Source organism: Novosphingobium sp. (assembly GCF_036803765.1).
Taxonomy (GTDB): Bacteria; Pseudomonadota; Alphaproteobacteria; order Sphingomonadales; family Sphingomonadaceae; genus Novosphingobium.
The window spans coordinates 57,672-172,373 of record NZ_DAIRTS010000004.1 but is presented as its reverse complement, the minus strand read 5'-3'; the positions used below and the strand labels follow the sequence as shown (position 1 = coordinate 172,373).

Annotated in this window: 97 protein-coding genes and 1 tRNA gene (2 of these 98 running past the window's edge); 52 read left to right on the top strand and 46 right to left on the bottom strand. The window is 66.8% G+C overall.

The window, feature by feature from the left end; all coding sequences use genetic code 11:
• From V7Q48_RS04160 to V7Q48_RS04125, 8 genes are all read right to left on the bottom strand, one after another.
• On the bottom strand, positions 1-2,110 hold the 5' portion of the coding sequence (locus V7Q48_RS04160) for an AAA family ATPase (RefSeq protein WP_333836454.1). 317 nt of this gene lie to the left of the window's left edge; only the first 2,110 of its 2,427 coding nucleotides appear in the window; its start codon is at positions 2,108-2,110; its stop codon lies beyond the left edge, outside the window.
• On the bottom strand, positions 2,107-2,739 hold the full coding sequence (locus V7Q48_RS04155; RefSeq protein ID WP_333836453.1) for a hypothetical protein: 633 nt from the start codon (positions 2,737-2,739) through the stop codon (positions 2,107-2,109). The genes V7Q48_RS04160 and V7Q48_RS04155 overlap by 4 nt, the downstream gene beginning before the upstream one ends.
• Positions 2,736-4,493 (bottom strand): SIR2 family protein, encoded by a 1,758-nt coding sequence (locus V7Q48_RS04150; RefSeq protein ID WP_333836451.1) that lies wholly within the window; start codon positions 4,491-4,493, stop codon positions 2,736-2,738. The genes V7Q48_RS04155 and V7Q48_RS04150 overlap by 4 nt, the downstream gene beginning before the upstream one ends.
• Positions 4,494-4,813: 320 nt before the next feature.
• The gene (locus tag V7Q48_RS04145; protein ID WP_333836450.1) at positions 4,814-5,320 is read right to left on the bottom strand and encodes a Mov34/MPN/PAD-1 family protein; all 507 of its coding nucleotides are present in this window, start codon (positions 5,318-5,320) and stop codon (positions 4,814-4,816) included.
• Positions 5,301-7,088: a ThiF family adenylyltransferase gene (locus tag V7Q48_RS04140; protein WP_333836449.1), complete on the bottom strand. Its 1,788-nt coding sequence runs from the start codon at positions 7,086-7,088 to the stop codon at positions 5,301-5,303. Before V7Q48_RS04140 ends, V7Q48_RS04145 begins: the two co-directional genes overlap by 20 nt.
• Before the next feature lie 3 nt (positions 7,089-7,091).
• On the bottom strand, positions 7,092-8,228 hold the full coding sequence (locus V7Q48_RS04135; RefSeq protein ID WP_333836447.1) for an SMODS domain-containing nucleotidyltransferase: 1,137 nt from the start codon (positions 8,226-8,228) through the stop codon (positions 7,092-7,094).
• A gap of 8 nt (positions 8,229-8,236) precedes the next feature.
• On the bottom strand, positions 8,237-9,742 hold the full coding sequence (locus V7Q48_RS04130) for an SAVED domain-containing protein (protein ID WP_333836446.1): 1,506 nt from the start codon (positions 9,740-9,742) through the stop codon (positions 8,237-8,239).
• A gap of 1,054 nt (positions 9,743-10,796) precedes the next feature.
• Positions 10,797-11,708, bottom strand: coding sequence for a LysR family transcriptional regulator (locus tag V7Q48_RS04125; protein WP_333836445.1), 912 nt, complete (start codon positions 11,706-11,708; stop codon positions 10,797-10,799).
• Between the two features lie 140 nt (positions 11,709-11,848).
• On the opposite strand from V7Q48_RS04125, the gene V7Q48_RS04120 reads away from it, so the two are divergent.
• Together V7Q48_RS04120 and bla are read left to right on the top strand one after the other, a co-directional pair.
• Positions 11,849-12,844, top strand: coding sequence for an alpha/beta hydrolase (locus V7Q48_RS04120; RefSeq protein ID WP_333836444.1), 996 nt, complete (start codon positions 11,849-11,851; stop codon positions 12,842-12,844).
• A 111-nt stretch (positions 12,845-12,955) separates the two neighbouring features.
• Complete coding sequence (gene bla, locus V7Q48_RS04115) at positions 12,956-13,783, top strand: class A beta-lactamase (protein WP_333836443.1); 828 nt, start codon at positions 12,956-12,958, stop codon at positions 13,781-13,783.
• Positions 13,784-13,867: 84 nt separating this feature from the next.
• On the opposite strand, the gene V7Q48_RS04110 is transcribed toward bla, so the two are convergent.
• Entirely contained in the window at positions 13,868-14,077 is a 210-nt protein-coding gene (locus V7Q48_RS04110) for a helix-turn-helix transcriptional regulator (RefSeq protein ID WP_333836441.1), read from the bottom strand.
• 577 nt (positions 14,078-14,654) lie between these two features.
• Here V7Q48_RS04110 and V7Q48_RS04105 point away from each other — a divergent pair.
• The 4 genes from V7Q48_RS04105 to V7Q48_RS04090 are packed head-to-tail and all read left to right on the top strand — an operon-like array spanning position 14,655 to position 17,332.
• Entirely contained in the window at positions 14,655-15,551 is an 897-nt protein-coding gene (locus V7Q48_RS04105) for an ArdC family protein (protein ID WP_333836439.1), read from the top strand.
• A complete protein-coding gene (locus V7Q48_RS04100) occupies positions 15,548-15,823 on the top strand; it encodes a sigma factor-like helix-turn-helix DNA-binding protein (protein WP_333836438.1) in 276 nt (91 codons plus the stop codon). The genes V7Q48_RS04105 and V7Q48_RS04100 overlap by 4 nt, the downstream gene beginning before the upstream one ends.
• A gap of 60 nt (positions 15,824-15,883) precedes the next feature.
• Positions 15,884-16,813 carry a nucleotidyltransferase and HEPN domain-containing protein gene (locus V7Q48_RS04095; protein ID WP_333836436.1) on the top strand — a complete coding sequence of 310 codons (930 nt, stop codon included), beginning with the start codon at positions 15,884-15,886 and terminating at the stop codon, positions 16,811-16,813.
• A 60-nt stretch (positions 16,814-16,873) separates the two neighbouring features.
• Entirely contained in the window at positions 16,874-17,332 is a 459-nt protein-coding gene (locus tag V7Q48_RS04090) for a hypothetical protein (protein ID WP_333836434.1), read from the top strand.
• A 415-nt stretch (positions 17,333-17,747) separates the two neighbouring features.
• Here V7Q48_RS04090 and V7Q48_RS04085 read toward each other — a convergent pair whose 3' ends face one another.
• The 3 genes from V7Q48_RS04085 to V7Q48_RS04075 all read right to left on the bottom strand — a co-directional run bounded on the left by V7Q48_RS04085 (position 17,748) and on the right by V7Q48_RS04075 (position 18,556).
• Positions 17,748-17,915, bottom strand: coding sequence for a hypothetical protein (locus tag V7Q48_RS04085; RefSeq protein WP_333836432.1), 168 nt, complete (start codon positions 17,913-17,915; stop codon positions 17,748-17,750).
• 76 nt (positions 17,916-17,991) lie between these two features.
• A complete protein-coding gene (locus tag V7Q48_RS04080) occupies positions 17,992-18,207 on the bottom strand; it encodes a conjugal transfer protein TraD (protein ID WP_333836431.1) in 216 nt (71 codons plus the stop codon).
• 16 nt (positions 18,208-18,223) lie between these two features.
• The gene (locus tag V7Q48_RS04075; protein WP_333836430.1) at positions 18,224-18,556 is read right to left on the bottom strand and encodes a conjugal transfer protein TraD; all 333 of its coding nucleotides are present in this window, start codon (positions 18,554-18,556) and stop codon (positions 18,224-18,226) included.
• A gap of 182 nt (positions 18,557-18,738) precedes the next feature.
• Here V7Q48_RS04075 and traA point away from each other — a divergent pair, with 182 nt between their 5' ends.
• From traA to V7Q48_RS04025, 10 genes are all read left to right on the top strand, one after another.
• Positions 18,739-21,708: a Ti-type conjugative transfer relaxase TraA gene (gene traA, locus V7Q48_RS04070; RefSeq protein ID WP_333836429.1), complete on the top strand. Its 2,970-nt coding sequence runs from the start codon at positions 18,739-18,741 to the stop codon at positions 21,706-21,708.
• A complete protein-coding gene (locus V7Q48_RS04065; RefSeq protein WP_333836428.1) occupies positions 21,705-22,421 on the top strand; it encodes a DUF6118 family protein in 717 nt (238 codons plus the stop codon). Before traA ends, V7Q48_RS04065 begins: the two co-directional genes overlap by 4 nt.
• Before the next feature lie 130 nt (positions 22,422-22,551).
• The gene (locus tag V7Q48_RS04060) at positions 22,552-24,126 is read left to right on the top strand and encodes a class I SAM-dependent DNA methyltransferase (RefSeq protein WP_333836426.1); all 1,575 of its coding nucleotides are present in this window, start codon (positions 22,552-22,554) and stop codon (positions 24,124-24,126) included.
• Positions 24,116-24,547, top strand: a complete 432-nt coding sequence (locus V7Q48_RS04055; RefSeq protein ID WP_333836425.1) for a nucleotidyltransferase substrate binding protein — start codon at positions 24,116-24,118, stop codon at positions 24,545-24,547. The genes V7Q48_RS04060 and V7Q48_RS04055 overlap by 11 nt, the downstream gene beginning before the upstream one ends.
• Positions 24,534-24,863, top strand: coding sequence for a nucleotidyltransferase domain-containing protein (locus V7Q48_RS04050; RefSeq protein ID WP_333836424.1), 330 nt, complete (start codon positions 24,534-24,536; stop codon positions 24,861-24,863). Before V7Q48_RS04055 ends, V7Q48_RS04050 begins: the two co-directional genes overlap by 14 nt.
• Before the next feature lie 14 nt (positions 24,864-24,877).
• Positions 24,878-26,140, top strand: coding sequence for a restriction endonuclease subunit S (locus V7Q48_RS04045; protein ID WP_333836423.1), 1,263 nt, complete (start codon positions 24,878-24,880; stop codon positions 26,138-26,140).
• A complete protein-coding gene (locus V7Q48_RS04040; protein WP_333836422.1) occupies positions 26,137-26,874 on the top strand; it encodes an abortive infection family protein in 738 nt (245 codons plus the stop codon). Before V7Q48_RS04045 ends, V7Q48_RS04040 begins: the two co-directional genes overlap by 4 nt.
• Entirely contained in the window at positions 26,871-28,712 is a 1,842-nt protein-coding gene (locus V7Q48_RS04035; protein WP_333836421.1) for a DUF262 domain-containing protein, read from the top strand. Before V7Q48_RS04040 ends, V7Q48_RS04035 begins: the two co-directional genes overlap by 4 nt.
• Positions 28,713-28,729: 17 nt before the next feature.
• The gene (locus tag V7Q48_RS04030) at positions 28,730-31,891 is read left to right on the top strand and encodes a type I restriction endonuclease subunit R (protein WP_333836420.1); all 3,162 of its coding nucleotides are present in this window, start codon (positions 28,730-28,732) and stop codon (positions 31,889-31,891) included.
• A gap of 459 nt (positions 31,892-32,350) precedes the next feature.
• Complete coding sequence (locus V7Q48_RS04025) at positions 32,351-33,586, top strand: DUF2252 family protein (protein ID WP_333836419.1); 1,236 nt, start codon at positions 32,351-32,353, stop codon at positions 33,584-33,586.
• A 37-nt stretch (positions 33,587-33,623) separates the two neighbouring features.
• Here V7Q48_RS04025 and V7Q48_RS04020 read toward each other — a convergent pair whose 3' ends face one another.
• Positions 33,624-34,724 (bottom strand): YeiH family protein, encoded by a 1,101-nt coding sequence (locus V7Q48_RS04020; protein ID WP_333836418.1) that lies wholly within the window; start codon positions 34,722-34,724, stop codon positions 33,624-33,626.
• Between the two features lie 176 nt (positions 34,725-34,900).
• Here V7Q48_RS04020 and V7Q48_RS04015 point away from each other — a divergent pair, with 176 nt between their 5' ends.
• Positions 34,901-36,130 carry an MFS transporter gene (locus V7Q48_RS04015; RefSeq protein ID WP_333836416.1) on the top strand — a complete coding sequence of 410 codons (1,230 nt, stop codon included), beginning with the start codon at positions 34,901-34,903 and terminating at the stop codon, positions 36,128-36,130.
• 350 nt (positions 36,131-36,480) lie between these two features.
• On the opposite strand, the gene V7Q48_RS04010 is transcribed toward V7Q48_RS04015, so the two are convergent.
• Positions 36,481-38,877 carry a TonB-dependent receptor gene (locus V7Q48_RS04010; protein ID WP_333836415.1) on the bottom strand — a complete coding sequence of 799 codons (2,397 nt, stop codon included), beginning with the start codon at positions 38,875-38,877 and terminating at the stop codon, positions 36,481-36,483.
• 218 nt (positions 38,878-39,095) lie between these two features.
• On the opposite strand from V7Q48_RS04010, the gene V7Q48_RS04005 reads away from it, so the two are divergent.
• From V7Q48_RS04005 to V7Q48_RS03980, 6 genes are all read left to right on the top strand, one after another.
• Entirely contained in the window at positions 39,096-41,099 is a 2,004-nt protein-coding gene (locus V7Q48_RS04005; RefSeq protein WP_333836414.1) for an alpha-glucosidase, read from the top strand.
• A complete protein-coding gene (locus V7Q48_RS04000) occupies positions 41,096-42,109 on the top strand; it encodes a LacI family DNA-binding transcriptional regulator (RefSeq protein ID WP_333836413.1) in 1,014 nt (337 codons plus the stop codon). The genes V7Q48_RS04005 and V7Q48_RS04000 overlap by 4 nt, the downstream gene beginning before the upstream one ends.
• Complete coding sequence (locus V7Q48_RS03995) at positions 42,106-43,014, top strand: aldo/keto reductase (RefSeq protein ID WP_333836412.1); 909 nt, start codon at positions 42,106-42,108, stop codon at positions 43,012-43,014. Before V7Q48_RS04000 ends, V7Q48_RS03995 begins: the two co-directional genes overlap by 4 nt.
• Positions 43,011-44,111, top strand: coding sequence for an LLM class flavin-dependent oxidoreductase (locus V7Q48_RS03990; protein ID WP_333836411.1), 1,101 nt, complete (start codon positions 43,011-43,013; stop codon positions 44,109-44,111). The genes V7Q48_RS03995 and V7Q48_RS03990 overlap by 4 nt, the downstream gene beginning before the upstream one ends.
• A gap of 95 nt (positions 44,112-44,206) precedes the next feature.
• Positions 44,207-45,463: a molybdopterin-dependent oxidoreductase gene (locus V7Q48_RS03985; protein ID WP_333836410.1), complete on the top strand. Its 1,257-nt coding sequence runs from the start codon at positions 44,207-44,209 to the stop codon at positions 45,461-45,463.
• Positions 45,460-45,819, top strand: a complete 360-nt coding sequence (locus V7Q48_RS03980) for a cytochrome c (RefSeq protein ID WP_333836409.1) — start codon at positions 45,460-45,462, stop codon at positions 45,817-45,819. Before V7Q48_RS03985 ends, V7Q48_RS03980 begins: the two co-directional genes overlap by 4 nt.
• A 15-nt stretch (positions 45,820-45,834) precedes the next feature.
• On the opposite strand, the gene V7Q48_RS03975 is transcribed toward V7Q48_RS03980, so the two are convergent.
• Complete coding sequence (locus V7Q48_RS03975) at positions 45,835-46,752, bottom strand: YihY/virulence factor BrkB family protein (RefSeq protein WP_333836408.1); 918 nt, start codon at positions 46,750-46,752, stop codon at positions 45,835-45,837.
• A 79-nt stretch (positions 46,753-46,831) separates the two neighbouring features.
• Here V7Q48_RS03975 and V7Q48_RS03970 point away from each other — a divergent pair, with 79 nt between their 5' ends.
• Positions 46,832-48,109, top strand: coding sequence for a sensor histidine kinase (locus V7Q48_RS03970; protein WP_333836407.1), 1,278 nt, complete (start codon positions 46,832-46,834; stop codon positions 48,107-48,109).
• 8 nt (positions 48,110-48,117) lie between these two features.
• Positions 48,118-48,558: a DUF1810 domain-containing protein gene (locus V7Q48_RS03965; protein ID WP_333836406.1), complete on the top strand. Its 441-nt coding sequence runs from the start codon at positions 48,118-48,120 to the stop codon at positions 48,556-48,558.
• 149 nt (positions 48,559-48,707) lie between these two features.
• On the opposite strand, the gene V7Q48_RS03960 is transcribed toward V7Q48_RS03965, so the two are convergent.
• The gene (locus V7Q48_RS03960; RefSeq protein WP_333836405.1) at positions 48,708-49,604 is read right to left on the bottom strand and encodes a LysR family transcriptional regulator; all 897 of its coding nucleotides are present in this window, start codon (positions 49,602-49,604) and stop codon (positions 48,708-48,710) included.
• Positions 49,605-49,793: 189 nt separating this feature from the next.
• Here V7Q48_RS03960 and V7Q48_RS03955 point away from each other — a divergent pair, with 189 nt between their 5' ends.
• Genes V7Q48_RS03955 through V7Q48_RS03945 form a run of 3 tightly spaced genes read left to right on the top strand, consistent with a single transcriptional unit; the run spans position 49,794 to position 55,510 of the window.
• Positions 49,794-52,994, top strand: a complete 3,201-nt coding sequence (locus tag V7Q48_RS03955; protein ID WP_333836404.1) for an efflux RND transporter permease subunit — start codon at positions 49,794-49,796, stop codon at positions 52,992-52,994.
• A complete protein-coding gene (locus V7Q48_RS03950; protein ID WP_333836402.1) occupies positions 52,987-54,129 on the top strand; it encodes an efflux RND transporter periplasmic adaptor subunit in 1,143 nt (380 codons plus the stop codon). The genes V7Q48_RS03955 and V7Q48_RS03950 overlap by 8 nt, the downstream gene beginning before the upstream one ends.
• A complete protein-coding gene (locus V7Q48_RS03945) occupies positions 54,116-55,510 on the top strand; it encodes an efflux transporter outer membrane subunit (RefSeq protein ID WP_333836401.1) in 1,395 nt (464 codons plus the stop codon). The genes V7Q48_RS03950 and V7Q48_RS03945 overlap by 14 nt, the downstream gene beginning before the upstream one ends.
• A gap of 61 nt (positions 55,511-55,571) precedes the next feature.
• Here V7Q48_RS03945 and V7Q48_RS03940 read toward each other — a convergent pair whose 3' ends face one another.
• Together V7Q48_RS03940 and V7Q48_RS03935 are read right to left on the bottom strand one after the other, a co-directional pair.
• The gene (locus tag V7Q48_RS03940; RefSeq protein ID WP_333836399.1) at positions 55,572-56,342 is read right to left on the bottom strand and encodes an enoyl-CoA hydratase/isomerase family protein; all 771 of its coding nucleotides are present in this window, start codon (positions 56,340-56,342) and stop codon (positions 55,572-55,574) included.
• Positions 56,343-56,439: 97 nt separating this feature from the next.
• Positions 56,440-57,336 carry a LysR family transcriptional regulator gene (locus V7Q48_RS03935; protein ID WP_333836398.1) on the bottom strand — a complete coding sequence of 299 codons (897 nt, stop codon included), beginning with the start codon at positions 57,334-57,336 and terminating at the stop codon, positions 56,440-56,442.
• Between the two features lie 176 nt (positions 57,337-57,512).
• Here V7Q48_RS03935 and V7Q48_RS03930 point away from each other — a divergent pair, with 176 nt between their 5' ends.
• From V7Q48_RS03930 to V7Q48_RS03915, 4 genes are all read left to right on the top strand, one after another.
• A complete protein-coding gene (locus tag V7Q48_RS03930) occupies positions 57,513-58,148 on the top strand; it encodes a glutathione S-transferase family protein (protein WP_333836397.1) in 636 nt (211 codons plus the stop codon).
• A gap of 103 nt (positions 58,149-58,251) precedes the next feature.
• On the top strand, positions 58,252-58,926 hold the full coding sequence (locus V7Q48_RS03925; RefSeq protein ID WP_333836396.1) for a peroxiredoxin-like family protein: 675 nt from the start codon (positions 58,252-58,254) through the stop codon (positions 58,924-58,926).
• An 87-nt stretch (positions 58,927-59,013) separates the two neighbouring features.
• Positions 59,014-59,730, top strand: a complete 717-nt coding sequence (locus V7Q48_RS03920; protein WP_333836395.1) for an SDR family oxidoreductase — start codon at positions 59,014-59,016, stop codon at positions 59,728-59,730.
• A 27-nt stretch (positions 59,731-59,757) separates the two neighbouring features.
• A complete protein-coding gene (locus V7Q48_RS03915; protein ID WP_333836394.1) occupies positions 59,758-60,444 on the top strand; it encodes an SDR family NAD(P)-dependent oxidoreductase in 687 nt (228 codons plus the stop codon).
• A 27-nt stretch (positions 60,445-60,471) separates the two neighbouring features.
• On the opposite strand, the gene V7Q48_RS03910 is transcribed toward V7Q48_RS03915, so the two are convergent.
• From V7Q48_RS03910 to aguB, 3 genes are all read right to left on the bottom strand, one after another.
• Positions 60,472-60,547, bottom strand: a tRNA-Lys gene (locus V7Q48_RS03910).
• A 34-nt stretch (positions 60,548-60,581) separates the two neighbouring features.
• Complete coding sequence (gene folK, locus V7Q48_RS03905) at positions 60,582-61,097, bottom strand: 2-amino-4-hydroxy-6-hydroxymethyldihydropteridine diphosphokinase (protein WP_333836393.1); 516 nt, start codon at positions 61,095-61,097, stop codon at positions 60,582-60,584.
• A 50-nt stretch (positions 61,098-61,147) separates the two neighbouring features.
• A complete protein-coding gene (aguB, locus tag V7Q48_RS03900) occupies positions 61,148-62,002 on the bottom strand; it encodes an N-carbamoylputrescine amidase (RefSeq protein WP_333836392.1) in 855 nt (284 codons plus the stop codon).
• Between the two features lie 109 nt (positions 62,003-62,111).
• On the opposite strand from aguB, the gene msrA reads away from it, so the two are divergent.
• Entirely contained in the window at positions 62,112-62,639 is a 528-nt protein-coding gene (gene msrA, locus V7Q48_RS03895; protein WP_333836391.1) for a peptide-methionine (S)-S-oxide reductase MsrA, read from the top strand.
• Positions 62,640-62,746: 107 nt separating this feature from the next.
• Here msrA and V7Q48_RS03890 read toward each other — a convergent pair whose 3' ends face one another.
• The 4 genes from V7Q48_RS03890 to V7Q48_RS03875 form a co-directional block, all read right to left on the bottom strand.
• Positions 62,747-63,646, bottom strand: a complete 900-nt coding sequence (locus tag V7Q48_RS03890) for a LysR family transcriptional regulator (protein WP_333836514.1) — start codon at positions 63,644-63,646, stop codon at positions 62,747-62,749.
• 146 nt (positions 63,647-63,792) lie between these two features.
• Complete coding sequence (locus V7Q48_RS03885; RefSeq protein ID WP_333836390.1) at positions 63,793-65,109, bottom strand: spinster family MFS transporter; 1,317 nt, start codon at positions 65,107-65,109, stop codon at positions 63,793-63,795.
• A 41-nt stretch (positions 65,110-65,150) separates the two neighbouring features.
• On the bottom strand, positions 65,151-67,226 hold the full coding sequence (locus V7Q48_RS03880; protein ID WP_333836389.1) for a tetratricopeptide repeat-containing sulfotransferase family protein: 2,076 nt from the start codon (positions 67,224-67,226) through the stop codon (positions 65,151-65,153).
• 130 nt (positions 67,227-67,356) lie between these two features.
• Positions 67,357-70,140: a TonB-dependent receptor gene (locus V7Q48_RS03875; RefSeq protein ID WP_333836388.1), complete on the bottom strand. Its 2,784-nt coding sequence runs from the start codon at positions 70,138-70,140 to the stop codon at positions 67,357-67,359.
• Between the two features lie 655 nt (positions 70,141-70,795).
• On the opposite strand from V7Q48_RS03875, the gene V7Q48_RS03870 reads away from it, so the two are divergent.
• From V7Q48_RS03870 to V7Q48_RS03835, 8 genes are read left to right on the top strand one after another with little or no spacing between them, the layout of a single operon-like run.
• Positions 70,796-72,067 (top strand): aromatic ring-hydroxylating oxygenase subunit alpha, encoded by a 1,272-nt coding sequence (locus V7Q48_RS03870; protein WP_333836386.1) that lies wholly within the window; start codon positions 70,796-70,798, stop codon positions 72,065-72,067.
• Positions 72,064-73,320: a cystathionine gamma-synthase family protein gene (locus V7Q48_RS03865; protein ID WP_333836385.1), complete on the top strand. Its 1,257-nt coding sequence runs from the start codon at positions 72,064-72,066 to the stop codon at positions 73,318-73,320. The genes V7Q48_RS03870 and V7Q48_RS03865 overlap by 4 nt, the downstream gene beginning before the upstream one ends.
• 3 nt (positions 73,321-73,323) lie before the next feature.
• The gene (locus V7Q48_RS03860; RefSeq protein ID WP_333836384.1) at positions 73,324-74,757 is read left to right on the top strand and encodes an FAD/NAD(P)-dependent oxidoreductase; all 1,434 of its coding nucleotides are present in this window, start codon (positions 73,324-73,326) and stop codon (positions 74,755-74,757) included.
• Positions 74,754-75,890, top strand: a complete 1,137-nt coding sequence (locus V7Q48_RS03855) for an NAD(P)/FAD-dependent oxidoreductase (protein ID WP_333836383.1) — start codon at positions 74,754-74,756, stop codon at positions 75,888-75,890. Before V7Q48_RS03860 ends, V7Q48_RS03855 begins: the two co-directional genes overlap by 4 nt.
• 33 nt (positions 75,891-75,923) lie before the next feature.
• Complete coding sequence (locus V7Q48_RS03850) at positions 75,924-77,180, top strand: sarcosine oxidase subunit beta family protein (RefSeq protein WP_333836382.1); 1,257 nt, start codon at positions 75,924-75,926, stop codon at positions 77,178-77,180.
• Between the two features lie 14 nt (positions 77,181-77,194).
• A complete protein-coding gene (locus V7Q48_RS03845; RefSeq protein WP_333836381.1) occupies positions 77,195-77,458 on the top strand; it encodes a sarcosine oxidase subunit delta in 264 nt (87 codons plus the stop codon).
• Positions 77,455-80,229, top strand: a complete 2,775-nt coding sequence (locus V7Q48_RS03840; RefSeq protein WP_333836379.1) for a 2Fe-2S iron-sulfur cluster-binding protein — start codon at positions 77,455-77,457, stop codon at positions 80,227-80,229. The genes V7Q48_RS03845 and V7Q48_RS03840 overlap by 4 nt, the downstream gene beginning before the upstream one ends.
• Positions 80,222-80,701 (top strand): sarcosine oxidase gamma subunit, encoded by a 480-nt coding sequence (locus tag V7Q48_RS03835; RefSeq protein ID WP_333836377.1) that lies wholly within the window; start codon positions 80,222-80,224, stop codon positions 80,699-80,701. The genes V7Q48_RS03840 and V7Q48_RS03835 overlap by 8 nt, the downstream gene beginning before the upstream one ends.
• 132 nt (positions 80,702-80,833) lie before the next feature.
• On the opposite strand, the gene V7Q48_RS03830 is transcribed toward V7Q48_RS03835, so the two are convergent.
• Together V7Q48_RS03830 and clpB are read right to left on the bottom strand one after the other, a co-directional pair.
• Complete coding sequence (locus V7Q48_RS03830; RefSeq protein WP_333836513.1) at positions 80,834-82,489, bottom strand: ATP-binding protein; 1,656 nt, start codon at positions 82,487-82,489, stop codon at positions 80,834-80,836.
• A gap of 269 nt (positions 82,490-82,758) precedes the next feature.
• Positions 82,759-85,338 carry an ATP-dependent chaperone ClpB gene (gene clpB / locus V7Q48_RS03825; protein WP_333836376.1) on the bottom strand — a complete coding sequence of 860 codons (2,580 nt, stop codon included), beginning with the start codon at positions 85,336-85,338 and terminating at the stop codon, positions 82,759-82,761.
• Positions 85,339-85,695: 357 nt separating this feature from the next.
• Here clpB and V7Q48_RS03820 point away from each other — a divergent pair, with 357 nt between their 5' ends.
• Both V7Q48_RS03820 and V7Q48_RS03815 read left to right on the top strand, forming a co-directional pair.
• Positions 85,696-88,599: a M16 family metallopeptidase gene (locus V7Q48_RS03820; RefSeq protein WP_442947087.1), complete on the top strand. Its 2,904-nt coding sequence runs from the start codon at positions 85,696-85,698 to the stop codon at positions 88,597-88,599.
• Positions 88,600-88,807: 208 nt separating this feature from the next.
• Positions 88,808-89,365, top strand: coding sequence for a hypothetical protein (locus V7Q48_RS03815; protein ID WP_333836372.1), 558 nt, complete (start codon positions 88,808-88,810; stop codon positions 89,363-89,365).
• Between the two features lie 111 nt (positions 89,366-89,476).
• Here the strand turns inward: V7Q48_RS03815 and V7Q48_RS03810 are convergent, their stop codons facing one another.
• The 9 genes from V7Q48_RS03810 to rpsU form a co-directional block, all read right to left on the bottom strand.
• The gene (locus tag V7Q48_RS03810; RefSeq protein WP_333836371.1) at positions 89,477-90,289 is read right to left on the bottom strand and encodes a hypothetical protein; all 813 of its coding nucleotides are present in this window, start codon (positions 90,287-90,289) and stop codon (positions 89,477-89,479) included.
• Positions 90,289-90,759: a hypothetical protein gene (locus tag V7Q48_RS03805; protein ID WP_333836370.1), complete on the bottom strand. Its 471-nt coding sequence runs from the start codon at positions 90,757-90,759 to the stop codon at positions 90,289-90,291. Before V7Q48_RS03805 ends, V7Q48_RS03810 begins: the two co-directional genes overlap by 1 nt.
• Positions 90,760-90,770: 11 nt before the next feature.
• Positions 90,771-92,222 carry a hypothetical protein gene (locus tag V7Q48_RS03800; protein WP_333836369.1) on the bottom strand — a complete coding sequence of 484 codons (1,452 nt, stop codon included), beginning with the start codon at positions 92,220-92,222 and terminating at the stop codon, positions 90,771-90,773.
• Positions 92,223-92,276: 54 nt separating this feature from the next.
• Positions 92,277-92,912 carry a penicillin-binding protein activator LpoB gene (locus V7Q48_RS03795; RefSeq protein ID WP_333836368.1) on the bottom strand — a complete coding sequence of 212 codons (636 nt, stop codon included), beginning with the start codon at positions 92,910-92,912 and terminating at the stop codon, positions 92,277-92,279.
• 257 nt (positions 92,913-93,169) lie between these two features.
• Positions 93,170-94,666 (bottom strand): Asp-tRNA(Asn)/Glu-tRNA(Gln) amidotransferase subunit GatB, encoded by a 1,497-nt coding sequence (gatB, locus tag V7Q48_RS03790; protein ID WP_333836367.1) that lies wholly within the window; start codon positions 94,664-94,666, stop codon positions 93,170-93,172.
• Position 94,667: 1 nt separating this feature from the next.
• Entirely contained in the window at positions 94,668-96,152 is a 1,485-nt protein-coding gene (gatA, locus tag V7Q48_RS03785; protein ID WP_333836366.1) for an Asp-tRNA(Asn)/Glu-tRNA(Gln) amidotransferase subunit GatA, read from the bottom strand.
• A gap of 217 nt (positions 96,153-96,369) precedes the next feature.
• The gene (gene gatC, locus V7Q48_RS03780; protein ID WP_333836364.1) at positions 96,370-96,672 is read right to left on the bottom strand and encodes an Asp-tRNA(Asn)/Glu-tRNA(Gln) amidotransferase subunit GatC; all 303 of its coding nucleotides are present in this window, start codon (positions 96,670-96,672) and stop codon (positions 96,370-96,372) included.
• Between the two features lie 116 nt (positions 96,673-96,788).
• Positions 96,789-97,391, bottom strand: coding sequence for an FKBP-type peptidyl-prolyl cis-trans isomerase (locus tag V7Q48_RS03775; RefSeq protein WP_333836363.1), 603 nt, complete (start codon positions 97,389-97,391; stop codon positions 96,789-96,791).
• 220 nt (positions 97,392-97,611) lie between these two features.
• Positions 97,612-97,818 (bottom strand): 30S ribosomal protein S21, encoded by a 207-nt coding sequence (rpsU, locus tag V7Q48_RS03770; protein WP_011446475.1) that lies wholly within the window; start codon positions 97,816-97,818, stop codon positions 97,612-97,614.
• 187 nt (positions 97,819-98,005) lie between these two features.
• Between rpsU and V7Q48_RS03765 the strand changes: the two genes are divergently transcribed.
• The 7 genes from V7Q48_RS03765 to V7Q48_RS03735 all read left to right on the top strand — a co-directional run bounded on the left by V7Q48_RS03765 (position 98,006) and on the right by V7Q48_RS03735 (position 104,601).
• The gene (locus tag V7Q48_RS03765; protein WP_333836361.1) at positions 98,006-99,328 is read left to right on the top strand and encodes an RluA family pseudouridine synthase; all 1,323 of its coding nucleotides are present in this window, start codon (positions 98,006-98,008) and stop codon (positions 99,326-99,328) included.
• On the top strand, positions 99,325-99,987 hold the full coding sequence (locus V7Q48_RS03760; RefSeq protein WP_333836360.1) for an HAD-IA family hydrolase: 663 nt from the start codon (positions 99,325-99,327) through the stop codon (positions 99,985-99,987). The genes V7Q48_RS03765 and V7Q48_RS03760 overlap by 4 nt, the downstream gene beginning before the upstream one ends.
• A gap of 3 nt (positions 99,988-99,990) precedes the next feature.
• Positions 99,991-100,209: a hypothetical protein gene (locus tag V7Q48_RS03755; RefSeq protein ID WP_333836358.1), complete on the top strand. Its 219-nt coding sequence runs from the start codon at positions 99,991-99,993 to the stop codon at positions 100,207-100,209.
• On the top strand, positions 100,206-100,895 hold the full coding sequence (locus V7Q48_RS03750) for an ATP12 family chaperone protein (RefSeq protein ID WP_333836357.1): 690 nt from the start codon (positions 100,206-100,208) through the stop codon (positions 100,893-100,895). Before V7Q48_RS03755 ends, V7Q48_RS03750 begins: the two co-directional genes overlap by 4 nt.
• A gap of 434 nt (positions 100,896-101,329) precedes the next feature.
• A complete protein-coding gene (gene def / locus V7Q48_RS03745) occupies positions 101,330-101,896 on the top strand; it encodes a peptide deformylase (protein ID WP_333836356.1) in 567 nt (188 codons plus the stop codon).
• 303 nt (positions 101,897-102,199) lie between these two features.
• The gene (gene rmuC / locus V7Q48_RS03740) at positions 102,200-103,750 is read left to right on the top strand and encodes a DNA recombination protein RmuC (RefSeq protein WP_442947086.1); all 1,551 of its coding nucleotides are present in this window, start codon (positions 102,200-102,202) and stop codon (positions 103,748-103,750) included.
• The gene (locus tag V7Q48_RS03735) at positions 103,747-104,601 is read left to right on the top strand and encodes a nuclear transport factor 2 family protein (RefSeq protein WP_333836352.1); all 855 of its coding nucleotides are present in this window, start codon (positions 103,747-103,749) and stop codon (positions 104,599-104,601) included. Before rmuC ends, V7Q48_RS03735 begins: the two co-directional genes overlap by 4 nt.
• Before the next feature lie 45 nt (positions 104,602-104,646).
• Here V7Q48_RS03735 and V7Q48_RS03730 read toward each other — a convergent pair whose 3' ends face one another.
• From V7Q48_RS03730 to rplU, 3 genes are all read right to left on the bottom strand, one after another.
• Complete coding sequence (locus V7Q48_RS03730; RefSeq protein ID WP_333836351.1) at positions 104,647-105,231, bottom strand: GNAT family N-acetyltransferase; 585 nt, start codon at positions 105,229-105,231, stop codon at positions 104,647-104,649.
• Between the two features lie 274 nt (positions 105,232-105,505).
• Positions 105,506-105,775, bottom strand: coding sequence for a 50S ribosomal protein L27 (gene rpmA / locus V7Q48_RS03725; RefSeq protein ID WP_333836350.1), 270 nt, complete (start codon positions 105,773-105,775; stop codon positions 105,506-105,508).
• A gap of 23 nt (positions 105,776-105,798) precedes the next feature.
• Positions 105,799-106,095 carry a 50S ribosomal protein L21 gene (gene rplU / locus V7Q48_RS03720; RefSeq protein ID WP_333836348.1) on the bottom strand — a complete coding sequence of 99 codons (297 nt, stop codon included), beginning with the start codon at positions 106,093-106,095 and terminating at the stop codon, positions 105,799-105,801.
• A gap of 238 nt (positions 106,096-106,333) precedes the next feature.
• On the opposite strand from rplU, the gene V7Q48_RS03715 reads away from it, so the two are divergent.
• Positions 106,334-106,876: a hypothetical protein gene (locus tag V7Q48_RS03715; protein WP_333836346.1), complete on the top strand. Its 543-nt coding sequence runs from the start codon at positions 106,334-106,336 to the stop codon at positions 106,874-106,876.
• A gap of 110 nt (positions 106,877-106,986) precedes the next feature.
• On the opposite strand, the gene V7Q48_RS03710 is transcribed toward V7Q48_RS03715, so the two are convergent.
• From V7Q48_RS03710 to der, 7 genes are all read right to left on the bottom strand, one after another.
• Positions 106,987-108,525, bottom strand: a complete 1,539-nt coding sequence (locus V7Q48_RS03710; protein WP_333836345.1) for a SulP family inorganic anion transporter — start codon at positions 108,523-108,525, stop codon at positions 106,987-106,989.
• Positions 108,522-109,217, bottom strand: a complete 696-nt coding sequence (locus V7Q48_RS03705) for a carbonic anhydrase (protein WP_333836344.1) — start codon at positions 109,215-109,217, stop codon at positions 108,522-108,524. The genes V7Q48_RS03710 and V7Q48_RS03705 overlap by 4 nt, the downstream gene beginning before the upstream one ends.
• Before the next feature lie 104 nt (positions 109,218-109,321).
• The gene (locus V7Q48_RS03700; RefSeq protein ID WP_333836343.1) at positions 109,322-110,680 is read right to left on the bottom strand and encodes an ATP-binding protein; all 1,359 of its coding nucleotides are present in this window, start codon (positions 110,678-110,680) and stop codon (positions 109,322-109,324) included.
• 32 nt (positions 110,681-110,712) lie between these two features.
• The gene (locus V7Q48_RS03695) at positions 110,713-111,450 is read right to left on the bottom strand and encodes a response regulator transcription factor (RefSeq protein ID WP_333836512.1); all 738 of its coding nucleotides are present in this window, start codon (positions 111,448-111,450) and stop codon (positions 110,713-110,715) included.
• 53 nt (positions 111,451-111,503) lie between these two features.
• Positions 111,504-111,809: a hypothetical protein gene (locus tag V7Q48_RS03690; RefSeq protein WP_333836341.1), complete on the bottom strand. Its 306-nt coding sequence runs from the start codon at positions 111,807-111,809 to the stop codon at positions 111,504-111,506.
• A gap of 201 nt (positions 111,810-112,010) precedes the next feature.
• On the bottom strand, positions 112,011-112,436 hold the full coding sequence (locus tag V7Q48_RS03685; protein WP_333836340.1) for a DUF983 domain-containing protein: 426 nt from the start codon (positions 112,434-112,436) through the stop codon (positions 112,011-112,013).
• Positions 112,433-113,809, bottom strand: a complete 1,377-nt coding sequence (gene der, locus V7Q48_RS03680) for a ribosome biogenesis GTPase Der (RefSeq protein WP_333836339.1) — start codon at positions 113,807-113,809, stop codon at positions 112,433-112,435. The genes V7Q48_RS03685 and der overlap by 4 nt, the downstream gene beginning before the upstream one ends.
• A 114-nt stretch (positions 113,810-113,923) precedes the next feature.
• On the opposite strand from der, the gene V7Q48_RS03675 reads away from it, so the two are divergent.
• Positions 113,924-114,702 carry the 5' portion of a CHAP domain-containing protein gene (locus tag V7Q48_RS03675; RefSeq protein WP_442947085.1) on the top strand. 184 nt of this gene lie beyond the right edge of the window, so the window shows 779 of its 963 coding nt (coding positions 1-779); its start codon is at positions 113,924-113,926; its stop codon lies off the right edge, out of view.

The window sequence follows — 114,702 nt, the reverse complement described above, 5'->3', positions numbered from 1 at the left end:
ACAGTGTCAACGCAGCGGTGTTGAGATTGCCTGAGCTGAGCATCGCACCCGGCGTCCCGCCCGCACTGCCACCGTCACGATGCTCGGTGATCAGCTTCGGCTGCAGCTTCTGGGTCGATGCGTCCGGGATTCGAAATGCCGGGACGAAGGGCTCGCCAGGCGCCAACCGCACGAACAGGTCCCGCCAGACGTGGTTGAGACGGTCATTGAACTCCCGCCGGATGATCGCCGATCGAACCGTGTCGACGGCACCGCGTATCGCATTGCCCTGGTCACGCAGCTTCTGCGCACGCTCCAACGCTTCCTCCGCCCGCTGGAAGGACGCAAAATCTTCCGTGATCCGGTCGTCGCTGACCTTGCGGCGCGCGGCTGCGGACCTGATGCTCGCAATATGGTCGCCGCCCCGGCGCCGTAGCGAGAGCCGGTTCTCCAGCACCGTTGACTGTGCCGAGAGCAGCGCCTCCAGTCGGGCCATCCCCGCCGAGAAGGTTTCGCCCTCTGCGAGCCCCTCGGCGCCGATTGAGCGCGCGAAGTCGCTGAGAGTCTCTCGTGCCGCCGAGAGCGCAACGTTGCGCGACTGTGCGGTGCTTACTAAACGTCGTGCCGCAACGTCAGCCGCCCTTAGCCGGCCACCGTCGCGGAAAACCTCGCCGAGGCCGTCGACCTCGCTGATGAGCGCCCCGAGAAGCGCGACCCTGCGGTCGAGCGCAGCAAGTGCCTCCGCATCTGGCTTACGTGCCGCGATGGCTTCGATCTCGCGATCCAGTCGCTCGATGGTGACCTGCACCTCGCCCCGCGTCCGGCCGAGCACAAGCAATCGCTCAGCCGACGCGGACAGTGTCCGAACCTTGTGGTGGACGTGCTCGCTTAGCGGCACCTTGCCGACTTCGCTGAAATCGCGATCGCAGACCGGGCAGGTCTCGTCCGTGATAAAAGACGTGAGCTCGGCGAGCACCGAACCCAGGCTTCCCGCCGTGCTCGAGAGACGCCCGACCTCTTGGTCGATCGTATCGCGCTGGCGTTGCGCAACGTCCCGCTCGCTCTGCGCCGCGACCTCGCGCTCGAAGTCGGTCCGGGCCTGATCCGCGCGATCCGACGCTTGCTTATGTTCGGTGCGAAGACGCGCTAACGCTGCATCGAGAAGCTGCTCCGGGTCGCTCGGCAGCGATACGTCAACAAGCAGCGCCTCGACACGGGCACGTATGTCGCTGGCCTTCCCTCCATGCTCGGCCTCCCAGCGCGCATACGCCTCGCTTGCCTCGTTGGCTGCGGCGTTCTCGCCGCTCCCATAGTTGGTGCTGCCGGCCGCGCTGATCTCGCGCTGGATAGCACCCAGCCGGCGCTGCTGATCCGTGAGGGTGTCGAAGCTCTTGGTATCGGAATCGTCGTTGAGCGCCGCCCCGACCGCGTCCAACGTTTCCTCGGAGACCTCGATTGTCAGCCCGAGTTCGGTGCACAGCGTGCGAAGCTCATTCAAGGCGGTGGCAATCTGCTGAACAACGCCATTGCGGGCCGTGCGCTGATCCGAGAGCAGCCGGTCGAGGCGAGACTTTTCATTCTCGGCCGCCAGCCATCCATCGACCGTCTTGCGGACGTTTCGGACATCGGCGAGCGGCTTGAGCCCAGCCTCGAGTGCGTCGAGGCGATCGAGTCCGAGGAGCTTGCCTACGAATTGCGAAAGCGGGGAACTCGCTTCGCTTCCGGCATCCTGATAGATCTGCAGGAGCTGACCGAGCAGCGATTGCGGCAAGAAGGAGCGCTCCCGGAAAAACTTCGCCTGCTCCGCGTCGAGCGCCGCGACGGAGTTCGCGCCAGCGTCGGTCAGGAGCGATTCGTAGTCGCGCTCTGTCGCGCCAAGCGCCGTCCGCAGCAGCACATTGCCCTCGACCGATGAGCGGTGCAGCAATTGCCGCGCATAGCCCTGATCGGCGCGTTCGAGAGACTGGACACGGCCGGTAAGCGCGAGCTCGATCGATGAGAGCAGGCTCGTCTTTCCAGCGCCATTCTCGCCGTGGACGAGCACCACCTTGGCGTCGAGCGGCGCGTGGATGTGACCACGAATGCTGCGGAAGTTTGTGACGTCCAGGCTCTTGAGCAGGATATCGTTCATGGCTGGGTCTCGCCTGTATCTTGCTGCAGCGTTCGCATGATGACGGACGCCACCGCATCGGTCACCGCCTGCTCGCCGTCGCTCGAGGCCCACATCGCGGCCTCCAGAAGCTCCTTGTTCGTGCCGGCAGGCAGCGCCTTTATGAGCTGCGCCATCGCCGGACCGGCCCCGTCGGTTGTCTCGCCTGCTGCGGCGGGCAAGGTGAGCGGGAGAAGCACTCGGATTCGGTCGTCGAGCTGCAATACAGCACTTGCGTCGGCCGGCATTCCCTGATCGTCGAGCGGGACGCCCTCGACCTGCAGCACTCGGCATGTCTCCGATAGCGCTTCGATACCCTCGGCAAGAGCGGCGCCTGCAAGGATAACGGTCACGACGAACCGCGACGCCGTGACGTCGAGCGCGCGGCTCAGCGCCTCGACCCGTTGCCGGACACGAACGCCATCACGGTCGCCAAAGTCTCCCGTCGTGGTATCGACCAAGAGGATCAGATCCAGCGCACGCCCCTCGATGCCGCGCATTGCACCGGTGAACGCAAATTCGACGCCTGCCACCCTGAACGGCGTAGACAGATCGACATACCGGGCCTTGCGAAGCCGTGCCTGAATGGCCTGAACCAGCGGCGCGCTCACAGCATCATCTCGGCGACGAACTCGCGCTGGAGGGTGACGGCGTCGCCGCAGCGATCAAGCAGCGCGCCCAAGCTTACATGGGTTTCGCCGACATGGCCGGTTCGCCCCGGAGCAGCGCGAACGCGGCGGGCGCTGCTCGCGCTCCCGGCGAGCTGCTGCCAGACATCGTCGGCATGAACTATGATGGCATTGTCATTCGCGAATGCACCGCGGCTCTTGAGTGAGATCGCCTCGCTCGCGGACTTCACAAGGAACAGCGGCCGATCGACCCCATCCGAACGCGCGGCGCGCGCGGTCATTGCCCCGGCCTCGAGTTCAGCCGATACCGGCGCGCGCAGCTCCCAAAGACCCTCTGCCCGGCCACCCTGCAGCAGGCCGAGCGCCAGCCCGAGCCGCCCGAGGCCCATGCCGATCGCGTTCTGATCGGCGGCCATGAGATTAGGGGTCGAAGCGCAAAGCGCTTCGTAGGCGTCGGCGTTCGCCGGCAGAGCGCCGGTCCGGAACATCGCCAGCAAGCGCGACCAGATAGCGATCGCCGTGTTCACGAAAGGAGTCCGATTACGGCCGCCTGGTGGTGGAACCGCCAGATCCGCGATGTCGTCTCTGAGCTCGTCTAGCAAGGGATTGAGCGCGGCGGCGATGGCACCCTTGCCCAACGGGGCAAGGGTAAGATCGACCAGATGAGCGAGCTTATCGGTCAGGAGTTTAAGAACCAGTGCGATCAGGACCTTCTCCCCCCAAGCTCGAAGCAGTGTGGCATCATGCATCGCGGCGGGATTATGGTTATAAGCAGCCCCGTAGGACAGCCTAAGAACGTCGCGCTGTCCCGGGCGAATGCTATCCTCGCAGAAGATGTGCGCTGGCGCCGCCGGTGCGCTAGGCCACGGCCATGCGTGTATGGCCTCAGCGCGCGAGAATATCGTCTGCAAGTTGTTGTCTTGGATCGAGAGGCCCAGCACCATCGTTTTGTGCGAGGTCGCTAGTCCCACCACCGCTTGGCACATTGCGGCAAAATCGTTGGACTGGGGCCACCCCATGATCTGGGTGTAGCTGCCTGTCAGGAACCGCCGGAACACGGCAGGCTCCCGTGTCGCGTGGACGATGCATCCATGAAATTTTAGCAGCCTTGCACGGCCAGCGGGGCCTCTTAGCTGGTTCGGATCCACGACGACCTGCAAAATACCGGGGACGCCGCCGGTCAGACGCTCGACGGCGGCCTCAATGAAGCCGTCCCAGTTCGCCGAGGCGATCGCCTCGACCGCACCTTCGAGGATGAGGATGGCGATGCACAGATGCTCGGCCGCAGGCGGCGCTGGATTGGCGAACGCTTCTCGAACGTCGATCGCGTCCCACAAGATGAAATCCGGCGGCATACCCGCGATCGGAATATCGAGCACACGAGAGTATTGGTTCCAGAGCCCCTCGATGATGGTATCATGCTCCGGCCACGCCGACAGGGGCTGGTCAATCTGGGCCAGAACGGTCGCGGGATCGATATTGACCAATCCCAAGGCCTCTTCGAACGCCGGCATATAGACGGCAGTAGTCAAGGGATTTGCGGCACGCTCCCGCAGATAGTCGAAGGCCTTCTCGATGAGATTTCCGAGGCTGGGCGCTTGGTGCGAAATGCCAGACCCGACCCACAAGGCGAACTCCCCATTCTCGACCGCCTCCGCGACAGTCGCGAACTCGGCTTCGAACTTTGCAAGCACCTCGCGCACGGTAATTAGGTTGGCAGTCGGTACCAGCGCCACGCGGTTCCACTCCCCCGAATGTGTTGCCTTTCACTACAGCATTATTGTCCTTCGACACGTTGTCCAGCACGAGATTGAAACTCGCCAAAGTGGACCGAAACAACGCTTGGGGCGAGGTATTGCTGAGGCCACCGAAAACTCGCAAATTCGTCGATTGCTTGCTACCAGCTCAAGTGGCCGACTGCGCCGAGGGGGGTGAGGGCGCCATGAGCTTTCGCCGATGGCAGCTCGTGCAGCGCGACCATCAGGGCGCACCTATCGTCCTGTTCGAAAAGACCGAATGGCATCGTCGTGCGCGTGACCGGCTTAGGCACCCACGTTCACCCGAGTGTGCGGCCGCGCAGGTCGATTTTGTGACCGTGCCTGAAAAGCGTCGCTGATATCGCCCAGCTTTTCGGGGGATAGCCGCCTATTATGACGAGTATAGGCGATGGGCATTGGTAGACGCCATCGCGGGCGATCTTCTGCATCGCGCGGACGTCGGAGCCGCTGGGGGTGGGCGTGCCACCGGGATGGAAGTGCCATTCGCCGAGATAGTGCTGTCCGTTCCTCCAGCGCTCGGCCAGCAGCGCGACCAGCCCGTCGTTAGACCTCTGAAACCAGTACCAGCCTGATCGGGATCCCCTCGGCTTTGGTGTCGCTTCGATGACGTCGGCGCTCCAGCCTTCCGGGGCATAACGGCCCACGAGGATGCCACCGGTCTCCCTGCGACCCGACTTGGCCGCCGCGTCGATCATGGCGGAGATGGTGTTCGAGGATAGCCAGATCGATGCATTGGACCCGCCGGCCTCGCTGAATTCCATCGGATCAGGCGTCTTGTCGCTCAACGCTGCCATCCTCCCGCTGTCTGTAGAGCGCCGCGGTCTTCCCCGGGTTGAGGATGGCGCTACGCACGAACTTCGAACCGATCGCGCCCCATAGGCTCACGTCATCGGCGGTTGCCGGAAAGACCGGATGCCAACAACCGATTCCCTCCATTTCCCCAAGCCGCTCGATTTCGGGTGGCGGCGACACTGCAGCGTAGCGCTCCATGGCGTCAATCGCAGGGAAGCCCGTCTCAGAAGCCGTGTATGCGAACAGGCCCTCGGCCTTCCAGGTCATCGCCATGCTGACGAATATGCGCTCGCTGTCCCAGGGAAAGGTCGCCATGTCTCGCAGCACCTCATCAGAGGCCGTGCAATCGACGACGACATCCCATTCCTTCATGCGCTCCACCTCGGCTGCCTTGGTGGACGGGAAGCTGAAGGGCATGGCCGAGACGTTCGCATCGGGAGCGGCGAGGTTCAGTCGCGCGGCGAGACGCTCCGCCTTGGGCCGACCGGCGTCGCTCATCGTGAGCAGATGGCGGCTGAGATTGCCAATGTGAACGGTGTCATGGTCGAGCAGGCCGATGCGCGTGATCCCCATCCGTAGGAGGTTCTCCGCCACCGCTGCGCCCAGGGTTCCGCAGCCCAGCACGAGAATGGACTTTCTGCGCACACCGTCCTCGGCCTCGCCTCGTTTTCGAAGCTGGTCGGGCGCCCAGTTCGCGGTGCGCTGCCATTCCAGCGATCGGTTCGAAGTCGCCATCTCCCGATCCCACGCCCGCCGCGCGTCTGGGGTTCCTGGATAGCCCCGACGTACGTCGTCACGCGTGCACAGCTGCAGATTCTTGACGGCTATCCAGTGGAAACGTTCGGGATCCGCCCCCAACTCGGCCTCCAGCGGGAAGCCGACGAGCAGCATCATCGGTGAGGCGCGTTCGCGGTGCCGCATGCGACGCAGGCGGGCTCCCGCATCCGCGAGGATGGCCGGCAGGTTGATGGCGACGCCGTCGCACAGGGCTGTGAGCTCGCCCCACGTCGCCGCAGCGCGCCAGGGCTCGAACACGGCTAGACCGGGCAGGATCAGCCAGACGGCGTCGATGTCCTTCTCTCGGACGGGGATCGCGGGGCTCCAGGGGATTCGCCTGATGCTGCGTCGCTGGGGGTCCATAAAGTCCGCGATGACGGCCGTTCCGCGCGCGCCAGGTATGTCGGCGATGGTGGCGAAGCCCCAATGCTTGTCCGGTTCCACCCACCAATTGAGGTCTTCGATCGTCTCGTGGAACCCGAGGACGCTTGCGGTGTCGACCTTCGGATACATCGGCAGTTCGAGCGGGTCGCCCTCGGCGATGAGCCGGTTCTCGGCGGCTGCGTCGATCCAATCCATGAGGCGTCCGATCCGCCACTCGAGCCGGGCTTGCAGATCGCTTGGTTCGCCGGTCCATCCTTCCCGCCTGAACACCGCGGCGGGGCGTTCGAGACAGGGCTTGCCGGTTCGCCATGGGCGACCCTCGGGCGGATCTCCGTTGAAGTTCTGATGTGGAAAGGTCGCCACGATGCCGCCGTCGGCGTCAGGGTAGACATCGAAGTCGCGATTCACGCGTGTACCGGTCGCGATGAGCCGCCAGCCGCTCCATTCCGGCATGTGCGCGGTGGCCGCGGCTGACAGACGGGCGCGGAAACGGAACGACCAGATGCCCTGGCCGTGGTCGATCCAGCCCTCGACGAGTTCGAAGCGGGGGTCCTCTGGCAGCGAACCGATGGCTGCCGCCAGATCTGCCGGGATCGACATCCTCTAGGCGAAGCGGTCCGACTGGCGTGGTGTAGCTGCCACCGCTGGCTTGGTAAAGCCGCGTTCGCGGTCGCCACCGCTTGGGCCGGGGAGCGGGAAGCAGGTGCCGAGCAGTTCCTGCCACAGCGCGCCGCTCGCATCCTTGTCCTCTTCGTCGAGAGCGCGGCGGGAGAGGTCGGCGGCCTTCTGCGCCTCTTTGTAGAAAGCGCTGAAGTCCGCCGCGTCAAGCCGCTTCAACACGTTGTGGCTCGGCACGCCATGGTCGGGAAGCTCTGGCACGATCCCGGCCGCGGCGTGGTAGCGGAACGTGTCGCGAATTCCTTCGAAAGCCTTCACGACGCCCTCGGCGACGCAGGTGATGTCGTCGGGCAGGACGTGTCCGATCATGTGCTCGAGCGGATAGCCCTTTGGATACTTCGGAAGTTCGTCGGCATGCTCGTGGCGCCACCATTTGATGGCGCGGACGATATTGACGAAGTGACCGTTGCACCGGCGGTTCTTGTCGGCGGCCCATTGGATCTGGGCGAGCGGGTGGGTCGGCCCCCAGTCGCGGATGGGCCGATCGGGCAGCATGAGCGGATCGCTCTTCCAACTGGTGCTCGTGTCCTCATTCAGCATGGCCTCCAGGCCGAACTGCCGCATCGGATCCCAGCTCTTGTTCACGACCCAGTCGCGCGCTTCTTCGATCGACTGGTCCGTCGTGACCGCCTCGCTGCGGTAGAGGGACTCGAGGGCCATCCGGGTTTCGGGCTTGACCGGCAGTGACGTCACGACGAGGTCAAGGTCGACGTACGACATTTCGATCCCGAACGACCGGTCCTGCTGCACCCACTTCCCGTGATAGTGGCGATCGAGGAACGGCTCGAACCGCTTCATGGCGGTCGCTGGCTCTTCCAGGTTGTGGTCGATGGTCGTGACGATCACGACATCCACGTCCGACCGCTTTCCGCCTGTCGGCCGCACTGCGGTCGATCGACGCACGCTTCCTTGAAGGAAGGAGTTGGTGATGATCGGCGACAGGTCTGGATCTGCCAGCAAGCGCTTGCGCAGGGTGTCCGACCCCCGCTTCCATTCCTCTTGATTCCGCTCGCTGGGGCGGATGTCGCGGAGGAAGGCGATGAATTGCGGACGAAGCTCCATGACGTTCCTTAGATCTCGAAGGTGGGGCGGTAGCTGCCGTCGACACGGCCGTTGAAGTCAAACTCGTAGGGTATGCAGCGCCCCATCGATTCCGCTTGCTGACCCAGCATGAACGAGAATGCGTTCGGGCCCGAGACAAACACGTGCACCGTACCGCCGGGCTTGCGGATGTTCGCGACCACGCGGGAGACGGCTGACGCGATCGCCGCGGCATGGGAGCCGCCGAGAACGGCGTTCTGTCCGTCGCCTTTGTCGGGCAGCACATGCAGGATCGTGCCGACCGCGGGCAGGGCTGATGCGACGTACTCGCGCACCTGTGCGATCGGGTCGCGGGCGAGGCCTATCGCGAGCGCGACGTCCTTTCCGTCACCCACGCGTTCGGAGTCGATCTTGGGTGGTGGCCCATCGACGCCATCTCGGGCATTCCAGACCTGGCCGGGATTGTTCTGCCCCTTCTGCACGATTTCGACATCCGCGCCGGTTTTGAAGCCGAGGGTCGCCCCGGCGAGGAACGCGACCGACGCGTGGGCGTCGAGGAAGAGGCGCATGTCCGCCCGCTCCGCGAGCATGCGACGCAGGAACTCGGTGATTGGCGCCCGCAACTCCATCCAGGTTCTGCCCTCACGCAAGTGACGGCCTTCGAAGCTGTCCGTCAGCGTGATCGTGCAGGCCGGCAGCGCCTCGAGCATGTCGCTCGGGGTGACGCCGGGTAGGAAGGTCCGGATCGCGACACCCCTGCGCGAGGCCGGGCGTGCGGGGAGGAACCACTTCTCGCTTCGGCACCATTCCTCAAAGCTGGCCCGGTCGAAGCGGTTGAGGTTCTTGATCTTCAGCTGTCTGGCGGCGTCATCGTAGAGGAAGGTGGTCGAGGTCTCCGCTCCGACCAGCCCGACGATGCGGAACTGCAGACTGACCCGCATCCGCAGGCTTTCCAGATCCTCGTGGTTCTCCTTGATGTGGAAGCCGGCGAGAACGTCGTAGAGTTGCTCGTCCGTTTCCAGCCCGAGGTGTTCTCGCCAGCATTCGCGGACTCTGCCCATCCGGCTGGCGGCCGTCCTCCCGACAGCGAGGTCTTGCAGGCGCAGCGAGCCGTCCTTGGGCGAGACGAGCTCCGACAGGAGATCGCCATCCTTTATCTTGTCTGTGGTGATCAGTGTGAAGGCGGCGCCTTCGGGTGCGCCGGCCTTGGCGTTGCGCAGCCGTTCGAGAATGGAGACCGACGTGGCGCCGATGAATGCGGGATCGATCAGATCCTCATAGCCGAAGCGTCCGCTACGGTCCGCGTGCCATTTGATCTGATGATAGTCGACGGTGACCCGCCCAGGTCCGGAGGCGCTCGGTCGACCAGGATCGTAGCGAACGACGACGTCGTCGAAGGCCTTTGGACCGTCGGCCTCGAAAGTGACCTCGACCACGTCGGGTCTTTCCGCATCCAATAGAGACGCCGCATGCACCCAGAAGAAGCGAGACTGATAGTTGTCGCCGTGCCAACGTGGCTCGACCGCGTTTGCCATTCAGGGTGCCCCCGTGACGATGATCCGGCATCCCCATGCCGACGCGACGGCATATGGTTACCGAAGCGCAACATTTGAAGGGGAGTCGTGTTCTTTTTTCGTTCGACGGCAGGTGTCGTCGCGAATTAGGTTCGCTGACGGCGGTTCCGAGATAATTGTCAGCGCGGCGCCGATACCGACCTGGCTGACCTATCTACACGATTAGGATGGCGGCGTTCATCGGCGTCGGCTGGCGCGACCGGTCGATCTACGATCACGTCGTCAGCGTGTCGCGTGCCCGTGATGATCCGGTTGCCGCCTTAGCACGAGGGCGGCAGCGCCGGTCGCGCATATGCCGCTGATCTGGTCGGCAGACGTGCGGGCTCGTGGCCGAAGTTCGTCGCCTTCAGAGGTGGCTTATCCGGCGGCAGCCCGCATCCGGGCCTCGGCTTCGGCTATGCCCGCGCGACAGCTCCCAATGGCGCTGAGGTTGCCGTCTCTTTCCGGATAGGCGAGCTGACTCTGAAGGTGGTTCATCTTGCTGCGCCAATAGCTGAAGTCTTTTGGTCGGTTCGGTGTAGCCATCGTGATCTCTACCACCGCAGGAGGGGGCGAGCGCTGCGCCGACATCCACTCCATCGCTGCGTGATGATCCGCCTGAGCGCGAGCTCTGGGGTCCCGCGCTCAGAGGAAGCGATCAATCGCCAGATTTGGAGTCGTCAGCGGTGACCTGAACGAAGGGCAGCTCACCGCGGTCCTCTGCCCAGAACCTGCCAGGGAGCAGGCGGCCCAACCTCTGTCGTTCTGCGGTGCGCGTGTGGCAGGCGTCGGATGTCGGCTTTTGGCGAGATCTGCCGTTCGACACGTCGCCGGGGAGCGGCAGAAATGTCCCAAAACTCCGCCTTGGCTTTTGAATGTAGAAGGGTGCGGCCTGAGCTATCTGTCGATGGTGAAGGCTAAAAGATTTTCGCGCAACCTATTGAATTTTTTCTATCTTGGTCGCAGCAGCGGTCGCGTGGCAGTTCAGCGCGCCACGTCTGATTGGGGCGGTGTGGAAGAAACCATCCTGCTTGATTTATCTTAATGGATCGCAATACTCGGCCATCTCCCCCACCAACCAATCGCGGAAGGATATCAACGCTGCTGTCGGTTCCCGACTACGTAATCGTGCGAGCCAGTAAGAGCCGGTCGAAACGGCCAGCGTAAACGGCTGGATTAGCCATCCACCCTGCAGTTCGGCCTCGAACATTTCCAGCGGTAGAATGGCGACGCCGAACCCACGCATCGCGGCCTGTGCCATGAGGGCCGACGAGTCGAACACCGGGCCTGACAAGCGCTGGTCAGACAGGCCTGCTGCGGCAAGCCAGGTTAGCCAGTCCTGACCGCGATAGGAGCGCAGGAGCGTCGTATCCTTAAGATCGGCCGGTGCTTGGAGATGCTCGGCGACTGCCGGCGAACAGAGCGGTGACAGGGACGCCTGCATCAGATGCGTCGCTTCGAGGCCCCGCCACGCACCGTCACCAAAGCAGATTGCGCAGTCGAGGCTTTCTCCTGCAACATCGACACGGTTGTTGTTGGTCAGCAGGCGCAAGTCGACAAATGGATGCAGTTGTCTGAAGCGCTCCATGCGTGGCAGCAGCCAGCCCAGCGCGAAGGTGCCGACGACACTGACGGTCAACACCTCCTGGCGCACCCCGCGATCGAAGCGATCGATCAACCCTGTCACTTGCTCGAAAGCCGCATTCAGCGTGGGGAAAAGCGCCAAACCCTCATCCGTGACGGCAAGCCCGCGCGACGTGCGGCGAAACAGCTTTGCGCCCAACCGGTCCTCCAAGGCCTTCACCTGATGGCTGACTGCACTTTGCGTCACGCCGAGCTCGTTGGCCGCGCTGGTGAACGACAAATGCCGCGCGGCGCTTTCGAACGCGCGCAGGCCGTTGAGGGACACCGGCCAGGCGCCGCCATGAGAAATTCTCTTGTCCGACACGATTTATGATCCTTTGCCAGTCAAGCATTCTGCCAATATCGTCTCCTTTATCGCGGACCGGCAGCGTTTCGTCATGAGATTTTATGCGCCGTGGCGCGTCTGCCTAGCCGCTGTCATTCAGGGTGTTGAGGGAGACGGGCATGAGCCGATTGAACATCGTACGGCTTTTGGCGTTGGCAGGTGCCGTCTGCATTTGCGCAAGTTCGGCTACCGCGCAGCAAGGCAAGCAGACTTCGCCCCCCGATGGCGCCATCGACAAGGTTGAAATCTGGCAGGCTCCGACAGGATCGCAGCAAATCAACATCTGGCCGGGCACCGTCCCTGACGGAACGTTCCGGCCCCAGCCCGCCGAAACCGTCAGGACGTACCACGACGCTGCGGCAACTGGTGGTAAGTCACAGGTCGTCATGAACATCGCGGTTCCGACGATGACCATCATCCCGCCCAAGGAGCCGAGGACGAAGACGGCGGTCATTGTCTTTCCGGGGGGCGGCTTCCAGGAAGTCTTCGTCGGTATGGAGGGCACGGAACTATGCGATTGGCTGACGGCCAAGGGCGTTACCTGCATCGTCTCCAAATACCGCGCGCCCGGTGGAAACGACTTCTACGATGCGGAGAAAGACCGCCAGATCACGCCGAAAATTCCCCGCGCCTTGCAGGACGCCCAGCGCACTATCCGCCTGGTGCGCTCAAAAGCCGCGGAACTGGGTCTCCATCCCCACCGCATCGGTGTGCTGGGCATGTCTGCGGGCGGCTATCTGGTCGCGCAAACCAGCAATATCCTTGCTCCGACCTACCGCCCGGTCGATGCCATCGACGGGATCAGCAGCCGACCGGACTTCGCTATCACGCTCTATCCAGGGCATATTTGCAGAGATCACGGAGCGTTTGATCCAAAGCTTCCCGTGTCCAAAGCCGCGCCCCCGCAATTCATCGTCCAGACCTGGGACGACGAGATCGATCCCGTCTGCAACAGCCTGATGTATGCGTCTGCACTCGACAAGGCCGGTGTCCCCGCCGAATTGCACCTGTTCGCGCGTGGGGGACATGCCTTTGCTCTCCGCCATCCGAATGACCCGGTCGGCAAGTGGCCGGAACTGGTCGAGCTGTGGCTCAGGCAAATCAATATGCTTTAGCTCCGGCTCTACGACCAGCGCCTACGCGGCACGGCGTTGGCACCCTGCCCGCCTCGTCATGGACAAAGGCTTTCGACCATGAACTTTACAAGACGATCCATAGCCTTGGGCATGCCGGCGCTGCTGTGCTGGCCCGCTCTCGCCCGGTGCGCCAGCGCCGATCCAATTGCCGAGTATGAACGCACGACCGGGGGGCGGATCGGTGTCCATGCCTTGAACGTCACGACCGGCCAGACACTTACATGGCGTGCGGACGAGCGCTTTATCATGTGCAGTTCCTACAAGGCGTCGCTTGCGGCGTTCGTGCTGGCTCGGGTCGACCGCGGCGAAGAGAAGTTGCACGCGCTCGTGCCCTATACGGCGAAGGATACGCTCGGGTTGTGGGGGCCCATCGCAAAGGAAAACCTCGCCAAGGGCGCGATGACAGTTGCGGCGATGTGCAAGGCCGCTGTGGAAATCAGTGATGGGGTGTGTGCCAACATGCTGATGGCGCGGTCAGGGGGCCCCGCTGCGCTGACCGCATTCCTGCGCTCCATTGGCGACACGACGACGCGGGTCGATCATTTCGAGCCAGCGCTCGACCGTGTGCCGTCAGGCGGGCCTGATGACTCGACAACGCCGGCGGCGATGGCCAGCACGCTCCAGAAGGTGGTATTGGGCGACGTGCTGTCTGCTCACTCGAAGGGGTTGCTCACGCGCTGGCTGATCGGCAACCAGACCACCCCCCGATTGCGCGGGGGCCTACCCCGGAACTGGCGGATCGGCAACAAGACCGGGCACAGTGGCCGGGATATGGCTGGCGACATTGCCGTCGCTTGGCCCCATCCTGAAATACCGATCGTCATCGCGGTCTATACCCGTGGAGGAAGACCCACCGAGGCGCAGTTCGACAAGGCCTTTGCCGGCATCGGCAGACTTGTTGCATCCACACTGGTCTGACATCGCGCGGCCACTCGGTGAGGCCGCGCTCGGGCAGAATACCTTCGCGTGTCTCGCTAGCGAAGTCTGCAACAGGGCGCGCTCCTATCGCGCTTCGTCGACCTCGTAGAACATCGGGTTGCGCATCCATTCCCGGATGGCGGATTCCCGCCAGCCGGTGCAGCGTGTGGCGATGCGCACCTGCTTGGGAAAAGTCCCCGCCTGGATCTTGCGGTAGAGGGTGGCGCGGGTCAGGCCGGTGCGATCGAGCACGGCATTGAGGCGCAGAATGCGATCCGGGGGCTGTTCGATCATGGCTTGGTCTTCCTGTGCTGTGGTTGGTTTTCTTGCTCCTTCGCTGTGAGATTTGCTGGCTTGCGGTCGGCGTCAAGAGTGCCGAAAACGGTGCCAAAGCACTGAATCTACGCCTGATTGCGCCAGAACCGCCGATTGTACTCGAGGGTGAGAAAAGAAATTTTGAGGCTCGTGCAGATTGTGTCTCAGGCCGTCTCGGCCTGACCGCGCTCTCCTTCCGCTGCGCTCCAGCCGAGCCGGCTGCGCCGTCTCGTCGGTAGGGCCGGTGCGATCGCTGACGCGGGGCCCGGCCCTGCTGGCCGGCCCTGTCGGTCCGCCTCTGGCTCCCCTCCGGTTGTCGCCGCGCTTTGGATGCGCGGCGGTGTTTGCCTCGGCTCCGAGGTGACGGGGGGCGTCACGGCCCTGTAGCCCCGCCGCGACGGGGTGCAACCCGGCCCGCTGCGCGGCTCCGGGTGCTCCACGCTGTTGCGCTCCTGGCGGATGCACCCCGCCGCCTGCTGCGGGGCTCTTGGTCCGCTCCTGCCGCCCCCCCGCCACCCCGGCGCCGGGCCATGGCGGTTTAAGGAGCTTGAAGACCATGAGCACCGTGAACACGAGCGAACGCCAGTCCCTCTATGTCGAGGTGACTTCCCGCATCATTGCCGAACTCGAAGCCGGGCGCCTGCCCTGGGTGCAGCCGTGGGACGCCAGCCGCTGCCCCTGCACGCTGCCGCACAATGCTGGTTCGGGTAGGACCTATTCGGGGATCAATGTTCTCATTCTCTGGACCTCGGCCATCGAGCAGGGCTTTTCCTCGCAGCGCTGGCTGACCTATCGCCAGGCCGAAGCGGCCGGGGGCCATATCCGGCGCGGCGAGAAGGGCACGGCGGTCTGCTATGCTGATCGCTTCACCCCGCGCGAGGAAGCGGCCAAGGCCAGGGACGAGGACCGCGAAGCGCGCACCGTGGCCTTTCTCAAGCGCTTTACCGTGTTCAATCTCGACCAGTGCGAGGACCTGCCCGAAGACATGATTGCCCCGGTGGTGCCGCTTGCGCCAGAACTGGCGATTGCCAGCGCCGATCGCGTGATCCAGAACAGCGGGGTGACCTTCCGCATCGGGGGCGGGGAAGCGTTCTATTCCCCTACCCATGACGTGGTGCAGGTGCCACCCCAGGCGGCCTTCCCCGAGCCGATCAACTGGTTCCGCACGGCTCTGCACGAGCTGGGGCACGCGACCGGCCACAAGTCCCGGCTGGACCGGGATCAGACCGGCAAGTTCGGGTCTGCGTCCTATGCGAAAGAGGAACTTGTTGCGGAAATGGCCAGTGCCTTTGCCTGTGCGGCGCTGGGCATTGTCCCGACCGTGCGGCATTCCGATTACATCGGGGCTTGGCTCGAAGTGCTGCGCGCCGACGAGAAGGCGATTTTCCGCGCCGCCAGTGCGGCGAGCAAGGCGGCCGATTTCCTGCTGGCCTGTGGGGAGGACCGGCCATGAGCGGGCCTCTCCCGCCCGAATGGGGAACGCCCGTCTTGCCGATCCTGTCGCCGCGCGCGTTCTGGCGGCGGGGGCAACGCGGCCTGCGCCGGATGACCAAGCGGCAGAGGGATATCTTCCGGGCCGTGCGCTTCGAGGGTGCCAGCTATGTCGAGCTGGCCCAGCGCCATGGCATCAGCGTCGAAGTTGTGCAGGCCGAGCTGGCCAAGGCCCTCTCCACGCTGACCCGTGCGGTCTATGGGCACTGGTGGCAGCGCTGGTGGCCGTGGTGAAAAATTCAGGCCGCCCGATGACTTGCCATCGGGCGGCCATCGCGACAGGGTAGCCATGTCATGCGCAGCGATCTCGACCATCTTCCCGCCAACAAGCAGCGCGAGCTGGAGCGCGTGGTGCAGATCGTCTTCGAGGAATTCGAGGACGCGCTGGCCCTGGCTTCGCACGAGTGGAAGAAGAAGGGCCGCATTCTCAAGGTCATTCTCTACGGCAGCTATGCGCGCGGCGGCTGGGTCGATGAACCGCATACCGCCAAGGGCTACCAGTCGGACTATGACCTCCTCATCATCGTCAACGACAAGCGCCTGACCGACCGGGTGAAGTACTGGGCCAAGGTCGATGACCGGCTGATGCGCGAGTATGGCATTGCCGGTACGATCAAGACCCCGGTCAATTTCATCGTTCACACCCTGCAGGAGGTGAACGATGGGCTGGCCCATGGGCGGTACTTCTTCATGGACGTGGCCCGCGATGGCATTGCGCTCTACCAGAGCGACGACACTGAATTGCATCAGCCCAAGCCCAAGACGCCGCATGCCGCGCTGGCCATGGCCAGGGAGTATTTTGAGGAGTGGTACGCAGCTGCGATGCGGCGTCATGACTTCGTAAAATTCGGACTGGAACGCGGGCATCTGAAAGAAACGGCGTTTGAGCTGCATCAGACGACCGAGAGCCTTTATCACTGCGTGCTGTTGGTCGTGACGTTCTACACCCCACACGTCCATAATCTGGCATTCCTGCGCACGCAGGCCGAACGGCTGGACGTCCGGCTGGTCCATGTCTGGCCCAGCGACAACCGCAAGCAGCGAGCCATGTTCGAGAAGCTGAAGGAAGCCTACGTCAAGGCGCGCTATTCCAAGCACTACCGGATCACCGAAGAAGAACTGGCCTGGCTGGGCGAGCAGGTCGAGGAACTCGGCCGCGTGGTTCACGCCATCTGTTCCGAGCGCATAGCCCAGCTGGAGGCGACGGCGCGGCAGGCGGGCTAGCGGCCGGGATTTGAAATCGGCGGTCTTGTTCCGGGCGCATTTAAACAAGCGGGGTGAACGATGGAGCAGGCCCTTGTCGCGTCACTCGAAGCGGTGGCGGAGGTCATGGAGAACGCCCAGGATCCCTGGTGGATTATCGCGAGTGCGGCGGTCGCGTTGCATGGCGCCGATCCCGGGCCTGTCGGGGACGTCGATGTCCTTCTCAGTCTTCGCGATGCACGGCGCATAATACCCACGTTGGGACTTGCCCCGCATCAGGGCTCTCATCATGCCGAATTCCGCTCGACCATTTTTGCAACGTGGCGCGAGCCGCCACTGCCGGTCGAATTTATGGCCGGCTTCCATCACTGCCAGGGTGGTCGCTGGCGCGCTATCGGTCCAGCAACGCGCCAGCGGATCGCGTTGGACAGCAAAACCTTGTTCGTTCCCGATCGCGTCGAGCTAGGGAGTATCTTGCAGTCGTTCGGCCGCCCCAAGGACCTCGCACGGGCAGCTCGTCTCGCTGCGCTTTCTGCGTGAGGCCTGCCGTACGCAGTTGCACCGGCAGTCACAAGACGTGTCGCGTAACCTGTGACTGCCGGTACAGCAAAAGCTATAGCAGATCGTGCGCGTCTGTGAATTGGTTTCCACCGAAATGGTGATACCGGGAAGAGATCGGCCGAGTTGTCTATGAGAGCAATCCGTTTACCGCCCGATCGAACGACGACGTCTCCATACGCCCGTCTTGTCTGTCGATTAGAATCGGTTCGGCGCTCCTTTATAAGCCAGCCAAAGGTTACGATACGAGGTGGTGATTTGAGCGGACGAGGTCGTGCCTGATGTCCGGCTGACATTCGGCAAGCCGTGCGGTCGTCAGCACTGCTATCTGCCGCCACCGTGTCGCTGCATTATAGGATGTGCCGACGCGCCGTGGCTACTTGCTTGGCGCTGCTATTCAGTCGGCCGCCGCCTGACTTTCTCCAATCGCATCTACCAACATCGCCACCAGCGCCTCTTCCGCACGCGCGCGAGCCGCTGGATCCTTGGCGGCCAGATCGTTGCGAAGCCACTGCGGTGCGCGTTCGATCACGCCGAGAATGCGGGTCTTGGTCTTGTCGTCCATTTTTCTCCCTATGGCGACGCGGCTGGCGCGGGGCAACTTGCTGGCGATGGATGGTTGAACGCGTGTTGCCGGTTGCTCAGTCTGTGTCGTGGGTATCGGCAAAAGCTCGCTTGCCGCGTCGTCGCCACAGCGCGAGTTGAATGCCGGTCTCGTCGACACGCAGTTTTGCCGACGCCTCGACTAGCAGCCCGAGGATCACGGCACGATCATCGTCGGTCAGTTCAACGAGGCCAGCCTTGGCGACAAGCCCGCCCAGTTCGATCAGTTGCCGTGTCCGCTCTTTCCGTTTCACCTGCCAGGCCCGCGTGTCATGGCGCGCCTGTTGCAGCGCCAGGCGATGACGGGCGCTCGTCGTGCGGCGCTGCTGGTTGCGCGTCGTCGCCAGTGCGTTGGGCAAATGCTGGTTCGGCCCGCTCGCCAGAAAAGAACGCAGCGCCGCGTTTGCGCCATGCCTCCCGTCGTTGCGGATCGGTGATGGCGGCGATCGACAGCAGCGCACCGGCCAGTTCCTCGATGGTGAGGTTGTCGGCGCCGGTCGCTTCGACCAGTTCGCCGAGCTGGCTCTGCTTGCGTGCCTTGAGTTGCCTGGCCTTGGCGGTGAGGGCCTTGAGGTCCTCGTCATAGTTGCGGGGCTTGCGCATGTCTGGTGTCCTGTGACGGCGATCTGTTGCGCCGTGAGGACTTCCAGTTATCGGCCTTGACGATCAATGCCAATTCCCTGAAACCTCATGGGATTTCGCCGTCCCGAGAATGATGAAATCTTTTGAGGGCGCGCTTATACGTCGTGCCGACGTGCGCTTTTAGGCGTATCTGGTGCGTCGCCATGGCGATCTATCACTTCTCGGCCAAAGTTGTTTCGCGCGGTGGCGGCTCGAGCGCCGTGGCTGCCGCTGCCTATCGCTCCGCCGCTCGGCTCTATGATGAGCGGCTCGATCGGCACCACGATTTCTCCAACAAGACCGGCGTCGTGCACAGCGAAGTCATGCTGCCCGACGGCGCGCCGGAAGAATGGCGCAATCGGGCGAAGCTGTGGAACGACGTCGAAGCGGTCGAAGTGCGCAAGGACGCGCAGCTGGCACGCGAGATCGAGTTCGCCATTCCCCGTGAGATGACCCAGGCCGATGGCATCCAGCTGGCGCGGGACTTTGTGCAGAAGGAGTTCGTCGATCGCGGCATGGTCGCCGATCTCAATGTGCACTGGGATGTCGGACCAGACGGCCTCGCCAAACCGCACGCCCATGTGATGTTGAGCATGCGCGAAGTTGGCGAGAACGGCTTCGGCCCCAAGGTGCGCGAGTGGAACAAGACCGAGCTCTTGACCCACTGGCGCGAAGCCTGGGCCGAGCACGTCAATGGCCGGCTGGCTCAGCTCGACATCGACGCGCGGATCGACCACCGGAGTCTCGAGGCCCAAGGCATCGATCTCGAGCCTCAGAACAAGATCGGACCGGCCGCCGCACGCATGGCACAGGAAGGCCTGGTACGTGAGCGGCTGGAAGAGCATTTTGCCATCGCCAGAAGCAATGGCGAAAAGATCCTCGAAAACCCCGGCATTGCGCTCGATGCCATCACCCATCAGCAGGCGACATTCACTTCGCGCGACCTTGCCACGTTCGTGCACCGCCACAGCGAGGGCAAGGACCAGTTCGACGCCGTGCTGGCGGCGGTGTGGAGTTCGCCCGATCTGGTGCGCTTGGGGCCAGATGGACGCGGCGAAGAGCGCTTCACTTCGCGCGCCATGCTCGAGACCGAACAGCGGCTCGAGGTGGCCACAGCGAGGCTCGACGCTGACCGCTATCATGGCGTGCCGGCGCGCCATCTGGCAGCCGCGCTGGACCGCGCTGAGGCGCGTGGCCTGGTGCTGTCGGTCGAGCAGCGCCATGCGCTCGCGCATGTCACCGGCGGTAGCGGTATTGCCAACGTGATCGGCTATGCCGGTTCCGGCAAGAGCGCGATGCTCGGTGTGGCCCGCGAAGCCTGGGAGAAAGCCGGCTACGAGGTGCGTGGCATTGCCCTCTCCGGTATTGCCGCCGAGAACCTGGAAAACGGTTCGGGCATTGCCTCGCGCACCATTGCCAGTCTCGAGCACCAGTGGGCGCAGGGACGCGAAATCCTGAGGCCCAACTCGATCCTGGTGATCGATGAAGCCGGGATGATTGGCACGCGCCAGATGGAACGCGTGATCAGCGAAGCGGAGAAGCAAGGCGCCAAGGTCGTGCTGGTCGGCGATCCGCAGCAGCTCCAGGCGATTGAATCCGGCGCGGCCTTCCGCAGCATGGCCGAGCGGCATGGCGCGGTCGAGATTACCGAAGTGCGCCGGCAGGCCGAGGAGTGGCAGCGCGATGCCACGCGGCAGCTCGCCACCGGCCGGACGGGCGAGGCCATCGAAGCCTATCACGCGGCCGGTCTGGTGGTCGAATCACGCACGCGCGAATCGGCGCGCGATGCCTTGATCGAGCGCTGGGATGCCGATCGGCAGGCCCATCCCGAGGCCAGCCGGCTTATACTCACCCATACCAATGCAGAATGCGATGAACTGAATGCGCAGGCCCGGGATCGCCTGCGCGATCATGGCACGCTCGGCGCCGATGTCGCGGTCGAGACCACCCGTGGCATGCGCTTGTTTGCCGAGCAGGACCGCATCATGTTCCTGCGCAACGAACGCGAACTGGGTGTGAAGAATGGCATGTTGGGCACCATCGAGCGGGTTGATCGCACCGGCATGGCGGTGCGGCTCGACGATGGCCGCGCCGTGGCGTTCGACCACAAGGACTATGCCGACCTCACCCATGGCTACGCCGCCACCGTACACAAGGCGCAAGGGGCCACGCTTGACCGGGTCCATGTTCTGGCCACGCCAGGGCTCGATCGCCATGGCGCTTATGTCGCGCTCTCGCGACATCGCGATCATGTCGAGTTGCATTACGCCAGGACTGACTTTGCCGACCGCGAGCGGCTGGCCGATCGGCTGTCGCGCGACCGGTCCAAGGACATGGCGCGCGATTACGCCGCTCAGGAACAGGAACGCAAAGCCGAGCCGGCCCTGCAACCACCAGCCAGCGCAGAACCCGAGCGCAAGCAGGGGCGCTTTGCCGGGCTGCGGCTCAGCGTGCCCAGCTTTGCCCGGCCGCCGGCCCAGGGCCAGCAGGCAGCCCACGAACACACCAAGCCGGCCTTGGCAGCAGCGCAGCACATTGATGCCAAGCCCAGCCTCGACCAGGCGGTCGAGCGCTATGCCCGCGCCACGGCGGAGATCGACCGCATGACCAGACAGCAGCTCCCCGCGCTCGAATACCAGAAGACGGCGCAGGCCCGCGCCGCCCAGGCGCTCGATGCGCTGCCCGGCGGCAGCGCTCGCGATCTCGACACCGTCTTCCAGCGCAATCCGAGCCTCATGGCTGAGGCCTCCGCCGGCCGCACCGGCAGTGCCGTTCGCGCCATGCAGCTTGAAGCCGAGATCCGCGCCAATCCCGAATTGCGCGCCGATCGCTTCGTCGAGTCCTGGCAGCAGCTTCAGGACCAGCGGGGCCGTCTCAACGGCAGCAGCAACCGCGAAGCGCGCCAGCAGGTGGAAGGCCAGATGCGCGCCATGGCCAAGGGCCTGGAGAAGGACCACGAACTGGGCAATGCCCTCAGCAAGCGGGGGAACCAGCTCATCGGCAAACAATGGTCGCGGGAATGGTCGCCGGGCGTCAGCGGCCATGACATCAGCGATGCCGCGAGGACCAGGTCGATCGCCCAGCAACTCACTCACTCGCTCGAGCGTGGGCGGGACCGGGGGATGGGGCTATGACCAACAATTCCGCCAACCGCGCAAACGCCCAGGCCGACCTCGACCGCCCCGAAGTGGCGTTCGAGGCGATGACCCACAAGCTTGCCGCCCTCGTTGCGGCTGTCGAGGGCTTTGCGGCCCGGCAGCAGGAACTGCACAGCCGCGATTACACACAGGACCTGGCCCGCATCCATGCCTGCCAGGACGACGCGGCAGCCGCGCTCGAGACGCTGGCCAGCAGTCCCGCGCTGCAGCTGACGCCCGAGGCCATTGCCGGCCAGATCTATCATGCCACGGCCAGGGCCAGTGAGGTTGAACGACAGCACTTCGGCGCTGCGCGGATCGATCTGGATCGCACCGTCCTCACGATCAACGACATCGTGCAATCCATCCTGAGGGGGCTTCAGCAACTACGCTGGCTGGGTGTCGCAGCGGCCATCGGAGTGATGGCGGGCTTCCTGCTGGGTTGGGCTGTTCCGGACGTCGTTGACCGGGCGGTGCCAGAAGGCTGGCACTGGCCGGAGGAGCGTGCTGCCAGCCTGCTCCAGCGTGATGGTTGGTCAGCTGGCGAGCGGATGCTGCAGGTGTCCGATCCGCAGCGGTGGAGCGCGTTGCGGGACGCTGCCAGCGTTTGGGCGAGCAACGCTAAGGCGCTGGAGGCCTGTCAGCAGCGTGCAGCGAAGGTCGGAAAGGGCGTGAGTTGCTCCATCTCGGTAAGCGATCCGCAAAGCTAGGCGCGCCTCTGGTTTCCCCACTGAATAATCACGCATGCCGGATTGCTCATTTGCACCTAAGGTTGGCATCGCACCGCTACGCTTGCTACTCGCGAGCAAGATTGACACCACCGCATTGAGCAAGGGGCACATGGCGAAAAAACTCGCAAAGACAACGAAAGGGCAAGCCAAGGGCGGCGACCTCGGTTTCGAGGCGGAGCTGTTCAAGGCGGCTGACAAGTTGCGCGGGACAATGGAGCCTTCCGACTACAAGCATGTTGTTCTTGGCCTGATCTTTCTCAAGCACATTTCGGATGGTTTTGAGGCCAAGCGCGCCCAGTTGCTTGAGGAATACCCCGAAGGCGTCGAGGATGAGGACGAATACCGCGCCGACAACGTCTTCTGGGTGCCCAAAGAGGCGCGCTGGTGGCATCTTCAGGCCAGCGCCAAGCAGCCCGGCATCGGCAAGATCATCGACGACGCCATGCTGGGGATCGAGAAGGTCAACCCAACGCTGAAAGGCGTTCTGCCCAAGGACTACGCCCGCCCCTCGCTCAACGCGATCATGCTGGGCGAGCTGATCGACCTTATCTCCGACATCGGGTTCAAGGAGGCCGATGGCCAAAGCCGCGATGTGCTGGGTCGGGTCTATGAATATTTCCTCGGCCAGTTTGCCGGATCGGAGGGCAAGCGCGGCGGCGAATTCTACACGCCCCGCTCGGTCGTGCGCACCATGGTCGAGATGCTCGAACCCTATCGCGGGCGCATTTATGACCCATGCTGCGGCTCGGGCGGCATGTTCGTCCAATCGGAAAAGTTCATCGAGAGCCACGGCGGCCGCATTGGTGACATTGCCGTCTATGGGCAGGAATCGAACCACACCACTTGGCGCCTGTGCATGATGAACCTGGCTGTGCGCGGCATCGATGCCGACATCAAGTGGAACAACGACGGCAGCTTCCACCGCGACGAACTGCCCGACCTACGCGCCGATTACGTGCTGGCCAACCCGCCGTTCAATATTTCGGACTGGGGCGGCGAACGGCTGCGCGAGGATGGCCGCTGGAAATTCGGCACGCCGCCTGCGGGCAATGCCAACTTCGCCTGGCTCCAGCATATCCTGCATCACCTCTCGCCCACCGGCACGGCAGGCGTGGTGCTGGCCAATGGCTCGATGTCGTCCACCCAGAATGGCGAGGGCGAGATCCGCCGCGCCATGGTCGACGGCAATGTTATCGACTGCATGATCGCCATGCCCGGCCAGTTGTTTTACTCAACCCAGATCCCCGTCTGCATCTGGTTTCTGGCCAAGGACAAATCCAACGGCGTTGGCCGCTATCAGAAGCTGCGCGACCGGCGCGGGCAAATCCTGTTCATCGATGCGCGCAAGCTGGGCCACATGGTCGATCGCACCCGCCGCGAATTGAGCGATGCGGACATCCAGCAGATCGCCGATACCTACCACGCATGGCGCTATGGAGACGGCTACGAAAACGTCCCCGGCTTTGCCTATTCCGCCACGACGGAAGAAATCGCCAGGCACGGCTATGTCCTCACCCCCGGCCGCTATGTCGGGGCAGAAGAGGTGGAGGAGGACGACACGCCTTTCCCCGAACGCTTTGCCGCACTGCAAACCACGCTGGAGGCGCAGTTCAAGGAAAGCGACCGACTGACCGCGCTGATCCGTGAAAAGCTGGCGCAAGTGGAGATGCCGCATGGCGCTTAATGTCGAACACCTGCTGCGCACCGCTGCCACGCTGGAACAGGCGCTCCATGCGCTGAACAAGCCGCTCGATCCGGAAAGCGTGGAATATGACCTGTACCGCAACGCCGCGATCAAGAGCTTCGAACTCTCGCTGGAAACAGCGGGCAAGCTGCTGCGCAAGGCATTGAAAGCCTATTCCGGCGATCCGCGCGGGGTGGATCGCTTGGTGTTCAACGATGTGTTGCGGCAGGCGGGCAAGCATGGCCTATTCGATCTGGCGGCGGTGGAGCGCTGGCTGGCCTATCGCGCCAACCGCAACAGCACTGCGCATGATTATGGCGCGCAATTTGCCAATGAAACGCTGACATTGCTGCCCGACTATCTGGCCGATGTGCGCAGCCTTGCGGTCGAATTGCAAAAGGTGTTCGATGCCGCAGGTTGATCTGGCGCGGCTCGATCTGCCGCCGCGCGTGCTGGCCTGTTTGCAGGATCTGCTCAAGGCGCATGTGCCCGATACCGAAGTCTGGGCCTATGGCAGCCGGGTAAGCGGCGGCGCGCATGAGGGCAGCGATCTGGACATCGTGCTGCGCCCATCTGCCCTTGACGAGCAGCCCGCAGGCTGGCTCGATCTGAAGGACGCCTTGCAGCAAAGCGCCATTCCCATCATCGTTGACACGCATCTGTGGCAGCACCTGCCCGCCAGCTTTCATGGCGAGATCGAGCAGGCTTATGTGCTCTTGCAGCGGGGGCGGGTGTGATGGCGTGGCCAACAATGACACTCGCGCAAGCCGGTGTCGCGCTGATCGATTGTGTGCACGCGACACCAGCGGCCATGACTGCTGGCCTGCCTTACATCGCTATTCCGCAGATGAAAGATGGTCGCCTCGACTTTGATGGAGCTCGCAAGATCTCGCGTGCAGACTTCATCGAGTGGACACGAAAGGCCCGCCCTCAACGGCATGATATCGTATTGTCGCGGCGTACCAATCCCGGCGTAATCGCACCAGTGCTGGACGATACAGAGTTCGCCTTGGGGCAAAATTTGGTTCTGCTTCGGGCCGATGGCCAAACGGTTGCACTGTCATTCCTGCGATGGCTTGCGTCCAGCCCCTATTGGTGGGACCAAATCGCCAAATTTAACAATGTGGGCGCAATTTTTGACAGCTTGCGCTGCGCCGATGTTCCGAATTTCGAGCTGCCGATCCCTCCGATCTCGGAGCAACTTCGGATCGCTGATTTGCTGGCGGCTCTCGATGACAAGATAGAGTTGAACCGGCGGATGAATGCGACGCTGGAGCGCCAAGCGCGCGCGCTGTTCCGCGACTGGTTCGTCGATTTCGGTCCCACTCGCGCAAAACAGACCGGCGCCCCCGCCTACCTCGTCCCCGACCTCTGGAACCTCTTCCCCGCCACCCTCGACCCCGAAGGCAAACCGGAGGGGTGGGAAGAGCGCCCGCTGGACACGATCGCGGAGTTCCTGAACGGCTTGGCATTGCAGAAATTTCCTGCCCAGCCGGGGATGCCGAGCCTGCCCGTGATTAAGATTGCGGAACTCCGATCTGGTATCACTGCCAATTCCAATCGCGCGTCTTTGGATGTGCCGCAAAAGTATGTGATCGAGGATGAGGATTTCCTGTTTTCTTGGTCGGGCAGCCTTCTGGCAAAGTTTTGGACCGAAGGGCGTGGTGCGCTCAATCAACATTTGTTCAAGGTCAGCTCAGCCGAATTTCCGGCTTGGTTCTTCAGCCAGTGGGTCTGGCACCATCTCGAAGAATTCCAGTCAATTGCAGCGTCAAAGGCAACGACGATGGGCCATATTCAAAGAGGCCACCTCAGCGCTGCAATGACCATGTGTCCACCTCCAGGCACGTTGGCGGCACTTGGTCAGGTGATGCAACCGCTCCAAGATCGCGTCCTCTCCAATCTGCTGGAATCCCGCACCCTCGCCCAAACCCGCGACCTGCTGCTGCCCAAGCTTATGTCTGGCGAAATTCGCGTGCGTGATGCTGAAGACGTTGCTGGCTTATCACGATGAGCGCAGACTGGTATGTGGGTATCCGCAGTTTCTGTGACTATTGGCGTCACGCACCCACCCTGCAGCAGACCTTCAAAGCGCTTGAAGACGAGTTTAACGCCGAGAATGACGCTTGCGTCGATGCGGCCAAGGCCATGGTTGAATGTGCCTGCCGCCTGTTGGTCGATGAACTTGATGACCCAATCGCTCCAGTAAAGCCGAAGGATGAAAACCCGGACTTCGGAAAATGGCTTGCTGCCGCCGTGCGCGTTTTGCACTTGGATCAGGTCCGTGATGAGGCCTTCAAGAAGCTGATTTCCCAGTATCACAAGCTGGGAACAACTCTTGGTGATCTGAGGAATAAGGCCGGAACGATGAGCCACGGTAAAGACGGATTCATCGCCAAGCTGAGTGCGCACCAGCGACGAGCAAGCGTATTGGCTGCTGATGCAATCATCTCGTTTCTACACGAGGCATACATCGAGCGGCAGCCTGAATTGATCCGAACCCGTGAGCCATACGAGCGTTTCACTGACGCGAACAAGCTGATCGACGACAATGTTGCCGTAGCGGCTGCGGAGTCAGAGTTCGACGCAGCAGTAGACATCAGCATCGTTTTACCAAATGATGATGCAATTAACCTGACGATCGAAGCATCTCGCTTACTATTTGAATTTGACCGAGAAGCCTATGTCGCTGCATTGCTGGCATGTAGGGAAGCAACAGCTGTGGGCGATCAGGGGGACGAGAGTTGACTGCCTTCAAGACCATTGATTCCGAAGATCTGAGCATCGCCAAGGTGTTTCAGTCCTTCTACAAGGTCCCCGATTACCAGCGCGAATACGTCTGGGGCGAGAAGGATGCCGAGGGCAAGCGCGGCGACGAGGTCGAGCAGTTCCTGCAGGATATTTTTGGCGAATTCGAGCAAGCGACCAAGGACGATGCGCCGGAATATTTCATCGGCACGATCGTGGTTTGCGCCGACAAGGACGGTGTGCTCGATCTGATCGATGGGCAGCAGCGCACTACCACTAGTTTCCTAACGCTGTGCGCATTGCGCGATGCTTTGGCCGCTCTTGGCGCTGAAACACCGGCCACGCTGTCAGATCAGATTTCGTCCAGCAGCACCGATTGGCAGGGAGATACGGTCAACCGGATGCGCCTCGATCTGCAATATGAGGACGCTCAGGGCGTGATGGCCGAATACGGCGAAGGCAAGGGCTATGACGCGCGTAAGGACGGCACGCGCTCGATCCGGAATCTGGCCAATGCCTATGCCGCCATTCGCGAGTTTCTGAAGGACAAGTTTGGCGATGATGCGCAAGCTGTTAGGCGCTTTCACGGCTATTTCACCAACAAGGTCAAGCTGATCCGCATTCAGACCCCGGATGTCAGCCGGGCGCTCAAGATTTTTGAGACCATCAATGATCGCGGCGTCGGTCTGGACGCGATGGACCTGCTGAAAAATCTGCTATTCATGAATGCCAAGGCGGACCAATTCCGCAAGCTGAAGGATGAGTGGAAGGCACTGACACAGACGCTCTATGGCGCGGCTGAAAAGCCGCTACGCTTCCTGCGCTATTACATCCTCGCCAATTTCAACGTGCGTGACGCCAAAATCCGCGAAGAGGAAATCTACAACTGGTTGGTCAAGACCAACGATCAGACCAACCATATCAGCGATCCGCTGGGCTTCGCTGTCCGGCTCAAGGAAGCGGCGCTGGACTATGCCAATTTCGCCACGCTCAAGAACCAGCAGGGCCATTTGGAAAACGGGCTGGCCAACACCAGGGCGCTGGGCGGCAGTGCCATCAAGCAACATCATATCCTGCTACTGGCTGGGCGGCATTTGACCGGTGAACGGTTCACGCGACTTTGCAACGCGATTGAAGAGGTGATGTGCGTCTGGCTGATTGCTGGCGTTTTGACCAAGGATTATGAACGCGCCATCGCCCAAGGCACAAAAGCCCTGCGCGAAGTGAAGACCGATGCCGATCTGGATGCCTTCATCACCAGCTTCGTCGATGGTCAGAAATCGCTTTATCATGAACGGTTTCGCCAAGCCGTGCTTACGCTGAAGAGCTGGAATGTTCGGCAGTTTCGCCTGAAATATCTCCTCGCGAAGTTTACCCAGTATTTCGACATTCAGGCATACGGGGCTGCCGGCAAAGACCAACTGGGGCCTTATCTCGTCTCGAAGGTCGAAGTAGAGCACATCCTCGCGCGGGGGGCGGATGAAGCCGCGCAGGCAGAATTTGGCGACGGCGCGAAGGATATCAATCTGATCGAGAGTCTCGGCAATTTTGTGCTGCTGGAGAAGGCTGTAAACATCGTGGCGAGTAACGCCGCTTATTCCGTGAAAGCCGCGCAATACCCGAATTCGCAGTTCCTCCTGACCCGGTGCCAAACCGAACTGATGCAGGTAGGCGTGAACGATCAGATCACGCGGGCCATGAAAAAGCTCGACCCAAGCCCAACATGGACAGCCGAGACCATCCGCAAGCGGCAAGAATGGTATGCTGATGCTGCCCTGGATGTGTGGGGCCTCAGGCATGTGGAGCCCCATGTGAATTACGACGATCTTATCGGCTGACGGGAAGAACACTGAATATGGCCAAGCTCACCGAATCCCATGTCGAGGAAGCCGCGCTCGAATGGCTGGGCGAGATGGGCTGGCAGGTGGCCTATGGCAATGATGTCTCGCCAGACAGCGCGCGGCCAGAGCGGGCTGCCTATGGCGATGTGCTGCTGCTGGGGCGGCTGCGGGAGGCGGTGGCGCGGCTCAATCCCGATGTGCCAGGAGACGCGCGCGAAGATGCCCTGCGTCAGGTGGTGGCCGCACAAACGCCATCGCTGGTCGAAGAAAACCGGCGTTTGCACCGCATGATGGTCGAAGGCGTGCCGGTGGAATATCACGCGGCGGATGGCGTGATCCGCGGCGATCGGGTGCGTTTGATCGATTTCGACGGGCTAGAAACGGGCAAAGACAGCAACGACTGGCTGGCCATCAACCAGTTCACCGTGATCGAGGCGGGGCATAATCGCCGTCCAGACATTGTGCTTTTCGTCAATGGCCTGCCGCTGGCCGTGGTGGAGCTGAAGAACCCCGGCGACGAAAACGCCACGATGGATGGCGCTTTCAACCAGTTGCAGACCTACAAGCAGCAGATCACCTCGCTGTTTCACACCAACGCGTTGTTGGTGATCTCTGATGGATTGGTGGCGCGGGCCGGTTCGCTGACGGCCGACGAAGAGCGTTTCATGCCGTGGCGGACGATGGACGGCGCGACCATCGCCGCCAAGGGGCTGCCCGAGCTTGAGGTCTTGCTAAAGGGCGTGTTTGATCGTGAGCGCCTGTTGGTCCTGATGCGCGATTTCATGGTGTTTGGCGATACGGGCAACGGCATCGCCAAGATTGTGGCGGGCTATCACCAGTATTTCGCCGCGCAAAATGCGATTGCGGCCACACTGCGCGCGCTGCCTTCCGCGCGGGGGACAGGCTCTGAGGGCGACCGGCGGATTGGCGTGATCTGGCACACGCAAGGCTCGGGCAAGAGCCTGCTGATGGCCTTTTACGCTGGGCTTCTGGTGCGCCATCCCGTGCTGGAAAATCCCACGGTGCTGGTCATCACCGACCGTAACGATCTGGATGATCAGCTGTTCGGCACGTTTTCGATGTGCAGTGACCTGATCCGGCAAAAACCGGTTCAGGCCGAAAGCCGCGATCATTTGCAGGCCTTGCTGGATCGGGCTTCGGGCGGGGTGATTTTCACCACGATCCAGAAGTTCGCGCCCGCCGATGGGGATGCCTACCCCGCGATCAGCGACCGGCAGAACATCATCGTTATGGCGGATGAAGCGCATCGGTCGCAATATGGCTTTCGCGCCCGGATTGATCCCAAGACCGGCAAGCGCGCCTATGGCCATGCCAAATATCTGCGTGACGCACTGCCCAATGCCTCGTTCATCGGCTTTACCGGAACGCCGATCGAAACCGATGATGTCAACACGCCCGCTGTGTTTGGCGAATATGTCGATATTTACGACATCTCCCGCGCGGTGGAGGACGGGGCCACGGTTCCGATCTATTACGAAAGCCGCCTGGCACGGATCGAGCTGCCAGAGGATCAAATACCGCTGATCGATGCCGAGATCGAGGAACTGACCGAGGACGAAGCTGAGCGGGATTCCGAGAAGCTGAAAGCGCGGTGGGCGGCGGTTGAAAGGCTGGTCGGATCAAAGGAGCGGCTGAAGCTGATCGCGGCGGATCTGGTGGAACATCTGGAAAACCGCCTTGCTGCGATGGATGGCAAAGCGATGGCGGTGTGTATGAGCCGCCGCATTTGCGTGGCTCTCTACGACGAAATCATCGCCTTGCGGCCGGACTGGCATTCGGACGATGACGCCGAAGGCGTAATCAAAATCGTTATGACCGGCGCCGCGTCCGATCCGCCGGAATGGCAGCGCCATATCGGCGGCAAAAAGCGGCGCGATGATCTCGCCAAACGGGCGCGCAAAGTGGGCGATCCGCTCAAGTTGGTCATCGTGCGCGACATGTGGCTCACGGGCTTTGACTCGCCCTGCATGCACACGATGTACATCGACAAGCCCATGCGTGGCCACGGGCTGATGCAGGCCATTGCCCGCGTCAATCGCGTGTTCCGCGACAAGGAAGCCGGGCTGATCGTCGATTACATCGGCATTGCCCAGAACCTGAAGGCGGCGTTGGGGATTTACTCCCCATCCGATCAGGAACAGGTCGGCATCGACGAAGCCATGGCTATCCGCGTCATGCTTGAACGCTTCGACATTGCACAGGCTATGTTCCACGGGTTTGACTGCGCGCCCGGCATTCAAGGCACACCTGCCCAGCGCCTCAAATGTCTGGCGGAGGCTATCGAATGGATCTTAGCGCGCCAGCATGAAGAGGCGCTGCACCAAACCTCGGACGATGCCAAAAAGGCGGCGCATCGCCGGTTTCAGGATGCCGTTCTTGCATTGGGCAAGGCCTTCGCTTTGGCCGCCGCTAGTGATGAGGCAAAAGCCATCCGCGATGAGGTTGCCTTTTATCAGACCATCCGGGCGGCCCTGGTGAAAAGCTCCGGCACTGGCAAGACGACGCAAGAGCGAGAATTTGCCGTCCAGCAGTTGATCGACCGATCAGTCGTCACCACCGAAATCATCGACATCCTGCAAGCGGCGGGCCTGACATCCCCAGACATCTCGATATTGTCGGACGAGTTTCTGGCTGAGATGAAGAATTCCGAGCGACCCAATCTGGCGCTTGAGGCACTGAAAAAGCTGCTGGCAGACAAGATCCGCTCTCGCTCGAAAACCCACGTGGTCGAAAGCAGAAAATATTCCGAACGGCTGAGCGAAGCTATCGCGCGCTACCACACCAATGCCATTAGCACCGTCGAGGTGCTGCAAACGCTGATCGAACTGGCCCGCGAAATCCGCGAGCAGCAGACGCGGGGCGAGGCCGAAGGTCTGACGCCCGAGGAAGAGGCATTCTACGACGCGCTGGCTGACAACGATAGCGCCGCAGAAATCTTGGGCAATGACAGCTTAAAGGTAATTGCAGAAGAATTGGTATCCAGCCTCAAATCCAATGCCAGCGTCGACTGGGCACATAGAGAATCCGCCCGTGCGAGGATGCGTGTTCTGGTGAAGCGCATTTTGCGTAAGTACGGCTATCCCCCAGACCTGCAGGATGCTGCGGTGCAAACAGTGTTACAACAGGCTGAATTGCTTGCCGGGCACTGGCAATGAGTTCGCCGGCATTCAAGAGCCAACTTTGCGTCTGCGTGCCGACGTCCCAAAGTCAGCTGCGAGGCGTAGCGCTTTCCGGAGTTCGGCGGCACAAAACACGTGCTGAATAGTGCACTGACGATTGCGGGGAGCGATGTTATGCAGGTGCTACGATCATCGTGTTAACCGTAAATGGCCTTCAGACATAGGCTCTTAGACGGGCAAAAGTTGCGTGCTGTGGGGAATTGGCGTATGGTCTTGTTGAAAGTTTAGCTAATTCATAGCGTTATTGGACGAAAACTGGTCCTGTAAGCGGCACCATCAGCACCTCCCGGTGCTCTCCCGATCCTCGATGCTTTACCTTCAGCACAGTGCGGCACGCCGCCCTCATCCGCCCATTGCCGGGAACCTTCGCCTGCGCGCACCATTTCGCGCTGGGGATCCGACGCGGGCTGCCGCGCGAACTTGGAACATGTCCGGATGAGCAAATATACCGAGCCGCAGGAGCGGCAGGCCGTGTTGACGGCGACGCGGCAGCTGAAGATGGCGCAGTCGACGCATGCCTACGTCCGGGGCAATACCGCGCGGTTCTATCAGTGGCTGGACGCCTCGAGCGTCGCCGACGCCATTCCGCAGGGTCCGGCGATCTGGATCTGCGGCGATTGCCACCTGGGCAATATGGGCCCGCTGGCCGATTCCCGCGGCGAGGTGGCGATGCAGATCCGCGATCTCGACCAGACGGTCATCGGCAATCCTGCGCACGATCTCGTGCGCCTGGCGCTCAGCCTGCAGACCGCGGTGCGCGGATCGGACCTGCCCGGCGTGGTCTCGGCGGCGATGATCGAGGCCATGGCGGATGCCTACGAGGCGGCCTTCCTGCCCGAAGCCGACGATGCGCCGGCCGCCGTACCCGAGCCGGAATCGACCGTGGTGCGCGTGGTGCGGCGCCGGGCGATGCGGCGGCGGTGGAAGCACCTGGCGCGCGAGCGCATCGCCGATGCCCGGCCGACGATCCCGCTCGGCCGCAAATACTGGCCGATCACCGCCGACGAGCGCGCAGCCCTCATGGCGCTGATGGAGGAGCCGGCGGTGCGGCATCTGGCGATGACCGCCTTCGACTCGCCCGAGGACAGCGTGTTGACGATCCATGACGCGGCCTACTGGCGCAAGGGCTGCAGTTCGCTCGGCCTCGTGCGCTATGCCGTGCTCGTCGGCATCCGCGATCGCGACGACGAGAACGGAGACGGGCGCGAACGGCTCGGCCTGATGGATGTCAAGGAAGCGGTGGCCAGCGTCGCGCCGCACGCGCCCGGTGTGACGATGCCCGATACCCCGGCCGACCGCGTGGTCGCCGGCGCGCGCGCGCTATCGCCCAACCTTGGCGAGCGGATCGCGGCGGGGACGATGCTGGGCAAGTCGGTCTTCGTGCGCGAGCTGATGCCGCAGGACCTCAAGATCGAGGTCGAGCAGTTCAGCCGCAAGGAAGCGATCGCCTCGGCGCGCTATCTCGCCGGTGTCGTGGGCAAGGCCCATGCCCGTCAGATGGATGTAAGCACCCGCGCCGAGTGGCACGCCACGCTGGCCGATAGCCATGGTCCGACGCTCGATGCGCCGCGCTGGCTATGGCGCGCGGTGGTGGAACTCGCCGCGCTGCACGAGGCGGGTTACCTCGAGCATTGCCGGGCCTATGCGCTGGGCGGCAAGCGCGCGGCCTGAGCGAACAGCGGGTGCGCCGCTCGCGCCGCACCAGCCGTCAGCTGATCGCCTGGAAGGCGAACAGGAACGCGACCACGAACGAGGTCGCCGTCGCGGCGAGCACCGGCATGACCGACGACCAGCCGAGCTGGAGGATGAGGTCGGTGCGCGTGCGCATCGCCGTGGCGGTCACGGCCAGCAGCAGCATGCCCTTCGACAGGATCAGGGCATTGGCGCTGATGACCTCGGGCACGGGGACGAACGAGTTGACGAGGACCAGGCCGAGGAAGGCGAGGATGAAGGGCGGCAGAGCCAATGCCTTCCACGGCGAGCCGTCGTCACCGCGCGGATCAAGCCGGCCGATGGCGACGGCGGCCAGCGCCACGAGCGGGCCGAGCAGCGCGACGCGGGTCAGCTTGACCACCGTGGCCGCGGCGCCGGCAGCGTTCGATACGGCATAGCCCCCGCCGATCGATTGGGCGACATCGTGGATCGCCGCGCCGGTCAGGAAACCGGCCTGGCGTGCGTCGAAATGCGCAAGACGCGCGATCTCGGGATAGGCGATCATCGCCAGCGCGCTGGCGATCGAGACCACCACCAGGGTCAGCGTGAACTGGGCCTGGCTCACCCGCTCGCGCCCGATCACGCCATACAGCGCCAGCGCGGCCGAGGCGCCGCAGATCGCGGTGGCGCCGCCCGCAAGAATGCCGATCGCGACGTTCTGCCCGGCCAGCCTTGCGCCGATCAGCGCGGCGGCGATCGCGGCGGCCATGACCACCAGCAGCGCCGCGAACGGACCGATGCCCAGCGCGCCGATCTGCATCAGCGTGACCTGGAAGCCCAGCAGCACGATGCCCCAGCGCAGGCAGCGGCGCCCGACGAATTCCAGCCCCGGCCCGGTGCGCGGGTCGGCCGAGACGAACTGCATCGCCAGGCCCAGGATCAGCCCCATGAGGATGATTGGCATGCCGTAGTGATCGCTGAACCAGGCCGCGGCGGCACTGACGATCCCGCTGATCGCAAGCCCCGGCACCAGCTGGCGCCAGCGGGCCGGCGGCGCCGGCGGCGCCTCCACCAGCTGCGTCTCGCCGAACAGGTCGCCGGCCCACAAGGGCGGCGGCGTCGATGGGCGGAGCGACGGATCGGGCGTTTCGTGCATCTTTCCCCGGCTTCTCATTGGGCAGGACCGGCTGACGCGCCATGGCGTGACCGTTATGTCCTACGGTGTCATATTGGACTTTCCTTATCCCGCAAAGCCGCTATCGTGCAAGGCCAAAGGACGGGCGGGGCTACCGCGGCTTTGATGCCGCCGCGTCCGCGAAAGAGGGAGAGCGCATGAAACCCGCAGCAAGGCAGGCCTCGTCGGCCATGGCGATCGGCCTGGTGGCGCTATTGTTCGCCGGCAACGCGCTCAACTATGTCGACCGTCAGGTCGTCGCGCTGCTCAAGCCGACACTGCAGGCGACGTTCCAGTGGAATGACGGCGATTTCGCGCACCTCGGCTCCGCCTTCCAGTTCGCTGCCGCCACTGCGCTGGTCTTCGTTGGCTGGTTCATCGACCGGCTGGGGGTGCGCGTCGCCTATGGCGTGGCGGTCACCGTGTGGAGCCTTGCGGGCATGGCCCACGCCTTTGCCGCCAACGTCCAGCAGTTCGTCACCGCGCGCGTCGTGCTGGCGGTGGGCGAGACGGTCAGCACGCCCGCCGGGGTCAAGGCGGCCACGCTCTACATCCCGCCCGAGCGGCGCAACCAGGCGCTGGGCGTCATCAACACCGCCCCCAACATCGGCGCGATCCTCACCCCGCTGATCATCCCGCCGTTCGCCGTGGCTTTCGGCTGGCAGGCAGCCTTCATCGTTACCGGGGCGCTGGGGCTGGTGTGGCTCCTCGCCTGGTGGTGGGGGACGCGCAATCTCGAGCCGGTGGTCGCCGCGCCCGAGCGCGCGCCGGTGCAATGGGGCGTGCTGCTGCGCGCACGCAGCACCTGGGCGATCATCGGCGCCAAGTTCTTCAGCGATGGCGTCTGGTGGTTCGTGCTGTTCTGGATGCCCGACTTCTTCAACCGGGTGTTCGGGGTGAGCCAGGCCAAGCTGGGCTGGCCGGTGGCGCTGGTCTTCACGCTCGCGGGCTGCGGAGCGCTGACCGGCGGCGGGCTGATGCCGCGCCTGCGCGCCCGGGGCCTGAGCCTCGATGCCGCGCGCAAGCGGGCGATGCTGTTCTTTGCGCTGGTCGTGCTGGCGATGCCGCTGGCGCTGCTGACCCACAACGTGTGGATCGCCGCGCTGCTGATCGGCTGCGGCCTCTTCGCGCACCAGGGCTTCTCGACCAACATCTTCGGCATGGCGACCGAGATCGTCCCCGCCGCACGCGTCGCCAGTGTCATCGCGCTGGGCGCCGTGGCTGGCAACCTGGCCGGCATGGGCGTGATCGAGCTGGCCGGCTGGTCCCTGTCCAACGGCTTCGGCTACCTGCCGATGTTCGCCTATTGCGGCGCGGCCTACCTCCTCGCGCTGGGCTGGATCAGGCTGGTGGTGCCGGTGATGGTCGCGGCGGAGGGCGAGGCTTAAAACCCCTCCACCACCGCTGCGCGGCGGCCCCCCCTCCCCATCCTATATGGGGAGGATCTTTTTGCGTCCATGCGATCCTCCCGACGCCGTGGGGCCGAGAGGCGGCTGCCTAAGGCCGGATCGCGGAAGGCCGGGGCCTGAAACCCCTCCACCACCGCTGCGCGGCGGTCCCCCTCCCCATCCTTGATGGGGAGGATCTTTTTTGCGCCCTCGCGATCCTCCCCACATCGTGGGGAGGGGGACCGCCGGCGTAGCCGGGGGTGGAGGGGTGCGCACTTAAATAACCCGCACAAAAACGGGGCCGCACCATCGCTGGTGCGGCCCCTGAGTGGTACCCTGTTCGGCAGGGATCAGAAGCGATAGCTGGCCGAGACGCCGGTGTAACGGTCGGCGTCGCGCGGGATCTGGTAGCGATAGCTGCCGCCCGGGCCGCCGTTGATGATGGCGGCGGCATAGGACTGGTCGAACACGTTGCGCACCTGCACCGTCAGCTTCCAGTGGTCGTCGGGCGCGACGATGCCGGCCTGGACGTTGGCCAGGGCATAGGCGCCGATCGTGCCGAACTGGCGCTGGATCGGGTCGGTCGAGAACAGCGAGAGCTGGCTCGACTGGAAGTTGACCTGCCCGCCGACGAAGAAGTCGACCGAGCCGCCGGTGCGCTCACGGTGATCCACGGCGAGCGAGCCCTTCCACTTGGGCGCATAGGCCAGCGGCGTGCCCGAGGGCATGATCGCCGTGGAGGCAGCGCCAGGTGCTGCGAAGAACTTGTTCACGTGGGCATCGGTGTAGGCCATGCCGCCGTTGACCGAGGTGTCCGGCCCGACGCGCCAGGTCAGGTCCGCCTCGACGCCGCGGGTCGAGACTTCGCCGGCGTTGGTGAAGCGCGTGACCACTACGCCCGCCACGAGATCGGGGTTGTTCGCCTGGAAGTTGTGATACTTGGCGTAGAACCCGGCGATATTGAGCGAGAGCGCGCCGCCGAACAGGTTGTTCTTCAGGCCGGCTTCGAACGCGTCCGAGGTTTCGGGCGAGATCGAATTGGTGCCGGTCGGCGTCAGGTTGAAGAAGATGTTGTAGGCCGGGCCCTTGTAGCCGCGGGCGTAGCTGGCATAGGCCATGACCGCGCGGCTGAGATCGACCTGCAGCACGCCCTTGCCCGACAGGTTGTCGTTGCTGGTGCTGGTGCGGAACGGCACGCCGTTGGACGAGGCGATCGCGGCGCTGGCGGCGGCGGTCGGCGTCGCGCCGGCAGCGACGAGCGCGTTGTAGGCGTTGAATACGCCCTGGTCGAAGTTGCCGTTGATGCCGGGGCCGGTCAGCGTGGTCGCTCGCTTGTGGAAGACATCGAGCTCGTCATGCGTGTAGCGCAGGCCGCCCACCACGCGGACGTTGTCAGCAAGGCGCAGCGTGGCCTGGCCGAACAGCGCGACGTTCTTGAACGTCGAGCCGAAGTCGGCGGTGGCGGTCGGGAAGGTCGACGGGTTGGCGCCGACGCCGCCGCAGGGGATCAGCACGCCGGTGGGCGCGCCTGGCGCTGCGGTGCAGACCACGTCGCGGCGGGTGAACACGCGCTCGGAGAAGGCGCGCGAGTAATAGGCGCCGAGCACATAGCTGAGCGTCTGGTTCGCGGGCGAGGTCAGGCGCAGTTCCTGGCTGAACGTCGTCGAGTGCTGCGGGCCGGTGTCGTGCAGCTGGTTGAAACCGACATAGGCGCGGTCGAGCCAGTCGCCGTCGCGGATCTCGGTGTTGTTCCACACGCGATAGGCGGTGATGCTGGTCAGCGTGTGCGTGCCGACCTCGATGTCGGCCTGGCCCGAGACGCCCCAGCCGTTTTCGCGGGTGCGGGTGACGAGGTCCTGGTTGATCTCGCGCGTGTCGGTGCCGCGCGGCGTCGGCAGCACGTTGAAGGCCAGGCTGGTGCCCGGCGCGCCGGCAGCGGTCAGCGGACCCGTGGCGATGATGTCGGCGCAGCAGTCGTCGTTGTTGCGGTGATAGTCGGCCGCGACGTAGATCTTGATCGCCGAGCCCGGGTCATAGAGCAGCTGGCCGCGCACGCCGGCGTGCTTGTAGCCGTTGACCTTGGACTTGCTGGCCTGGTTGTAGATGTTGCCGTCGTACTGGCTGACGAAGCCCGAGACGCGAGCCGACAAGTCCTTGCCGAGGGGGGCATTGATCGTGCCCTTCACGCGCCATTCGTTGCCCTCGAAATAGCTGGCATCGACGCTGCCCGAGAACTCGTTCTTGGGCATCTGGCTGGTGATGTTGATAACGCCGGCCGACGCGTTCTTGCCGAACAGCGTGCCCTGCGGGCCGCGCAGCACTTCGAGCTGGGCGATGTCGACGAGGTCGCTGAACGCCTCGCCCGAGCGGGCATAGACCACGCCGTCGACGACGGTCGAGACCGAGGGTTCGCCCGCGATCGAGAAGGTCGCGGTGCCGACGCCGCGCAGGTAGATCGTCTGGTTGAGCGTGGTGCCCGACTTCTGGAAGTTGAGCGCGGGCACGAGCTGAGCTGCGGTTTCCAGGCTGGGACGCGCGGCGGCCGAGAGCGCGGCGCCCGAGACCACCGAGACGGCGACCGGCACGCTGTGCAGCGATTCGGAGCGCTTTTGTGCGGTGACGACGATTTCGGCGGACGGTGCGGCTTCGGCCGGGGCCTGGGCAGGGGCGCTCTCTTGCGCCATGGCCGGCGCGGAAACCAGCGCCAGGAGCGGCAACGTCAGCAGGCTGCAATACTTCACTCTCATGGGTCCTCTCTCCTCCCCTGCAGGATGGACGGATTTGCCCCATACCACCCATTCAGGTTTCGCATAGCGTTATTGAAATGCCGCGATTGACGGTTGATTTGCCGTTCGGCGCTGGATATGTCAAGCGGTGTCATACCGCAGGCCGAACGACGGCCGCGCCATCCGGCAATCTGGGCAATTCCCCGCCGGATCGGGTAAAGACGGGGTGCGGGAGCGCGATGAAAGTGCGAATCAGCGGCGATCAGTCCGAGTTTTCGATCCAGCATGACGGCCATGTGGTCTTGCGGCATGGCCCGGCCTGTCCTGCGCTGGTCATGGCGCGCGGCAAGAGCGACGTCACCATGCTGCGCGGCAACTTCTGCATCGAGGATGCGCCGTTCGACGCCGTGACCCCCACCGGCTGGGCCTGCATCGACGACACCACGATCGACCTGCTGGATGGCGATGCCGCCGTCGCCAGGCTGATGATCGACGACGCCGCAGTGACCGTGACGTCGCTATTGCCCGGCTACGACCGGCTGTGGCTGCACCTTCATGCCGAAGCGGGCGAGGCCGTGTGGGGCGGCGGCGAGCAGATGAGCTATCTGGCGCTCAATGGCCGCCGTTTTCCGATGTGGACCAGCGAGCCCGGTGTCGGCCGCGACAAGTCGACCGCGCTGACCCGGCTGATGGACGAGACCGGCATGGCCGGCGGCGATTACTGGAACACCAATTACCCGCAGCCGACCTTCCTGACCTCGCGCTGGCTGGCGGTACACCTCGATGCCAGCGTCTACAGCGTGCTCGATTTCACCCACCCGGCGCGCCATACGGTCGAGGTCTGGGCCCCCACCGCGCGGCTCGAGATCTTTGCCGCCGACAACCCGCGCGACCTGGTGAGCGCGCTCTCCACCCGTTTCGGCCGCCCTGCCCCGCTGCCCGACTGGGCGATCGGCGGCGCGATTGTCGGCCTCAAGCAGGGCACGCGCAGCTTCGACCGGCTCGACACCTTCATCGCTGCGGGCACGGCGGTGTCGGGGCTGTGGTGCGAGGACTGGGCCGGGATCCGCGAGACCAGCTTCGGGCGCCGCCTGTTCTGGGACTGGCAGCGCAGCGAGACCCGCTATCCCGACCTGCCCGCGCGGATCAAGGACCTGAATGCGCGCGGCATCCGCTTCCTGGCCTATGCCAACCCCTACCTCGCGGTCGACGGCGTGCTGTACCGCGAAGCGTGCGACGGCGGGCACCTGTGCCGGCGGCTGGATGCCGACGAGCCCTATCTCGTCGACTTCGGCGAGTTCGATTGCGGCGTGCTCGACTTCACCCGCGAGGAGACGTGCGAGTGGTTCGCCCGCCGCATTCTGTGCGAGGAGATGCTCGACATCGGCATCGACGGCTGGATGGCGGACTTCGGCGAATACCTGCCGACCGACGTGCGCCTGGCCAGCGGGATCGACGCGATGGAGGCGCACAACCTGTGGCCAGTGCTGTGGGCCAGGGTCAACGACCGCGCGCTGGCGATGCGCGGGCGGCAGGGCGATGCCGTGTTCTTCATGCGCGCCGGCTTCAGCGGCGTGTCGGGCCATTGCCCGCTGCTGTGGGCGGGCGACCAGTCGGTCGACTTCACGCGCCACGACGGGATCGGCACGGTCGTCACCGGCGCGCTGTCGGCGGGCCTGGTCGGCAACGCCTACAGCCATTCGGATTGCGGCGGGTACACGTCACTGCACGGCAATGTGCGCAGCGAGGAGCTGATGCTGCGCTGGTGCGAGCTGGCCGCCTTCGCCCCGGTGCTGCGCAGCCACGAGGGCAATCGCCCCGACGACAACCTGCAGTACGATTCCACCCCCGAGCTGCTCGCCTGTTTCGCCCGGTGGAGCCGGGTCCATGCGCATCTCGCGCCCTATGTCCGCGCCTTGTGCGACGAGGCGGTGGCGACCGGCCTGCCGGTGCAGCGCCCGCTGTTCCTGCACCATGCCGACGAGCCGGACCTCTACGACGTGCAGGACCAGTTTCTCTATGGCGCCGACCTCATGGTGGCGCCGGTGATAGAGGAAGGCGCGACGCGCCGCCGCGTGGTGCTGCCCGGCACGGGGCCGTGGCGCCATGTCTGGAGCGGCGAGGACTTCGCGCCCGGCACGCATGACATCGCCGCGCCCATCGGGCATCCTCCCGTGTTCTACCGCCCGGACAGCGCCTTTGCCGCGCTGTTCGCAGGCCTGAGGGAGATCGGGATCGAATGAGCGAGAGGGCCAACATCCGCGATGTGGCAACGCGCGCCGGCGTGGCGGTGAAGACGGTCAGCCGCGTGCTGAACGGCCACCCCTACGTCAGCACCGCGATGCGCGAGAAGGTCGAGCGGGCGATGCAGGAGTTGGACTTCCGCCCCTCGATCGCCGCGCGCATCCTCAGCGGGTCGAAGTCCAACCAGGTGGCGCTGATCTACGACAATCACAGCCCCTACTACATGTTCCAGATCCAGACCGGGTGCTGGGACTTCTGCAAGGCCAACGGCATCCGCCTCATCGCGCAGCCGGTCGACGTCGCCGATCCTGACGTTGGCGAACAAGTGCGCGGCCTCGTCAGCGAGACGCATGTCGACGGGATCATCCTGTCCTCGCCCGTCACCGACTGCGTCGGCGTGCTGCAGGCGCTCGACGCGCTCGATGTCCCGTTCGTGCGGATTTCGCCCGGCACCAACCACGCGCTGACCTCGTCGGTGTTCATGGACGATGCCCAGGCGGCCGACGACATGACCACGCACCTTATCAACCGGGGGCACCGGCGCATCGGCTTCGTCAAGGGCCATCCCAACCACATGGCGAGCGATGATCGCCTGTTCGGCTATCGCCGCGCGCTCGACCGCGCCGGGATCATGTTCGAGCCGCAGCTGGTCATGCCCGGCGCCTTCGACTTCGAGAGCGGCGCGGCGGCAGCCTCCCTGCTGCTCGACCAGCCCAACCCGCCCACCGCGATCTTCGCCTCGAACGACGACATGGCCGCGGGTGTGCTCTCGGTGGCGCATGGGCGCGGCATGACCCTGCCCGACCAGCTTTCGGTCGCTGGCTTCGACGATACGACGCTGGCACGCACCGTCTGGCCGGCGCTGACCACGATCCACCAGCCGATGGCCGAGCTTGCCCGCACGGCCACCGAAATCCTCATCGCCGGCGGCGACATCACCCATCGCCGCCTGCCCCACACTCTCGTCGAACGTGCGTCCGTCGCGGCGCCATCCAGGAAGAACCCATGAGCCAGCTACCCCTTCCCCCCGCCACCCGCACGCTCGGGCCCTTGACCGTGTCGCCCATCGCCTGGGGCATGTGGCGCCTCGCCGAGAACGGCCGCACCGCTGCCGAGGCCGCAGCGCTGGTCCATGCCGCGCTCGACGCCGGGATCACCTTCCTCGACACCGCCGACATCTATGGCTTCGACGGCGCCGGCGGCTTCGGCGATGCCGAGGCGCTGCTGGGCGAGGTGCTGGCCGCCGAGCCGGGCTTGCGCGATCGCATGGTGCTGGCCAGCAAAGGCGGGATCATGCCGCCGCTGCCCTACGACCAGTCGGCCGACTACCTCAACGGCGCGATCGATGCCTCGCTGCGCCGCCTCAAGGTCGATACCATCGACCTCTACCAGATCCACCGCCCCGACATTCTCGCCCACCCCCAGGAAGTGGCGCGCGTGCTCGACGATGCGCTGGCCGCGGGCAAGGTGCGCGCGCTGGGCGTGTCGAACTACACCATGGCGCAGACCGCCGCGCTCAATCACTTCCTCGGCACCAAGCTGGTCACCACCCAGCCCGAGATCAGCCCGCTGCGGATCACCTGCTTCGAGAACGGCGAGCTGGACCAGGCGATGATGCTCGGCCTCACCCCGATGGCGTGGTCGCCGCTCGGCGGCGGGCGCCTCGCCGCCCCGGAAAGCGCGCGGAACAAGGCCGTGGCCGCCGCGCTCGATGCCGTCGCCGCCGCGCAGGGCGTGTCGCGCACCGTCGCCGCCTACAGCTGGCTGATGGCGCACCCCGCCGGCATCATTCCCATCATCGGTTCACAAAACCCGGCCCGCATCGCCGAGGGGGCCGAGGCCCTCAAGGTGCAATGGAGCCGGGAAGAATGGTATGCGGTGCTCGTCGCCGCGAGAGGAGAGAAGCTGCCATGAGCGACATCACCCCCCAGCAACAGTGCGAGATCGCGTGGTTTTCCGCGCTCTGCGACGATGACTACGAGTTTCTCGGCGTTCACGATCCCTATCTCAAGTCGAGCTGGGAGCATTGCCGCAACATCGTGATGCGCGCTGAGGAAGGTGGCTTCGACAACATCCTGCTGCCCTCGGGCTACAGCCTCGGGCTCGACACCACCGCCTTCGCCGCGGCGGTGGCGACGCAGGTGCGCCGGATCAAGCTGCTGTGGGCGACGCGCATCGGCGAGGACTGGCCGCCGCAGCTGGCGCGCCGCATCGCCACGCTCGATCGCATCCTCGGCCCCAATGCCGATGGCACCGCCGGGCGCCTAAACGTCAACATCATCTCGTCCGACATGCCGGGCGAGAAGATCACCTCGGCCGCGCGCTATGCCCGCGCCACCGAAGTGATGAAGATCGTCCGCACACTGCTCAACGGGGAATCGCTGGACCACGAGGGCGAGTTCTACCAGCTCAAGCTCGACCCGCCGCGCATCAGCACGATCTCGGGCCGTTGCCCGGCGTTCTACTTCGGTGGCCTCAGCCACGAGGCGCGCGAATGCGCCGCCGAGGGCTGCGACGTCTACCTGATGTGGCCCGACACGATGGACAAGGTGCGCGAGACCATCGCCGATATGAAGGCCCGCGCTGCTCGCTTCGGCCGCACGCTGAAGTTCGGCTACCGTGTCCATGTCGTGGTGCGCGACACCGAGGAGGAGGCCCGCGCCTACGCCGACCGCCTGCTGTCCAAGCTGGACGACGAGGCCGGCCGCGCGATCCGCGAGCAGTCGCTCGATGCCAAGAACTTCGGGGTCCAGCGCCAAGCCGAACTGCGCCAGACCGCGGGCAACGACGGCTATGTCGAGGACAACCTGTGGACCGGCATCGGCCGTGCCCGCTCGGGATGCGGTGCGGCGATCGTCGGCACGCCCGACCAGGTCCTGGCCAAGCTGCGCGCCTACCAGGCCGAAGGGATCGAGGCGTTCATCCTCTCGGGCTATCCCCATGCGCAGGAAGCCGACCTGTTCGCACGCCACGTGCTGCCGCACATCAGCCATGGCCCGCTGACCATCTGACCCTTGCCTCCGACCGATGCTGCACCCCTGCCCCGGATGGGATAGGGGTGCAGCATCACCTTCCTTCCAGCTGCTGACGACAGGCACCTCCCCCCATGCACGACGACGCCAGCCCCCCACTTTCCCACCCGGCGCTTTCGCGGCGCCGTCTGCTGGCGAGTGCCGCCAGCGGCGCCATGGCCGCCTGGGCCGGTCCGCTGCTCGCGCGCGAGGTCGACTTGCGCTTGCCGGGCAAGCCGGCGCTGCGCCCGCTGACCAGCGAGTTTCCGCAGAAAGGCGAGATGATCCTCCAGCGCACGCGCCCGCCGCTGCTGGAAACCCCGCTTTCGGTGTTCGATACCTCGGTCATCACGCCCAACGACCGCTTCTACGTGCGCTGGCATTGGTCGCAAATTCCCGAGACGATCGACGTCGCCAGCTATCGCCTGGCGGTGCACGGCCATGTCGAGCGGCCGCTGTCGCTGACGCTTGCCAGCCTGATGCGCGATTTCGAGGCCATCGAATATGTCGCGGTCAACCAGTGCTCGGGCAATTCGCGCGGGCTGTTCCAGCCCTCGGTGCCGGGCGCGCAGTGGGCACACGGGGCGATGGGCAATGCCCGCTGGACCGGCGTCCGCCTCAAGGACGTGCTGGCCAAGGCCGGGATCAAGCCCGGCGCCGTCGACGTGCGCTTCGCCGGTCTTGACGAGCCGCTGGTCGCCGACGCGCCCAAGTTCCGCAAGTCGCTGGCCGTGGATCACGCAAGTGATGGCGAGGTGATGATCGCCTATGCCATGAACGGCGAAGGCCTGCCGCTGCTCAACGGCTTTCCGCTGCGCCTGATCGTGCCGGGCTGGTACTCGACCTACTGGGTCAAGATGCTCTCGGACATCGAGATCCTGCCGGCGAAGGACGACAACTTCTGGATGGCCAAGGCCTACCAGGTGCCCGACACGCCGTGGGGCCATGTCGAGCCGGGCACGGCCGATTACCCCAAGGTGCCGATCAGCCGCATGGTGCCGCGCGCCCTTTTCACCAACCTGGCCGATGGCCAGCGTGTGGCGCCGGGCAGCAGCGTGGCGGTCGCCGGCATCGCCATGGGCGGTGATTGCGGCGTGGCCAAGGTGGAAGTGTCCACCGACGGCGGTGCGCACTGGGCCGCAGCCACGCTGGGCGAAGACCTCGGCGCCTATAGCTTCCGCCGCTTTACCGCCAAGGTCACTGCACTTGCCGCCGCCGGACCGATGGCGGTGCTGTGCCGCTGCACCAACACCAAGGGCGTCGCCCAGCCGATGCGCATGAACTGGAACCCCGGCGGCTACATGCGCGGTGGGGTCGAGACCGTCACCCTCACCGTCGGAGATGCCGCATGAACCGTCCGGCCCTCTTCCTGCTCCCCGTGCTTGCCGGCACTGCGCTCGCGATTTCGGCCGCCGGTCATGCCGCACCGTCGCGTCCCGTGCTCAAGACCACCACGGTCAGCCTGCCGACCGACTACGACGTCGAATACCCGGCCGGCCCCGACGTCGAGGCCGCCAATGCCAATTGCCGCGCCTGCCACTCCCCCGCCATGGCGCTGACCCAGCCGCCCCTGCCCGCGGACGAATGGCGCAAGGAAGTGCGCAAGATGATCACGGTCTACAAGGCCCCGATCCCCGAGGACCAGATCGAGCCGATCACGCGGTATTTCACCGCCATGTCGGCCCGGCAGGCGGGCGCTGCACGCTGACGGTGCGTCCCGGGGTCAGGCGGCAGGGTCCGCCACGCCGGGGCTGCCCACCACTTCCTCGAGTGCGCGATTGAGCGAGGCACCGGCGAACAGCGCCAGGGCCGAGAAGTAGAGCCAGGTCAGCAGCGCCACGATCGCGCCCAGCGAGCCGTAGGCCGCGCCGAAGCGGCCGATGTTGTTGGCGTAGGCGGAAAATCCCAGCGACAGGATCAGCCAGGCTGTGGCCGTCAGCACCGTGCCGGGACTGATCCAGCGCCATCGGCCCGAGGGGCAATCGGGCGCCCAGCGATAGAGGCTGGCGACCACCGCTGCGCCCATGGCGACGAAGATCACCGTCGAGACCACGCGCACGCCAAGCTCCACCAGCGGCGTTGCCGGCAGCCAGGTCGAGCCGATGAGGCTGGAGGCTGAGACCAGTGCGAAGGCGACGATGATCGCGACGATGAGGCCCGCGGTCACCGCCAGCGCGGTCAGTTGCAGGCTCAGGAACGAGCGGCCCTCTGTGCGGTCGTAGGCCCGATTGAGCGCGGCGATCAGCGCGGTTGCCGCCCCGCGCGCGCTAAAGATCGCGAGGAACAGAGCCACCACCAGAGCGATACCCTGCGGCCCCACCGCCTTCTGCAGGGCGAGGCGGATGGGTTCTTCCAGCACCGAGGCGGTGTCGGCGGGAAACACGCGGCGGATCTCGTCGAGATGGGTGGCCAGCGTCTCGGGCGCGGCCAGCAGGCCATAGGCCAGCGCCACCGCCGCGATCATCGGCGCAATGGCGAGGAACGCGAAGAACGCGACCCCGGCGGCCAGCAGCGAATGCTCGTCGACGGCCAGGCGCTCGCGCCAGCGGGTGAAGACGGGATTGGACCACGCGCGGCGGATGCGCGCGCCGATGGAGCCGGCGGGTGCGGGACCGGTGGATGACGTGTCGATGGCGTTCATTCCCCTCGCAACCAACACGGCCCTATTATGTTTCAGCAAGAGCGCGCATTTCCAGCACGCGAGAAGCCACGACGGACGCATGACCCAAACACCTACGCCCACGCAGACCGATGGCAGCACGCCGGTGGCCTTTGCCGCCGATCATTCGCCCGAAGTGGTTGAAACGACGCACAAGACCGACGCCGGCAGTTTCGAGGAAGCGGTGGCCGAGGTCGGCGAGGGTTCGATGCTCGGCTATCGCCTGACCCAGCAGGCGATCTTGTCCGACTTCGGCCTGCGCGCGCTGCAGCAATCCTCGCTCGACACCCTGCTCGACGATGCCGCGCGCAGCGCTGCGCAGGGCATGCGCACCAGCCTTGCCAAGATCCTCGAATATCGGCCCGAGCAGGGCGACCTGCTGATCCACGCCGGCGTCGGCTGGCGGGTGGGTGTGGTCGGCAAGGTCGCGATCGGGGCCGATGCCGAGTCCCCGGCAGGCTTTGCCTTCCAGAGCGGCTCGCCGGTCATCTCCAATCACCTCGAGCAGGAAGACCGCTTCCGCACGCCGTCGGTCATGGCGCATCACGGCGTGCGCCGGGCGATCAACGTCGTCATCGCGCGGATCGGCGGCCCCTGGGGCGTGCTCGAGGTCGACAGCTCGAACGCCGGCGAATTCGAGGCGGCAGACTTGGCCTTCCTGCAGGGGCTGGCCAACCTCGTCGGCGTCGCCTCGGATCGCATCGCCGTCGAGGAGCAGTTGCGCCAGGCGCTGGAGCACCAGCAGATGCTGGTCAAGGAGGCCAGCCACCGGGTCAAGAACAGCCTTGCCATGCTGTCCAGCCTGATGAAGATGCAGGCGCGCCGTGCCCGCACCGACGAGACGGCGGCGGCGCTCGGCGATGCTTCGGACCGCATCCTCGCGGTGGCGGCGACGCACGACCACGTCTGGCGCCAGGATGCCGGCGAGACGGTCGAGCTGTCGGAACTGCTGCCGCAACTGTGCCACCAGCTCGATGCGCAAGCCCCGCACCATGACGTTCACTGCGACATCGCCTCGTTCACGGTGTCGACCTCGGCGGCGATCTCGATTGCGCTGCTGGTCACCGAGGCCGTGACCAATGCCATCAAGTATGCCTATCCGGACAAGCCCGGCGGCCCGGTGTTCATCCGGCTCGAGGCGACCGGCGAGACCGCGCGGCTCACCGTCTCGGACGAGGGCGTGGGCCTGCCCCGGGGCTTTGACGCGGCCAAGGCGAAGACCAGCAGCCTCGGCGTGCGGCTCATCAACACCCTGTCCGCCGCGATCGGTCAGGAAGCGCAATATGGCGGCACGGGCGGGACGCGGGTCGTCGTGTCCGGCATCCGCCCGAGCGATTGAGCCGCGCCATGGCGAGCCAGCAAAGCCACGCGCCCTTCGATCTCGACCGCTTCGTGCAGGCGCAGAGTACGACCTATGCCACCGCGCTCGACGAGATACGGCGCGGGCGCAAGCACAGCCACTGGATGTGGTTCATCTTTCCGCAGATCACAGGGCTTGGCACCAGCCCCATGGCGCAGCGCTATGCGATCGCCACGCGCGCGGAAGCGCAAGCCTATCTCGCCCACGATGTTCTCGGCCCACGCTACCGCGCCTGCGTCGAGGCGCTGCAGGCGCTGCCGCACCGCGATGCGCAAGTGGTGTTCGGCGCGGTCGACGCGATGAAGCTGCGCTCGTCGCTGACGCTGTTCGCGGATGCTTCGGGTGAGGTGCCGATAGCCGAGGCCCTGCAGGAGTGGTTCGGCGCACCCGATAGGCAGACGCTGCGCCGGATGCGCGATCCGGAATAGAGGAGCGCATCGTGGATCCTCCCTGTGCCGAGGGCACGGGGAGGTGGCAGCGCGCGCAGCGGGCTGACGGAGGGGCCCGCCACCCCTCCACCACCCGCCATGCGGGCGGTCCCCCTCCCCATGCCTGCGGCACAGGGAGGATTTTGGTTTCACTCCCCGTCGGCCTCGCGGGTGATGATCTCCAGGAAGTTCCGGCACGGCAGGCTCGCGCCTTCGCTCAGATGCACGAGCCAGATCGAGGTGATCGATTCCGGGTCGGCGAGCGGGCGGTAGACCAGTTTGGCGGACTGCAGCGCGCAGAGCGATTCCGCCACCACCGCCACGCCGACGCCGGTCGCGGCCATGCCGAGCAGCGTCGAGACTTCGCGAACGCGATGTTCGATCATCGGCTCGACCCCCACGCCGCGCAGCATACCGAACAGTTCGTCGGTGAACGTCGCGCCGTGTTCGCGGGCGTAGACGATCATCGGCACACCGGCGAGATCACGCAGCGTCAGGTCGCGCTCTGCCAACGGGTGATCCGGGCGCAGCGCCACGAACAATCGCTCGCGCAGGATCGGCGTCACGGCGATGCCCTCGCCCATTTCCGGCCGGCACTTGCTGCGCACGAAGCACGCGTCGAGCGCATGGTCGGCGAGCGCGGTCGACTGAGCCGAGCCCGCCACTTCGGTGAGGTTGAGCTTCACGTCGGGATAGGCCTGGCGGAACGCGAAGACAGAGCGGGCGATCATCGGCACGAACGGCGCCGAGGCGTTGAAGCCGAGGTTCAATTCACCTAGCTCTCCCCGCGCGGCGCGATGCGCGATGTTGATCGCGCGTTCGGCCTGCTCGAGCGTGGCGCGAGCGGCTGGAAGGAAGGCTTCGCCGGCGCTGGTCAACTGCACGCTGCGGCTGGTGCGGTCGAACAGGCGCACGCCCAGTTCCGTCTCGAGCTGGCCGATCTGCTGGCTGAGCGGCGGCTGGGAGATGCCGAGCCGCGCAGCGGCGCGGGCGAAGTGCAGTTCCTCGGCGACCCCGACGAAATAGCGCAGATGACGTAGCTCCATGCACTGATACATACGACGTATCAATCATGCCGCAACTGATATTGGACCCCGAAGATTGCTGGATGCAGGGGCTTTTTTGCGGCTGCGAACGGGACCCGTGCCGCTTCGTCACTGTGGAGTCTCTGTCATGCGCTTGGCCGCCCGCCATTTCGCCCGCCTTTCCGGCCCATCCCTTGCGCGGTGCGGCTCTTGATCGGTATCGTTCGCATCGCGCTTGCGCGGCCGCTCACCTTCATCGTCATGGCCATCCTGATCCTGATTCTCGGCGTACTCGCCGCGATCAGGACCCCGGTCGACATCTTCCCCGACATCCGCGTGCCGGTGATCGCCACGGCCTGGCAATATAGCGGCCTTGCGCCCGACGAGATGTCGGGCCGGATCATCACGCCGTTCGAGCGCGTGCTGACCACGACGGTCAGCGACATCGACCACATCGAGAGCCAGTCGATGCAGGGCATCGGCGTGGTGAAGATCTATTTCCAGCCGGGCGCCGACATCCGCACGGCCACGGCGCAGGTCACCTCGGTCTCGCAGACGGTGCTCAAGCAGCTGCCGCCCGGCGTGACCCCGCCGCTGATCCTGAACTACAACGCCTCGACCGTGCCGATCCTCCAGCTCGCCCTCTCGGGCAAGGGCATGTCCGAGGGCCAGCTGTTCGATACCGCCCAGAACCAGATCCGCCCCTCGCTGGTGACGGTGCCGGGCGCCGCGATCCCCTATCCCTCGGGCGGTCGCCAGCGCCAGGTGCAGATCGACCTCGACCCCGAGGCGCTGCAATCCAAAGGCCTGTCGGCGCAGGACGTCGGCAATGCCATCGCCGCGCAGAACCAGATCAACCCCGCCGGCTTCGCCAAGATCGGCGGCTACCAGTACAGCATCAAGCTCAACAATGCGCCCGGATCGATCGAGGAGCTGAACGCGCTTCCGGTCAAGGTCGTCAATGGCGCGACGATCTACATGCGCGACGTGGCGCACGTGCGCGACGGCTCGGCGCCGCAGACCAACGTCGTCCACGTCGATGGCTCGCGCTCGGTGCTGATGACCGTGCTCAAGAGCGGTACGACCTCGACCCTGGCGATCGTCCAGGGCGTCAAGGATGCGCTGCCCAAGATCACCTCGACCCTGCCCGGCCTGAAGGTCGCGCCCATCGGCGACCAGTCGCTGTTCGTGAAGGCGGCGGTCGAGGGCGTGGTCAAGGAAGGCGTCATCGCTGCGGCGCTGACCTCGCTCATGATCCTGCTGTTCCTGGGCTCCTGGCGCTCGACCGTGATCATCGCCATCTCTATCCCGCTGGCGATCCTCGCGGCGATCATCGCGCTGTCGGCCACCGGCAATACGCTCAACATCATGACGCTGGGCGGATTGAGCCTGGCCGTCGGCATCCTCGTCGACGACGCGACGGTGACGATCGAGAACATCAACTGGCATCTCGAGCAGGGCAAGTCGGTCAAGGCCGCGATCCTCGACGGGGCGGCGCAGATCGTCACGCCCGCGTTCGTGTCGCTGCTGTGCATCTGCATCGTCTTCGTGCCGATGTTCTTCCTGCCGGGCATCGCCGGGTTCCTGTTCGTGCCGCTGGCGCTGTCGGTGGTCTTCGCAATGATCGCCTCCTTCGTGCTGTCACGCACGCTCGTGCCGACGATGGCGATGTTCCTGTTGCGGCCCCATGCCCCCGGCCACCTCCACGAGGCCGGCGCGCCGGGTTCGCGCAACCCGCTGGTCCGCTTCCAGCGCGCGTTCGAGCATCGCTTCGAAAAGGTCCGTGCAGGCTATGGCGGCCTGCTGGAAAAGGCGCTCGCCACCCCGCGGCCGTTCATCATCGCCTTTGCCGGCGTGGTGGTCGCGACGCTGTTCCTCGTGCCACTGCTGGGGCAGAACTTCTTCCCCAGCGTCGATGCCGGCGCCATGGCGATCCACGTCCGCGCACCGATCGGGTCGCGCATCGAGGATACCTCGGCGCAGTTCGATCGCATCGCCCGCACCATCCGCGGCGTGATCCCCAAGGACGAGCTGGTCTCGCTGGTCGACAACATCGGCCTGCCGGTCAGCTCGATCAACACGACCTACAACAATTCGGGCACCGTCGGCCCGCAGGACGGCGACATCCTGATCCAGCTGAGCAAGGACCACGCGCCGACCGCGGACTATGTGAAGAAGCTGCGCACGCTGTTGCCCAAGGCCTATCCCGGAACGCAGTTCTCGTTCCTGCCTGCGGACATCACCAGCCAGATCCTCAACTTCGGCGCCCCGGCCCCGATCGACATCCAGGTCTCGGGCCGCAACGCCGCGGCGAATGCGACCTATGCCCGCAAGATCCTGCGCCGGATCAGCACGATCGGCGGCGTGGCCGATGCGCGTATCCAGCAGTCGTCGCGCTATCCGCAGCTCGACGTCAACGTCGACCGCAGCCGCATCGGGCAGTTCGGGCTGACCGAGCGCGACGTGACCACCAGCGTAGCCAGCTCGCTCGCCGGCACCTCGCAGACCGCGCCGGTCTATTATCTCAACCCGGAGAACGGCGTGTCCTATGCGGTGGTCGCGCAGACCCCGGAATATCGCGTGGGCTCGATCAGCGACCTGTCCAACCTGCCCGTGACCGGTACGGCCGGCACCGGCGGCAGCCAGATCCTCGGCGGCATCGGCAATATCCAGCGCAGCAATGCCGCCGCCGTGATCTCGCACTACGACATCAACCCCGTGATCGACATCTTCGCCACCCCCAACGGGCGCGACCTGGGGGCGGTGTCGGCCGACATCGCCAAGGTGCTCGACGATCTGAAAGCCGAGGCGCCCAAGGGCGTGACGGTCACGATGCGAGGGCAATATGCGACGATGAACGCCGCGTTCTATGGCCTGGGCTTCGGCCTGCTCGGCGCGATCGTGCTGATCTACCTGCTCACCGTAGTCAACTTCCAGAGCTGGCTCGATCCGTTCGTGATCATCACCGCCCTGCCGGGCGCAGTCGCGGGCATCATCTGGATGCTGTTCACGACCGGCACCACGCTGTCGGTGCCCGCGCTGACCGGGGCGATCATGTGCATGGGCGTGGCGACGGCAAACTCGATCCTCGTGGTCAGCTTCGCGCGCGAGCGCCTGGCCGAACTGGGCGATGCCACCGCCGCCGCGCTCGAGGCCGGCATGGTCCGCTTCCGCCCGGTCCTGATGACCGCGCTTGCGATGGTCATCGGCATGCTGCCCATGGCGATCGGCTTTGGCGAAGGCGGCGAGCAGAACGCCCCGCTCGGCCGTGCGGTGATCGGCGGCCTGATCGTCGCCACCTTCGCGACGCTGATGTTCGTCCCCGTGATCTTCAGCCTGGTCCACAAGCGCAAGGCGGGTGCCACCCCGCCCGCAGACCGGCCCCTTTCGTTGGAGGAATCCCATGTCTGAGACCGGCCGGAGCCGCCTCAAAATCGCCGCAGCCGTCGCCGGGGTCGCCGCGATCGGCGTGGTCGCCACCGGCATCGCCATCCGCGCCAGCTCGGAACGCAGCCTTGCCGCCTGGACGCAGGAGCAGGCCGTCCCAACGGTCAGCGTGATCCACCCGCAGGTCGCCGCAGCGAGCGATGCCCTGCGCCTGCCTGCCAACCTGCAGGCGCTCAACAGCGCGCCGATCTATGCCCGTACCACCGGCTACGTGCAGCGCTGGCTGGTGGATCTTGGTGATACGGTGCGTCGGGGCCAGGTGCTGGCGATCCTCGATGCACCCGATGTCGAGCAGCAGCTCGCCGCCGCGCGCGCCGACCTGCAGACCGCGCGCGCCAACCAGCAACTCGCCCAGACCACCGCCACGCGGTGGAGCGCGATGCTGGCCAAGGACGCGGTGTCCAAGCAGGAAGCCGACGAGAAGCAGGGCGACCTGGCGGCCAAGTCCGCGCTCACCAATGCGGCGCGGGCGAACGTGGCGCGGCTCCAGGCGCTTACCGGGTTCACCCGGCTGGTCGCGCCGTTCGATGGCGTCGTCACCAGCCGCGCGACGCAGATCGGCGCGCTCGTGGTCGCGGGCAACGCCAGCTCGACCCCGCTGTTCACCGTGGCCGACGTCAGCCGGATCCGCGCCTATGTTAAAGTGCCGCAGGCCTATTCGACGCAGATCCACCCCGGCATGGAAGTCGCCCTGACGCTGCCCGAATATCCCGACCGGACGTTCAAGGCGCTGCTTACCCGCACCGCCGACGCCATAGATCCCGCCTCGGGTACGGTGCTGGTCGAAGTGCAGGCCGCCAATGGCGACCGCGCGCTCAAGCCCGGCTCCTATGCCCAGGCCAGCTTCCCGCTCAAGGGTGCCGGCAACGCCGTCACGCTGCCGCCGAGCACGCTGATCATCGGGTCCAACGGCACGCAGGTCGCCGTACTCGGCCGCGACGGCAAGGCACAGCTGCGCACGATCACCCTCGGCCGCGACGAAGGCAAGGTGGTCGAGGTCATCGCCGGCCTGGCGCCGGGCGACCGCGTAATCGACAACCCGCCGGACTCGCTGCAGACCGGCGACCGGGTCAAGGTGATCGCCGATGCGCGCAAATAAGGGCGTCCTGCTGGCGGCCACGCTGCTGGGCCTCTCCGCCTGCTCGATGGCGCCAGACTATCACCCGCCCGAAGTGGCCGCAGCCCCCGCCTACCGCGAAGGCGGGCCGTGGCAGACCGCGGGGGCGAACGTGCCACCGGCGGGCAAGTGGTGGCAGCTCTTCGCCGACCCCGCGCTCGACGCGCTGGAGGAACGGATCGAGGCGGGCAGCCCCAGCCTTGCCGCCGCGGTGGCCCGCTACGACCAGTCGCTGGCGACCGTACGGCGCAGCCGGGCCGACCTGCTGCCCGATGTCCAGCTCGGCGCCAATGTCGAGCGCGACCGGCTCTCCGCCGCGCGCCCGCTGTCGCAAGGCCGCGCGGTGACGTACACCAACACGCAGATCGGCGGCTCGCTGAGCTACGAGCTGGACCTGTTCGGCCGCATCCGCAACACGGTGAAGGCAAACCAGGCGAATGCGCAGGCCAGCGCCTCCGACGTCGCCGGCGTGCGTCTCGGGCTGCAGGCGCGGCTGGCCAGCGTCTATTTCGACATGCGCGGCCTCGACGCGCGGGTCGTGCTGCTGCGCCAGACGGTCGCGGCCTTCCAGCGCGCGTTCGACCTCACCGACGCGCGCCACGACGGCGGCATTGCCTCGGGCATCGACGTCAGCCGCGCGCAGAGCCAGCTGGCGAGCGCCAAGGCCGAACTCGACGCCGTCGCCGCCGACCGCGCGCGCGACGAGCACGCCATCGCGGTGTTGCTTGGCGAGAGCCCGTCGACCTTCACCGTGCCGGCGGTCGACGCCCTGATCGCCGCGCCCGCGATCCCGGCGGCGCTGCCCTCGACCCTGCTCGAGCGGCGCCCCGACATCGCCGCCGCCGAACGCCGCGTCGCGGCCGCCAATGCCCAGATCGGGGTGACGCGCGCGGCGCTGTTCCCGGCGATATCGCTGGGCGGCGCGGCCGGGTTCGAGGCGACCGGCGGCGACCTTCTGCACAGCGACAACAGCTTCTGGGCGCTAGGCCCGCTGTCGGCGGCACTGTCGATCTTCGATGGCGGGGCGCGGCGCGCCAACATCCGCATCTCGCGCGCGCAATACGACGAAGCCGCCGCCAATTACCGCGAGACGGTGCTGACCGCCTTTCGCGAAGTGGAGGACGATCTCGCCACCGGGCGCCACCTGATCGACCAGGAACGCAACCAGAGCATGGCCGCCGCCGCCGCCGAGCGGACGCGCGACCTTGCCATGACCCGCTACCGCGACGGTGCCGCCGATTTCCTCGAGGTGACGATCGCCCAGACCGCCGCCCTCGACGCGCAGCGCGCCCTGCTGGTCATCCGTGCGCAGCAACTGGCCGTCGCCACCGACACGGTCCGCGCCCTGGGCGGTCTGTACTGAACAGGCGGGTCGTATCGAGGGGGCGCCCTGCCCCCTCGATACCATGCTGCCGGTGACAGGATCATCCTTGCGCCGCCATCGAGCGGGCGACCTCGGCCGCGCTGATGCCTTCGAGTGCAAGGCCGTGCCCGACGCCTTCGTCGACCAGGCGCCGCAGCGGCTGCGTCAGCGCGATGCGCGTGTAGCGGCTGGTGAGCGGCGGCAGCGCGGCGATGCCGTCGGCGATCTCGTGCGCGCGGGCCAGAAGGCGATCGGCGGGGACGATCTCGTTCACCACGCCATAGTCTCGTGCCGTCGCCGCATCGAGAACCTGGCGCGTCAGCAGGAAATAGCGGCGGCGGATCGAGCCGATGACGTGGGGCCACAGGACATGGACCCCGTCGCCGGGCACGATGCCGAATTCGAAGTGCGGCTTGTCCTGGAAAACCGTCTCGGGCGTTGCGAGAACGATGTCCGTCAGCAGCGCGTATTCGCTGTGAAGCAGCACCGGCCCGTTCAGCGCGGCGATCATCGGCACCTCGATGTCGAGGATGTTGGACAGCACCTTGCGCCCCTCGCGCAGGATCTTGTCATAGCCCCGGGGGCTGAAGAAGTCGAAACCCTCAGGCTCGATCGTATCCATGAAGGCGTCGCCGGTGCCGGTCAGGATGACGACGCGATTATCGCGGTCCTCGCCGATCTCGTGGAACAGGGCGACGAACTGTTCGTGCGTATGGCCGTTGAAGACGAGCTTGCCGCCACCGGTGTGCAGCGCGACTTCCAGGACGCCGTTGTCCTTGCGGGTCAGGCGGGCATTGGGAAAGGCGTCGCGATAGGTTTCGAACGTCGACATGGTGCAGATCCTCGTGGTTGGCCGCCCGGAAGCGGCGGCATGAGGATCAGCTAGTCGATCGCAGGGACGAACGGCCGATGGCGCGAAGCGATAAGCCCTATGCCTGCGGGGAATAGCGCCCCGCCATCGCCGCTTCCACGAAGCTGGCGAACTGGCGGGCCTTGGCACTGACCATGCGGCCGGCGGGAAACACGGCCCACAGGTCGATCGGGGGAAGCGCCCAGTCCGCGAGAACGCGCCGGACCTCCCCGCTCTCCAGTTCGGGGACGAACATCCAGTCCGATCCGATCGTCAGGCCCATGTCCGCGAGCACGGCCGCGCGCAATCCCTCCGCGGCGCTGACCCGCACGCGGCCGCGCACCGTCACCGAGGCGACCGTTCCCTCCCGCGTGAACGACCAGGTATTCGACAACTGGCTGTAGATGATGGTCTCGTGCCCGGCGAGATCGGCCGGCACCAACGGCTCGCCCGCGCGGGCCAGATAGCGCGGTGTCGCGAACACCGAGCGCCCGCCCGCCACCAGCCTGCGCGCGACTGCCGATGAATCGGGCAGCGCGCCCATGCGCAGCGAGATGTCGATTCCTTCCGAGACGAGGTCGATGACGCGATCGTCGAGGATCACGTCGATCTCCAGCCCGGGGTTTTCCTCGAGGAAGCGCGGCAGCAACGGTATGATGTGCAGCCGCGCAAACGTGGTCGCCGCGGACACGCGCAGGCACCCCGTCAGCCCGGCCCCCGCCCCCCGTGCGTCAAGCTCGGCTTCATCGGCCTCCTGGATCGCGGCCTTGGCACGCTCGTAGAAGCGCTGGCCGGCCTCGGTCGGCGTCAGGCCATGAGTGGAGCGGATCAGCAGGCTGACCTGTAGCCTGCCCTCGAGTTGCGCGATGGTCTTCGAGACGGCGGGCTGGCCGACATTGAGCTGGCGCGCCGCGGCCGAGAAGGACCCCGTCTCCACCACCCGGACGAGCGTCTGCATTGCCTGATATCGATCCATGCCATTCCTCCTCGGAATGAGCGTTATCGCTCAGGCGGGCCTGCCATGTCGAGCGGCATGGAGGCATTCGATGGGCACGCCTTCGGACAATCGACCGAACCGGCGACCCGCCTCCCACTCGCGTGGCCCCCGCCGTGCCAGGATACGGAGCCGGTCCCCCTTCGAGGATACGCGCGATGCTAGATGTCTATGCCTTCCCCACGCCCAACAGCATCAAGGTGCCGATCGCGCTGGAGGAACTGGGTCTCGACTATACCCTCCATGGCGTCAACATCCGTCAGGGCGCACAAAAGACCCCGGATTTCCTGGCGCTCAACCCCAATGCCAAGGTGCCGGTACTCGTCGACGGCGACGCCGCGAAGGGTAGACTCGTCCTGACCGAGTCCGCTGCGATCCTCGTCCATCTGGCCGAGAAGACCGGCAAGCTCCTGCCCGCTGCGGGCGAGGCCCGCGCGCGCGTGTTCGAGCAATTGTTCTTTCACGCCTCGGGCCTTGGCCCGGCGTTCGGGCAGGCCGGCTTCTTCCAGCGCGCCGCCGCCGAGCCGCAGCCGATCGCCATCGAACGCTTTTCTACCGAAACCCGGCGGACGCTCATGGTGCTCGACGGTGCCCTGGCAGCGCGGCCGTTCGTTGCCGGCGACAACTTCACCATCGCCGACATCGCCCATTTCGGGTGGCTCTGGCGCCGCGAGTTTGCCGGCGTCGCGCTGGACGACACCCCGCACGTCGCGCGGTGGTACGCGCAGGTCGAAGACCGCCCGGCCGTGCGCCGCGCCATCGCGGCGGTCGAAGCCCTTGTCCCCGCTGCCTGACGACCATTCCCATGTGGAATGAGCGATAGTCGCACGAGGCGCCTGCCATTCCCAACCCCGTCACTGCATGTTCCCCCTGCCACCCCGAACAGGACCTTACGCCATGACCCTGCAAGCCAAGCTCGACGCATTCCGGACCGATTTCGAAGCCGGCAAGCCGCCGTACAACGTCCCACCCTCGGTGATCGAGACGATGCACCGGGCAACCGCCGAACTGATCGCCAGCGGTGACGCCACCCGCGCGCTTCAGGCCGGTGACATGGCCCCGGCCTTCACGCTCAAGGACCCCGATGGCCAGGCGATTGCCTCCACCGACCTGCTCGCCCGGGGGCCACTCGTGGTCAGCTTCTATCGCGGCGTCTGGTGCCCCTATTGCAACATGGAACTCCAGGCGCTCCAGGCTGCGCTTCCAGCGTTCCGTGCCCTCGGCGCCAGCCTGGTGGCCATCTCGCCGCAGACGCCGGTCAACAGCCGCAAATCGGTGCGGCAGAACGAGCTCGGCTTCCCGATCCTGTCCGACACGCACAACGACGTCGCCGCCGCCTTCGGCCTGCGCTTCACGCTGCCGGACTACCTGGTCGATCTCTACAAGAGCCTGAAGAACGACCTGCCCACGTTCAACGGCGACCCGAGCTGGACGCTGCCGATGCCGGGCCGCTTCGTGATCGGCCAGGACGGCACGATCCTCTATGCCGAGGTCAATCCAGACTACACCCGCCGCCCCGAGCCCGAGGACATGCTGCCCGCGCTGCGCCGCGCCGCCGCCGTGAGCGCCTGATCGTCCTTTGGCTTTCACCACCCAGCCTTCGTGACCCATGGCCCGGTTGCCGCGGCAGCCGGGCCCACCCCCGTGAAGAGAGGCCTGATGCCCCGCACTTTCCTCATCACCGGCGCCAGCAAGGGCATCGGCCTCGCCCTCGCCCATCGCCTGGCCCACGATGGTCACCACGCCGTCGGCCTGGCACGCGGGCGCATCGCCGACTTTCCCGGCACCCTCGTTGCGGTCGACCTGGCCGATCCCGTGGCAACCGACGAGACCTTGCGCGACCTTGCCCGGCGCCATGCGTTCGATGGCGTGGTCAACAACGTCGGCCTCGTCCGTCCGCAACGGCTTGGCGCGATCGCGCTGCCGGATCTGGAAGCGGTCATGCGGGTCAATCTCAATCCCGCACTCCAGGCGGTGCAGGCGCTGCTCCCTGGAATGGCCAGGCGCCGCTGGGGACGGATCGTCAACATCGCGAGCCTGACCGTGCTCGGCGCGGTGGAGCGGACCGCTTATGCCGCCGCGAAAGCCGCGCTCGTCAGCTTCAGCCGCAGCTGGGCGCTCGAACTGGCCGCGACCGGCATTACCGTCAACGCGGTCTCGCCCGGGCCCACCGAGACCGAGCTTTTCCGCGCCAACAATCCGCCGGGCAGCGAGGGGGAACGGCGCTATCTCTCGGGCGTACCGATGGCGCGCTTTGGGCAGCCCGACGAAATCGCTGCCGCCATCGCCTTCCTCCTCTCCGAGGAGGCGGGCTTCATCACCGGGCAGACCTTGCACGTCGACGGCGGAGCGTCGATCGGCAAGGCTGCGTTCTAGGTCGTAAATTCATAAATGGAGAACAGCATGACCAAGCAGACAGTCCTCGTCGTCGGAGCATCCCGCGGGCTCGGCCTGGCGCTGGCCGAGGAATGGCTCGGGCGCGGTTGGCACGTCATCGCAACGGCGCGTGGCGCGTCCGCTGCGCTGGCAAGCCTCGCCGAGCGCTTTCCCGCCACCCTCGAGATCGAGACCGTCGACATCAACGACGCCGCCGGCGTCGCAGCCCTGCGCGATCGCCTCGCCGGCCGCCGTCTCGATGTCGTGTTCGTCAACGCCGGCATCGCGCGCGCCATCGAGGCCAGCCCCGCCACGGCCAGTGAGGCGGACTACCTCGACATGATGCTGACCAACGCCTTTTCGCCCGTCCGCGCGGCCGAGCATCTGCGCGACCTGGTGCCAGCGGGCGGAACGATCGCGCTGATGACGTCGGAGCTGGGCAGCATCGCCAATGCCGGCGGCGGATGGCAGCTCTATTCGTCGAGCAAGGCCGCCCTCAACATGCTGATGAAGGGCTATGCCGCGAAGAATGCCGCGGATGGCCACACCCTGCTGCTCGTCGCGCCTGGCTGGGTGCGGACCGAAATGGGCGGCGACGATGCCACGCTGTCGATCGAAGAGAGCATTCCGCTCGTCGTCGACATGATCGGCGCCAACCAGGGCAAGCCCGGCCTGCGGTATGTCGACCGGTTCAACGGCGAATTGCCGTGGTGATGGCCGGGATGCAGGGCCTTGCCATGGTGGTGAGTCCAGCTGGGTTCGAACCAGCGACCTACTGATTAAAAGTCAGTTGCTCTACCGACTGAGCTATGGACCCCCGGGGCCGCGGTGCGGCGTCAGGCAAGGCTGCGTCACCTAAGGACAGGGCGGCGGCGGGTCAAGCGGGTGTGGAGGTGTTTTGTCGAAAGCCCGGTCAGCGGGTCGCGCCACTGCGGTGCGATGGCTGCGGCCGGGCCGAGGACGAAGGGGCGCTGGCGGCAGGCCGGGTGCGGAATGACGAGGTTGGCGTGGATGTCCGCCAAGGCGCCGCCCGACCAGAACACGATGTCGAGATCGAGCGTGCGCGCGCGCCACGGGGCGCCGCGGCGGACGCGGCCGAAGCGGTGCTCCAGCGCCTGGAGCCGCGCGAGCACCATGGCCGGCTCGAGCGGGGTCAGGACGATCGCGCAGGCATTGGCGTAGCGCCGGCGCGAGGGGCCGACCGGCGCGCTGGCGATGATTGGCGAGAGCGCCTCCAGCTCGAGCCCGGCATCGTCGAGCGCGCGCGCGGCGGCGCGCAATACCTGCGCCGGGGCGCCGTGCACCGCGTGGCGCACGTTCGATCCCAGCGCGATCAGGTAGCGGTGGCGCGGCCGGCCGTGCTTCACCCGTCTCCCCTCCCCCGGAAATAGCCCCCCGGAACTGGCCCGGTCCGGGCTCAGATGTCCTCGGCCAGCCGCGTATAGAGCTGCGGCCGGCGATCGCGGAAGAAGCCCATGCCGGCGCGATGGCGCGCCGCCGCGGCAAGGTCGAGCGTCGCGACCAGCGCACCGGTTTCATCGCAGCCGTATTCGGCCAGGTAGTCGCCCCACTGGTCGGTGATGAAGCTGTGGCCGTAGAACGCCTGGTCGTTTTCCTCACTGCCGATGCGGTTGGCGGCCACCACCGGCATGCAGTTCGAGGCGGCATGGCCGAGCATGGCGCGGCGCCAGACGCGGCTGGTGTCGAGCTCGGCGTCGTAGGGTTCGCTGCCGATCGCGGTGGGATAGAACAGCACCTCGGCGCCCATCAGCGCCATGGCGCGCGCACATTCGGGATACCACTGGTCCCAGCACACGCCGACGCCTATGCGCGCGCCGAATACGTCCCACACCTTGAACCCGGTATTGCCCGGACGGAAATAGTACTTTTCTTCGTAGCCGGGGCCATCGGGGATGTGGCTCTTGCGATAGGTGCCCATGATCTCGCCGTCGGCGCCGATCATCGCCAGCGTGTTGTAGTAATGCTGGCCATCTCGCTCGAAGAAGCTGGTGGGGATGGCGATGCCGAGCCCCTTGGCCAGCGCGCGCATTGCCTTGACCGAGGGATCGTTGTCGAGCGGATGCGCCAGCGCAAACCGCGCCTCGTCCTCGGTCACGCAGAAATAGGGGCCGGCGAACAGTTCGGGCGGCAGCACCACCTGCGCGCCTCGCGCGGCGGCCTGCTCCACCAGGGCGGAGACGGCGGCAATGTTGGTCGCCGCGTCGGGCGAGTTGAGCGCAAGCTGCAGCGCGGCGACGGAAAGCTGGGTCATGGCTGCGCATCTATGCCGTCTGCGCCGCCAATTCAACGACGGGAGGATGACAGCGCGCCCCCCGCTTCCTATCTGACGCAGCAAGTCTCGAATGAAAGGATCCCCCCTCATGGCGCAGGCCATTCTCGCCGGCGGTTGTTTTTGGTGCACCGAAGCGGTGTTCCGCGACGTCATCGGCGTCTCGCAAGTCGAAAGCGGCTATATCGGCGGCACGCTTGCCGACCCGACCTACAAGCAGGTGTGCAGCGGCACGACCGGCCACGCCGAAGCGATCCGCGTGACCTTCGACCCCGAAGTCATCCACTACGGCCAGTTGCTCGACATCTTCTTCGCCACGCACGACCCGACGCAGCTCAACCGCCAGGGCAACGACGTGGGCACGCAGTACCGCTCGGCCCTGTTCCCGCTCGACGATGCGCAGCGCGAAGAGGCTGAGGCCGCCATTGCCCGCGCCCAGGCCGAGCGTGATGCGCCGATCGTCACCACGCTGGAGCCGGTCGCCGAATGGTATCCGGCCGAGGACTATCACCAGGAGTACTGGGAAGGCGAAGGCCAGCGCAATCCGTATTGCATGGCGGTGATCCCGCCCAAGCTGATGAAGCTGCGCAAGAGCTTCGCCAATCGCGTGAAGGCTTGAGGGCTTAACCGGCCCTCCCCCTGCCCCTCCCGCATGCGGGAGGGGAGAAGGTGGCTTCGTTCGCTCCCCTCCCGCCTGCGGGAGGGGTCGGGGGAGGGAATGCTTCCTCAGGCGCTCAATGCCAGCGGTGCGCTCGTCGCCCCGCTGGCGAAATGGGCGATGACCCATTCGCGGAATAGCAGGACCGCCGGATCGGCCAGATCCTCGGCATGGGTCTTGAGATAATAGCCGAAGCCGTCGGTCCCGATGCGCTCGAAGGGCATGACCAGCAGACCCGCGGCGATCTCGTCGGCGTACATGTCGATGTCGGCCAGCACCACCCCGCCCGCGGCCATGGCATAGCGCACGGCCGAGAACATCGTGTCGAATGCCATGCCGTTGGCGGTATCGAGCGCCAGGCGCTGCTGGTCGGCATAGCTCGACCACAACAGCCCGCGCGGCTCTCCGTCGAGCTTCATGTGCAGCAGCTCGGCATCAGTCAGGAACGCCTCGATCGGCTTGCCCTGGTGCAGCGCGGCGGTCGAGGGCGAACACAGCGGCGCGACGCGCACCATGCGCAGCAGGTCCGTGACCTTGTCGTCCACCCCGGGCCGGTCGAACACGATCGCCATGTCGAGATGGCCCGGCGGCAGGCCGATACCGTTCGAAGTGGTCACGTCGATGCGGATGTCGGGGTGCGCGGCATGGAAATCACGCAGCAGCGGCAGCATCGTCTGGTAAAGCAGCGAGGGCGGGACGTGGACGCGCAAGGGGCGCCGCTCGTCGCGCGCCGAGCGCACGGTGTTGATGGTCTCTTCCATGCGGTCGAGGCACTTGGACACCACCGGCAGCAACGCCTCACCAGCCGGCGTCAGCCGCAGCCCTTGCGTCCCGCGCTCGAACAGCGGCTTGCCGAGCAATTGCTCGAGGCTGGAGACATGGCGGCTCATCGCGCTTTGCGACACGGTCAACGCCTGCGCGCCGGCCGTGAAGCTCATGTGCCGTCCGACCGCCTCGAACGCGCGCAACGCGTTGAGCGGCAACCAGCGGCGGTTTATCAGGCGATGCGGCGCGATGGTGGCTGACCTCCCGGAAAGCGGACGGAAACAGAGTGCCTTGAACCGGGCGATCCGTCAAACCGTGCGCATGACATAAGCAATGGTGATGATGCCGATCAGACCCCGACCGCGCGGCGCTGGCATTCACGCACGCTGCGGATCGCCAGCACATAGTGCAGCACCGCCCAGAACCCGGTGGGCGCGAGGACCAGCAGTGCCAGGCGCAGCGACTCTGCATCGGGGCCGGCGGGGCCGGCGAACCAGTCGCTGAGCAGGCCGACGCCCTGCGGCGCGATGATCAGGTTGAAGACGTTGGCGATCAGCAGCGAGACCGCGCTGAACATCGCGCGCATGTTGGCGGGCGCCAGGTTCTGGCACAGCGCGAAGGCGGGGCCGAGGTAGAAATAGATCGCCGGGATGAACAGCCACAGCATGATCGTGCAGACGGTCAGCGAGTGGGTGTAGAACGCCCAGATCGACGGGATGGTCGACACGCCGACGACCACGGCCAGCACACGCAGGATGCGGCGTGGATCGGCGAACGCGGGGCGCGCCATGACCCAGGCGGTAAGGATCAGCGCCAGCGTGCCGGTGACGAGATGGATCGGACCGACGATCCCGCCCGCGGTGCCGACGTCGAGATTGTAGGCGCGCTGCAGGTAGGTGGGGGTGAAATAGACGAGGCCCCAGCCCCACAGCGCGGTGACGCCGCCGCCCATCATCAGATGCACCGCGGCGCGCTGCGTCCACATGAAGCGCAGCGTCTCCATCACCGTGGCCGGTTGCTCGCTCGAAATCGCATCCATCTGTCCGCGCCTGGGCTCGCGCAGGGTGAGCATGACGATCGCCGCCAGTACCACGCCCGGCACGCCGAGCACGAGGAAGGCCGCACGCCAGCCGTAGTGATGCGCGACCAGACCGGCCATGTCGGCGCCCATCCAGGCGCCGATCGGTGCGCCCAGCGCGAAGACGGTCATCGCCATAGCGCGGCGGTGCGGCGGGAAGTGGTCGCAGATGATCGAGTTGCAGGTCGGCGTGCCGCCCGCCTCGCCGATGCCGACGCCGATGCGCGCGAGCAGGAAGTGGGTGTAGCTGCGCGACAGGCCGCAGAGCGCGGTCATCGCCGACCATACCGCCATCGACGCCGCGAGCAGGTTGCGCCGGCTGTAGCGGTCGGCCAGCCACGACAGCGGCAGGCCCATGGTCACGTAGAACAGTGCGAGCGACACGCCGGTGAGGAAGGCGATGCCGGCATCGGACAGGCCGTAGTCGATGCGGATGTCCTCGAGCACGGTCGAGACGACGTAACGGTCGGCGATGTTGATCGCATAGGCCAGCATCGTGATGAACAGCACGTACCAGCGCAGCCCAAAGCTGGATGTTTCCGCCGGCACGGCACCATCGGCCGGTGCCGGGTCCATCGAATATGCCATCCCGCCCGCCATGCTCGTGCTCTCCGTCCGTCAGTCTTGTGTCAGGCAGCCAGGTCCGGCCCGAGCGCTGTGCGCAAAGGGTCGAGCCAGCGCGAGAAATGTTCCCACTGGTCCACGCCCGACCGGTAGATCGGCTGGCGGACCTGCTCCGAACTGGCGGTCCGCACCGCTCGCTCGGTCTTGTGGAAGGCGAGGCAGCCCGGCTCGAAGCCGAGGCCGCAGAAGTCGAGGATGCGCCGCACTTGCGTTTCGAGGTCGGACACGACGTCTTCGTACTGCACGCGCAGCACCTTGCCGGGCAGCACGCGATCCCAGTGATCCATCAGCCCCACGTAGTCGTGATAGTAGTGGCCCACTTCCTCGAGACCGTAGGTAAACTCTTGCCCTTCGGCGAAGAGCTGCTTGAACCCCGAAAAGCAGCACCCCATCGCCCCGCGCCGCGCGTCGATGATCCTGGCATTGGGCAGGATCAGGTGGATGAGGCCGATGTGCCGGAAGTTGTTCGGCATCTTGTCGATGAAGAATGGAGTGCCGCGTTTGCGGTGGATGCGCGTGTCGGCGATGTAAGCCTCGCCGAAGCGGGTGAAGTCCTCAGGTGTCAGCTCGCGCAGGTTGGCCGGGTAATTGGCCTCCTCGCCCACGCGGCGGCGTCCGTCGATGCGGTGCGACAGCGCGAGGATGTTAGGCAGCTCGAGCGTGCCCTCGACCTGGCTGTGCGAGGACAGGATCTGCTCGAGCAGGGTCGAGCCCGCGCGCGGCAGGCCGAGGATGAAGATCGGGTCGGGCGCCGCCGCGCCGCTGCCGGCGAAACGGGCGAACAGGTCTGCGTCGCAATGCGCCTTCTGCCGCTCCATCTCGGCGGTGATGCGGCGCCAGTCGTATCCCAGTTCGTCGCGCTTCAGCCGGTTGCCGCGCTCGTAATAGGCGAAGCTCTCGGCATAGTCGGCGCGATCCTCGAGCGCCTTGCCCAGCGCGAAGCACAAGTGATAGCGATCGGCCAGCGCGGTCGAGGGCGCGGCCTCGCACACCCGCATCTGGTCGATCTCGCTTGCCTCGAAGCGATAGGTCTTGAGGTTGGCGAGGCTCCAATAGGCATCGCCGAAATCGGCGCGCACGCCATAAGCGCGGCGATAGGCGGCGATGGCGTCGGCCTGCTTGCCCACGGTCTTCTGCGCATGGCCGATCGAGAGGTGCAGCGTCGGGTTGCCGGGCATCGTCGTCAGATGCCGCTCGTAGATCGCCACCGCCTCGTCGAAGTCGCCGATGGCGAGCGCCTGGTTGGCGTAGAGCAGTTCGAACTGCGCGTTGTCGGGCGCCTTGTCGACCAGCGCCCGTGCCTGGTCACGCGCGGCGGCGTGCTTCTGCCGCTTGTTCAGCACATTGACGTAATCGAAATGCGCGTTGACGTTTTCGGGCTCAAGCACGATCGCGGATTCGAGCAGGAATTCGGCATCGTCGAAGGCGTTGAACTTCACACCGATCTCGGCGAGCAGGCGCATCCCCTCGGTGTGATGGCCATTCTGTTGAAGAAAGGCACGGCACTGCTGCTCGGCCTTGCCCAGCCGGTTTTCCTGGATGAGCCGGACCACGGCCTGAAGCGGATCCGGCAGGCTTTGCAGATAGGCCGCCTGCCGCTCGGCCATGACGGCGGCCTCGGCCCGTCCGGCCGCGCGCTCGAGCACGGCGAGCGCCTGCCAGCTGGCGAGCAGGCCGACATTGTGATCGACCGCACTGCGATACGCGGCACGCGCGTCCTCGGCCCGGCCCAGCATGCGCAGGCAATGCGCGCGTTCCTGGTGCGCGCGGCCATAGCCGGGGGCAAGCTCGACAAGCCGGGTGGCGGTGGCCAGCGCCTCGACCGGGCGACGGGCATAGCGCTGCACCGCGGCCAGCATGAACAGCGCTTCGTGATCGTCGGGTGCGGCCTCGACCGCCGCGCGGCTGTGCCGTTCGGCCTCGGGCAGGTTGCCGGCCTGCAGTGCGGCGCGCACCTTGTCGAGCATTGCGGCGGTTTGGGCGCCAGTTTGGATACCGGTATCGACTTTGGTATCGGCGGGGCTACCGGCGGCGGAAACCGGGTTCGGGCTCTTGGTTGCCATGGTCGCAGTCTGGCTCATCTTGCCCGATCGTCCAACTTCAATCTGCCCTTCGAAAAACTGGCTCGGCAGCCGAGCCGGAATTGGCATCATGGTCTCGAAAAAGGTGAAAGCCCGGATCCGGTCGTACGGACCCGGGCCTTCCAGGTGCTTACATCTTGTAGTTGACCCTGAGGCCGATGGTGCGGGGACGCGTGGTGGTCACGCGCTTCTGGCCATCATTGGCGCTGGTGAACAGCTGCGGGCGCGCATCGGTGAGGTTGTCACCATAGAGCGTCAGCGACCAGGTATCGCGCGCGATGCCGATCGACGCCTCGATGGTGTCGTACGACGGCTGCTTGAACTGGTTTTGCAGGTTCACGATCGAGTCGCCCGGACGGACCGTCACCCCGTTGATCGTCGCCGGCACGCCGCAGTTGGTATAGGGCGAGGTGCAACCATAGAGGATGTCAGTGTTGACGAGGTCCGAGGTGATCGTGCTGCCGACGTGGTGATAGCCGAACTGGACGAACGGCTTGACCCCGTTGGCATATTCCCAGTCGTACCGGATGCGCAGGTTGCCCTGGAACTTCGGGCTGAGAGCCAGCGGGGTACCGGCCCTGGCGATGACGCCCTGGGCGCAGAGCGTCTGGGCAATGGCGTTGCTGGTGCAGCCCGTGATCTTGGTGTCGTTGTACGAGAACCCGGCGCCCAGCGTCAGACCGGACATCGGCCGTGCCGAAATGTCGCCCTCGACGCCCTTGACCCGGCCGTTGGCGAGGTTGCCGACGAAGGTCTGGTTGGAGATGTTCTGGTCGAACGCCGCCATCTGGATGTTCTTCCAGTCGACGATGTAGCCGGCCAGATTGACCTGCAGCTTGTGGTCGAAGAGGCCGAACTTGCCGCCCACTTCGTAGTTGGTCGCCGTGTCGGGCGAATAGGCGCGGTTGGCCGAGCAGGCGTCCTTGTAGAGCGGGTTGGCCGCGACGCCGGCGTTACAGCCCTTGCGGTTGAAGCCGCCGGGGCGGAAGCCTTCGGAGTAGGTGAAGTAGACCAGCGAGTCCGGCGTGATCTTGTAGGTCAGGTTGCCCTTGAACAGGAAGCCCGAGTAGTTCTTGGGATTGATGCCGGCGAGGTTGACCGCGAGGTTGGCGCTGGTCGGCAGCGAGGTGGGCGTGTTGGCCTTGGGCGTATAGTTGCAGGTGGTGAGACCGGTCGTCGGATCGGTGCTGACCGTATTGCAGTCCGCGCGCACCGAGTCGCTGAAGCTGGTGCTCGAGCCGCCTTCCATCGACGCGCTTTCATTGTAGTAGCGCGCGCCGCCGGTGAGGATCAGCTTTTCGGGCACGATGTCGAACGAGGCTTCACCGAAGATCGACCACTGGCGGTCGCGGCGAAGGATCGTGTTGACGAAGCCGGCACCCGGCAGGACGCCCGCCCCGACCACGTTGACCGCCGGGCTCGGCGGCAGGTTGTAGATGAAGCCGGCGTCGCGCAGCACGTAGTTCCACTGCGTCACGTCGTAGATGCGGTTGACGTCGTAGAACGCGCCGAGGGTGGCGCGCACGCGCTCCTTGACCGGCGTGGTGATGCGGAATTCCTGCGTCCAGCGACGGTTGCGGTCGTTGACGCGATAGCTGTTGCCCGGCGCATAGCAGGTCTGGCCGTGCGAGGCCGAGCTGGCGTAGCCCTGGTAGTAGACGCCGGCGTCGCAGTTGTAGAACGGCATGAACAGGCCGATGTTCGCATAGCGCGCATAGTCGGACTGCTGGACCGAATGGTGGTCCTGGTAGGACGAGGTGTAGATCAGGTCGAGGAACGAGAGGCGGCCCTTCAGCGTCAGGGTCGACAGGCTGATGGTGTCGCGCAAGGTGTTCGGGCCGAACTGCTGGACCTTGAGGTCACCCACCGAAGGCGCATAGTCGAACACGCCGTCGGTCTTGAGCTCCTGGTAGAGCGACATCGCGTCGAGCGACCAGTCCTCGTTGATCTGCCAGGTCACCGCGCCGCGGCCACCGGCATAGACGGCGTCGTTGTAGTCATCCTCGACGAAAGCGTTGTTGGCGATCGAGCGGCGCAGCGGAACCTTGAAGCCGCCGGTCGTGCCCGCCGCGGTAGCGACGCAGTTGGCGACGCCGACGCACGACTGGATCGCCTGGTTGACGAGCAGCGGGTTACCGCTGGGCAGCACGCCCGGACGGCCCGGATCCCACGGCATCTGGTAAGTGCCGGCGACGTTGTCGATGTAGCCGCCCTGGCGATCGGCGTAGAACGCGAGGCGGACCGCCAGCTTGTCCTCGACGATGGGCATGTTGATGAAGCCCTCGCCGCTGAAGCTCGCCGCGCCGCCCTTGGTCGAGGCGCCCGTGGCGGTGAAGCCGGCGTGGAATTCCTTGAGGTCGGGCGCGTTGGTGATGTAGCGGATCGCACCGCCCATCGCGTTGGCGCCGAACAGCGTGCCTTGCGGCCCTGCCAGCACTTCGACGCGGTTGATGTCGGTCGGGTGGATGTCGAGGTTGCGACCCGGCGTCGAGGCGGGCGCGTCGTTGACGTAAAGCGCGACGTTGGGCTGGACGCCTGCGACGCCGAGGATCTGCGAGCCGGCGGTGTCGGTCGAGAGACCGCGGATGTAGACCGACGAGACGCCCGGGCCGCGCGAGGCGGTGCGCACGTTGGGGAGGTATTCGACCAGCTTTTCGAAGTTGGTGATGTTGAGCTTGGTCAGCGCATCACCGCTCAGCGCCTGGATCGCCAGCGGCACCTTGTTGATCGATTCGGCGCGGCGGGTGGCCGTCACGACGATCTGGTCGAGGCCCGCCTGGCCGGGTGCGGCGGCGGCCGGAACGTCGGATGCCGTGGCATCCTGCGCGAAAGCGGGCGCACTGCCCAGCGCCAGGACCGCCATCGCGGCGACCCCGCACGAGAGCCGCGAAGTGTATGTAGAACGTGCTGCCATCATTCCCCCCTGATTGTGCAAAAGCCATCTTGGCAAAAAGCAAGCTGACCCCCTGCGCAGCGCGGCGGACCGACGTATCAGGTGTCACGCGGGGGAATGGGCCGGCGATGGAAGGGGCCTGGCCGCCGCGCTTGCGACGGGGCTGGTCCTTGTCGACCGGTACCAGCGTAGCCATGTCGCCGGCCGGGCCGACCGGGCGGGCGCTCGGCGGAAAAATCCAGCCGGAACGCTGACATAGGCACTGGAACAATCCCTCGTGATGCCTCCCTGACCGCAGCCATTCTGACGCTACGAAACGAAGCTTATGGCAAAGGTCTGGCGAAATCCATACCCGCCGCCGGCTTATCGAACCGCTCCGGAGCAAGGCAGCACGGGCCTTCGCAGCGGCAAAATGCGCCGCCTCTAGAGACAGGAAATTGCAGTTTCACGACGATTTTTCGGCAGTTTTGTGCGAATTGACGCCGGCTCACGCAACGTGCTGCCCCTGCGAAGGAGGCGCTGCCCGCAGCCTGATGAGCAACACTTATTGTAAATTTGAAATGGGCTTATGCCGAAACTGGATTGGCTGCGCCGCGCGCATCCCGTCACCCATGATGCTCACGGACACCGCGCGGGCACGCCGTCGCGCCGGGGTAGCAGAAGGGGATGGCGGCGCATGCTGCTGCACGACGGGGCCGCTTCGGCCCGCAACACCGATCACACGACCAACACGGGCAGCGCGGAGGCGATGGTCGCCCCCTGGTTCGCCGCGCGCAGACCGGGCCATACCCTGCCCCAGCCGCTCTACACGACCCGCGCCGCATTCGATTTCGACATGACGGCGATCTTCGGGACGAGCTGGCTGCTGGTCGGCTTCACCTGCGAATTGCCGCGCCCCGGCAGCACCCTGGCCGAGATGGTCGGGCCCTGGCCGATCCTGCTGGTGCACGACAAGTCGGGCACGATTCGCGGCTTTCACAACTCGTGCCGCCATCGCGGCTCGATCCTGTGCAAGCCGGGCCAGCACCAGGCGCCACGCCTGATCTGCCCCTACCACAACTGGACTTACGATCTCGACGGACGGCTGCTTGCGGCGCCGCGCATGCCCGAGGAGTTCGACAAGTCGGACCACGGCCTGCGCCCGATCCACGTGCGCTGCGTGAGCGGGCTGATCTTCGTGTGCCTGGCCGACGAGGCGCCGGAATTCGACACCTTCGCCGCGCATCTCGAGGATTACATCGCCCCGCACGCGCTCGAGACAGGCAAGCTCGCGGCGCAGTCGACGCTGGTCGAATATGCCAACTGGAAGCTGGTGATGGAGAACGGGCGCGAGTGCTACCACTGCATCACGCGCCATCCCGAACTTGCCGCGACCTTCCCGGTGGCGATGTCGCGCCATTTCGAAGGGTCGAATGCCGCGCAGACCTTCGCCGATGCCATGGTCGAGGCCGACCTTGCGGCGACACCGATCGAGGGTGACTGGTGGCAGCTGGCGCGCTTCGGCCTCAACCCCGGGGTCGAGACCCTCTCGATGGACGGCAAGCCGCTGGTGAAGAAGCCGATGCTGGCCCGCGACGACACGCATGTCGGCTCGATGCGGCTGGCGGTCGATCCGCACAGCTTCCTCCACGCGACGACCGACCATGTCTTCCTGTTCAACGCCATGCCGGTCGGCCCGACCGAAACCCATGTCCATGCCAAGTGGATCGTCCGCGGCGATGCGGTCGAGGGCGAGGACTACGATCGCGACGCGCTGATGGAGCTGTGGACGATCACCAACGGGCAGGACAAGGAACTGGCCGAGAACAACCAGACCGGCGTCAACAGCCCGGGCTATACCCCTGGCCCCTATTCGCCCGATGCTGAGATGCTCGCACAGCGCTTTACCGACTGGTACTGCGACAAGGCCGCCGAGTACCTCGGTCGCACCGGCACCGCCGCGGCATGACCCACGATGCCAAGGGGCTGCGGCCCGAGACGCTGGCGGTGGCCTTCGGCTACGATCCCGGCCAGGCGCTGGGTTCGGTCAAGCCGCCGGTCTATCTCACCTCCACGTTCGTCTACCCGTCCGCGCAACATGCCAAGGACGTGCACGAGGCCTATTTCGACGGCACCGGGCCGCTGGTGGGCGAGACGCACCACATCTATTCGCGCCTCGGCCATCCCGGGCTCGACGTGCTCGAGGCGCGGCTTGCAGCGATCGACGGGGCCGAGGCTGGCGCCGCCTTTGCCAGCGGCATGGCCGCGCATTCGGCGGCTGCGCTGACCTTCGTCAAGCCGGGCGAGAGCGTGCTGCACGGCCGCCCGATCTACGGCGGGGTCGATGGGCTGTATAACCGGGCCATGGCCGGCTTCGGCGTGCATACCGAGACCTATGACGACGGCTGCGATCCCGCGGTGGTCCGCGCCGCCGCCGACGCCGCGATGGCGCGCGGGCCGCTGACGCTGATCGTGGCGGAAAGCCCGGCCAATCCGACCGCCGCGCTGGTCGACCTCGACCTGATGGTCGCGCTGGCCGACGAGGTCGGGGCCCGGCAGGGCCGCCGCCCGCTGGTGCTGGTTGACAATACGCTGCTCGGCCCCTTCGCGCAGCGCCCGATCGAGCATGGTGTTGACTTGTGCCTGACCTCGCTCACCAAGTATTGCGCCGGGCACAGCGACCTCCTCGCCGGCGGCATCACCGGCCGGCTCGAGCTGATCCACCAGTTGCGCCATCTGCGCACCACCTGGGGTAGCCACCTCGATCCCTTCACCGCCTGGCTCGTGGCGCGCAGCCTCGAATCCGTGGCGGTGCGGATGGAGCGGGCGATGAGCAATGCCCGGCTGGTCGCCGAATTCCTACGCGACCATCCCAAGGTCGCCGGCGTCACCTATCTCGGCTTCCTGCCCGAGGGCAGCCCGGCCCGCGCGGTCTACGATCGCCAGTGCCGCGCCGCCGGATCGACCTTCTCGTTCCACCTGCACGGCGGCGAGGCCGAGGCATTTCGCATGCTCGATGCCATCAGGCTGATGAAACTGGCCGTCAGCCTCGGCGGATCGGAGACGCTGATCTGCCATTCGGCGACGACAACCCATTATGCCGTGGCACCCGAGCAGCGGCTGGCCGGCGGCATCACCGAGGGCACGATGCGCCTTTCGGTGGGGCTGGAGCACCCTCAGGACCTGATCGACGACCTTGCCCGCGCGCTGGAGGCGGTTTGACCCATGCATACTGATACCCCCTTCCCCGTCGATCCGCATGCGGTGAACGGCAAGATCCCGGCCCCTGCCGAGCATTACGGCCTTGTCGTGGTCGGCGCCGGTCCCGCCGGTATCGCTGCCGCGCGCGAGGGTGCGGCGGCCGGCAAGCGCGTGCTGCTGATCGACGAACATCCTGTGCCCGGCCACCTCATGGGCACCGACGTACCGCTGTTCTTCGGCGGGCGCATGACCGCCGCCACGCAGAACCCCGGCCGCATGATCGAGAGCGTCTTCGCCACGCTGCCCGAGCTGGAAGCGGCGATGGAGGACGGGATCGAGCTGCTGCTCGGCACTGCGGCCTGGGGCGTCTATCGCAACGGCCCGGCGATCGGCACGCTGCCGGCCCAGATGCTCGGTCTCGCCGATGCCGAGCGCGGCTGGATGGTCGGCTTCGACGAACTGGTGCTCGCCACCGGCGCGCGCGATCTGGCGCTTGCCTTCCCCGGTTGGAACCAGCCGGGCGTAATGGGTGCGGGCGGCTTTGCCATGCTGGTCGCGCGCTACCAGGCCTTTGCCGGGCGCCGCATCGTCATCATGGGCAGCCACGATCTGGCCGTCGAGACGGCCAGGCTCGCACAGGAACACGGGATCGAGGTCGCCGCGCTGGTCGAGACGCGCGATGCGCCCCAGGCCGACGTCGGCAACCTGCCGCTGCACACCGGTTGCGTGATTGCCGAGGCGATCGGCGGAATCGACGGGGTCAAGGCGGTGCGCCTGTCCGACGGCACCGAAATCGTCTGCGATACCGTGGTCCAGGCCGTGGGCGCGGTGCCGGCGATCGAACTGATCGACGCGATGGGCGGCGCGCGGGTGATGGACCCGGCGCGCGGCGGCTGGGTTCCGGCCGAGAATGGCACGGTGCGCTGCGTCGGCCTCGCTGCCGGCCTGCCCGACACCGGCTTCGACCACATGGCCTATCGCGCGCAGTGGGTCGACGCGCTGGGCGCGGTGAGCGTGCCCGACACGATCGTCTGCCAGTGCGAAGAAGTGACGCGGGCCGACCTGATCGGCGTGCAGCCGCCCAATTACCTCAAGCGTCCGCCCGCGATGTGCGCGCGCTCGCTCGACACGCTGCTGGCCGACGGACCGCCCAACCAGGACCAGATCAAGCGCCTGACCCGCGCCGGTATGGGGCAGTGCCAGGGCCGCCGTTGCCGCGAGCAGGTTTCGCTGATCCTTGGCGCCGCATCGGGCAAGCCGGTGCCGCTGGCCAGCCATCGTGCCCCGGTGCGCCCGATCCCGCTCAAGATCCTGGCGGACTGGGAGGAAGACCAGTCGATGCGTGACGGGTGGGACGTGTGGTTCGGCATCCCCACGCAGTGGATCCCCTATCGCGACATCGGCACCGATCGCGAGAAGCAGCATCAGGACGTCATCGGCGGGAACATGAGCCTGTGAGCAAGCAGAAAGTCATCGTCATCGGCGCCGGCGTCACCGGCCTATCCTCCGCCTGGTGGCTGGCCCGGCAGGGCGTGGACGTCACCGTAATCGACAAGGGCGTGGTCGGCTGGGAAGCCTCGGGCCGCAACGGCGGCGGCGCCTCGCACTATCAAAGCCCGCTGTTCGACGAGGAGCAGCGCCTCTGGCCGCAGATGGACGAGTTGCTCGGCTATCCGACCGAACACAGCCGCGAGCGCATCGTCATCGCCGTCAGCGAAAGCCAGCTGCGCGAATATCGCTACATCGCCGACATGTGCAACGCGATGGGCTACCGCGTCGACTGGCTGGACAGCCAGCAGGCGCAGGAAGCCGTGCCGCTGGCGGGCGAGAATTGCCTGGGCGGCATGCATTATCGCTTCGGCGGCCATGCCAACCCGCAGCGCACCGTGCAGGCCTATGCCTGGGCGCTGCAGGACCTGGGCGGCAAGATCATCCAGCACAGCCCGGTTACCGGGTTCGAGACCGCAGGGGGCAAGGTCACCGCGGTCAACACCGCGACGGGGCGCTATGAAGGCGATGCGGTGATCGTCGCCGCGGGGCCGCAGATCGGCTTCCTCATGGCGCAACTGGGCGTCGAGGTGCCGCTTGCCGCCGCGCGGGCCGAGATGATCGTGACCGAGCCAGCGCCGATGATGCCGCTGGGCGGGGTCGACGGCAACGGCCTCTATGGCCGGCAGACGCTGCGCGGCAACCTCGCCTATGGCGGTGGCCCGCACGAGTGGATCGAGAACAGCCCGCAAGGTCCGGGCGCACGCCCTTCCTCGCCGCTGACGCGCAACCTCGCGCGGCGACTGATCGAACTGCTGCCCAAGGCCGGGAACCTCAACGTGATCCGCAGCTGGGCCGGCGTGATCGAGAAGAGCCCCGACGGGCGCCCGATTCTCGACCGCATGACCAGCCCCGACAACGTGGTGGTGGCGACGATGTCGGGCGTCGGCTTCGGCCTTTCGCCCGCCTCGGGCCACGCGGTCTCCGACCTCGTGCTGCACGGGCGCTGTACCTTCGCCGACATCTCAAAGCTCTCGCTTGCGCGCTTCGAGGGCCTCGCCCCCGACTGGCGCGAGCGGCAGGGCTGGCAGGCATTGGCGTAAAGGGCGGCGTAAGCGCGGCATGAAGGAACACCGATGAAGGAATACAGCGCCCTTTCCCTGCTGCGCGGCGCGCTCACCGGGCACAAGCACTGGCGCCCGGCGTGGCGCGATGCGACGCCGGCGGCCAGCTATGACGTGGTGATCATTGGCGGCGGCGGGCATGGGCTTGCCACGGCCTATTACCTCGCCTCGGTCCACGGCATCCGCAATGTCGCCGTGGTCGAGAAGAGCTGGATCGGCGGGGGCAATACCGGGCGCAATACCACGCTGGTCCGCTCGAACTATCGCCTCAAGCCGCTGCACGACTTCTTCGAGTTCGGCTTGAAGCTGTGGGAGCACCTGTCGGACGAGCTAAACTACAATGTCATGTTCTCGCCGCGCGGGGCGATGTTCCTGGGCCATTCCGACGCGGACATGACCATGCTGGCGCAGCGCGGCGATGCCATGGCCGCGAGCGGGATCGACGCCGAACTGCTGACCCGCGACCAGGTGGCGAAGCTCGAGCCGCTGATCGATATGTCGCGCAGTGCGCGCTTTCCGGTCGAGGGTGCGCTGATCCAGCGGCGCGGCGGCACCGCCCGGCATGACGCGGTCGCCTGGGGCTATGCCCGCGGGGCGGACCGGCTGGGCGTCGACATCATCCAGAACTGCGAAGTCACCGGCTTCGTGCGCGAAGGCAACCGGATCACCGGGGTCGAGACTACGCGCGGGCGCATCGCCGCCGGGCGCACCGCAATCTGCGTGGCCGGGCACAGCGGCCATGTCGCCGGGCTGGCCGGCCTGCGCCTGCCGATCGAGAGCCAGACGCTGCAGGCCCTGGTGACCGAAGGCGTCAAGCCGATGGTCGCCTCGGTCGTGATGTCGCAGTCACTGCACTGCTACATCAGCCAGTCCGACAAGGGCGGCATCGTCATGGGCGGCGATCCCGATGCCTGGCCCAGCTATGCCCGGCGCGGCCAGCCGACCATTGTAGAACATGCGATCGCGCAGGCCATGGCGATCATGCCCGCGCTCTCGCGCCTCAGGATGCTGCGCACCTGGTCGGGGGTGACCGACATGAGCTTCGACGGGGCGCCGATCATCGGCACCACCCCGCTCGACGGGCTCTTCCTCAACGGCGGCTGGTGCTATGGCGGGTTCAAGGCGACGCCGGCCTCGGGCTGGGCCTTTGCGCACACGCTCGCCACCGGCACGCCCCATCCGCTGGTCGCGCCCTTCGCGCTCGACCGCTTCGAACGCGGCGCCACGGTCGACGAGACCGGGGTCGGCCCCATGCCCAACCATCGCTGAACCGGGGATCGCCCATGTACCGCATTCCCTGCCCCCACTGCGGCCCGCGCGCCCAGGCCGAATTCACCTATGAACGCAGCGCCGAGGCGATCATCGACCCCGCGCTGCCCGCCGGCGAGGCCATGCCCCGGCTCTACACCCGCACCAACCCGATGGGGGTCGACGACGAGCTGTGGCGCCATACTTATGGCTGCCGGGCCTGGGTCGTGCTGACACGCGATCGCGTCACTCACGTCATCAGCGCGTCGCGCGCCATCGGCCCGGAGGTGCTGCCATGACGCGCACCCCCGACGGCACCGAGACGCTGACGTTCCATTTCGACGGCAAGGCCTATCGCGCCCGCCCCGGCGACACGCTCGCCGCCGCGCTGCTCGCCAATGGCATCACGCTGGTCGGGCGCAGCTTCAAGTACCATCGCCCGCGTGGGATCATGGCCGCCGGTGTCGAGGAGCCCAACGCGCTGGTCACCGTGGGCGAAGGCGGGCGTGCCGAGCCCAATACCCGCGCGACCGATGTATTCGTCTATGATGGCCTGGTGGCGCAGAGCCAGAACCGCTGGCCTTCGCTGGCGTGGGATGTCGGCGCGCTGCTGGGGCCGCTGGCCCCGGCCCTGCCCGCCGGGTTCTATTACAAGACCTTCTTCGGCCCGGCCAAGCGCTGGATGATCTATGAGGCGCTGATCCGACGCGCCGCCGGGCTGGGCCCCGCGCCGCAGCAGCGCGATCCCGACAAGTTCGCGCAGCGTGGCGCCTTCGCCGATGTGGTCGTGGTCGGTGGCGGCCCCGCCGGGGTCGAGGCTGCGCTGGCGGCAGCTGGCCGGGGCGAGCGGGTCATGCTGGTCGAGCAGGACGCGATCCTCAACGCCTCGCTGCTGCGCGACGGGCACCAAGGCGCGGGTGATGCGCTGGCCCAGCTTTACGACGCGGGGGTGCAGGTGCTGCTGCGCACCACGGCGGCCGGCTATTGGGACGACAACTTCCTGACGCTGGCGGAGCGGCTGGTCGAGCCGGGACAAGCGCCGCCTGCGCACGGTTTCGTGCAGCGGCTGTGGCATGTGCGCGCAGGACGCGTGGTCATGGCGACCGGCGCGCTCGAGCGGCCGCTGGCCTTCGCCAACAACGATCGCCCCGGCGTAATGCTGTCGCAGGCGGTACGCACCTATGTCCGCCGCTTCGGCGTGGTGCCGGGCCGCCGCGTGGTCGTCGCGACGACAGGCGACGATGCCTATTGTACCGCGCACGCGCTGGCCGAGGCGGGCGCCGAGATCGTCGCGATCCTCGACGCGCGCCCGGCGGGCCAGGGGCCGGCCTGCGCCTTCCCGGTCCATCACGACGCGCACCCGGTCAGTGCCAGCGGCGGCAAGAACGGCGTGACGGGCCTGACCGCGCAAGTCGGCGGTGCCCAACGCCACTTCGCCGCCGACCTCGTCGCCATGTCGGGCGGATTCTCGCCCGTCGTGCACCTGCACATGCAGGCCGGCGGCTCGCTGCGCTGGGACGAAAACGCGCAGGCGTTCCTGCCCGACCAGCTGCGCCAGGCGGGCGAAAGCGTCGGCGCCGCGACGCAGGCCGTGCCTTCGGCCAACGCTTTGGCGCTGGGCAAGCCCAAGACAAGTTTCGTCGACCAGCAGAACGACGTCAGCCTCGCCGACATCGATATCGCCTGGCAGGAGGGCTACCGCTCGGTCGAGCATCTCAAGCGCTATACCACGCTTGGCATGGCGACCGACCAGGGCAAGACCAGCGGCGTGCCCGCGCTGATGCGCCTTGCAAGCAAGCGCGGCGTGCCCGTGCCGCAGGCGGGCCTCACCACCTTCCGTCCGCCCTATACGCCGGTGACGATGGGCGCGCTGGCCGGGCTGGCCGCGCACGACGCCGGAGTCCACGAACGCCGCCTGCCGCTTCACGCCGCGCTCGATGCGGCGGGGGCGCACTGGCAGCCGCTCGGGGCGTGGAAACGCCCGCGCGCCTTTCCCAAGGCGGGTGAATCGCTCGCCGACAGCGCGCTGCGCGAGGCGCGCACGGTGCGCGAGGCCGTCGGGCTGTGCGACGTCTCGACGCTCGGCAAGTTCATGGTGCGCGGCCCCGAGACTGCGGCGCTGCTCGAGCTGGTCTGCGCCACGCGGGTCGGATCGCTCAAGGCCGGGCGCGGGCGCTATACCGTGATGCTGCGCGAGGACGGCATGGTGTCGGACGACGGCACGGTCTGGCATCTGCCCGATGGAGGATGGACCGATGGCGGCTGGCTGCTCACCAGCTCGACCGGCGGCGCGGACCGCATGGCGACCTGGCTGTCCTATGCCCGGCAAGTGCTGCGCCCGCAGGTCCGCGCCTCGGTGGTCAACGTGCAGGAGCATTTCGCGGGCCTCGCACTGGCCGGGCCACGGGCATCGGCGCTGCTGGCAAGCGTGATCGGCGAACCCGCCCCGCGCCACATGGGCTGCGCGCCCGCGATGATCGCCGGGGTGCCGGTGCTCGTGCTCGGCGCCAGCTACAGCGGCGAGCGCGCCTTCGAGGTTCATGTCGAGGCGACACGCGCCGCCCCGGTCTTCGCCGCGCTGCACACGGCGGTGACGGCGGCGGGGGGCTGCCTTTACGGCCTCGACGCCATGGACTTGCTGCGCATCGAGAAGGGCCACGTCGTCATTGGCACCGAGGCGGACGGGCGCACCACGCCGCACGACCTGGGCCTTAGCGGCATGCTCAATCCCGCCGGCGGGTTCATCGGCGCGGCCGGTCTGACGCGGCCTGCGCTGCATGAGCGCGGACGCCTGCAGCTCGTGGGCATCGAGGCGACCGACGGCAGCCTGATCGCCGAAGGGTCGATGCTGGTGGCCCACGCCGGCGCGCCGCCGCAGGGCTATGTCACCGCCGCCGGGCGCCGCGTGCTGGGCGACGGCAGCGGCGTCGCGCTGGCGTTGCTGGCCGATGGCGTGGCCCGCCATGGCGAGACGCTGCTGGCGCATTCGCCCACGCGCGGCCAGACCGCGCCGGTGCGCGTGACCGCGCCGCTGTTCCACGATCCCGAAGGGGCACGCTATCGTGACTGAAATCCGCCGCTTGCCCGCCGCTCCGCTTCACGCGGTCGAGATCTGGTCCAATCCCGCGGCCGTGGCCGCCCGCTTTGCCGAGGCTGGCGCGGCCCTTCCGACCATGGGCCGTAGCGGCCCGGTGCTGGGCGCGACGCTGCTGCGCGTCGAGCCGACCGTGTGGCTGGCCGAGGGCGACATCGCTGCGCTGCTGCCGCTGCTGGGCGACGACGGCGGCGTCACCGCGATCGGCGGCGGCGTGGTCCGCTTCGCCCTCACCGGCCCCGGCTGGCGCGCGCTGCTGATGGCCGATGGCCTGTTCGATGCCGAGAGCCGCGATTTCGGCGTCGGTGGCTGTGCCGCGACGGTGATCGCGCATGCGGCGGTGCGGCTGTGGGTTGAGGCGGCCGATGCGGTGCGCGTATATGTGCCGGCGAGCATGGCCGAGGGCATGGAGCATCACTGGCGGGCTAATCTGCCGCTGGTGGGGTGAGGCGATAACAGGCCCTCCCCCGGCCCCTCCCGCGAGCGGGAGGGGAGAAGCTAGCGTCTCGAATCCCCCTCCCGCTTGCGGGAGGGGTCAGGGGAGGGAATGTCATCTCCCGCCCTCACCCGCATGCCCCGATCAGAACCGCGCCTGGGCCCGCCAGCGCTGGACCGTGCGCGCGACGCTGGCTTCCTCGCCGCCGGTGCGGTTCCACAGGTCGCTGAAGGAGGGATCGCTCGAGGCCGGGCGGCGGCGTTCGTCGAGGTCGTCGAAGGCGACGCGGATCGGGATGGCGACGCCCTCGCCGCAAATGATGCACTCCCGGTTGCGCAGCGCCGGGATCGCATCGAGGAAGCCGCGCGCCCCCTCGGGCATGGCGGCGCGCACGAAGGCCTGGTCGCGCTCGTTGTTGAGGCGCATGGCGATGATCGTGCCGCACTGCGACAGCACGCCTTCGGCCAGGTCCGACGGGCGCTGGGTGATGAGGCCGAGCGAGACGCCGTACTTGCGCCCTTCCTTGGCGATGCGCGACAGGATGCGGCCCACCGCCGAGCCATCCGAATTGCGCTCGTTGGGCACGTAGCGGTGCGCTTCCTCGCAGACCAGCAGGATCGGGCGGATCGACTCGCGCCGCGACCAGATCGCATAGTCGAATACCAGCCGGCTCAGCACCGCCACCACGGTCGAGGTGATTTCCGAAGGCACGCCCGAGACGTCGATGATCGAGATCGGCTTGCCGTGCGCCGGCAGGCGGAACAGCCGGCCGATCAGCTCGGCCATGGTGTCGCCCACCAGCATCCCTGAGAACATGAACTGGTAGCGCGGGTCGTTGCGGATTTCCTCGATCTTGCTCTTCACGCGCATGTAGGGGACCGAGGTGTGGCCCTTATCGAGCTTGCCCATCTCGTTCTGCAGGATCACGCAGAGGTCGGAAAGCAGGTAGGGGATCGGCGAATCCTGGGTGATGCGACCCACCGTCTCGGCCAGCCGGTTCTTCTGCCGCGCCATCAGCAGGCACTTGGCGAGGATGTCGGCATCGATCTGGCGGTCGGCGCCGGTCGAGGTGAGGAACACCTCGCAATGCTCCTCGAAGTTCATCAGCCAGTAGGGCATCTGCAGGTTCGATACGTCGAGCAATTGCCCGCTGTCGCGAAACGCTGCCGGATATTCGCCGTGCGGGTCGATCATCACGATGTGGCCCTCGGGGGCGAGATCGCAGATGCGGTGCAGGATCAGCGCGGCGGCGGTCGACTTGCCGGTGCCGGTCGAGCCGAGCAGCGCGAAATGCTTGCCCAGCAGCGGGTCGATATAGAGGCCTGCGCGAATGTCGGGCGTGGGGAAGACGGTACCGACGGTGACGTGCGCGCGGCCATCGGTGGCGTAGATCTGGCGCAAGTCCGCGCTGGTGGCGGGATAGACCAGCGCGCCGGGCACGGGAAAGCGCGTCACGCCGCGGCGGAAGCCATAGATCCGCCCGGTCTGGGCATGCTCGTCGCCCTCGCCCAGGAAATCGAGCTGGCAGATCGCGCCGCCTTCGACGCGGCGGTCCTGCCGCTGGTTGCGGATCGAGCCGAGCAGCCAGCCGCCCGCCACGCGCACCTTGACCTGGCTGCCGACCTGGCCGGACATGGCGACCGTCGGATCGGCGTCCCCGGTGCATTCCTCCAGTCGCTGCAGATCGAGCGCAAGACCCGCGCCCGCACCCGCCACTTCGACGACGACGCCGATCGGCTTCAACGCGCATTCGGATGGCGGGGGGTCGCGCGGCACGTCGGGCTGGGCAGCACGTGGCATGATCCGCAGGGCCGCGCCAGGGGCCGCGCCATCGATCGCACCGGCCGCGCCTGCATCGCCGGGGACGGGAGCCGGACCAAGATCGTCCGGCCCGGCAGGCATTCCGGGAATGAATACCTGCCTGCTCATATCGTTCATACCTGCGCTCGCCCCGATGGTGTGGCGCAAGGCCTAGGGCAGGCAGGGTTAAGGTTGCGCTAACCCCCTGCCGGCACGGGCGGCAGGGGGTTCGGTCATCAAATGGCCGGGCGGTTTAGGATAGCCTCGGTTCAGGCAGCGCCGAACGTCAGCGCCCCATCGCCCTCGTCGATCCGCAAGCTGGTGCCGTCGGGCACCTCGCCGGCGAGCAGCTTCTCGGCCAGCGGATCCTGCAGGTACCGCTGCACCGCACGCTTGAGCGGGCGCGCGCCATAGACCGGATCGTAGCCCACCCGGCCCAGCCAGCGCTTGGCCGCGTCGGTCAGGTCGATCGTGATCTTGCGATCCTTGAGCAGGCGGGCGACGCGCGCGACCTGGATGTCGACGATCGGCGCCATGTGCTCCTGGCCCAGCCGGTGGAACAGGATGATCTCGTCCAGCCGGTTGAGGAACTCGGGGCGGAAGTGGCTGCGCACCACGTCCATCACCTGCGGCTCGACCGTGGCCACGTCCTCGCCCTCGCCCAGGTTCGCCAGGTACTGGCTGCCGAGGTTCGAGGTGAGGATGATGAGCGTGTTGGTGAAGTCCACCACGCGGCCCTGGCCGTCGGTCAGGCGGCCGTCGTCGAGCACCTGGAGCAGCACGTTGAACACGTCCTGGTGCGCCTTCTCGACCTCGTCGAACAGCACGACCTGGTACGGCCGGCGCCGCACCGCTTCAGTCAGCACGCCGCCCTCGTCATAACCGACATAGCCCGGAGGCGCACCGATCAGGCGGCTGACGGCGTGCTTCTCCATGAACTCGGACATGTCGATGCGCACCATCGCGCTGTCGTCGTCGAACAGGAAGCCGGCCAGCGCCTTGGTCAGCTCGGTCTTGCCCACGCCCGTGGGGCCGAGGAACAGGAAGCTGCCGAGCGGTCGGTTGGGGTCTTGCAGGCCCGCGCGCGCGCGGCGCACCGCCTTGGACACCGCGACCACCGCATCGCGCTGGCCGATCACGCGCTTGCCGAGCGTGTCCTCCATGTGCAGCAGCTTCTCGCGCTCGCCTTCCATCATCCGGTCGACGGGCACGCCGGTCCAGCGGCTGACCACCGCGGCGATGTCCTCGGCGGTCACTTCCTCGCGCAGCAGCGCATTCTCGCTCGCCCCCTGGGCCTCTGCCAGCTGCCGCTCCAGTTCGGGGATGCGGCCATAGGCCAGCTCGCCCGCCTTCGCGAGATCGCCGACGCGCTGCGCCTGCTCGAGCTCCACGCGCGCGGCGTCGAGCTGCTCCTTGATGCGGCCCTCGGCCTGGATCTTGTCGCGCTCGTTCTGCCAGCGGGTGGTCAGCTCGGACGACTGCTGTTCGAGGTTGGCCAGTTCCTCGCGCAAGGCGTCGAGCCGGTCCTGGCTCGCCCGGTCGGTCTCCTTGGCGAGCGCCATTTCCTCGATCTTGAGCTGGATGATCCGGCGGTCGAGCGTCTCGATCTCCTCGGGCTTGCTCTCCACCTCCATGCGGATGCGGCTGGCGGCCTCGTCCATCAGGTCGATCGCCTTGTCGGGCAGGAAGCGGTCGGCGATGTAGCGGTTGGACAGGGTCGCGGCCGCCACGATCGCGGCGTCGGCGATACGCACGCCGTGGTGCACCTCGTACTTGTCCTTGATGCCGCGCAGGATCGAGATGGTGTCCTCCACCGTCGGCTCGCCCACGAAGACCGGCTGGAAACGCCGCTGCAGCGCCGGGTCCTTCTCGACGTACTTCTGGTACTCGTCGAGCGTGGTCGCGCCGATGCAGTGCAGTTCGCCGCGTGCCAGCGCGGGCTTGAGCAGGTTGGAGGCGTCCATCGCGCCGTCGGTCTTGCCCGCGCCGATCAGCGTATGCATCTCGTCGATGAACAGGATGATCTCGCCCTCGGCGCCCTTGACCTCGTCGAGCACGGCCTTGAGCCGCTCCTCGAATTCACCGCGATACTTGGCACCCGCGATGAGCGAGCCCATGTCGAGCGCCATGAGGCGGCGATGCTTGAGGCTGTCGGGCACGTCGCCGTTGGCGATGCGCAGCGCAAGGCCTTCCGCGATCGCGGTCTTGCCCACGCCCGGCTCGCCGATCAGCGCCGGGTTGTTCTTGGTGCGCCGCGCCAAGATCTGCACGGTACGACGGATCTCCTCGTCGCGCCCGATCACCGGGTCGAGCTTGCCCTCGCGCGCCGCGGCGGTCAGGTCGCGGGCGTACTTCTTCATCGCGTCATAGGCGTTTTCGGCGCCTGCGCTGTCGGCATTGCGGCCGCCCCGCAGCGCCGCGATCGCCGCCTCGAGCGACTGCGGCGTGAGGCCCGCGGCCTTGAGCGCCTGGCCCGCAGCAGTGGTGCCCGTCAGCGTCAGCGCGAGCAGGATGCGCTCGACCGTGACGAAGCTGTCCCCGCTCTTGGTCGCGACCTGTTCGGCCTGGTCGAGCAGGCGCACCGTATCGTTGTCGAGCCCCGGCGAGCTTTGCGCGCCCGAGCCGGAGACGGCCGCGATCTTGCCCAGCGCCGCATCGACCGCGGCGACGGCTGTGGCCGGATTGCCACCCGCACGCTGGATCAGCCCGCTGGCCATGCCTTCGGGGTCCTCGAGCAGGGCCTTGAGCACATGCTCGGGCGTGATGCGCTGATGGTTCAGGCGGATCGCCAGCGTCTGCGCCGCCTGGAGAAAGCCCTTGGCACGATCGGTGAATTTTTCGAGGTTCATAAAGCGGGTCTCACTTTCCTGACCGGCACAAGGTAGTGTGGCCTTTGGGCAACACAAGGATCTGGGTCAAATTTTCGCTGTTCGGTATACGGATGGCTGGCGGGAGCCCGCGGTGACGAAGCGTTTGGGCTTCAAGCGCACGCCCCCTGTCACCCCCCCGCTCGTCCTGAGCCTGTCGAAGGACGCAAGCGCTGCGCTCTCCAGCATGGCCCTTCGACAGGCTCAGGGCGAACGGGGCGGGGCCGGTGTCATCCGGTTGCAACGTCAACCATCCGTCCCTTCAGTTCGCCTTTGACAGCGGCGTTTGCGCGCCTAGACATGAGCGCCACAATCCATCGACAGGACACGCCCCCCAGCATGCAGCGCTTCCTTACCGCCTCGCTCGTGGCCCTCACCTTTGCCGGCGCCGTTGCTGGCGTCGCTCCCACCGCCGCTTTCGCCGCAACGGCCCCCGCCCTCCCCGCGCCGGCGCCGCTTGCGTCGCTGGTGAAGGCGGTCGACATTCCCTACGAGCAGTTCACCCTGCCCAACGGGCTGCGCGTGCTGGTCCACACCGATCGCAAGGCGCCGGTGGTGGCGGTCTCAATCTGGTACGGCGTCGGCTCGAAGAACGAGCCGAAGGGCAAGACCGGGTTCGCGCACTTGTTCGAACACCTGATGTTCAACGGGTCGGAGCACAACAAGGGCGACTATTTCACCCCGCTGCAGAACGCCGGCGCGACCGACTACAACGGCACGACCTGGTTCGACCGTACCAACTATTTCGAGACCGTGCCTTCGGCGGCGCTCGATCGCTTCCTGATGCTCGAGTCCGATCGCATGGGCTACCTGCTCGGCGCGGTCACGCAGGAGACGCTCGATAACCAGCGCAGCGTGGTGCAGAACGAGAAGCGCCAGGGCGACAACGAACCCTATGGCCTCGTGCAGTACGAGCAGCTCGAGAACCTGTACCCCTCGGGCCACCCCTATCACCACAACACCATCGGCTCGATGGGCGACCTCGACAGCGCCAGCCTCGCCGACGTGAAGGGCTGGTTCACCGACCATTATGCGCCCAACAACGCGGTGCTGGTGCTGGCCGGCGACGTCGATCTCGCGACAGCCAAGGCGAAGGTCGCGCGCTGGTTCGGGGCGATCCCCTCGGGCCCCAAGGTGCAGCCGGTCGCGGCGCCCGTACCGACGCTGCCCGCGCCGATCGCCAAAACGATCAAGGACGAAGTCGCGACGACCAGGCTTTACCGCATGTGGGCGATCCCGGGCTACGACAACCCCGAATACCTGCCGCTGCAGATCGGCGCGGTGATCCTGGGCGGGCTCGCCAGCTCGCGGCTCGACGACAACCTCGTGCGCGGCCAGCAGCTGGCGGTGGATGCCAGCGCCAATGCCGAGGTCTATGCCCAGGCCGGGCAGTTCGTGGTCCAGGCCGACGTCAAGCCGGGGCAGGATGCCGCCAAGGTCGGCGCCGCGCTCGATGCCGAGATCGCCCGTCTGGTGACGCAGGGCCCCACGGCCGACGAACTGGCGCGCGCCGCGACCGTCACCGCCAGCGATCAGATCCGCAAGCTGGAATCGGTGGGCGGTTTCGGCGGCAAGGCGCCGACGCTGGCCGAAGGGCTGCTGTACCACGGCGACGCGGGCTACTACCGCAAGGAACTGGCGGCGATGGCCGCGCTCACCCCTGCACAAGTGCGTGACGCGCTGCGCAAGTACCTGACGCGCCCGGTCTTCGCGCTGACTGTCGAGCCCGGCACCCGCACCGCGGGCGGCGAGGCGCGCGCCGGCTTCGCGATCGATCCGAACCAGGCCGGTGGCGGTGCCCACCCCGCCTATTGGCACAAGCCGGGCAGCGCCCCTGCCCCGCTGGCGGCAACCGCTGCCGCCGCCACCGGACCGGACCGCAGCGAACTGCCGCCGATCGGCACGCTCGCCCCGCTCGAATTCCCCAGGATCGAGCGCACCACGCTCGCCAACGGGATCAAGGTGGTCTTCGCCCGCCGCGCCGCGGTGCCGGTGGTCTCGGTCCAGGTCGCCTTCGATGCCGGCATCGCCGCCGACCCGCATGCCGCGCTCGGCACGCAGGCGCTGCTGCTCAAGATGATGGACCAGGGCACCGAGCGCTACGACGCCGCCGCCTTTGCCCGGGCGCGCGAGAACCTCGGCGCGGTGATTGCGAACTCGGCGCTGCCCGACAGCACCGCGTTCCAGCTCGACGCGGTGACACCCAACCTGGCCGGCTCGCTCGACCTGCTGGCCGACTACGTGGTGCACCCGGCGGTGCGCCCGTCCGAGCTGGAGCGCGTGCGCGCCCAGCAGCTGGCGGCGATCGATGCGGAACTGCGCGATCCCAATGCCATGGCCTCGCGCGTGCTTTATCCCGTGCTCTACGGCCCGCAGCACCCCTATGGCACGCCGCCGACCGGCACCGGCGATCCGGCGGTGGTCAAGCGCCTGACCCGCGACGAGCTGGTGGCGTTCCATGATGCCTGGTACCGCCCGTCGAAGGCGACGATCTTCGTGGTCGGCGACACCACGCTGGCCGCGGTCAAGCCGCTGCTCGAAAAGAGCTTCGGCAGCTGGGCCGAACCCGCCGCCCCTGCCCCGGCCAAGAACCTCTCGGCCGCGATCCCTGCACCCCGCCCCCGCATCCTGCTCGTCGATCGCCCGGCCTCGCCGCAGTCGACGATCACCGCCGGGGTGGTGCTGGACACCACCGGCCGCACCGACCTCGTGCCGCTGCGCGCCGCCAACGACGTGCTCGGCGGCAGCTTCCTCTCGCGCCTCAACATGGACGTGCGCGAAAGCAAGGGCTGGTCGTATGGCGTCGGCAGTGCGATCTCCGAGCGCCAGGACCGCATCATCTACCGCCTCGTCGCGCCGGTGCAGACCGACCAGACCGGCCCGGCAATCGCGGCGATGACCGCGGACATGGACCAGTTCCTCAAGACCAAGGGCGTCGCGCCCGACGAACTGGCCTGGGCCACGCAGGGCAGCGCCCGCGAACTCCCAGGCGCGTTCGAGACCTCGTCGGCGGTGCTCGGCGGGCTGGTCAAGATCGTCCAGTTCAACCGCCCGGATGACTACTACACCCGCCTCGCCCTGCGCTACCCGACCCTGACCGCCGCCGACCTCGACGGCGCGGCCCGCAAGGCGATCGACCCGTCCAAGCTCACCTGGGTCATCGTCGGCGACGCCGCCAAGGTGCGCCCGCAGCTCGACAAGCTGGGCCTGCCGGTGGAAGTGGCGACGGTGCCGGGGAAGTAAAACCACTCCGTTTTGACGCCTTCGCGGCCGCAAGTTCCCAGCGGGACTTGCGGCCGCAATGCCATCTGATTACACGATGTTGCGCAACATTGCGTTGCACACGAAGGGGGCGTGTGGGGGGATGACGGGAGCACTGGCACGTGAATGCACGATTCTGCCTGTTCCAGACGACCATCGGCTCGTTTGTGGCAATTACAGGAGATCGTCGATGAAGTGCCTTGCCATCTTTGCTGCAGCCGGCGTGCTTGCAGCAACGCCCGCTATCGCCAGCCCCGAGAAAGCCGAACTCGTGACGCTTCCCGCGCCACCGGCCGGCAAGGCTCAAATGGTATTCTTCCGCAAAGGCGGCATGGTCGGTGCGGCGATCAGCTGTGCGGTAAGCGAGGCAGGCGCAAAGGTGAGCTCCCTACCGCCAGCGCGTTTCTTCGTGGTGGTCACAGAACCGGGCCGACACACGTACACCGTTTCGTCGGAAGCCAAGGACGAACTTTTCGTCGACCTTAAAGCCGGCGAAACCCAGTATGCAAAGTGCAGCGTCGCCATGGGTATCATGGCCGGCCGGCCCAAGCTGGAGGTAGCCACGGCCGCCGAATTCACCAGCAAAATGTGGAAGTCGGTGACCGCGGATCGCATGACCGCAAACGTGTTGACCGATGAACAAATCCAGACGGCGCTGGCAGCGCAAGCGGCAGCCAACGCAGCGGCGGCACCAGCGCCCGCGGCCGCAGCGCCCCTGGAAACTGCCGCAACGCCCGCAGCTCGCTGAGGCCCCGTTCGCCAGTACGAATGCATAACGCCCCCGGTCCGTGAGGATCGGGAGCGATGTTTATTGCGGCAAGTGCTCGGCCTAGAAGGGAATCTCGGGTTAGAGCTTTGCTCACCCCAACCCGGCGCCCAGGGCGTCGAGCGTTTCGTTGACCAGTTGCCGGGCGATGCCACCCATGGTCGGGGCCTCGGGGGCGGCGCGTTCGTAGCCGTTGGGGCCGGCGACCCAGCGTCGGGCGGTGCTGACCGGCGGCTGGCCGTCGGTCACGAACGCGGCGAGGATGCGGCCGTTGGAAATGCGCTTGGCGGTCACCTTGAAACTCACGCCCGACGGCGCGCCGTCGTCGCCGGTCTGCAGCACTTCGATCAGGATATCGGCATAGCCCTGCAGCGCGTCCATCTCGATCGCCTGCTGGTTGGGCGTATTGCCGGCCTTGCGGCCGCTACGGCGCACGATCATCGTGCGGTCGACGACGTTGACGCCCGACTGCGCGAGGCCGGACAGGAAGGTGGACTCGAACTTCCAGTCGGTGCGCTCGGTGAATTCCGACGAGCGCCGCTGCAGATCGTTGCGCTCCACCCCCGCACGCACTTCGGTGTCATTGGTGGTATAGAGTTCGTCGCCGTCGAACCCGGTGCGCTGCTCCGAATGGCCGCGTACGACGCCCGAATACGACGTGCCGGTTTCTTCCGACAGCTCGCGGTTCCAGAACACCACCACGCGCGGGCGCCCGGCGCGCTGGTAAGCGCTGGCGAACCCGCCGCCGTAGACCGGCCCGCGAACAGCACGCGCGGCCGGGGCGCGGCGGGGCGCGGCGGCCCGCACCGCCGCCACGTCTGCGGTGACGATCCCCAGCAGCGCGACACTAGCCAGCGCGGTGCGGGCCAGCGCGGTGAGGACGATGCGACGATGCAGGCACGCCATCAGTTCGGCCCCACTTCGATGAGGAAGCTGTCGACGCTTTCGCGACGGATCGAGCGCTGGGCGTACGTCGCCAGGCTCAGCGGCGGCAGGAACAGCATCTTCCACGCCGAGGTCGGCTCGGCTGGCGCCTGCTGCTGGTCGAGGAACGAGGTGCGGGCCCGCAGCTGCAACGGCTTCTTGGTGCAGTTGACGAGGCGGGCGATCACTTCGGCGGCGCCGGTCTCGGTCCGGCGCTGGAACAGCCCTTCGACGATGACCGACTTTGCCATCTTCTTGTCGATGAACTGCACCGCGTCGAGCGGGATCGGGCGCATCGCCCCCGGTACGTTGGCGACGAGCGCGTCGCCGGTCATCGGCGCGCGCTTGGCCACGCCGATGTGGCACTTGACGGTCAGGTTTTCGGCGTGGGCCGGCACCGACAGGGCAAGCAGCGCCGCTCCCATGGCCAGGGCGATATGACGGGTCGACATCGGCAGCGTCCTCACAGTTGCGCCAAGGAGTCGCGGAAGGCCTTGTCCTTGAGCTGGACGTCCTTGCGCGAAGCGCTGGCCTTGGCGACGCCGGCATCGTCACCCGGTGTTGCGGCCGGCATGTCGATGGCGCTGCGGGCGCGCAGCCAGGCGATCTTGCAGCGATCATTGCCGCCGGTGAAGTAGCCCGCCGGCGTGAGATTGACCGCATCGGCATCCTTGCGGAACTGGGCGGCCGGCTTGAACTTGGCGAGATCCATCTTCTGGGTCTGGATCATGATGCGCGAGGGCAGGCTGTCCCATTGGCGCGTATCGGCCTCGACGTGGGCGGCGCCTGCAAACAGGCCGAGCATGGCCCCGCCGAGCATCCCGCCCAGCATGCCGCCCGAATTGTTCTGCATCATCGCGGCCTGCATCATCGCCTGGCTCGAGGCTTCGAGGGCGGCCTTGGTCTGGGCCTTGCCCTTGAGCACGCCGTCCATCTTGCGCCCGTCGCGCTCGGTCGCCTGATAGACCAGGCTCGAGGCTTCGACCGGCTTGAGCACCGGCTGGAACGTGCCCGAGGCATCGCGCAACTCGAGCTGGTTTTCCACATCCAGCGTGTGCGACTTGAACTCGAGCAGTTCGCCCTTGGCACCGCCCTTGGTCTTGACGGGACCGTAGCCGAGTTCGGCCACCAGCAGCGCGTTGGCATCGGTCGCCGGCGCCACAAGCGCGGCGTTGGTCTTGGTGGCGCGGTCGAACTGCTCGCGCGCGTCACCCGCATCGCCGGCACAGCGCGAGGCCCACCCGGCCAGATAGTTCATCGAGGCGAAGTCCTGCCCGCGATCGCCATCCATGTTGATGGAATCCTGGAACAGGGCGGCAAGGAACGAGGCCCGCGCGTTGTCAAAATCGGCGGCGCGCAGGTACAGCAGGCCGCGATAGTAGTAGCTCATCGCGCGTTCGTACGGCTCGCCCTTGAAGTCCTTGCGCGCTTCGTTCTTGAACAGCGACTTGGCCTGCTCGGCCTGGACGTTCTTCTTGTAGACCGCCTCGATCCGGGTCAGCGCCATGTCGAAGGCGTGTTCGGCGATCGTCCACTCGCCCGCTTCCATCGCGGCCAGCCCGACGCGGTCGAGGTTCAGCACTGCATTGCGCTCCCCGCCGAGGTAGAGCGTCGAGAGCAGTGGCCTCAGCTTTTCCGGCTTGTTGGCAAGGAATGCCTCGACCTGGCCAGGATAAGGGCCTTCGCCATACTTGCGGCGCAGTTCGGCCTGTTGGCGCTGCGCTTCCCTGGCGGCCTTTTCGGCGGCCTTGCGCTCGGCGACGGAATCGACCGGTGCTGCAGCGGCAGGCGCTGTGGTGGCAGTGGTCGTGGTGGCGGTGGTCGCGGCTGCCGTGGTGGCCGATTGCGCATACAGCGGCGCAGCCACGGTCAGCGCGAGCAGGCACAAGCCGGTGCGAAGTGTCGTCTTGGTCATGATTCCCCCTTGCAGCCGCCGGCGGTCAGGCGGCCGTTTCCCCCGTTTGATCGATTACTGGTCGACGATGTCCATGTCGGTCGCGCGCTTGAACTTGTTCGGCTCACCGGTCCACACGATGTCCCCGGTGGTGAGATCGACAAGCTCGAACATGATCTGCGTGAAGCGTTGCTGCGTCCCCGTGCCGACGTTGCGCGTGTCGATCGAGGTGATCTTGCCGACCATGCGATAGTCAGCGCCGCTGCGCATGCGGTTGGGATCGGTGGTCCCCGCGCTGACGAAGCCGTCCTGCTTCATCGCGCGCTCCTGCTCGACCACTTCGGCGGATTCGCGGCTGATGAAGCGCAGCTTGCCGCGGGCAGACCGATTGAGTTGCGAACGCAGCGCGTCGGTCAGCATGTCGCGCTGGAAGCGCTGCATGGTCATGTTACGCAGATCGCTGGCCTGGATGATGACGCGCGGCGGCAAGGGCCGGTCGATCACTTCGGGATAGTTGAGCAGATCGCGCACGATCGCATCGGAGATCGCGGCAATGTCGCGCGACGCGATGCCGACGCCGTCATTGTCCGCCTTGGAGTCAGGATCGAGATCCTGCACGCCCTCGATCCGCTTGGTGCCAGCCATCGCCGGCGTAGCGGCGAGCGCCGCGATAGTTACTGCTGCCAACAGCCCGAATTGCCGGATCGTCATTTGCCCCCCAACGCCCTCGCAACCGCACAAGGTTGCAGTCGAAATCAGTTTATTACTGATCGACTCGAATAGTTTCGAATTGCTTCGGCGTTGTTTCGCCCAGCCAATGCTGGATTTGCAAGAAAATCTGTATTGCTGGCGTCGGATCGACGCACCGCACAGACTATTTGATTGTTATCATTTGAATAAATCTGACAAACAAAAGGCCGCAGAACCAATGTCCTGCGGCCCTTCGCCCCGGTATATCTACGGTGAGGTCAGCCCAGCTTGGCCTTCAGCACCTGGTTGACCAGCTGCGGATTGCCCTTGCCGGCCATCGCCTTCATCGTCTGGCCGACGAAAAAGCCGAACAGGGCTTCCTTGCCGCCGCGATACTGTTCGACCTTGTCGGCATTGGCGGCGAGCACGGCGTCGACCGCCGCCTCGATCGCGCCGGTGTCGGTCGTCTGCTTGAGGCCCTCGCGCTCGACGATGGCGGCGGCGCCGTCGCCGGTTTCGAGCATCTTTTCCAGCACCTGCTTGGCGATCGAGCCGGAGATCGTGCCGTCGCCGATCAGCGCGAGCAGCTCGGCCCCGCCCTCGGCGGTGACCGGGCTGTCATCCAGGCCCTTGCCCAGCTTGTTGAGCGCGCCGAACAGCTCGCTCGTCAGCCAGTTGGCGGCCTGCTTGGCAACGGCGGCCTCGTCCTTGCCCTGCTTGGCCGCGCTGGCGGTGATCAGCGTCTCGAACCAGCGCGCGGTGTCGACGTCGGCGGTCAGCACCGCAGCGTTATAGGCCGAAAGGCCGAGCACGTCGGTATAGCGGGCGCGCTTGGCGTCGGGCAGTTCGGGCAGGCTGGCGCGGCACTCGGCGAGGAAGGCCTCGTCGAGTTCGAGCGGCAGCAGGTCCGGGTCGGGGAAGTAGCGATAGTCGTGCGCGTCTTCCTTGCTGCGCATCGAGCGGGTCGAGCCGGTGTTCGGATCGAACAGGCGCGTTTCCTGGACGATCTTGCCGCCGGCCTCGAGCACGTCGACCTGGCGGCTCGCCTCATGCTCGATCGCCTGCATGACGAAGCGCACCGAGTTGACGTTCTTGGTCTCGGTCCGCGTGCCCAGCGGCTCGCCGGGGCGGCGCACCGAGACGTTGACGTCGGCGCGCATCGAGCCCTGGTCCATGTTGCCGTCGCACGAGCCGACATAGCGCAGGATCTGGCGCAGCTTGGTGAGGTAGGCGCCCGCCTCGGCCGGGGAGGCCATGTCGGGGCGGCTGACGATCTCCATCAGCGCCACGCCCGAGCGGTTGAGGTCGACGTAGGACATCGTCGGGTGCTGGTCGTGCATCAGTTTGCCCGCGTCCTGCTCGACGTGGATGCGCTCCACGCCGATGACCTTGGTGCTGCCGTCGGGGTTCTTGTCGTCGAGCACGATCTCGAGCGAGCCCTCGCCCACCAGCGGGTGGTAGAGCTGGCTGATCTGATAGCCCTGCGGCAAGTCGGCGTAGAAGTAGTTCTTGCGGTCGAACCGCGACCACGCGTTGATCTGCGCCCCGATCGCCATGCCGGTGCGCACGGCCTGGCGGATGCACTCGCGGTTGGGCACGGGCAGCATGCCCGGCATCGCCGCGTCGATCAGGCTGACCTGCGTGTTCGGCTCCGCCCCGAAGGCAGTGGCCGAGCCCGAGAAGAGCTTGGCGTTGGAGGTGACCTGGGCATGGACCTCGAGGCCGATGACCACTTCCCACTCGCCCGTGGCGCCCTGGATACGATAGCTGCTCATCTTACCACCACTTACCCGGCTTGGCCGAAAACTGTGCGCGCTGTTCCAGCGCGAGGCTGGCGTTGAGGACGCCCTGCTCGTCGAGCGGGCGACCGATGACGTGGAGGCCGAGCGGCAGGCCCTCGGCCGAGAGGCCGGCGGGTACCGACATCGCCGGCAGGCCGGCAAGGCTCGCGGGCACCGAGAACACGTCGTTCAGGTACATCTCGACCGGATCGGTGCTCTTCTGCCCCAGCGCGAAGGCGGCCGAGGGGGCGGTGGGCGTGAGGATCACGTCCACCTGCTCGAATGCCTTGGCGAAGTCCTGCGCGATCAGGGCGCGGACCTTCTGGGCCTGGGTATAATAGGCATCGTAGAAACCCGCGGAGAGCACGTAGGTGCCGATCAGGATGCGGCGCTTGACCTCGTCGCCGAAGCCCGCGGCGCGGGTGGCGGCGTACATGTCCTGCAGGTTCGCGCCCTCGGGCAGGTCGCGCAGGCCATAGCGCACGCCGTCATAGCGCGCGAGGTTCGACGAGGCTTCGGCGGGTGCGATGATGTAGTACGTCGGCAGCGCATACTTGGTGTGCGTCAGCGAAATCTCGACGATCTCGGCGCCCGCATCCTTGAGCCAGGCGATACCGTCGTCCCAGCTCTTGGCCACGTCGGCATCGAGGCCCTCGACGCGGTACTCGCGCGGGATGCCGACCTTCTTGCCGCGCATGTCGGCCGAAAGCCCCGCCTCCCAGGCCGGGACCGGCAGGTCGAGGCTGGTCGCGTCCTTGGGATCGAAGCCGGCCATGGCGCCGAGCATGATCGCGCAGTCGCGCACGTCGCGCGCCATCGGGCCGGCCTGGTCAAGCGAGGAGGCGAAGGCGACCACGCCCCAGCGCGAGCAGCGGCCGTACGTGGGCTTGATGCCCGAGATACCGGTGAAGGCGGCGGGCTGGCGGATCGAGCCGCCGGTGTCGGTGCCGGTCGCGGCCGGGGCGATGCGCGCAGCCACCGCCGCCGAGGAACCGCCCGACGAACCGCCGGGGGCGAGCGGCGCGGCATCATCGCCACGGCGCCACGGCGAGATGACGTTGCCGAAGCCGCTGGTCTCGTTCGACGAACCCATCGCGAACTGGTCGAGGTTGAGCTTGCCGAGCATGCCCGCGCCCGCGTGCCACAGCTTCTGCGAGACGGTGCTCTCGTACTGCGGCACGAAGCCTTCGAGGATGCGGCTGGCGGCGGTGGTCTGCACGCCCTTGGTGGCGAACAGGTCCTTCATGCCGATCGGCACGCCGGCCATGGCGCCCAGCGGCTGGCCCGCGGCGCGATCGGCGTCGACCCTGGCGGCGGCGGCAAGCGCGGCCTCGGGCGTGGTGACGATGAAGGCGTTGAGCGCCGGCTGTGCCGCGGCGACGGCGGCGTTGAAGGCGGTCGCCACTTCGGTGGCGGTGAAGGCGCCGTCCCGCACCCCGTCGCGGAGGGCGGCTACGCCAAGTTCGGTAAGGTCAGTCATCTATCCGGACCGGTTTGTCTGCGCGTGGCCCTGGGGCGACGCTGGGAATGGGTGCTTGGGAGAATGGCTTGGCCACATGGCCGCAAGGGTTGTGCGGGGTGCTTCGACAAGCTCAGCACGAACGGTGTTGACGTCGGAAAATTGGGAATATTCCCAATTCCGTTCGCCCTGAGCCTGTCGAAGGGCCCAGAACCGAACGCCCGCAAATCAGCCCCTCTTACTCGATCACCTTGGGCACGCCGAAGAAGCCGTGCTCGGCCACCGGGGCATTGGCGAGGACCGCGTCGCGGATGTCGCCGCCGGTCAGCGGGTCGGCGTTGACCACGTCGTCGCGCAAGCGCAGCGTGTTGGGGATGACGGCGGTCATCGGCGTCACGCCGCTGACATCCACTTCGCCCAGTTGCTCCACCCAGGCGAGGATGCCGTTCAATTCGGGCACCATGGCCTCGAGCTGCGCATCGCTCACCTTGATGCGCGCGAGACTGGCGATCTTCGCCACGTCGGCGGTATTCACGGACATGCCGTCCCTTTCCTGCGATGGGTCATGAATGAGAAAAGACACCGCGCGCTACCATCGCGCGCGGTGTCCTTCAAGCCGCTGGCCGGCCATGGGGCAACCCATGGCGCGGGATCGGATCAGTTGGCCGGAACCGGCGCCGGTGCCGGAGCGCCCGGCATCGCGCCACCGGGCATCGCCCCACCCGGCACGCCGCCCGTGGCGCCACGCGCCTGCATTTCCTGCTGCAGCGCCTGCATCGCGGCCTGCTGCTTCTGCAGTTCGGCGGCGCTGCGGAAATCGAGCAGCTCGACGTCGAATACGAGGTCGCTGTTGGCGGGGATCGCGATCTCGCCGTTGCGGCCCGGCATCGCTTGGGCACCATAGGCAAGCGCGGCCGGGATCTCGAGGCGGTACTTGCCGCCGACCTTCATCTTCTGCAGGCCTTGCGAGAAGCCGGGGATCACGCCCTGGAGCGGCATGACCGCGTTCTCGCCGCGGTCGAATTCCTTGCCCGTGCTGGCGATGCGGCCGACGTAGTTGATCAGCGCGACGTCTGCGGTGGTGGGCGACTTGCCGGTGCCGTCCTTGAGCGTCACCACGCGCACGTCGCTGTAGTGCACCGGACGCGCGATCCAGGCGACGCCGATGCCGAGCAGCACGGCGACGATCACGCCAAGCCAGACCTTGGCGAGCGAGCCCTTGGCGACGGGCTGCAACGGAACGCGGGTGATTTCCGACATTGGTATCCCTCTGGGTTTGTCCCTGGTGGAGCGGCCCGGTTGAAGGGCCGGCCCGGCGGGCGCCCTGCCCGCGCGATGCGCGCCTCGCGGCATCAGACCGCGCGCGCACCAACGAAAAAGGCGCCGTGATTCACGGCGCCCTCTTGGCCCAGCAAAGGGCCTATCGCAAGTGCTCAATGTGGCAGGGTGTACCCTGCCACATGACAGCTTACCCGATCGCTTACTTGGCGCCGTCGCGCTCCTGGCGCTTGCGCTCCAGCTTGCGGGCGCGGCGCACGGCAGCGGCCTTTTCGCGGGCGCGCTTTTCCGACGGCTTTTCGAAGTGACGACGCAGCTTCATTTCGCGATAGACGCCTTCGCGCTGCAGCTTCTTCTTCAGGGCGCGAAGAGCTTGGTCAACATTGTTGTCGCGAACGAGAATCTGCATAAACCGACACACCTCAAGTGCTTCAGGCGAGAGCCCGCATGCCGCGCGGGGGTCACCGGATACCAGGAACAAAAAACGGGCCGAATCCGAACAGGACCGGCTCGAACCGGCGGGCCATTAGCGATTCTGCCAGCCAATGGCAAGCAAACTCGTGCAATTTGCGGGCAAAGGCCCTATGGGCCGGCCCATGACTTCCTATAAAAGCTCCGGGGCCGGTGAAGCCGTGCGCCAATTCACGGTTCGCCCCGACGACGACGATGTGCGGCTCGACCGCTGGTTCAAGCGCCACCTGCCCGACGTGGGCTTCGCCACCGTATCGCGCTGGGCGCGTACCGGCCAGATTCGCGTGGACGGCAAGCGCGCCGATGTCGACACCCGGCTCGTCGCCGGCCAGACCCTGCGCGTCCCTCCGCCGGGCGCCGCCCGCCCGCTGGCCGGCAGCGGCAAGGGCGCGCGCGTGCGCAAGCCCCTGACCGACGAGCAGATCCAGCTGGCCGAGAGCATCGTGCTCGAGCAGGATCGCGCCGCGATCGTCATCAACAAGCCGCCGGGCCTCGCCACGCAGGGCGGCAGCGGCACGCATGAACACGTCGACGGGCTGCTCGATGCCTATGTCGGCGACAACGAGCCGCGCCCGCGCCTCGTCCACCGCCTCGACAAGGACACCTCGGGCGTCCTGCTGGTCGCGCGCACGCCGGGCAGCGCGGCGTTCTTCTCCAAGCGATTCTCCGGCCGCACCGCGCGCAAGATCTACTGGGCGCTGGTCATGGGCGTGCCCGACATCCACGACGGCATGATCGAACTGCCGCTCGCCAAGCAGCCCGGCACTGGCGGCGAGAAGATGATGGTCGACGAGAGCGAGCACGGCATGCCCTCGCGCACCCGCTATCGCGTGATCGACCGCGCCGGCAACCGCGCCGCCTGGGTCGAGCTGCAGCCCTTCACCGGCCGCACGCACCAGCTGCGCGTGCACATGGCCGCGATCGGCCACCCGATCGTGGGCGACGGCAAGTACGGCGGCCAGGCCGCGTTCCTGTCGGGCAGCATCAGCCGCAAGCTGCACCTCCACGCGCGGCGCCTGCGCATCGAGCATCCCGAGGGCGACCTGCTCGACGTGACCGCGCCGCTGCCCGAGCACTTCGCCAAGAGCCTCGAGCAGATGGGCTTCACCGAGAGCGAGGGCGACCTGCCGCTCGAGGCGCCGGTCTTCGCCGAGCCCAAGGAGATCGAGAAGCGCGCAGCCAAGGCGCATGCCAAGCAGTATCGCAAGGAACGCCGCGGCGAGCGCCGCAAGCGGGCCGACGAAGGCAGCAACGTGGCGCGCAAGCCCAGCGGCCAGCGCGCGGGCAAGCCCGGCGGCAAGCCTGCCGGAAAGCCCACTGGAAAGCCGGGGACCGCACGCACCGCGAAGCCTGCCGCGGGTAAGCCCGCTGCGCGTCGTCCTGCCGCCGGCCCTGCCGCCCGTCCTGCCGCTAAGCCCTCCGGCCCGCGCAAGCCTGCCGGCAAATGAGCCTGCGTCTCGCCATCTTCGATTGCGACGGCACGCTGGTCGACAGCCAGGCCGACATCGGCGCGGCAATGGACGGGGCGTTCCATGCGCTCGGCCTCGTCCCGCCGCCGCGCGCCGAGACGCGCCGTATCGTCGGCCTTTCGCTGGTCGAGGCGATGCGCCGCCTGCATGCCGACGGCGACGAGGAAACGCATCGCGCGCTTGCCGAGGCCTACAAGGACGCGTTCCGCGCGCGCCGCGAGGCGGGAATGGTCGGCGAGCCGCTCTATGACGGCATCGCCGCGCTGGTCGAGGATCTTGCCGCGCAAGGCTGGCTGCTCGGCGTCGCGACCGGCAAGAGCGATCGCGGCTTGGCGCTGTGCCTGGCTGCCCACGGGCTGTCGCGCCACTTCGTCACGCTGCAGACGGCCGACCGCCACCCGTCCAAGCCGCATCCCAGCATGGTCGAGGCCTGTCTCGATGCGACCGGCGCCGAACCCGCGCTGACCGTGGTGATCGGCGACACCGCCTTCGACATGGCCATGGCGCGCAACGCCGGGGTCCGGGCGATCGGCGTCGACTGGGGTTATCACGAACGCGCCGAGCTCCTCGCCGCCGGTGCCCATGCCGTGGCAGGCACCGTCGACGAGCTGGCCGAGCTACTGCGGGCGGTGGGCTGAACCATGGCGCGTGATCCTGCCTTCGGGCGATTCGCCCTGCTCCAGGCGGTGCGCCTGTCGGGCACGCTGATCGTGCTGATCGGCACGATGGCCGCCTCGGGCAACATACCCTGGCTGCGTTCCGTGCCGCCCTGGGGCGCGCTGGTGCTCGCCGGCGTGGGCCTTACTCTGTTCTTTGGTGCGCCGCGCTGGATCGTGCGGCGCTGGAAGCGGGACCAATGAAGCGATTCTACAAGGACGTGACCCTCCTGTCCGAGGAGGGCGGCCACCGCGTCGCGCTCGACGGGCGCGGCATCCGCACCCAGGGCGGCCGTACGCAGATCGTACCGGCGCGCAGCCTTGCCGAGGCGATGGCGACCGAATGGGCCGACCAGGGCGAGACGATCGACCCGGCACGCTTCACCTTTCGCGACATGGCCGACTATGCGATCGACGTCGTCGCCCCCGATCCGGCGGCCGCGATCGCCGAGATCCTGCCTTACGGCGAGACCGACACGCTGTGCTATCGCGCCGAGCCGGACGAACCGCTGGCAGCCCGCCAGCGCCTGCTGTGGGAGCCGCTCGTGACCATGGCCGAGGCGCGCTATGGCGTTGCCTTCACCCGCGTTTCAGGGATCATCCACCGTCCGCAAGCGCCCGAGACGCTGGCGCGCTTGCGCCGGGAACTGGAGCAGCTGTCTCCCTTCGCGCTGGCCGCGCTGCGCAACACGACGGCACTTTCGGCCTCGCTGATCGTCGGCCTCGCCGCGCTCGATCGCGACGCGGACCTCGATGGGCTGTGGGACGCCGCCAACGCCGAGGAGGACTGGCAGGTCGAACTCTGGGGCAAGGACGAGGAAGCCCAAGCCCGCCGCGCCCTGCGCGCCCAGGCCTTCGCGGCGGCAGCACGGTTCGCGCATCTGGCGTGAGCGGGGGGGGTGGCGTGCGCGTCACCCAACCTCCGCTCGTCCTGAGCCTGTCGAAGGACGCAAGCGTTACCCTCTCCGGCAGGGGCCCTTCGACAGGCTCAGGGCGAACGGGGGGCGGGCGGCCCAGCTCCCGCAGCCCCCATCCCCGCCTCCGTTCGTCCTGAGCTTGTCGAAGGACGCAAGCGCCGCCCTCTCCGGCAGGGGTCCTTCGACAGGCTCAGGGCGAACGGGGGGCGGACGGCCCAGCTCCCGCAGCCCCCTCCCCACCTCCGTTCGTCCTGAGCTTGTCGAAGGACCCAAGCGTTGCCCTATCCGGCAGGCGCCCTTCGACAGGCTCAGGGCGAACGGGGAGTGGAGAAAACTAACGCCACCCCGATCACCGTGATCGAACCGCTCACCTTGCGACTCCGCGCGCACGGGCCTATCTTGCGCGCATGGCTATTCGTGAAATTCTCGAGATTCCCGACCCGCGTCTCAAGCAGGTGTCGGCCCCGGTCGAAGCATTCGATGCAGACCTTCGCACCCTCGTGTCTGACATGTTCGACACGATGTACGATGCGCCCGGCATCGGCCTCGCCGCGATCCAGGTCGGCGTGCCGCTGCGCGTGCTGGTGATCGACCTCCAGCCCGAGGACGAGGACGCCGCGCCCGAAGAATGCCACGACCACGGTTGCGGCCACAGCCACCGCCCGCATCGCCGCGAGCCGCGCGTGTTCATCAATCCCGAGATCCTCGATCCCTCGGAAGACCAGACGATCTACAGCGAAGGCTGCCTCTCGGTCCCCGAGATCTACGCCGACGTGAAGCGCCCCTCGCGCATCCGCGCGCGCTGGCAGGACATCGACGGCACCCAGCACGACGAAGTGATCGAGGGGCTACTCGCCACCTGCCTGCAGCACGAGATGGACCACCTCGAAGGCATCCTGTTCATCGATCACCTCTCGCGCCTCAAGCGCCAGATGGCGCTGAAGAAGCTGGACAAGCTGCGCAAGGTGGCGTGAGCCTACCGCTTCCATAGCTGCGGATAAAGGCGGCCCGGCACATTGCGTTGCCGGGCCGCTTCGTTTACGTTCCCCGTCTGTTCCAGACCGGAGACGTATGTGACCGCCCTTGCCCTTGTTTTCGTGATCGTTGCGCTGGTGATCGGCGCGGGGCTGGGCTGGTTCTTCGGCACGCGCCCCCTGGCGGAGGCGCAGGGCCGGGTGGCGCAGCGCGAGGGCGAAGCCCGCGCAGCCGAGGACCGGGTCAAGGCCATGGCGGTGGACCTCGCGACGATGGCCGAGCGCGCGCGGCAGGTGGATCTCATGGCTGCCGAGCGTGACGGCCTGCGGGCCGATCGGGACAGCTTGGCCGCAGGGCTTGCCGCCGCGATGGAGCGGGCAAGCGAGGCCGATGGCTTGCGCGACGCCCTGCACGAGGCGCGCACCACGCGCGAGGCACTGGGTGCCGAGGCCGCGCGCTTCCGTGCCGATGCCGCCAATCTTGCCGAGCAGAACCGCTTGCTGATCGAGGCGCAGGACGCCCTGGCGGCCGAGCGCAATGCCTTGCGCGCCGACCGCGACAGCCTGGCTGCCCGCCTCGCCACGGCGACCGAACGCGCGACCGAGGCCGACGCCTTACGCCAGGCGCTGCACGAGGCACGTGCCGGACGCGAGACACTCCGCGCCGAAGTGGCGCGGCTCGAGGCCGACGCCACCAACTTCGCCGAGCAGAAGCGCCTGCTGATCGAGGCGCAGGAGGTGCTGCGCCGCGAGTTCGAGAACGCGGGCAACAAGGTGCTCGAAAAGGCGCAGGAGGCGTTCATGGCGCGGGCGCAGGAGCGCTTCAGCCAGAGCGAGGAAAAGGCCGCGCAATCGCTGCGCGCGCTGCTGGCGCCCGTCGACCAGCGCCTGCGCAGCTACGAGGAGCAGGTCGGCAAGCTCGAAAAGGATCGCGTCGATGCCTTCGGCAACCTGACCGGCCTGATCCAGGCGATGCGCGACGGGCAGGAGCAGGTCCGCGCCGAGGCCGCGCGGCTGGGCAACTCGCTGCGCAATGCCCCCAAGGCGCGCGGTCGTTGGGGCGAGCAGCAGTTGCGCAACGTGCTGGAGCAGTGCGGCCTTGCCGAACACACCGATTTCGTGACCGAGCATTCGATCGACACCGAGGAAGGGCGCCTGCGCCCCGACGCAATCGTCAAGATCCCGGGCAACAAGCTGCTGGTGATCGACGCCAAGGTCTCGCTCAATGCCTACCAGGATGCGTTCGAGGCACAGGACGAGGCGGCCCGCGCCGTGGCCCTGACCGCGCACGTCCAGTCGATGCGCAACCACATCCAGACGCTGGGCGCAAAGTCCTACCAGAGCCAGTTCGAGGATGCGCCCGACTACGTGCTGATGTTCGTGCCCGGCGAGCACTTCATCGCCGCCGCGCTGGAGCGCGACCCCTCGCTGTGGGACTTCGCGTTCGAGCGCCGCGTGCTGCTCGCCTCGCCCACCAACCTCGTCGCCATCGCGCGGACCGTCGCGCAAGTCTGGCGACAGGATGGCCTGGCGCGCGAAGCCCGCGAGATCGGGCGCATGGGCGGCGAACTCTACGATCGCCTTGCCGTCGCCGCCGATCACCTCAAGCGCGTCGGCTCGGGGCTGGAAAGCGCGGTGGGCAACTACAACAAGTTCGTCGGCAGCTTCGAGCGCAACGTGCTGTCCGCCGGACGCCGCCTGCGCGACAAGCACATCGAGATCGGCAAGCGCGAGGTCGAGGAAGTTCCCTTGGTCGAGACCGCACCGCGCTATGGCGCAGCGGATCAGACGCCGGAACCGGTTGCCGCGATTGCCGTTGCGGGTGAAAGGGCAGGTGAGCGGGCGGTGGAATGAGCGAGCGGACAACCTTGTGGGCATTCCGGGCGGGTGCCGCCGTCCTGGCGGCGATGCTGGTGCCCGCATTGTCCGGGTGCAGCGGCGACAAGTCGCCTGACGATACGCCATCGGCCACCCCATCCGCTTCGCCCACGCCGGCGCCGAGCCCGTCCGCTCCGCCCGAGGAGGTCGAGCCTTCGGCGGCCGCCATCCCGACATTGGCGACGCCGGTCGCTCCGCCGGCCAAGCCCGACCTCGTCGCCGCCGACACCGCCTCCGCCCTGCCCGCCATGGCACTGCCACCGCGCGACGACTGCAGCGCGCTGCCCGGCTGGACGGCTTTCCGCGCCAAGCTGGGCGCGGCGATCAAGGCGCGCGACGCCGCCGGTCTTGCGGCGCTGTCCTCCCCCGACGTGACGCTGGACTACGGCGGCGGCCATGGTCCCGCCGAATTGCAGAAGCGACTTGCCGCGCCTGCCGGCGCCGCCGTCTGGAGCGATCTTGCGCGTATCCTGCCGCTCGGCTGTGCGGTGGAGGGCGACCTCGTGGTCCTGCCCTGGTTCTTCTGGAACGTGCCCGAAGAGGTCGATCCGGGCATGACGATGCTCGTTACCGGTGCAGGGGTGCCATTGCGGGCCGGGCCGTCCGCCCGCGCGGCAGAGCTCGACAAGCTCGACTGGGCGCTGGTCAGCCTGGCGCCGCGGCCGGGCTTCGATCCCGCCGCGCGCTATACCGCCGTCGTCACCGGCAAGCCGCAGCGCAAGGGCTGGATCGAGACCACAAGCCTGCGCAGCCTGCTGGCCCGCCGCGTGATCGTCGAGTGCAAGGGCGGCAACTGGGCGATCAGCGCCCTCGTCGCCGGGGACTGACGGCAGCCTGACACTAGCGGGGGCGTGCAGCCCCCTCCGGCGTCGTCATGCCGCGTGCGGCACCGGCGTCAGGTGATCGTCGCAATTGCGCGGCGGATCGAGATCCAGCGCATAGCACAGCGTCGGCACGACATCGTCGCGTGCAGGGCTCAGCCCTGGACGAATTTCGCCGGTCGGGCGGAAACCCAGCTTCTGCAGCACGCGGCGCGAGGCGAGGTTGTCGATGAAGTGGCGCGCCTCGATGCGGCGATGGCCGAGCGTTGCGGCAAGGCCCAGCAGCGCCTGCGTCGCCTCGGTGGCGTAGCCCTTGCCCCAGTGCCGGCGCGCGATCCAGTAGCCGAGCAGCGGCGGCTGGACGCTGGCAACATCACCATCGGCATGATCGTCGCCCAGCAGGCCGACGCAGCCGATCAGCTCCGCGCCATCGGCACCGGGCCGGGTCACGAAGAAGTGCGGATGCTGCCCGTCCTGGACGCGCGCGGCAAAGGCGCGGGCGTCGTCGGCGCGATAGGGCCAGGGCGCCTGCGACAGGCCGCGCACGACCGCCTCGTCATCGATCAGGGTGAAAAGTTCGGTCCAGTCTTCCGGCCAACCCGGCCGCAGGAACAGGCGCTCGCTGCGAATGAACATCAGTGTCTCCAGTCGTCCGCTCCCCGTGACCTGGTGCGCTTATGCACCCGGCCGTGACAGGGATATTGCGTTGTGCGCCAAATGCTTCGGAAACCGAGGCAAATGGAGCGACGTATCCGGCGATTTCACCGCCATGCCAGAGGCTTGCCGCATGAAAACGCCAGGTGTGAGGGAGACAAGAAAAAAGGGAGACGGGTTGGCCCCTCTCCCTCGTTCTGCCGGTGCGAAACCGGCGGGGCCATCCCGGAGGATGGCCCATGCACGAACCATCCGATTATTCGGCGGCTTCGGCCATAATGTCGACCGACACGTACTTGCGACCGAGCTTGCCGGCGTGGAAACGCACGCGGCCTTCGGTGAGCGCAAACAGGGTGTGGTCCTTGCCGAGGCCGACATTGGCGCCCGGATAGACGCGGGTGCCGCGCTGACGGATGATGATGTTGCCGCCGACCACGTCCTGGCCGCCGAACTTCTTCACGCCGAGGCGCTTGGACTGCGAGTCGCGACCGTTACGCGACGAGCCGCCTGCTTTCTTATGTGCCATCTCTGCTTACTCCGACCAGGCGCTCAGGCGACCGACACGATGCGCAGCAGGGTCATCTGCTGGCGGTGGCCGTTCTTGCGGCGATAGTTGTGGCGGCGGCGCTTCTTGAACACCACGACCTTTTCCGACTTCGCCTGGGCGATGATTTCGGCAGAGACGGTCACGGCCGCGACGTCGGCCAGTTCGCCATCCTTGCCAGCCAGCAGGACGTCACCGAGGGTGATGGTTTCACCGGCTTCACCAGCCAGCTTTTCCACCGCGATCTTGTCTCCGGCGGCGACGCGATACTGCTTGCCGCCCGTGCGCACAATTGCGAACATGGTTCTGCTATCCGTTTCAAATGCCTGACCCACCAAGCACCCCGATCGGCCAATTCCGAATCGCGGACAGCGGGCAAAAGTGCCGGAACCCCGCAGAAGCGAAGCCCCGGAAAGAGGGGCGCGGATAGTCCATGAGGGCGTGCATGTCAACGCCGTGACACACAATCCCCAGCGGATTTCCGCCGGGCCGGCGCCCTCACCCACTGGTCACGCGCCATGGCCATGCTATGGCACGCGCATGGCCCGTCCGTCGAACCGTTTCGCCCGCCTCCTCAGGCTTTTGCCGCTGCTGTCGCTGGTCCCGCTGGCCGCATGCGCCTCGGAGCGCGACCGCTTCCCGTCGCTGGAGCTTCGGCCGGCAGAGCGCGCGTTCGGACAGGCGCAGGCCGCTCCCGCAGCCGAATCGACTCCCGCGGTGCCGGTGCCGCCGCCCGGCGCTCCCCTGCCCGAACGCCTCGCTGCACTGCAGGCGCGCGCCACGCAGACGTCGGAGAGTTTTGCCGCCCTGCTGCCCGAGGCGCAGCGTGCAGCCGCTGCAGCGCGCGGCGCGGCGCGGGATAGCGATGTGTGGGTCCGCGGGCAGCTGGCGCTCGCGCGCCTGGCCTCGGCGCGCAGCGATACCGCGATCGTGCTGGCCGACCTCGACCAGTTGGCGGTGGAGGCGGAGATCGCCGCCGTCGACCAGCCGACGATCGATGCGCAGACGATCGCCGGTGCGCGCGATTCGGTCGTGGCGCGCATTGCCGAGGAAGATGCCGCCCTCGCCCGGCTGCAGGGCTGAACCGCGAAAGCGGCGCCGCGCTTCGCGGGCCGCAGACATGACGACGCCGCCGCCACCCGCCGCGTTCCCTTGGGGATACGAGGCGGGCGACGACGGCGCCGGAGTACCGATCAGGCGGCGTGGGGGACGGCGCGCAGGATCGGCTCGGGGCCGGAGACCGTGACTCCGTGCCCTTGCTGGCGACGGCGGTTGAGCCATTCGCGCAAGCTTTCCGCAGTGGTGTGATCGATCGCCTTTACCCGGTCGAGGTCGAGGTGAACGTGGCGATCGGCCGGCAGGTCCTCGAGCACAGCGTTGAGCCGCGTCAGGCCGACGAACGTGGCCGCGCCGTTGAGCTCCACCTTGGTGGCGTGCTCCTGTTCGTGACGATGCACGCCGAGGCGCAGGTGCTTCACGTGCGGCAGCAGTTCGATCAGCGACAGGCCCATGCCGACGAGAACGCCGGTGAGCAGGTCGGTGGTCACCACCAGGGCGAAGGTAGCCGCCCAGATCGCGGCAGGAAGCGGCCCGTAGTTGGTGAACAGGTGCTTTACGTGCTTGAGGCTGACGAGCTTCCAGCCGGTGACGACGAGAACGCCGCCGAGCGCCGCCATCGGCACTTCGCGCAGCAGCCAGGGCAGCAACGCGACGAAGCCGAGGATCCACACGCCATGCATCACCGCCGACCAGCGCGAGGTGGCGCCGGCCTGGACGTTGGCCGAGGAGCGCACGATCACGCCGGTCATCGGCAGGGCGCCGACCATGCCGCACAGGAGGTTGCCCACGCCCTGCGCACGCAGTTCCTTGTTGTAGTCGGTGCGCACGCCGTTGTGCATGCGATCGACCGCAGCGGCCGAGAGCAGCGTTTCGGCGCTGGCGATGAAGGCAATGGCGACGGCCGAGACCAGCAGCGCGGGCTTGGCCAGCAGCGGGTCGAGGAACGCGCCGCCGGGCATGGCGAAGGCAGCCGCCAGCGAATCGGGCACGGTGATGCGCGCGACCGGCAGGGCAAAGGCCGAGGCGAGCAGAGTCGCCGCGACGACGCCGATCAGCGCGCCCGGCACGAGGCCGAGCGAGCGGGGCTTGAGCTTGTCCCAGGCGATCATGCTGCCGATGGTGACGAGGCCGAGCAGCAGCGCCATCTCGCTGGCGCGCCAGTCGAACGGCGAGAGGCCGAGCACGCGTGCGGGCATCATCGACAGGTTGGCAAGGCCATTGGACTGCGGCTTGGCGTCGAACAGGATATGGAACTGCCCGACCACGATGAGCGCACCGATGCCGGCCAGCATGCCGTGGACCACGGCGGGCGAGATCGCGCGGAATACACCGCCAAGGCGCATGGCGCCGGCGACCAGCTGAATCAGCCCGGCGATGAGCAGGACCGGGCCGAGCGCGGCAAGGCCGTTGTCACGCACGAATTCGAAGACGATGACCGCAAGGCCCGCGGCGGGGCCGCTGACCTGCAGCGGCGAACCGGCGAGCAGGCCGACGACGATGCCGCCGATGATGCCGGTCACCAGCCCCTTTTCGGGCGGAACACCCGAGGCAATGGCGATGCCCATGCACAGCGGCATGGCCACCAGGAACACCACGATCGACGCGGTGAAATCGCGAACGAGGCCACCCCGGGGGGCAGCCTCGCGCGAAGCAGCAGGTGCTGCCTGGCTCATTCGGCCGCCTCCGCAAGGTCCGGCTCGCGGGCGAAGCGGACTTGTGCGGCCAGCGCGACCGGCATCGGCGCATCTTCGCGCAGCGGCACGAACTGCCCGGTGTCACCATCGAGGCCGAGCACCTGGCCGGCCTTGATGTCGACGAACCAGCCGTGGAGCGACATTTCGCCGCGCGCGATCGCCGAGGCGACCGAGGGGTGCGTGCGCAAGTGGTCGAGCTGGGCGATGATGTTCTGCAGCGAGACCGCGCGCACGCGCTCGCCACCTTCGAGGTGCGGCGAGCAGCTCGAGACGACGTGCTCGGCCGCGGCGCCGTGGCGCAGCCAGGCAACGACGTTGGGCATGCCCTCGGGCGCGTCGGGGGCGGCCAGCGCCTTCATCGCGCCGCAGTCGGAGTGACCGCAGACGATGATGTCGCGCACGCCAAGCGCCACGACGGCATATTCGACGGTGGAGGACACGCCGCCGTTCATGGTCGAATAGGCGGGGACCATGTTGCCGGCATTGCGGCAGACGAACAGGTCGCCCGGTTCGGCTTGCATGATCTGTTCGGGCACGATGCGCGAATCGGCGCACGAGATCATCAGCGCCTTGGGCGCCTGACCGTGGGTGGAGAGCTGGTGATACAGCTCGCTGCTCTGCGGGAAGACCTTCTTCTCGAAACTGAAGACCCGGCCGAGGAGTTCGTTCATGGGGATCACCTCTGTGTGTCTGCGTGCGCCGGACAAAATGCGGCGACCGTTGCATCCAGAGGTACCCATGCGTCTTTGCCCGGGATCGACGCGAATGTAAGAAACTATGTCCGTTGGGCGGCGACGGCCGGCACACCTGCGGGCAGGCGGATGGTGGCGATCAGCCCGGTCTGCCCGCCCGAGCGGTTGGCCAGCACGAGCGTGCCGCCCTCGGCGCGGATCGCGCGCTTCACGATGGCGAGGCCGAGCCCCATGCCGGGGGTATCGCGCCCGCGCGCGGCGTCGAGCCGGACGAACGGCTGCAACGCGTCCTCCAGCCTGTCGGCGGGAATGCCCGGCCCGTGATCCGAAACCACGACTTCGGCCCATGCGCCATTACGCCGGACCGCCACCTCGACGCTGCCGCCGTAGTGGATCGCGTTCTCGACAAGGTTGCCGATCGCGCGGCGCAGCGTGACGGGGCGCGCCTCGATCACCAGGCTGTCGTCGCCGGTGTAGATGGCCTCGTACCCCTGGTCGTAAGCGTTGTCGACGAGCGTCATCGCCATGGCCGCGAGGTCCATCCGCTCGGCCGGGATCTGCCGCCCCTCCCCCTCGACATAGGCCTGGAGCGAGGCGAGCATGTGCATCATCTCGTCGATGTCATGCACCATGTCGGACTGGCTTTCGCGGTCGAGCCCGGCATTGTCGAGCCGCAGGCGCAACCGCGCGAGCGGCGTGCGCAAGTCGTGGCCGATCGCCAGCATCGACTGCGTGCGGTCGATCATCTGGCGATAGATGCGGCTCTGCATCCGGTTGAACGCGCGAATCAGGCGGCGCACTTCGTCCGGGCCGCGCTCGGCCAGCGGCTCGGGAGGGCCGGCGCCGACGCGGCTGGTGGCGGCGACCAGCGCCTTGAGCGGCCGGATCGTCGCGCGAAACAGCACCCAGGCGAGGATCACCAGCAGCGGCGTCGGCACCAGCAGCACGGCAAGGCGCCCGGCGTTGAGCGTCCAGGCCTGGCTGGCGCTGGTGCGGAAGACCAGGCCCGAGCCGTCGCGCAGCAACATCGCTCCGCTGACCGTGCCGGGCGCGGCGAGCGAGCGCAGGCTGAAGCGCGGGTCGCCGCTCGCCAGTTCGGGGGCGGCGTCGAGCACTTGTGCGCGCAACCGGTCGAGCGGCAGCGCATCGTCGGAATGGGCCATGTGCGCACGCCATTGCAACGCGAAGCGCGGCGAGGATAGTTGCTCGGCGAGTGCCGGGCGCTGGTCCGGGCTTTCCGCCTCGAGTGCGCGGCTGGCGATGACGAGGTTTTCGGCGATGCGCGCGGCATCGTCGCTGCGCAGCGCGAAGTTGCTGGCGCGGTCGAACAGCACCGCGTTGGAGCCGAAGTCGATCGCCGCCATGAGCACGAGGATCGCCAGCAGCCGCTCCGGCAAGCCGAAGCGGCGCAAGGCGCGGCGCCAGAATATGCGGCGCAGCAACGGAGGCCGGCCGCCATTCTGGCGCGCAGCAGTCAAGCGCGCGAGACCTGCGCCTTGAACATGTAGCCGACGCCGCGCACGGTGGCGATCGGCGCCTCGCCGCCAGCGGCCGCCAGCTTGCGCCGCAGACGGCTGACCAGCACGTCGATGCTGCGATCGGAACTGTCGCCCAGCCGGGTGCGCGACAACTCGATCAGGCGCTCGCGGCCCAGCACGCGCTGCGGCTGTGCGACGAAGGTGGCGAGGAGGTCGAACTCCGCGCCGGTCAGGTCGACCATCGCGCCACCGGGGGCATGCAACTCGCGCCGGGCGAGCGACAGCACCCAGCCGTCGAAGTGGATCTCGCTGCTGCGCTCCGCCGGGTCGCTGCCCGCCGGGGCATCGCCATTCTGCCCACCACGCCGCAGCACGGCGCCGACGCGGGCGACCAGCTCGCGCGTGCCGAACGGCTTGGCGAGATAGTCGTCGGCGCCGAGTTCCAGGCCGAGCACGCGATCTTCCTCGCTTCCGCGCGCGGAAATGAAGATGATCGGCACGTCGGACAGGCGGCGCAGCTTGCGGAACAGCTCGATCCCGTTGGTGCCGGGCAGCATGATGTCCAGCACCACCAGATCGGCCGGCGCGCTGTCGAGCAGCACCCACATCTCTGCCCCGGTGGCCGCGGGGCGCACTTCGTAGCCGTGCTCGCGCAGGGCGCGGGCGGTCAGCGTGCGCAGCGGGCCATCATCCTCGACGAGGACGATGGACGGGGCAAGGCGTGGGGCCAGCATTCCGCTGTTACGCGGTTGGGCCGATCTGGTTCCGGTTTCTTCGGTCATGATGCTCAGCGTGCATCCTCGCGCAGCGGAGCGTTCGCGGCAAGGGCCGACTGATCCGCAACCGCTTCACGGCGGAAGCAACCGCGGTTCTTGCTGGGATCGGGATGGCACGCGAAGGCGGCGACGCGCGTCTCTTCGGCCGGACGGGCGGCGGCCAGCGCATCGGCATCGGTCGCGGGGCGGCACAGCGAAGGACGGCCGGGCGCGCCGTGGCAGATCGGGGACTTGGCGGCGTGCGCGGTGTCGACGGACAGAGCCGTGCCGGCAGGATGGGCAAAGGCGGCGGCGGCAAGCAGGGTAGCAAGGATCATGGGGGACACTCCTCTATCGGTGCGTGATGTCCTTGCCTAACATCCAGCGCTTTTCGCGCTTGCCGCCCCTTCGTGAGGAAGTGTTGCTGCGCAAGAAAAGGTTTCGCCAAGGTTTCCCGATTTTCGGCCTTGGCGTTGAAAATACCCGACAAACCCTGATTCTCGACTCCATCCGAGCCTGACCCGGGCGGCCCTCGCAGATTACGTATCGTTGCCCTTCGATGTCCCGATCGGGCCAAGCAGGCGCCCAGGTGCGCGGGCAAAGCCATGCATGCCCAGCCACCATTGCATTGCGATCACCCCGCCCTTGGCAGGTTGCAGCAGGCCCAGCACCATGGTCACGGTCATGGCGAGGCACAGGGCCATCATCACCGGCCAGTCCATGCTGGTGTAAAGGCCTAGGGCGATGATGATCGGGGCCATGACGTGGCCGGTGATGATGATCGCGATGTAGGGCGGAAAGTCGTCGGCGCTGTGGCCGCGCCAGTCCTGCCCACAGGTGGCGCACTGCTCCACCGGCCGAAGCCAGCGCGCGAACAGCGACTGGCCCGCACAGCGCGGGCACTGCCCCCGCGCCCCGCGCATGATCGCCTGGAACAGCGACTGCGGGGGCGCGGCCGGGGTCACTTGGTGGCGAAGGGGTTCTTGGGGCTGCGCAGCGTCAGCCGGATCGGCACGGCCTCGAAGCCCAGTTCGCGGCGGATGCCGTTGACCAGATAACGCCGATAGCTTTCCGGCAGCTGATCCAGCCGCGTGCCGAACAGCACGAAGCCCGGCGGGCGCGTCTTGGCCTGGGTGATGTAGCGCAGCTTGATGCGGCGGCCACCGGGCGCCGGCGGCGGATTGGCGGCCAAGGCATCGTCGAACCAGCGGTTGAGCGCGGCGGTCGGCACGCGCTGGCTCCAGGCATCGCGCAAGGTGAAGGCGGCTTGCAGCAGCGTGTCCAGACCCTTGCCCGTGCGGGCCGACACCGCGACCAAAGGCACGCCGCGCACTTGCGCGAGCCCGTCGTCGAGCGCCTGGCGCACGCCGTTGAACAGGCCGCTGGCATCTTCGGCCACGTCCCACTTGTTGATCGCGATGATCAGCGCGCGGCCTTCCTCGAGCACCATCGAGGCGATCTTGAGGTCCTGGTGCTCCAGCCCGCGCGTCGCGTCGAGCAGCAGCACGACGACTTCGGCAAAGTCGATCGCGCGGCGAGCATCGGCCACCGACATCTTCTCGAGCTTGTCGACGACCTGCGCCTTCTTGCGCATGCCGGCGGTGTCGATCAGGCGGATCGGACGCGCCTCACCATCCTTGGGATCGGTCCACGACCAGTCGATTGCGATCGAGTCGCGGGTGATGCCCGCCTCGGGCCCGGTCAGCAGCCGGTCCTCGCCGAGGAAGCGGTTGATGAGCGTGGACTTGCCCGCATTGGGGCGGCCGACGATCGCCAGCTTGAGCACGGCCCTGGGATCGTATTCCTCGTCCTCGGCATCGGCGGCGCCGTCATCCTCGGGCGTCTCGCCGATGTGCGGCAGCAGCGCCTCGAACAGGTCGCCCATGCCTTCGCCATGTTCGGCCGAAACGCCGACGGGATCGCCGAAGCCAAGCGCGAAGGCCTCGAACAGGCCATGGTCGCCGGCGCGGCCTTCGGCCTTGTTTGCCAAGAGGATGACCGGCACGTCGTGCCCACGCAGGTAGCGGCCGATTTCCTCGTCGAGCGGGGTGATGCCGGCACGCGCATCGACCACGAAGAGCGCGACATCGGCCCCTTCGAGCGAGGCTTCGGTCTGCATGCGCATACGGCCGGGCAGCGACGACGGATCGTCGTCTTCCCAGCCAGCGGTGTCGACGATGGTGAATTCGAGGCCGAGCAGCGAGGCATCGCCGAAGCGACGGTCGCGGGTGACGCCGGGCTGGTCGTCGACGAGCGCGAGCTTCTTGCCGACGAGCCGGTTGAACAGGGTGGACTTGCCCACGTTGGGCCGGCCGATGATGATGACCTGGGGACGCATAGCCCCCGTTGACGTGCCTTGCCGCGAAAGGCAAGTGAAGCCTGCAATCCTTGCGCCGCCGTTAACCACAGCGCGCAGGCCTGCATTGACCAATTGGCGCCACAGTGCCTCTCCATGAACAGGGGCATCCGCACAGCATCGCAAGGCCGCACGCGCCGCTTGATCGCCTCGCCGTTGGCGGCGTGCCTCGCGTTTGGCGCAGGGCTGCTGGCCGCGGCGCCGGCGGTTGCCGCACCCGTCGCGCTGATCCCCGGCCCCGCCGTCTCGGACAGCGCGCCTTATCCCGCACGCATCGGTTTCGTCGCCCGGCCCGGCATGGCTGAAACCGCCAGCGACGCGGTACGTGATGGCGCGATCGACCGTAGCCTTGGCACCACGGCACCAGCCGCGGCCCTGCCCTATCTCCAGTGCGTACCTTATGCGCGCAAGGTCTCGGGCATCCAGCTGTTCGGCGATGCGCATACCTGGTGGGATCAGGCGGCAGGCCGCTATGAACGCGGCTTTGCGCCCCGGCCCGGCGCCGTGATGAGCTTTCGCGCCTATGGCCCGATGCACCTGGGCCACGTGGCGATGGTCAGCAAGGTGGTGGATCAGCGCACCGTGCTGCTGCGCCACGCCAACTGGTCGCCGATCAATGGTGTGCGCGGCCAGACCGAGACCGACGTGCGCGCGATCGACGTGTCGGACGCCAACGACTGGAGCGAGGTGCGTGTCTGGTATGCGCCGATCCAGAACCTGGGCAGCACGCACTGGCCAGTCGACGGCTTCATCTACAACCGCCCGTCCACCCGCAAGAGCGCAATCGCCGCGGCGCCACTGCGCCTCGCCAGTGCCGAGGCCGCGCACGGCACGCCTGCGACCACCCGTACCATGACGAGCAAGGCCCGGATCGA

Bases quoted from the DNA above. Each gene is read 5' to 3' on its own strand.
- V7Q48_RS04140 (WP_333836449.1), bottom strand. From the start codon at position 7,088: ATGTCGATCCCGGCAGATCTGGCGGCAGCCATCGGTTCGCTGCCAGAG.
- V7Q48_RS04135 (WP_333836447.1), bottom strand. From the start codon at position 8,228: ATGGAGCTTCGTCCGCAATTCATCGCCTTCCTCCGCGACATCCGCCCC.
- V7Q48_RS04130 (WP_333836446.1), bottom strand. From the start codon at position 9,742: ATGGCAAACGCGGTCGAGCCACGTTGGCACGGCGACAACTATCAGTCT.
- V7Q48_RS04120 (WP_333836444.1), top strand. From the start codon at position 11,849: ATGAGCCGATTGAACATCGTACGGCTTTTGGCGTTGGCAGGTGCCGTC.
- bla (WP_333836443.1), top strand. From the start codon at position 12,956: ATGCCGGCGCTGCTGTGCTGGCCCGCTCTCGCCCGGTGCGCCAGCGCC.
- V7Q48_RS04110 (WP_333836441.1), bottom strand. From the start codon at position 14,077: ATGATCGAACAGCCCCCGGATCGCATTCTGCGCCTCAATGCCGTGCTC.
- V7Q48_RS04105 (WP_333836439.1), top strand. From the start codon at position 14,655: ATGAGCACCGTGAACACGAGCGAACGCCAGTCCCTCTATGTCGAGGTG.
- V7Q48_RS04100 (WP_333836438.1), top strand. From the start codon at position 15,548: ATGAGCGGGCCTCTCCCGCCCGAATGGGGAACGCCCGTCTTGCCGATC.
- V7Q48_RS04095 (WP_333836436.1), top strand. From the start codon at position 15,884: ATGCGCAGCGATCTCGACCATCTTCCCGCCAACAAGCAGCGCGAGCTG.
- V7Q48_RS04090 (WP_333836434.1), top strand. From the start codon at position 16,874: ATGGAGCAGGCCCTTGTCGCGTCACTCGAAGCGGTGGCGGAGGTCATG.
- V7Q48_RS04085 (WP_333836432.1), bottom strand. From the start codon at position 17,915: ATGGACGACAAGACCAAGACCCGCATTCTCGGCGTGATCGAACGCGCA.
- V7Q48_RS04075 (WP_333836430.1), bottom strand. From the start codon at position 18,556: ATGCGCAAGCCCCGCAACTATGACGAGGACCTCAAGGCCCTCACCGCC.
- traA (WP_333836429.1), top strand. From the start codon at position 18,739: ATGGCGATCTATCACTTCTCGGCCAAAGTTGTTTCGCGCGGTGGCGGC.
- V7Q48_RS04065 (WP_333836428.1), top strand. From the start codon at position 21,705: ATGACCAACAATTCCGCCAACCGCGCAAACGCCCAGGCCGACCTCGAC.
- V7Q48_RS04060 (WP_333836426.1), top strand. From the start codon at position 22,552: ATGGCGAAAAAACTCGCAAAGACAACGAAAGGGCAAGCCAAGGGCGGC.
- V7Q48_RS04055 (WP_333836425.1), top strand. From the start codon at position 24,116: ATGGCGCTTAATGTCGAACACCTGCTGCGCACCGCTGCCACGCTGGAA.
- V7Q48_RS04050 (WP_333836424.1), top strand. From the start codon at position 24,534: ATGCCGCAGGTTGATCTGGCGCGGCTCGATCTGCCGCCGCGCGTGCTG.
- V7Q48_RS04045 (WP_333836423.1), top strand. From the start codon at position 24,878: ATGACACTCGCGCAAGCCGGTGTCGCGCTGATCGATTGTGTGCACGCG.
- V7Q48_RS04040 (WP_333836422.1), top strand. From the start codon at position 26,137: ATGAGCGCAGACTGGTATGTGGGTATCCGCAGTTTCTGTGACTATTGG.
- V7Q48_RS04030 (WP_333836420.1), top strand. From the start codon at position 28,730: ATGGCCAAGCTCACCGAATCCCATGTCGAGGAAGCCGCGCTCGAATGG.
- V7Q48_RS04025 (WP_333836419.1), top strand. From the start codon at position 32,351: ATGAGCAAATATACCGAGCCGCAGGAGCGGCAGGCCGTGTTGACGGCG.
- V7Q48_RS04020 (WP_333836418.1), bottom strand. From the start codon at position 34,724: ATGCACGAAACGCCCGATCCGTCGCTCCGCCCATCGACGCCGCCGCCC.
- V7Q48_RS04015 (WP_333836416.1), top strand. From the start codon at position 34,901: ATGAAACCCGCAGCAAGGCAGGCCTCGTCGGCCATGGCGATCGGCCTG.
- V7Q48_RS04010 (WP_333836415.1), bottom strand. From the start codon at position 38,877: ATGAGAGTGAAGTATTGCAGCCTGCTGACGTTGCCGCTCCTGGCGCTG.
- V7Q48_RS04005 (WP_333836414.1), top strand. From the start codon at position 39,096: ATGAAAGTGCGAATCAGCGGCGATCAGTCCGAGTTTTCGATCCAGCAT.
- V7Q48_RS04000 (WP_333836413.1), top strand. From the start codon at position 41,096: ATGAGCGAGAGGGCCAACATCCGCGATGTGGCAACGCGCGCCGGCGTG.
- V7Q48_RS03995 (WP_333836412.1), top strand. From the start codon at position 42,106: ATGAGCCAGCTACCCCTTCCCCCCGCCACCCGCACGCTCGGGCCCTTG.
- V7Q48_RS03990 (WP_333836411.1), top strand. From the start codon at position 43,011: ATGAGCGACATCACCCCCCAGCAACAGTGCGAGATCGCGTGGTTTTCC.
- V7Q48_RS03985 (WP_333836410.1), top strand. From the start codon at position 44,207: ATGCACGACGACGCCAGCCCCCCACTTTCCCACCCGGCGCTTTCGCGG.
- V7Q48_RS03980 (WP_333836409.1), top strand. From the start codon at position 45,460: ATGAACCGTCCGGCCCTCTTCCTGCTCCCCGTGCTTGCCGGCACTGCG.
- V7Q48_RS03975 (WP_333836408.1), bottom strand. From the start codon at position 46,752: ATGAACGCCATCGACACGTCATCCACCGGTCCCGCACCCGCCGGCTCC.
- V7Q48_RS03970 (WP_333836407.1), top strand. From the start codon at position 46,832: ATGACCCAAACACCTACGCCCACGCAGACCGATGGCAGCACGCCGGTG.
- V7Q48_RS03965 (WP_333836406.1), top strand. From the start codon at position 48,118: ATGGCGAGCCAGCAAAGCCACGCGCCCTTCGATCTCGACCGCTTCGTG.
- V7Q48_RS03960 (WP_333836405.1), bottom strand. From the start codon at position 49,604: ATGGAGCTACGTCATCTGCGCTATTTCGTCGGGGTCGCCGAGGAACTG.
- V7Q48_RS03950 (WP_333836402.1), top strand. From the start codon at position 52,987: ATGTCTGAGACCGGCCGGAGCCGCCTCAAAATCGCCGCAGCCGTCGCC.
- V7Q48_RS03945 (WP_333836401.1), top strand. From the start codon at position 54,116: ATGCGCGCAAATAAGGGCGTCCTGCTGGCGGCCACGCTGCTGGGCCTC.
- V7Q48_RS03940 (WP_333836399.1), bottom strand. From the start codon at position 56,342: ATGTCGACGTTCGAAACCTATCGCGACGCCTTTCCCAATGCCCGCCTG.
- V7Q48_RS03935 (WP_333836398.1), bottom strand. From the start codon at position 57,336: ATGGATCGATATCAGGCAATGCAGACGCTCGTCCGGGTGGTGGAGACG.
- V7Q48_RS03930 (WP_333836397.1), top strand. From the start codon at position 57,513: ATGCTAGATGTCTATGCCTTCCCCACGCCCAACAGCATCAAGGTGCCG.
- V7Q48_RS03925 (WP_333836396.1), top strand. From the start codon at position 58,252: ATGACCCTGCAAGCCAAGCTCGACGCATTCCGGACCGATTTCGAAGCC.
- V7Q48_RS03920 (WP_333836395.1), top strand. From the start codon at position 59,014: ATGCCCCGCACTTTCCTCATCACCGGCGCCAGCAAGGGCATCGGCCTC.
- V7Q48_RS03915 (WP_333836394.1), top strand. From the start codon at position 59,758: ATGACCAAGCAGACAGTCCTCGTCGTCGGAGCATCCCGCGGGCTCGGC.
- aguB (WP_333836392.1), bottom strand. From the start codon at position 62,002: ATGACCCAGCTTTCCGTCGCCGCGCTGCAGCTTGCGCTCAACTCGCCC.
- msrA (WP_333836391.1), top strand. From the start codon at position 62,112: ATGGCGCAGGCCATTCTCGCCGGCGGTTGTTTTTGGTGCACCGAAGCG.
- V7Q48_RS03885 (WP_333836390.1), bottom strand. From the start codon at position 65,109: ATGGCATATTCGATGGACCCGGCACCGGCCGATGGTGCCGTGCCGGCG.
- V7Q48_RS03880 (WP_333836389.1), bottom strand. From the start codon at position 67,226: ATGAGCCAGACTGCGACCATGGCAACCAAGAGCCCGAACCCGGTTTCC.
- V7Q48_RS03875 (WP_333836388.1), bottom strand. From the start codon at position 70,140: ATGGCAGCACGTTCTACATACACTTCGCGGCTCTCGTGCGGGGTCGCC.
- V7Q48_RS03870 (WP_333836386.1), top strand. From the start codon at position 70,796: ATGCTGCTGCACGACGGGGCCGCTTCGGCCCGCAACACCGATCACACG.
- V7Q48_RS03865 (WP_333836385.1), top strand. From the start codon at position 72,064: ATGACCCACGATGCCAAGGGGCTGCGGCCCGAGACGCTGGCGGTGGCC.
- V7Q48_RS03860 (WP_333836384.1), top strand. From the start codon at position 73,324: ATGCATACTGATACCCCCTTCCCCGTCGATCCGCATGCGGTGAACGGC.
- V7Q48_RS03850 (WP_333836382.1), top strand. From the start codon at position 75,924: ATGAAGGAATACAGCGCCCTTTCCCTGCTGCGCGGCGCGCTCACCGGG.
- V7Q48_RS03845 (WP_333836381.1), top strand. From the start codon at position 77,195: ATGTACCGCATTCCCTGCCCCCACTGCGGCCCGCGCGCCCAGGCCGAA.
- V7Q48_RS03840 (WP_333836379.1), top strand. From the start codon at position 77,455: ATGACGCGCACCCCCGACGGCACCGAGACGCTGACGTTCCATTTCGAC.
- V7Q48_RS03830 (WP_333836513.1), bottom strand. From the start codon at position 82,489: ATGCCACGTGCTGCCCAGCCCGACGTGCCGCGCGACCCCCCGCCATCC.
- clpB (WP_333836376.1), bottom strand. From the start codon at position 85,338: ATGAACCTCGAAAAATTCACCGATCGTGCCAAGGGCTTTCTCCAGGCG.
- V7Q48_RS03820 (WP_442947087.1), top strand. From the start codon at position 85,696: ATGCAGCGCTTCCTTACCGCCTCGCTCGTGGCCCTCACCTTTGCCGGC.
- V7Q48_RS03815 (WP_333836372.1), top strand. From the start codon at position 88,808: ATGAAGTGCCTTGCCATCTTTGCTGCAGCCGGCGTGCTTGCAGCAACG.
- V7Q48_RS03810 (WP_333836371.1), bottom strand. From the start codon at position 90,289: ATGGCGTGCCTGCATCGTCGCATCGTCCTCACCGCGCTGGCCCGCACC.
- V7Q48_RS03805 (WP_333836370.1), bottom strand. From the start codon at position 90,759: ATGTCGACCCGTCATATCGCCCTGGCCATGGGAGCGGCGCTGCTTGCC.
- V7Q48_RS03800 (WP_333836369.1), bottom strand. From the start codon at position 92,222: ATGACCAAGACGACACTTCGCACCGGCTTGTGCCTGCTCGCGCTGACC.
- V7Q48_RS03795 (WP_333836368.1), bottom strand. From the start codon at position 92,912: ATGACGATCCGGCAATTCGGGCTGTTGGCAGCAGTAACTATCGCGGCG.
- gatB (WP_333836367.1), bottom strand. From the start codon at position 94,666: ATGAGCAGCTATCGTATCCAGGGCGCCACGGGCGAGTGGGAAGTGGTC.
- gatA (WP_333836366.1), bottom strand. From the start codon at position 96,152: ATGACTGACCTTACCGAACTTGGCGTAGCCGCCCTCCGCGACGGGGTG.
- gatC (WP_333836364.1), bottom strand. From the start codon at position 96,672: ATGTCCGTGAATACCGCCGACGTGGCGAAGATCGCCAGTCTCGCGCGC.
- V7Q48_RS03775 (WP_333836363.1), bottom strand. From the start codon at position 97,391: ATGTCGGAAATCACCCGCGTTCCGTTGCAGCCCGTCGCCAAGGGCTCG.
- rpsU (WP_011446475.1), bottom strand. From the start codon at position 97,818: ATGCAGATTCTCGTTCGCGACAACAATGTTGACCAAGCTCTTCGCGCC.
- V7Q48_RS03765 (WP_333836361.1), top strand. From the start codon at position 98,006: ATGACTTCCTATAAAAGCTCCGGGGCCGGTGAAGCCGTGCGCCAATTC.
- V7Q48_RS03760 (WP_333836360.1), top strand. From the start codon at position 99,325: ATGAGCCTGCGTCTCGCCATCTTCGATTGCGACGGCACGCTGGTCGAC.
- V7Q48_RS03755 (WP_333836358.1), top strand. From the start codon at position 99,991: ATGGCGCGTGATCCTGCCTTCGGGCGATTCGCCCTGCTCCAGGCGGTG.
- V7Q48_RS03750 (WP_333836357.1), top strand. From the start codon at position 100,206: ATGAAGCGATTCTACAAGGACGTGACCCTCCTGTCCGAGGAGGGCGGC.
- def (WP_333836356.1), top strand. From the start codon at position 101,330: ATGGCTATTCGTGAAATTCTCGAGATTCCCGACCCGCGTCTCAAGCAG.
- rmuC (WP_442947086.1), top strand. From the start codon at position 102,200: ATGGCTGCCGAGCGTGACGGCCTGCGGGCCGATCGGGACAGCTTGGCC.
- V7Q48_RS03735 (WP_333836352.1), top strand. From the start codon at position 103,747: ATGAGCGAGCGGACAACCTTGTGGGCATTCCGGGCGGGTGCCGCCGTC.
- V7Q48_RS03730 (WP_333836351.1), bottom strand. From the start codon at position 105,231: ATGTTCATTCGCAGCGAGCGCCTGTTCCTGCGGCCGGGTTGGCCGGAA.
- rpmA (WP_333836350.1), bottom strand. From the start codon at position 105,775: ATGGCACATAAGAAAGCAGGCGGCTCGTCGCGTAACGGTCGCGACTCG.
- rplU (WP_333836348.1), bottom strand. From the start codon at position 106,095: ATGTTCGCAATTGTGCGCACGGGCGGCAAGCAGTATCGCGTCGCCGCC.
- V7Q48_RS03715 (WP_333836346.1), top strand. From the start codon at position 106,334: ATGGCCCGTCCGTCGAACCGTTTCGCCCGCCTCCTCAGGCTTTTGCCG.
- V7Q48_RS03710 (WP_333836345.1), bottom strand. From the start codon at position 108,525: ATGAGCCAGGCAGCACCTGCTGCTTCGCGCGAGGCTGCCCCCCGGGGT.
- V7Q48_RS03705 (WP_333836344.1), bottom strand. From the start codon at position 109,217: ATGAACGAACTCCTCGGCCGGGTCTTCAGTTTCGAGAAGAAGGTCTTC.
- V7Q48_RS03695 (WP_333836512.1), bottom strand. From the start codon at position 111,450: ATGCTGGCCCCACGCCTTGCCCCGTCCATCGTCCTCGTCGAGGATGAT.
- V7Q48_RS03690 (WP_333836341.1), bottom strand. From the start codon at position 111,809: ATGATCCTTGCTACCCTGCTTGCCGCCGCCGCCTTTGCCCATCCTGCC.
- der (WP_333836339.1), bottom strand. From the start codon at position 113,809: ATGCGTCCCCAGGTCATCATCATCGGCCGGCCCAACGTGGGCAAGTCC.